A 115,343-nucleotide genomic window follows, 5' to 3' on the forward strand; every position below is an offset into this window, starting at 1 on the left:
ATTGATTTCGTCCGCCCGACCATCACGGTCCGCGATCTGATCCACCAACGCGTTCGGTTGGAGCTCGCGCGGATCGAAGCACAGCGCAAGATCGGCTCCTACACTGTCACGCGCACCGCCGAGGAGGAGCAACGCAATGCCGGCTGCCGCCGTTCATCGCTGGCGGAAGCGATGTTGGGCGATGAGTGCGCAGCTCCCGACGCCGCATATGGTCAGCGCCAGCGGCGTGTCGCCGAACAGGCCTTCGAACAAGGGCGCTTCTACGTGCTGCTCGACAATCGGCAGGCTGAAGATCTCGATCAGGTGATTGATCTCACCTCGGTCAGGCAGGCGACCTTCCTGCTGCTTACGCCGCTGCGGGGAGGCTGAGCAATGCTGTTCAATCGCATTATGCGCGCTTTCATCAGTGCGGCCGAACAGGCGCCGCAAGTGCAGGAAATCCTGTCGGAAGTCGCGGCAATGACAGAAGCACGCCGCGATCGGTTGCGCCGTGCCGGTGCAGCCGAGGCCGCAGCGCCCGTAGCGGAAGGCCATCCGCCCTCCTCCCGAGGGGGCAAGGCAACTGTCCCCGCCTTCAGCCCGGGCGCATGGGATGCCACGGAACCGATGGACGCCCGCGCCAAACGCCTGCTGCCGAGCGTGCTCGGCTTGGAGAACAAGGCGATGCGGCAATATCTGCTCAACCGCGCAAAGGATGGTTCCGCATGGGACGCCGCGCGTGGCGAGCGCGATCAGGCCGCGCTCGACCATGCGCTGGCGAGCGGCGATCCGATCGACATAGCGCTGGATCTCTACGCCCGTCTGCCAGCACGCCGCGGCCTGCCCAATCCCGAAGGCGAATTGCGGCGGCTGAATGCGGCCTTCGACGGGGCGCATCATGCGGCGTGGAAGAAGGTCGGCTACGAGCCCGCCTTCAGCGATGCGCAGATGCGCAAGGCGCTCACCGCGATGGGGGCGCTGATCGCGAGCGGCGTGAACGATTACATGTCGCCGTTCGATTACCACTACCGCACCATCGTCAAGGCAGCGGCCGCCGATGGCTGGCCCAAGTGGAAGCCTGCCTTGATCGCGGCCCTGTCCGCCGGGTTCGGAGGCGACACGGTGCGCTTCAGCGATGTGGTGAAGCTGACCGAAAAGCTGATCGAGGAAACCCCGCTCGACGCAGCGGACATCCCCGAACTGGTGGCGGCGGCCGAGGAAGGCGCGCGGCTCGATGCAATCCGGGCGGCCATCGCAGCGGAGCTCCACCCCGCCGCCGCCGATGCGCTGTTCGCGCTGCTCGATGGCGGAACGGCGATGCTCCACTCCAAGACCGCCGAGACCGAAGCCCTGCGCGCGCTTTCGCCGCAGGAGCGCGGCACGATCTTCGTCCAGCTACTTGACGTGCTGACCGACCCCGCAAGGTTCGGCTTTACCCATTGGGGGCAGCTCCAAAGGGAGAAAGGCGTTTATCGCTTCGGCGTTGTCTATCAGGAGATACCGTTCCAGCTGGGCGGGCTGTTCCTTGGGCTTACCCGCCGTGCCATCGACCTGCCCCATGCAGATGCCACGCTGGCGCGGATGTTCGACCTGCTGCCCAAGCTGGGAACGCTGCGCGACCGCAAGTTCCTCGGCCTGTTTCTCGATACTGCCAAACAGCACCCGACAGGCCAGACTGCCGCCGCCTTGCTCGCCTTTATCCGCGATCCGGGCGAGCATCATCCGTTCAGGGAATTCCGGGTCGAGATCGAGGATGCGATACGCTTCCTGCCCAACGGCAAACAGACGGCGGGGGCCGCTGCGGCGAGCCCGCTTGCAGGCCTGCCGCCGCTGCCGCTGCCTGAACTCGATTTCGACGCCTACAGTTGCTCCTACGGGCTGCGCGAGCATTTCGAGAACCTGTTCGACGCCCGGCTTTACGATGAGGCGCACCGCGATCTGATCGGACGTTTGGCCACACTGCAAGCCGCGCTTCAGCACCATCACGACAGCGGCGGCGACCGTTCCCCTGCGACACTGGCGAAAGTGGTTGGTGCCAACGGCTTTCCCGGCGTGCGGTTCAACGACTGGTTCCTGGCCGACACCGCCCGGCTGGGCGCGCAGCTGGAACAACGCCTGAAGGTTTATGCTCCCTTCGTTACCGCCTATCCCGAACAGGCGCGGCAACTCAGCACACTCACGTCGACCATCCGGGGGGAGAGCAAGCCGAGCAAGGCGTGGCTGAAGGAAGGCCATGCCGCGCTGGAGGGCGTGCCGCCCGAACTGATCGCGCAGATGCTCGACCGGTTGATGGAGCGCCCGATCGACACGATTGTCGACATGCGCGGGGATGCGGCCCTGCGCACGCTGGTGCTGTTGGCGAGCGGACTTGACCCTGCGATGTTCGGCCCGCGGCTGGCGACGTTCGCGCTCCGGCATTGCTACATCAAGGAACGCGGCCACCACGGGACCGCCGGCTTCCGTGACGAGCGGATGGGCAATGCCTGCATTATCGCCCTGAGCGAAATGCCCGCAGGCGCAGGCATCCGCTATATGGCGCGGGTCCAGAACCGCGTGAACTATCCGAAGATCAAGGGCTTTATCGACAAGCGCTTCGACGCTGCCGCCAAGGCCGCCAAGATAACCCGCGGCGAGCTGGACGAGCTGATCGTGCCGGTTCACGGGCTGGACGCCGAAGGAACGCTGACCCGACCGATCGGAGACGGGAAGGGCATCGTGCGGCTGAACGGCAGCAAGGTCGAGGTGACGTGGATTGCCGCAAGTGGCCAGGCCGTGAAGTCGGCCTCTGCCGGGATGAAGGCCGATGCCGCCGCGCTCAAGGCATTCCGCGCACAGGTGACCGAGATCAAGGCCGACATCACCGTGCAGACCGCGAGGTTGCAGCGGCTCTATCTCGAAAACCGCGAATGGCCGCTCGACCAGTGGCGGCGCCGCTATGCCGAACACCCGCTGCTGGGCGCGTTGGCGCAGCGGCTGGTGTGGTGGGTTGGCGTAGGCGAAGGCGAAGGCGACAAGGTCGCGGTGATACCCGAGGCGCGCGGCACGGTGCTTCGCGGACTCGACGACAAGCCCATCACCCCCAACCCCGCCGCTCGCGTTCGCCTGTGGCACCCGATCGAAGCCTCGCTCCCCGAGATCGAGGCATGGCGCGACCGGCTGGAGCAAGCGGGACTCCAGCAGCCCTTCCCGCAGGTCTGGCGCGAGGTCTATCTGCTCACCGATGCCGAGCGAACGACGCGGACCTACACCAACCGTTGGTCGGGCCATATCCTACGCCAGCACCAGGCGATGGAACTGGCGCGGGCGAACGGCTGGAGCGCGACCCACCAGACCGGGTTCGACAGTTCGCGCAGTACGCCCTGGCAGCTCCCCATCCCGGCTCACGGACTCGTCGCCTCCTACTGGCTCGAAGGCTTGCCCGGTGCCGACTTCTCACCGGGCGGGGCGTTTACCTACATCACCACCGACCGGATGCTGTTCCACCGCGCTCGCGGCGGCAACGGGCGCGACGCGAACCGTGCCTACGAAGGCGAATCCATCGCGCTCGAGACGCTGCCGCCGATTGTGTTCTCCGAGGTGATGCGCTGCGGCGACCTGTTTACCGCAATCGCCTCGATCGGGAACGATCCCGAATGGATCGACCGCGGCGCCGATGCCGAGGTGACGAACGATTGGCGTCGCCGGACCTATGTCTACTGGCACGACGCGAACAGCGCCCCGCTCGAACAATCAGGACAGAGCCGCAGGGCGATCCTTGCAAGGATCATCCCACGCCTAAGAATTGCCGACCGCCTGTCGCTCGACGACCGGTTCCTCCACGTGCGCGGCAAGCTCAATGCCTATTCGATCCACCTCGGCGCGGGCGGAGCGTTCTGCGGGTCGCGGCATCTGTGCATTGTGCCGTCGGGTGAGGGGCCGACAGGCAAGATCTGGCTACCTTTCGAAGGCGACCGCATCCTTTCGCTGATCCTGTCGAAGGCCGTGTTGTTGGCTGCCGACGACAAGATCACCGATCCGGTCATCCTGGCGCAAATTCGCTGATCTGCCCGTGCTCTGCTTTAGGCGGAAATGGGGTCGTTTGCCGAAGGGTAGGAATTTTTCAGGATCGGGGCAAAGCCGACATGCCGCTTCCCTGCTTTCGCATCGACCCTACTCGAGGTCGCGTCCCTTTCCGCGCGTCGCTTAGCTGCGATCTTCGATCAAAGAGACAACCTCATGGAGCGAAGCTGCGATGTGGCAGCAAAGTGCCCTAGTATCTGCGTCAGGTGCAAAGAGGTCCGGGATCATGATCGTCTCCATCCCGGCATCATGCGCCGATCGGATCCCGTTCAGCGAGTCTTCCAGCGCCCAGCAAGAAGCAGGTTCGACCTGAAGGTATGCCGCACTGGTCAGGAAGGGCTCTGGGTCCGGTTTCCCGTTTATGCAGTCCTCCTTGGTCACGATGGTATGAAACCGATGGTGCAAGGCGAAATCGGTGAGATGGCGCAGGGCGACATCACGGTGTGATCCGGTTGCGACCGCCCGTGGAATGTCGCGGGCTTCGAGCGCATCGAGCAGTTCGGTCACGCCCGGCTTCAGCGACAACTCACGCGCTGCCATTGCATTGTAATGCTCGGTCCATGCCCCGATGAATGCATCAATGTCGACATTGCCCGGCAGGACTCGCGCAAGCAGGACACGCGTGCTGCTCCACGAAAGGCCTATCGTCTGATCGACGATCGGCTGCGTTATCGCGGTCATGCCCCGTTCGTGGGCCAATCCCAGCAGGGCCTTCTGATAAAAGGCTTCGGTGTCGAAGATCAGGCCATCCATGTCGAAGATGACAGCCTGGGGAAGGCGGGGAGAAAGGGCTCGTCCCACGACTACTTGGAGCGCCCCGCATCTTTCAGGTGGAGGTCGAACCAGTCGATAAGCTCGCGCGTGATGTCGCGGATGTTGGCTGGCGAATTGGCGAGCGCGTGGTTCTCGCCCCAATAGCGCAGCAGCCTTGCCGGGCGGCCCTTTCGGCGCAGCAGCGAATACAGCGCCTCTGGCTGTGACAGCGGCGCGCGCGTGTCGAGCTCCCCATGGATCAGCAGCAGCGGTGTGTGGATCCGGTCGGCGAAAGTGAGGGGCGAGTTGCGGTGATAAAGCGCGGGATCGGTGGCAGGGTCGATCCTGAAACTGAGCCCGCTTTCATAGATCGGGCCGTTGGCGGCCATGTCCTGCTCTATGCCAGGCCAGCCCCGCGCCGCCGGGTCGAACGCGCCGTAATTGGTGGCGATGTCGGTTGCCCCCGCAATCGCAGCCCCTGCCCTGAAGCGGTCGGTCTGCGCCACCAGCGCGCTGACGGTGTAACCGCCGAAGCTCTGGCCGAACACGCCTACGCGGTCGTTATCGGTGATGCCGAGCTCCACCAGCTTGTCGATGGCCGGAAGGACGCCGCCGGGGAACGCGGCAAGCGGCTCGCCCGGTGCCTCGCCGCGCGGGATCGGCATGGCGGGAATGGCGACGACATAACCGCGGCTCGCATAGAGCTGAAGATTGTAGAGACCCGGCATGTGCGGATCGAGGAAGTAGTCGTCCATCCCGGATGGGCTGTAGCCGCCATAGACCCACATCAGCGTCGGATATCGTCGCGCGGGATCGTAATCGGCAGGAAACAGCACCGCCATCTTCAGCGCGGTGCCATCGGCGTGGCGATAATCGATCATGCGCCGCTCGCCCCATGCGATATCGGCAAGGTGCTGGTTGTGCCGCATCAGGGCACGGGGCAAGGCGGGATTGTCCCACGGGGTGAAATTCACGGCGCTGCCTTCAAACCCATTCTCGGCCCAGACGATCCCGCTGCAATCATGATCGAGCAGTCTGGCGGATGGCGGGAGCGTAATGCTGGCCGGGCGCGGGCCATCGCTGTTCCAGAGGCTGTAGGTTGCGTTCCCGTCTTTCCGCTCAGTGACGAGCCGTGCCGCGCTGCTGCAACTCGTTGCGCTGGAACCCTGCCATGGCACGAACCGGCGTGCGGCGGGGTCGAAGCGGACAGGACGGGCCTTGCTCCGCCCGATGATCTGGCCCTTGGCCGAGGTTCGCAGACCCGCAAGCCCTTCGACGCTACCTTTGACTTCCTCCATCCGGCCAGTGCGCACATCGATGAGCCGCCAACCGCTGACTGCCTTGGCATCCCGCGCCAGAATCCGTGTCCGGTCGGCCCAGAGCGCATAGGATGTCTCGCGCCAATGCGCTGGCACGGCGTCATCGAAGGTCAGACCGGGGGCTGGGGCGGTCAGCGCTAGGTCGCTCGCGGCAAGGGTCCAGAGGCTCGCCAATGTCGCCTCCGCCGCAGCCCGCGCGCGCAGGGAAACATATTCTGACCCCGGTGACCATCCAATGATGTCGAGCGGATATTGCGCGCCGCTCGGCGTCTCGACGCGCTGCAAACCAGGCCGTTCGCCAAGGCCGAGCATGAACAGGGCATTCTCCACTGCCCATGCCATGACATTGGGCATATCTGCTGACCGCCGGTGCGGAGCGATGGCCCGAACCGGCGCGAGGATCGCCGCGCGGCGCGCATCGGGCGACAGGGCGATGGTCAGCGCGCCGAACATCGGGAACGCCGGCACCTCGCCAAGCTTCGTCGTCGAGCCATCAGCCAGATTGAAGATCACCAGTTCGGCCGCGTAGCGCCCCTCGGCCAGCTCCGCCGCCGCCGTGCTGCTGTCAGAGCGCGATACCGTCGCCACCTCGCCTGCACGCATCTGCGCGCCTGCCTGTGATGTCTCGCGGTGGAATTTGGCGAAGCGGTCAACCATCGCCGAGCGCTGTCTGGGCGGCATCAGCACCGCCAGCAGGCGATCCGGGCCGAGCCACAGGAAGGGGGCGTTCTCGTCATTCTCGCGGCACGTATTCGGGAGGCTCGCGCCTGCAGCGCGCAAGTCGAGTTCGTTGAGCGGCGAGCCGTAGCGCACCTGTGTCATCAAGGCGCGATCACTGACGCGTCTCGGCACCTCGGTTCCGCGCTCCCACACGTAGAGGCGGACATTGTCACCGCCGCGCGGTTCGCCTTGTTCGGGTGCGGTCGACAGCATCGCCAGTCGCCGCCCGTCGGGGCTCCAGTAGGGGCACCAGAAACCTGCTGCGGTCCCTTTGCCATCGGTCAGCTGGCGCAGCTGCGATCCGTCGCGCTTCACCAGCCAGATATCGGTGCGCGAGGAATCGATCTCATAGGAATTGCGCCCATAGACCTCGCCCGGGGCAGCGGGGCGGGGCAGCGCGATTGCGATGTCTTCAGCGTCCGGGGCAATGTCGGCGCGGTCGACGGTGGCTGTTGCAAGGACATCGTCAATGGTCAGTGGGCGCGCCGAAACCGCGGGGGCGGCCAGCAATGCTGCAAGGGAAGCGAGCCCCAGGCAGGACTGGGTTATGGCTCGCTGACTATACCGCAATCGCCTTCTCCTCATTTCCTATGAGGGGTTTAACTGTGCCGGGAACCAAGGGCTACGGATTTGGCAAGAGTCGCTGATCAGGGCACATGAGGGTGACAGTTCCAGCTCCGAAATCGTAGGTGATCGAAGCGCAGTGCCCGATCGTGTCCATGCCGATATAGAGCCGCTGGCTGGGGACCTTGCCCTTGCTTTCGCCGGAGACAATGATCTCGCTCGGATCCTCCTCGGGCGCGGGACCCTCGGCAATCCCTCGTGAATTGCCCATGTCCGACACGCGCACGGCAAGGTTGCGGATTTCCAGCTCCGCCAGCATCAGTGGACGCTCGAGATTGAGCGAGCGGATCGGGCGAGCCACGCCGTAAAGGATCGGCGCCTCCCGCGCTTCGCTATCGAACCGTCCGCCATTCGCATCGGCGATCCACTTGCCGCCCGTCGCTGTAACCAGACTTTCCGCCCGGTCGAAACTGAAAGCCGCGTAGATCGGCCGACCGCCGACATCGATCCGCACACCTGTCTGGCTGCGCCCCATTTCAGTGTCGAGCGGCAGGGTGATCGGCCGGTCACCGGGCTGGGCTTCTCGCATGATGAATGTGGTGCTGGCGAAGGGGAATGTCTCAGGGCCAGCGATGCCATCCGCACCCTATGTCAATTGCCGGTCGCTGAAGGCGGTGCGTCGCTTGAATGATGCCGTGCCGGCGCGATACCGTACATTGTCGGTGCGGAACCCGATTGTCTCCGGGCCAATCACATAGATGAAGCCGATCATGCTGGGTTTTAGCCCGATCCGCTGCGAAGCATCGGCATTGAGGGTCGGGACGGAAACAGCATCAGGCGCGAGGCGCAAGCGCACGGGCTGCTCGTTGATAGTCATCTCGACGGTCTCACCCAGGCGGACCTCAAGATTGCTTTGGGCCGTATCCGCAGGCTTTGCCGCTGCTGGGGCCGCGGCCATGAGGGCCGCAACTACGAGTATCGACCAACGTCGCTGCATAAGGCTAACCCCCGATAAAGCGGGCGGAAATAGCAGGTATTGCTCTGAATGACGGGTGAATGGCTGATTCTGCCAGTCGGACATTCCATTATGATCCACATCGGGGTTGTGTGGAGTTGCAGCTTCCAGCGGCTCCGGAAAACGGTCCGCCCGCACAGGTGCCTATTGCGCGGCCGGACCGGCCAGTGCCAGCCATTCGTCTTGCGTGGGTGGTTGCTCTGTAAGGGTAGGAACCCCCTCAGGCAGCATGACCCATTCTTGCTTGCTGCTGAACCACAGGTGAGCCGCCGGTACGATGATCGTGTCCCACGGCGTGGTGTAGCTTATCTGGGCTACCGCCGATTTCGGCATCGGTTTGAGCCGGTCATGCGCCAGGCACAGCTGACAGCATGACGATGGGATTGTCGCTGACTGGCGCCATGGTTTCAAGTGTCATGTAGCGTGCCCGCTGGACAGCCCATTCGTCGGATTGTTCCATGAGGATCGCGCCGATCAGGCGGTTGATCGCGCCCTCGTTGGGGAAGATCCCGACGACTTCGGTGCGGCGTTTGATTTCGCCGTTTAAACGTTCGATGGGATTCGTGCTGTGTAACTTGGCCCGATGCTCCTTTGGGAACGTCATGTAGGCCAGCACGTCAGGCTCGGCATCGTCCATCAAAGCGGCGAGCTTTGGCAGTTTTGGGCGCATCTGGTCGGCAACGGAGCGCCATTGCTGACTGGCCGCCTCGGGCGTTTCCTGTGCGAAGGCGGTGCCGATGAACGCGGACACGACGCGCCGACCGCTCTTTCCGGCATGGGCCAGCGCATTGCGCATGAAGTGGACACGGCAGCGTTGCCATGTAGCACACAGCAGCTTGGAGACAGCCGCCTTGATGCCTTCGTGCGCATCGGAGATTACCAGCTTCACCCCGCGCAGCCCTCGGCGCGTCAGTTTGCGCAGGAACGCAGTCCAGAAGGGTTCGGCCTCCGACGGCCCGATATCCATGCCCAGCACCTCGCGGCGTCCATCGCTGTTGACGCCGACCGCGATGATAACCGCAACCGATACGATCCGGCCATTCTGACGGACTTTGACATAGGTGGCGTCGATCCAAAGGTAGGGCCAGTCGCCCTCGATCGGGCGATCAAGGAAGGCGTTCACCTTCTCGTCGAGCTCTTCGCACAGGCGGCTGACCTGGCTCTTCGAAATGCCATCCATGCCCAGCGCCTTGACCAGATCATCGACCGAGCGGGTCGAGATACCGTGCACATAGGCTTCCTGGATCACCGCCGTCAGCGCCCGTTCGGCCATCCGGCGTGGCTCGAGGAAGCCGGGGAAGTAACTGCCTTTGCGAAGCTTGGGGATGCGCAGCTCTACCGTGCCAGCGCGCGTCTGCCAGTCGCGTTCGCGATAGCCGTTGCGCTGGACAAGCCGATCAGCGGACTTCTCACCGTGGCCAGCGCCTGTCAGCCCGCCAACCTCCATCTCCATCAACCGCCCGGCGGCAAACGAGATCATGTCGCGCAAAATATCCGCGTCGGGGGCCTTCTCGACCAGCGCGCGCAAGTGCATCAAGGAATCGGTCATCGTGGTTCTCCAGGTTCGAGCTTCGCAACCCAAACCTATCCGAAAACTGCGGTGACCACCCGCGCTGCTGGCTGGCTGCTACAGCGCTATATCGAAAGCGCGCAGCCAGCCAGCAGCGCTAACCCTCAGAACCTACACCACGGCCGGGGACACGACCGGTACGATCTCGGCGCTTCGATCAAGTGTGCCGCAGCGCAGTGATGCGAAGCCTGGGCGCTTGTCATTCTCGGCGAAGATGCGCACCTTGCATTTGGCACAGCCCCAAATGGTTGAGACAGCCCCGCTGGGCTGTTCGTATGAGCCGCTGTCCAGTTCACCCTCGATCTCGAGGTCCTGCCTTGCGAACAACATGTGCTCGTTGAATGCGGCGCCGGTGCGCGTCTGGCAGTCTGTGCAATGGCAGGCATAGGGGCGAAACCGGAACCCCTCGCGCAGGCTGTAGCGGACCGCGACGCACAGACATCCACCTGTAAGGTCGCCCTTCATCGCCTTGTCCTTATGACCTTGTCTGACCCCTGATGGCGAACGCGCGCTCAATCTCCGTGTCCGCACCAGATCGATAACACGCTCCATGCGCAAGGATAATGCTTGAAGGCTGCCAGGCCAGCATCCGTCGCACCCCTTCGAATAGAGCCGCGCGGTGGCGCAGGGCGGCGATCCTGATCTCGATCGAAGGCTTGCCGTTCGGCCCAGTGGCTCCGCCCATTCGCATCACCGCCCGGACCAGCGGGTTGCGGATCCGTCCGGCCTCGAAGTTCTGTATGAGGTCGGTGACGATGAGCGTGCGCGAGGCGCGATGCAGAAACACGGCTTCGGTAAAGCTGCCGAGCGCGATCACGTGGCAGTCGATGGCCTCGCACCAGGACTGGGGCAGGTGCTCGTCCAGAACCGCGAATGCGATGCCGGGGACCTTCGTCCCCAGTCCCGCGACCCCGAAGACCGCAGCTTGCGGAAAGGCGTGCGTCCAGTCGGCCAGATGGGTGTAGTGGAACGCATTGGGGGCAATGATCGCGGCGACCGGCCCCAGCGCCTTGACCGCAGTGACCAGATCCGGCGTGCAGGCGACCGGGGAATGCACCCACAAGTCGCCGCTTGGCAGGCGGATAATCGTCATGCGGGTCGGGCAGGGGATGGTCAGGCCCCAGAGGGAATAGGCGACCTCCGGCCCGTCGACCGTCCAGATGTCCTCGGCCCATGTCTTCGGGATCAGTTGCGGTTCGTAAGGCAGATAGCCCGGTGCACCGGTCATGCGCCCGGTTCCTCAGCACCCCACAGGAAGCCGATTGATCCCAGCACAAAGCCGAGGAACGCTGCTTGCAAGAGCAGGGCGACCGCAAAGCCCTCGATACCGAGCACGAAGAAGGCGTAACCGTTGGCAGCGACGTCACATACCATGATGATTGCTGCAAGCACCAACCCCGCGCGGCGCTTGCCCGACAGCAGCAACCCGGCGGCGATGGGGTCCAGCACCACCAGCGACGACCAGAACGCCTCCAGCACAATCGGCGCGCCCTGGTAAGGCCTTAGGCCCAACACCCAGAAATCCAGCGCATGGCTGATGGTGCCAATAGCGAAGCAGACGACATAAACGCCAAGGGCGATCCGCTGCGCCATCGTTCACTCCGGCAGCGCCGCCGGGCGCGCCGGCATGCCGGATGCCCCCATCGTGCGCCACAGCAGCCCGATCGCCAGCACCAGCAGCGCTAGCGAGACGAGGTAGGGCGCGCCGGGGAAAAACAGTCCTGTGTCGTCGGCGAAGTGGCCGAAGATCTGGGTCATCATCACCGGGCCGATGATCGAAGTGAGGCTCACCGTGCTGGCAATTGCCCCCTGCAATTCGCCCTGCGCGTCTTCGCTCACCCGCACCGTCATTAGGCTTTGCATCGCGGGAAAGGTCATGCCGGTCAGCGCGCCGACGATAATCGCGGCGATCACCATCGGGGTGCCGGTGGCAAAGGCCAGCAGCAGGTAGGACGGGATGCCCAGCAGCAGGCTGTAACGCGCCGTATTGGCCGCGCTGAAGCGGGCGATGCTCTTGCCCGTCAGCACCGCCTGCGCCGTGCCGATCAGCACGCCGTAGAACGAGACGGTGAGGCCGCTGACCGTCGGGCTCCAGCCAAATTCCAGCTCGCCCCAAAAAGCCCAGATCGACATCTGCGCCTGCGCAGCCAACTGCATGAAGAAGGCAACGGCGAGGCATGACAGCACGAAGGGCGTGCGCGCCATCTGGATCAGCGAGCCCAAGGGATTGGCGCGCTTGGGGTCGAAAGCCCGGCGGCGCTCCGGCGGCAGCGTCTCGCGCAGGAACACCAGCCCTCCGATCACGCCAAGCACCGCAAGGCTCGCCGCGATGATGAAGGGTGCGCGGGTGCCTATCTCACCCGCCATCCCGCCCAGCGCCGGGCCAAGCACAAAGCCTGCTGCACCCGCTCCGCCGAGCATCCCGAAGGCCGCACCGCGTTTCTCCGCAGGGATGCAATCGGCGATGCAGGAATTGGCTGCCGCCCAGCTTGCGCCCATCACCCCTGACATCATCCGCCCCGCCACCAGCCATGCCAGCGTCGGTGCCCAGGCCATCACCGCATAGTCGAGCGCCAGCAGCAGCAGCGTGATCAGGAGCACGGGCCGCCGCCCGAACCGGTCGCTCAGACCCCCGATGAAGGGCGCACACAGGAACTGCATCCCGGCATAGGCAAAGGTCAGCAGTCCGCCGATCTCGGCAGAGCGATCAAGGCTGGTCTGCGCGATCTCCCCGATCAGACGCGGCATGACGGGCAGGATCAGCCCGATGCCCAGCATGTCAACAAACACGATGAACGCGACCGCCGCCAGAATATGCGAGCTTTTCCCCCTCATATTCAGAACATTGCACCGGCCCGGGCGAATGTCACGCGAGGACTGGTGCCCGCGACTTAGTCTGAGTCACCGCTTGCAGGTCAGGCCATCGATGATTGCACCAAAGCTAGCCTGATATTCCTGCGCTGCCGCCCCAAAATCCGCATGGGTGGCACAATCTAATGCGGCGGCCTGGATTGCGGCGAGGACGATGTTCGAGAGTGGCCCCACGGGCTGCCGCCTCATAAGACCGTCCTCCATAGCCAATGACAGGCCAGCGGAAACCAACCCACCGAAGTGTGCCGCGTCGATTTCCCGCCATCGCTCAAACCCCAAGATGCTTGGCGCATCCTGCAAGGTGATGCGGGTGATCGCAGGCTCGGCGCAAAGCTGGAAATAGGTGCGCGTGGCAACCTTCAGGGCCGAAATCCTGTCTGCCCCCTGCGGGATGCTCGAAGCGACTGTCAGAGCCAGTTGACCGGAAACCTGCTCGAAGACCTGCGTGAACAAGTCCTCCTTGCTCGCGAAGTGATGATAGACCGCGCCTTTGGCGACGTTCGCATCCTTGGCGACGGCGTCCATCGAAGTGCCGGCGAATCCCAGCTTGCCAAACCTCTCACGGGCCGCAGCAATGATCTTGGCCCTGGTGATCGCGCGACGCTCTTCCTGACGCACCCCATGCCTCCCGATTGACATACTGACTGTCGGTCGGTATTTACCGACCAACAGTCAGGATAGGTCTTCACCCGAGGCGCAGCAAGATGGACGACACACAGATTCTGCTGGGTAAGGCAGGCCTCATCCTCTTTACGCTGGGGCTTTGCATCGGCGCACTTGTTCCCCGGTTTCACAACCCGCGCATGGGCTTGTCGGCACACACTACCGCGGTTCAGAGCGGAACCGCGCTTATCGCATTTGGCTTGTTCTGGCCCTCGATCGCTATTCCGGATCGGGTGCAGGGACCTCTGGCAATGACGCTGACCGCTTCGCTCGCGGTGCTGGTGCTGAGCCTTGTTTTAGCCGCAAGCTTCGGCGCGAGCGAAGCGCTGCCCATTGCAGGGAAAGGGTTCTCCAGCAGCAAGGCAAAGGAATGGACCGTCTCCGTTTTATCAATCGGCAGTTCAGTCTGTATGCTCCTCGTATGCCTTGCGATCTGCTTCTATTCGTTGGTGTAACGCGGCGGTGTGAAGATGCTGTGAGGCAATGCTCCGGGCGCATTCCCGTAATCATTGGTCTCGTTGCTGCGGTTGCTGCTTGACCCTTCGTAGATCCCCCTAATGCCCGTTCAACCCGTCGGAACCGCGCCGAGGCTAAGGCAATGGGCATGGTTGATGCCCGATTTACCCTGTCTGCCTTGTGCCCCGTCCGCCTCGCTGTTGGTGGGATGGCCGCTGCATTGCTCGTCTCAATTCAACCCGCTGCGGCGAATCCGGCGCCTGCAGGCTCGGTTATCGAGAGCACAGCCGAGGCCTCCTACGACGAAGGCGGAACGACCCGCACGGTTACGTCCAATACGGTCGAAGTGCAGGTCGATGAACTCCTCGGGGTTGCAGCCGCTTCGCTTGATGCCGGACCTGTTACGGTGCGCAGCGGTTCCCAGGTGCTTAGTTTTCTTGTCAGCAACGAGGGCAATGGGCCCGAAGAGCTCGCTCTGGAGGTGGTGACTGCTGTTCCCGGGAACAGCTTTGATGCAACGCTCGATACCGTCGCGATCGATAGCAACAGTAACGGGGTCTATGATCCGGGCGTCGATACGGTGTTGTCCGCCCCAAGCATTACCTCCGCTATTCCGGCCGGGGGTTCCCAGCATGTGTTCGTGATCGTCCTCGTGCCGGGCGGCATCGGTGATGGCTCGCAAAGTTCGGTTAATCTGATTGCACGAACAGCCACCGGTACAGGCACCCCCGGCACCACCTTTGCCGGGTCAGGCGAGAACGGCGTAGATGCAGTAGTGGGCGCGGGCGGCGGACAAGCGACGGCCACCGGGCAGATGATCGGTAGTGCCAGCACAGTGACGCTGGTCAAATGGGCCACGGTGACCGATCCCTTCGGCGGATCAAACCCGCTTCCGGGTGCCACCATTACCTATGGGATCGAGCTCGTCGTGACAGGCTCTGCGGCCATCGACGGACTGACCATCACCGACTCAATTCCTACCGGCACACAATATGTTGCCAACTCCCTGACGCTCGAAAGCACGCCATTGACCGATGCGGCTGACGATGATGCGGGCCAGGCGTCGTCCGCGGGCATATCGGTCACCTTGGACCCTGTCTCAGGTGGGGCTTCAAGAACCGTCACCTTCGACGTTCTTATCGAGGAATAGGAGCAACGCGATGCGATTTCCCAGCACGTTCGGCATTGCCGCTGCGACGGCGGTGCTCGCCTTCACTGCGCCTGCGCGAGCCGAAACCCCGCTCGAACTGGTCGGCTATGTCAAGCTCGAAAAGGTAACGACCACGGCTGCTGGCGAGCGGCAGGTAGAATGGGTCGAGCCGGAGCTTGTAGTGCCCGGTGACCGGCTGATCTTCGGCACCCGGTTTGCCAACCGGGGCGAGGTCCCGATCGAGCGCTTCGTGGTGTCGAACCCTGTCCCCGCGAGCGTCAGCGTCACAGCCGAACTCGATCCAGCAGTGCTAGTGTCGGTTGATGGTGGCGCGAATTGGGGCAAGCTTGCCGAACTCGAAATCGGTGCGCCCGACGGCACCCGCCGCGCTGCCACACCGGGAGATGTCACCAATGTCCGCTGGATCCTTCCCGCCATTGCCCCGGGCGAGAGCGGTACGCTCGAGTTTCCCGTGACGGTCCGCTGACGAAGCGCGTCAGCCGCACTTGTGATGGAGCAAAATCAGATGATGTACCCTGCGAAAATTGCTGCACTGGCATCCGGCACCGCATTGATTGCGCTGCAAACCGCACCGGCCTTTGCCGAAGGCACGAGATCAGGCACGATTATCACCAACACGGCCACGGTCGATTTTCGCGTCGGCGACGTGCAGCAGACCCGGCAAACCGCAAGCGACAGCTTCACGGTCGACCGGAAGGTGAACTTGACCGTCACGCTGGTCGATGGGCCGACGACCACGGTCGTGCCCGGGCAGACCGGCGCGGTGATCACCTTCGACGTTTCCAACCTGTCGAATGAGACCATCGATGCTGTTCTTGCCGTCACGCAGGCGAGCAGCGGCGATGCCTTCGATGCGACCGATGTGCAGATCTTTGTTGATGACGGCGACGGGTCGTTCAATCCGGCTAATGACAGCCAGACCACGCTGATCGACGAAATCGGCGAAGACGCCACGGTGCGGGTGTTCGTGGTGAGCGATATTCCGCTTGGCCAAGCCAACAACGATCTCGCCAACCTCACCCTGTCCGCCACTGCCCACGCGGGCGGCGCGGAAGGCTCGCAGGGCGCGCTGCTGACGGCGACATCGGGCACCAACACCGCCGGTATCGACACTGTTCTCGCCGATGGAGCAGGACCCGACGATAGCGCAAATGATGGCATTTTTACCGCACGGGGCGGCTACCGCGTATCGGCCGCAACCCTGACCGTGACCAAGACAAACCGCTTGCTTGAGGATCCCGTCAACGGCACCACCGATCCAAAGGCGATTCCCGGCGCCGAGGTCGAGTATTGCGTCGCCGTGAGCAACGCGGCAGGCAGCGCTACAGCGACCAATGTCATCGTCACCGATGTCGTACCAGATGACCTTGCCATCATTACTGGCAGTGTCCGAATCAACGGCGGACTCGATGGGTCGAACAATTGCATCGGCGGCGATCCGGGGGGCAACGTGACCGGTCAAACCGTGACGGCCCAGCTCAGCGATCTTGCGGGTGGCGAAACCCGCACAGCTTCGTTCCGCGTCACTATCAACTGAGCAGCGGCTGTGTGGGCCGCGTGGCACAGGCTATCCCCGTTTCTCGGCAGCATAACGGCTGGCTGCGGCTGTGGTTTGGCCTGCTTGGTCTGAGCGCGGCGACGCTTGCCTGCGCGACATCTGTCGCGGCCAGGGCCCAGACCATCGAGAACATCGCCTTTGCCCGCTGGAATGAAGCGGGGACGGCACAGGAGGTAGCATCCAACCGCGTGGTCGTGACCCGCGCTCCGGCCCCGCCGCAGATCGCGACCTTTCGCAACGCGCCAGGCGGTTCCGCCGGCCTGACCGTCATTCCATCGCGCTGCAGGTCAGGCACGCCTGATGCCCCGCAGACGCTCACGATTGCGCCGACCAGCGAGTATCGTCCCGGCGAAACCATAATCTTCACTCTCGCCGCTCCGCTGGCCAACCGTGATCCGAGCGCGATCGACAGCCTTGCCGTAACAGTCAAGAACAGCACTGGTAGGAAACTTGACCTGACGGTCTTCGAAACCGGGCCGGATACCGGCCTGTTCGCCGGCAGCATCTCGACCCGCCGAGCCAGCGCGGAGCCGCATGCCGAGGATTGCGCCTTGACGGTCGCTTCGGGTGACAGAGTGATACTGGCGACTGCGGACGGGATGCCTGGCGGCGTGTCGGTCACGCGCGACACGCTGATCCTTGCTGACCCCTTCGGCTTGGTGTTCGACAGCGAGACCGCCGCCCCCGTATCGGGCGCGCGGGTGACCTTACGCGAGGCGGATACAGGCGCGCTGGCACAGGTGTTTGCCGAGGACGGCATAACGCGATGGCCATCATCCGTCATCAGCGGCGAAACAATCACAGATGCGGCGGGCAGGAGCTATCCCATGCTGCCTGGCCGCTACTGGTTCCCGCTCGCCCCACTGGGCCGGTATCGCCTGGAAATCGAACCACCTTCCGGCTTTACTTCTCCCTCTGCAGCGCCACTCGCCCAGCTTGCCCTGTTGTCTCACCCCGATGGTGGGGCTTTCGCCCTGTCAGAGGCGTCGTTCGGAGGCGCATTCGCACTTGCCAACACGATCCCGGTCGAAGTCGATATTCCGGTGGATCGCGATACCACAGCTCCCGATCTTGCGTTCACAGTCTCGCGGCCCAGTGCCCAGCCAGGCGACCCGCTGGTCTACACCTTGACCGTCGGCAATTCACAAGCACAGGAGCGTCGGAACCTTACGCTTACCATCGATCTGCCACGAGGCCTGCGTCTAAGGCCGGAGACAGTGCGGATCGACGGGGTTCCAGCGCCGCCTGACCATCTCGAGCTGTCGGCAGACGGACGCAGCCTTGCCGCCAAGCTGAACTTTCTGCCGGGATCTGGCACTGTGCGGCTTTCTTATGGCGCCGTCGTAAGAGCCAACGCTTCACAGGGCCAGCTTGTGACCCGCGCTGGCATCCGAGACACGCTGGACCGCACCGCCAGCGCCCAGGTCGCCGTGATGGTCGAACGCGATAATATTGCAGGCCGCATGACCATCATTGGCCGCGTGATGCTGGGCGATTGCGGCGATGCGCGTGACAGCGCCGCCGGGCTCGGCGGGATCAGGGTGATGATGGAGGACGGCAGCTTTGCCGTCACCGATGCCGAGGGCCGCTATCGCTTTGAGGGCGTGGTACCAGGCACCCATGTGGTACAGGTCGCCCGCGGCACGCTGCCCAAGGGCGCGCGGCTTGTCGATTGTGCGCGCTCCACCCGCAGCGCCGGCGATGCCGGATCGCGCTTCGTCACCGGGCAGGGCGGATCGCTGGCCCGGGTAGATTTTCATGTCGCCGTGCCATTCGACGAGGCTACACCCAAGATTGCACTGACAGAAAATGTGACCCCGAGTGATGCTCTGCCGCTCGGCTCCCTGCGGGCGCTCGCTGGCAATTCTCCCGCCCCCGAAGCAGCCGAGACCAATTGGCTGGCACTTGGAGATGGCCCGGATGGCTGGCTCAGCCCGGCTGAAGATGCCAACCCGCGCGTCCCCGCGGTCAAGGTCGCCTTCCGCCATCGCGCCGGGCAAACTATTCGGCTCTATGTCGATGGCAAACCCGTTGAAGCGGCTGCATTTGACGGCACCCTGAAGGCCGCAAGCGGTGGCTATGCTGTCAGCCAGTGGCGCGGTATCCCGCTGCTGAACGAGCGCACCGTGCTTGCCGCTGAGATCGTCAATTCACTGGGCGGCGTGAACGCGCGGCTGGAGCGGGAGGTGTTCTTCACCTCGCAGCCTGCGCGCGCCGAACTGGTCGCCGATCAATCGCTACTGGTGGCTGACGGCGTTACTCGCCCCGTCGTGGTTGTGCGCATCACCGACCGCAATGGCCGCCCGGTGCGTGAAGGCCTGTCCGGCAGCTTTACTCTCAATGCCCCCTTCGAAAGCGCCACCGCAATCGAGCAACAACAGTTGCGCCAGTTGAGCGGTATCGGCGATGCGACGGCGCGCTGGCAGATCGAGGGCGATCAAGGCCTTGCCCGGATCGAGCTCGCCCCGACCATGGTCAGCGGTCAGCTGCGCATGAGCTTCGATTTCGCCAACGAAAACATCCGCCGTCGGCAGGAGATCGAGGCACTGGTGATTCCTGGCGATGTCGAATGGACCATCGTGGGCCTGGGCGAGGTCGGTATCGGCGCGCGCGCCATCGCTGACAACATGGAGCGCAGCGACAATTTCGACAGCGATCTGGGCAGGAATGCGCGCATCGCGCTCTATGCCAAGGGGCGAGTGCTGGGCAAATATCTGCTCACACTCGCCTATGACAGCGCCAAGCAGCGCGAGGACCAGCCCCTGCTCGGTGCAATCGATCCAGCGGCCTATTACACCGTGTTCGGCGACAATTCGCAGCGCCGCTTCGACGCCGCCACACGCGAAAATCTCTATCTGCGGATTGAGACTTCGACCTTCTTTGCTCTTTACGGCGATTTCCAGACCGGGTTCGACCAGACGATCCTTGGCCGCTATCAGCGTACTGCTACCGGGGTGCGCGCTGCGGCTCAGATCGGCAATGTGCGGGGCGAAGCCTTCGGCGCACGGATCGGCAGCACCTTCCGGCGTGACGAGTTTCAGGGTAATGGCCTGGCCGGGCCCTACACGCTCGGCACCCGCGACCTCCTGATCAATTCCGAACGCGTCACCATCGAAGTGCGCGACCGGTTCCGGTCCGAGGTCGTGGTCTCATCGCGCAGTCTGACGCGGTTCATCGACTACACCATTGACACCCTTTCAGGCACGATCACCTTCAGCGAGCCAATCCTGTCGCGCGATGCCGATCTCAACCCGCAGATAATCATCATCGAATACGAAACAGGCGCAGTCGGTGGCGGCGCGATCAATGGCGGAGTGCGGGCCGAATGGACCGGCAACGATGGCGCGGTGCGGTTGGGCGCAACTGCGATTACCGACGAGACCGATGGTCTGCGTACCAATGTCGCAGTCGCCGATACCCGGCTGCGGCTCAGCACGGCAACCGAGCTGCGCGCTGAAATCGGCATCAGCGAGCGCGATGGGGATACCGCCAATGGCTTTCTGGTCGAAGTGCAGCACCAGAAAGGCAAGCTCGATGCGGTCGCCTATGCCCGCCAGATCGAGGCGGGCTATGGCACCGGCCAGCAGAGCATCGCCGAGGCTGGGCGGCGCAAGCTGGGGGTGGATAGCCGCTATCAGATCAGCGACCAGCTGTCGGTCACGGCCAGTCTGCTCAAGGATGAAAGCCTCGTTGATGAGGCCCAGCGGCGCGGGGGGCAGGTGGAGCTGGCGTGGCGCACGCCCGGCACTGATGCGCGAATGGGACTGGCGCACTTCGATGACCGGCTGGCAAACGGGGAGAGCCGCACATCGACATTGCTCCAGGCCGCCGCGAGTCAGCGTCTGTTCGACAACCAGCTGGAGATCAGCGGCGATTCGAGCATCGCATTGAGCCGCGGGGATGGCTCGGTTGACCTGCCGCCGCGTCACCGGCTTGGTCTGCGCTATAGTCTGGCGCGCGACGTGCGGCTGACCGGCACCTATGAAATCGCTGACAGCGCCACTTTCAAAGCGCGTACCTTGCGCGCCGGTGTAGAACTGACCCCGTGGGAAGGTGGGCGCGTCGCATCCTCACTCGGTCAAAACAGCGCAGGCGATACCAAGGGCGCTACCTTTGCCGGGTTTGGCCTTGCACAGACGCTGAACGTGACACCATCGCTGAGCATCAACGCGACGCTCGATGGCAACCGGATTCTTGGCGATACGCCCACAACCGAAGCCGTTATCAACCCCGGCCAGCCCCCCGCCAATGGGGGCCCCCTGGGTGTGGATCGCACCTTGTTTGAAGATTTTACCGCCGTCACCGTCAGCGGGAACTGGCGCAGCGGGCGCTGGGCAGCGAACGGCCGCGCGGAGTATCGCGATGGGCAGTTTGCAGACCGTTACGGCGCCACGCTTGGCGTGCTGCGCCAGATCGGCGAAGGACGTGCGGTCGGCAGCAACCTTGTTTGGACCCGCAGCACCGCACCGGGCGGCGCTTCGACTGAAATCATGGACGCCGCTCTCACCATCGCCCATCGGCCCGATGGATCGGATTTCGCCCTGCTGGGACGGGTCGAATATCGCAGCGATTCCGTGACTGGTGCGGTCGCCGGGCAGACCGGACCGGTGGGCCGCACCGCGCTTACCGTCACCGGCGATGCGCTTTCGCGGCGCCTTATGGGGAGCATCTCGGCCAACTGGTCACCGCGCACGCAAGGCGGCGCGGCCCAGCTCAGCGAAATTGGGCTGTTTCTGGGCACGCGCTATGGCTTCGACCACGTCGAGGACTTCGCGCTTGAGGGCCTGACGGCGCTCGCGGGGCTCGATCTGCGAGTGGGGCTGAGCCAGTCGCTTGATATCGGTGGCAGCGCAAGCATCCGCGCCAACGTGACCGACGGCAGCTATAGTTATTCGGTCGGCCCGCAAGCGAGCTTCGTGGTGGCTAAAGGCACGCTACTGAGCCTGGGTTACAACATCTCCGGCTTCCGCGACCCTGATTTCAGCCTGAATCGCCCGCTCGATCAGGGGCTGTTCGCCGTGCTCCGGTTCAAGTTTGATGCGGATATCCTTGGAGGACGCGAAACCGGACCGCATTTACCGAGGTCTAGCAGAAATCCCTTAGAGCCGAGTTTACCACGATGATGCAGGCACTGTCGCAAGACCGCCAGCAGCGTGCTTGGCCCGACAACAGCCGGTCAGCCGCCGAAGGGGAGCTAGGTTTGGTCCTGATGGTGGGATGGGTTCGCAAATTGATGCGCACCGCGCTGCTGGCGTTGGTGATTGGCGGAATCCTGTTGGTATCCCCTGCCAAGGCAGGTTCGGGGACAATCAGCGATCCCTTCACCGCCCTTTCCGAAGCCTACAGCGTACCTGCATCAGGCCGCTATTTCTTCAATCTGGGATCGGGCACTTTTGCGGCTGACGTTGACACCAGCGAAGGTGGTGGTTGGGTGCTGGTGCTGCAATACGTGCACGCGGGCGGGACCAATCCGCCGCTAAACATTATTGGTGCCGGGACAGATTTGCCGGTGACTTCGGCCGCTGCACTTGGTGCCAATGAAAGCGCCGATGTCTCGCGTTGGGGCCATGCCGGCAACGCCGCGATGAGCCAATTTCGGGGCAATATAGAAACGCGCTGGTTTGCCCGGACCAGCGCCCATTCCCGGACGATCCATTTCCGAACCAATACGGGCAACGTATACCTGCGCACCGGTATCGGGAGCATGAGCGGGCTGTCCAGCGCGTTCACTGCGTTGACCGGCCATAACGCAGCTATCCCTGGTACGGCCAATGGAGGCTATGTCGACAAGGGCAATTTCGCTCTGACCAATTTCCCGTTCTTCCAAGGCGCTGCTCGCCATTGGGGGATCCGAGGTGAGGGCAACGACGCGATCGGCGGTCCAGGCAATAACGGCAACCGGTGGGAAGTGGATGATTTCCCAAATGGCTTCGGCAATAGCACCATTCACCGCGTGTGGGTGCGCGCGGCCAATCCCTTGGTCGTAACCAACACGCTGAACAGCGGATCGGGATCGCTGCGCGACGCCATTCTTCTCGCCAATCACAATCCTGGCCCTGACACGATCGCCTTCGCCATCCCCGGCGCCGGGCCCCACACCATCACGTTGACCTCACCTCTGCCCGATATCACGGCTAATGGCGTCATTATCGACGGTACCACACAGCCCGGTACCCAGTGCCGCGATCTCTGGACTGGCAATGGTCATGATCTTCGCATCAACGTGCGCGGCGGAGGGTTCAACGGCTTTCAGCTAAGGGGGACTAATCAGACCGTCAGGGGGCTGTCCCTGACCGGCTTCGACAACGCCATCTTTGCGTTGGCAGGCAGCAGCGCTGCTACAATCCAGTGCAGTTACCTGGGCTTGCTCGCCGATGGTACCAGCGGCGGGAACGCACGAGGCGTCGCCGTTCGAGGCGCCAGCGCGATGATCGGCGGTCTTGCTGCGGGCGATGGTAACGTGATATCCGCCAACTCTATCGTTGGAGTTCTGACCGAACAAGGCAGCACCGACACCGCCATTCGCGGCAATTTCATCGGGACTGACCCAACGGGCATCAGCTCCCGCGCTAACTTCGGCGGCATCAATAACTTCTTCGGGACCGTGAGCTGGCGCGATATCACGCGCAATCTGATCTCAGGGAACGCCATCACCGGCATCATTCTGGAAGCCGACGATCAGATCACCCCATCCACCGACCGTGTCCGCATCCAACGCAACGTCATCGGTTTCAACCGAACTCTGACAGCACTGATCCGCAACGGGGGGGATGGCATCCGGTTTCCGAGCGGCAGCATCAGCAATGCGCTGATCGGCGGCGATGCCGCCACCCAAGGAAATGTGATCGCCGGCCTAGAGTCGGGGCTGCGGCTTTCGGGCGTGTCCAACATTGCGATCGAGGGGAACACGATCAGCGGCAATGGCGGAACCGGGATCCAGCTGGATGGGGGCACATCCGCAGTGACAATCCTGGGCAATGTCATCGGCACTCCCAACACGTCTAGCGACATATTTCGCAATGGCGGCCATGCCATTCGCCTTTTGGACGTAAGCAACATCTCTATCGGTAATGGCACCACAACAGGGCGCAACCTGATCGCGGGCAACGGTCTTCGCGCGATCGTCGGCAACGGCACCCTTTCCGGCATTACGATTTTCGGGAACTACATCGGTACCGATGCAAGCGGCAACGCGGCTGTCGTGAATGGTCAGAACGACAGCGGCAGCAATCTTGACGCCATTTCGTTCTTCTCGGTGACCCTCAACGATCTGACGGTGCGCAACAACGTCATTGGGGGCTATGGCGCGGCGATGGTGGAACTGTGGAACGGTTCAAGCGATGGCGTGGTCATACAGGGTAACCATCTGGGGGTCGGCGCTGATGGCGTGTCGCAGATTGTTTCCGGCAATGTCGACGATCTGATCCTCACTGGGGGCGGCGGCGTCCATTCCAACCTGCTGATTGGCGGTAGCGGACCTGGCCAAGGCAACCTGATTGCCTTCAGCGGGCGTCGTGGGATCCTGTTGAACAGCCCGGGCACCAACGTGCAGGTTGTCGGCAACACGATCTGGAACAACAGCATGAGCGGGATTTCGCTTTTCGCTCCAGCCACCGCCACGATCCTCGCCAACAGGATATTCGCTAATGGCGGACTGGGGGTCGATCTGGATGATGATGGCGTAACTGCCAACGATCCGGGTGACGCGGACACAGGTCCGAACAACCTGCTGAACTTCCCTGTGTTCACCGCGCTTAACGTCGCGGCGGGCGGGCAGCTTTCATTCGCTCTGACGCTGGATGCTCCGGCGGAGAGCAATGGCTACCGGATCGACTTCTATCGCAACACGGCCGTCGACCCTTCCGGATTTGGCGAAGGCGAGGAATGGTTGGGCTTTATCGAGACCCCGGCACATGGGGGAGGCGCCCTTGCCTTCAACGGCACATTTGTCCCGCTTGCCCCAGTCAGCAACGGCGCGCTCGTTTCGGCGACCGCCACGCGCAAGACTGGGCCATCAAGCTATGGGGAAACCTCGGAGTTCAACCAGAACGCCACCATCGTTTCTCCGCTTGTGGTAACCAATACCAATGATGCAGGAGCCGGATCGCTGCGCAACGCCCTTATCTTTGCCAATAGCGAACCCTCGCCGTCAACCGTGAGCTTCGCCATTCCCGGCGCGGGACCGCACACGATCACACTATCGTCGACTTTACCCGCTCTGACCGCCAATGGCCTGACCATCGACGGCACCTCACAAACAGGCACCGAATGTCGCGATCTGTGGGCGGGTGATGGGCATGATCTGCGCATCAACGTGCGCGGGATTAACACCGCGGTTACCGGCTTCAGGCTGGCGGGAAGCAACCAGACCATTCGCGGGCTGGCAATCACACGCTTCAACAGCGGGGTGACGACGGAGGAGGCCAGCAATACCGCCACCTTGCATTGCAACTATCTGGGCATCAGGCCCGACGGTAGCAGCGAGGGCAATGCGAACCGCGGAGTGACTGTCTTTGGCGCAAGTACGCGTATTGGCGGGCTGAACCCGGGCGAAGGCAATGTCATATCGGCCAATAGCGGACCGGGCATTGCCTCCTTTGGTCCAAGCAGCGACATGGCGGCGCGCGGCAACTTCATCGGCACTGACGTCAGCGGCATGACCGCCCGGGCCAACAGTGTGGGCGTTCAGCACTGGACGGGGTCAACCTCATGGCGTGACATCACTTATAATTTGATTGCCGGCAACAGCATCATGGGCGTCTGGACCTCGACTGGCACAACTGTCGCTCCGTCAGATGGCCAAATCCGGATACAGCGCAACATTATCGGCTTTACCCGCACGCTTTCGGATGTGTTGCGCAATGGCAATGACGGAATCCGGTTCTCCAGCGGCACCGCGTCCAACGTGCTTATTGGCGGGGATGCCACTACACAGGGCAATGTCATCACCGGCAATCTCAATGCCATCTATCTGATTGGCATAGATAATGTCATTCTAGCGGGCAACACCATAGCGCGGTCGGTCAATCAGGGAATCCGACTCCAGAATGTCAGCAATGCAACCATTGGAGGCGACGCGCAGGGGCAGGGCAACAGCATCGGCGGCAATGGCGCGGTCGGGGTCCTGTTGGAAAGTGGATCAACCAATGTTGCAGTCTTGGGTAACACCATCGGCACCATCACAATTGCCGGCACCACGTCGAACAATGGCAGCCATGGCATCAGGTTGATCAGTGCCAGCAATATCACCATCGGCAATGGTACAGCTGCGGGACGCAATGTCATCGGCGGCAACAACGGCCGGGGGATCATGCATAATGGCACGACCTCCGGCGTTACCATCAACGGCAATTACATCGGCACGGACGCCAGCGGGAATGTCGCGGTCTCCAACGGCACGGCGGTCACTGCGATCACCCGTGATGCGATTTCATTCGACGGGAATGGTACCTTCAGCAACATAGCTATCCTCAACAATGTTGTCGGCGGATATGATGCCTCGCTCATTGATGCCTCGAACAGCACCGTCACGGGGATGACCATCCAAGGTAATAATCTTGGCGTAGGGGCTGATGGAACGTCGCAGATTGTGGCCGGAAATACCGATGATCTGCTGCGGACCATCGGCCCGCATTCCAATATTCTCATCGGTGGCGGCGCTCCGGGGCAGGGCAACCTTGTCGCCTTTTCCAGCCAATCGGGCATCCGTTTGGATTTGACCGGCTCAAATAATCAGGTGATCGGGAACACCATCCGCAACCACAGCCGCAACGGTGTCCAAGTGGATGGTAGTACCCGCGCGGCGATCATCAGCAACAATATCTACAACAACGGCTTGCTGGGAATCGATCTGGGTAACAATGGCATCACCCCCAACGACCCCGGCGATGGAGATGTGGGGCCGAATGATCTGCTGAACTTCCCGCAAGATATTCGTGTTATTGCTTCCGGCGCCAACACCCTGAACTACAGCTTCACACTCGATGCGCCTGCCGCTGCAAATGGCTACCGAGTGGAATTCTTCGCCAATAGCGCCGCCGATCCCAGCGGGCATGGCGAGGGGGAACGCTATCTTGGCCATGTCGATATCACTCACGGCGGCGGGACGCAGAGCTACACCGGCACGCTCACCACGCTCGAACCGGTCGCCATCGGCGATATCATTTCTGCCACCACCTCCCGGCGCACGGCAGGGGGATCGTGGGACATCACATCGGAATTTTCCGCCGTTGCAACCGCAGATGGGGTGGCCCAGCTCACTGTTGAGATCACCTCGGCGCCGCTCGAAGTTTCAAACCCCAATGCCTTTGCCACGCCCGGCAACGACATACTACTGACTGCGACCGTCACAAATATTGGCAATGGCAAGACCGATCCGGACTCGTTGTTCGCAGTTATTGCGATCAGCGAGAATACGACCTTCTTCAACGGCACGACGCCCGGTCTTGGCGATACAATTGGATTTTCCAGCGGAACGCCGGCTTTGACCTTCAACAATGCGACGGATCTGGGTTTTTCCAATAATTCAACCGCTCCCGCCTCGATGGCTGAATGCAGTTATTCGCCATCTGACGGGTACGACCCCCAGGTGCGGTTTGTCTGCCTGAACCCCAAGGGATCCCTGCCCCCAAGCGCACCCGTCGGGCAGTTCAGCGCGGGCATGATCGTGCGTGTCAATTGACGAGAGACGCTGCTGTCGTGAAATGTGCTCGGCCGCGAGCGCCTCGGGGCAAGGCCTGTTATTTTCATGGTCATGCTTGCAAGCTCTCCGCGCGCCTGCTGCGGCTTGACCTGATCAAACTCCATGAGCCGGGCGATCTGCCGTTCAGCCCGTCAGGCGGGGCGTTGCTGTCCCACCTGCTCTCGAAGCTCTACGAGCGCACTAGCCTGGTCATCACCGCCAAAATGAGCATTAGCGATTGGGCTAGCGTGTTCGGTGATGTCAAGATGACCACCGCGCTGCTTGATCGCCTGCCCACAGCTGCCATATCCTCAAAACCGGCCGCGACAGCTTCCGGTTCGAGGCATCAGCGGCCAAGCGGAAAACGAAAGGCGAGAACGTCGAACCGTTGACCAAACCCTAGTCGGAGCCGTCATGGCTAACAACAATCCGGGGCACTTCTCGATGAAAATCCCGGGTCCAATCTCAATGGTACTCAAAAGTCTGGCGCCTTAACGGTCTCTAACATTGGGTCCTTCGTGGTGCTGCTGTCCAGTGCAATTAAGGGACCGAAGATCAACTGGTTGACCCAAAAGCTGGAGACGGCGGCTCAAGACGAGAGGGTTGCCGAACAGGCGTGGAGAGCGGCAATTACAATTGCCCCGGCACACCAGTAGCAGGTCGAGCCCTTGCCTCAGCCTGGGGGTTCGGTTTTGGGGCGGCTTTTCGAAGGGCAGGGTTTTGCAGAAGCGGGACAAAGCTCCGTGCTGCTTTCGGGATCGCGCGCCGACCCGGCCTATGGCAACTCGTGGGTGGAACCTGCCGTGACAGACAGCATGATTACGATTGATTTACCATAGCAATGCTAGCGCGGTTGGCATGCGAACTGAACAACGTCATTCGGGATCCCGAGCTGATAGGTTCCGCGGCCTTGCCCTAGCCGGGATCGCGTCAATTGCGGTGCTGGGCAGCCAGATGGCGGGCGCAAATGGCACGCCTGCGGCAACCACAGTCACCAACACCGCCACCGTCGAGTATGACGTCGGCGGCGTGCGGCAGAACCCCCAGAGCGCCAGTACGTCTTTCGTGGTCGCGCGCAAGGTCAACCTGGCCCTTGTTCAGGCGGCGAACACGGGAACGCAGGTCCTGCCCGGCCAAACCGGTGTCGCGGTCGCTTTCGAACTGAGCAACCTCAGCAACGCGGCGCTCGGCTTCGAGCTTGCCGCCAGCCAGGTTGCCGGAGGGGCCGCGGCGCGTGGCGGCACCGACAACTTCGATCTGGCCGGAACGTTGCAGGTGTTTGTCGATGCCAACGCCAATGGCATTTTCGAAGCCGGCATCGATACGGCAAGCTTTATCCCGCAGCTGGCAGCGGACGAAAACGTCACGGTGTTCGTGGTCGGCGACGTGCCGGCCTCCGTCTTTGGCGGAGACATCGCCGCCGTCGAACTGACCGCCATCGCACGTGAGGCAAGCACCAGTGGCCTTGGCGCACCGGTTGTTGAGACTGCGGATAACGGAAGCGGCATGGCGACTGTCTTCGCCGATGGTGCTGGCACATCCGACACTGCCCGTGACGCACGGTTCTCGGCGCGTGAAGACTTCGTGGTCACTGCACAGCCGATCGATCTCGAGGTTGATCTGCAAGTGAGCAACACCTCACCGCGAGCAGGGTTTGACGAATACACTGTCACCGTTACGGTCGCCAATCGCGGCCCCGGCAACGCATCGGGCGTGGTGCTGGGCGTGCCTCTGCCGGGCGGCAGCCGCCGCAATTCCGATACCAGCAACGGGGCATGGGATCCCGAGGTGGGTGACTGGACTGTCGGGGCTGTCCCGGCAGGAGAGCAGCGGACGTTCAGCTATACTGCACTGGCAGTGCAGCAGGGCACCTTCAACGCCGATGCTCTCGTCACTGCCGCCGAGCAGACAGACGCCGATTCCTCCCCCGTCACCGGCTTCGGGGTCGATGATCTGGGCGACGGGATCGCAGATGACGACGAGGCGCGCGTGGAACTTACCATTTTGCGCGATGCCGGAACCGTTGCAGCGCAGACCTGCCCCACGGGCACAAGTGCGCTGAACTGGAGCACCTCCACCTGGACCGCAGCAAGCCGCAGCGGCACCTTCAATGTCGCGGGCAAGCCGATCACCATAAATGTCGCTGACCCAGGCAACGCTCTGATATCAGGCTCGCCCTTGTTCACCCCCAATAATGCTCCGTTCTATCGCGGCGGGCTACCTGCGACGCAAAGCGCGCTCAACTTTGCGGCGCGAGATGTGCCTCTGGCAGGCAATGATATCAGCATCACCATCGAGCTTGGGCCCGAGGGAGTCGGGGTCGAGAACCTGCGGTTCATGCTGTTCGATCTCGATGGCAACCCGAACTTCACTCGGCTCGAGCAGGCCACGATTACAGGCAGCTTCGGCGGCGCCAACGTCCCGGTGATGCTGGCAGGCGGAAGCGCCATCAGCATTCTCGACAACAGTGCGCGCGGCATTGTTGACAGCCCCAACACAGGCGGGTCATCGGGGGGCGGGACGCTTTCAGTCGGCTTCGACGGCCGCGTTGATCGGGTCACGATCAGCTGGGGCAACGCGCCGGTGTCGACTTCTACCACAGGCGAACCCGGTTTTGCGCTGCACAATCTGGTGTTTTGCACCCCGCCTACGGGGATCCGAGCGACGAAGACATCGACTTCGTTCGGCCCGGGCGACGGTTTCCGCATACCAGGCAGCGAAGTGATTTACACCATCGAGATTGCGAATATCGGCGAAGTGCCGATCGATGCGGACAGCATTTTTCTGGTTGATGCGCTTCCGTCCGAGCTCGAATTCTTCAATGGGGATTACGATGGCAGCGGCCCTGGCTCCGATCCGGTCGGATTCGAACAATCCAATGCGGCTCTCAGCTTCGACTACAATCTGGATGTCGGATATTCGGCCGCCAGCACCCAGCCAACAAGCCTCTCTGCCTGCAACTATGTGCCCCTCGCCGGGCATGACCCGGCCGTCCGCTATATCTGCGTCCGACCGCGAGGGAGTCTGCCGGCCACCTCGCCTGAAGCCACCGCAACAATCCGGTTCCGAACGCGCATCAAATAGAGCCTGCTTGTGTGGCGCCTGAGGATAAGCAGATGCTGGCCAAGGCTCGTCCATGTCCGGGACGAGGTCGATTGCTCAATGACCACTTTCAGGGAAAATCTGGCTGAAGCTGCCGATCTGCGCGGGCGGACTTCCTCGACCTCGCAAAGACTTGGGGCAGGACAGGCGCGTGAAGCGCTGCCTCTCTAAGCGGAGTGGCATCATCGAAGCCGTGCGGCGTAATCAGGCATTGTGTGCATGGCACGCAGGCGGGGTTCGGATAGGGCTGCGGGGATAGACCGGAGTACCGCCCGCATCACGAACTGCGCTGCGGCTGGCCCTTGAGCACCTAACCGGCCAAGCGCCGATTCCCGGACGAACATCCGCGCCCGCTTGAGGCGGAGACGATCGTAATGATGCGCGACCTGCGCGGGCGTGGCAGCGGCGGCGATCGCCTGAAGCGCAGCGGCATCCTCCAGCCCCTGACAGGCGCCCTGACCGAGATTGGGCTCCATCGCATGGGCAGCGTCGCCGACGCGGATGATCCCTGGCGCGCAGAGCGTCTTTGGCGGCGGCTTGGCATGGACGGCAAAGGGGATAAGCGCATCGGGCGCGGTGGCGACAATCGCCTCGCAGACGGGGGATGGCCAGCCCTCGGCAGCAGCGGCGCAGGCGGCCAGATCGGGCATCGCGGTAGCCGCGGGCTGGGTGCGCATCAGGAACCAGTAGCGGCGATTGCCTGGTAATTCGAACAGGCCAAAGCGCTGGTGCCTGCCCCAATACTCAGCCGCCACACCGCCAAGCCCTGGCCCCGCGACCCGGCCCGACAGCGCCAGAACTCCGCCATAGCCGGCATAGACCGGCGGCACATCGGTATTGCTTGGCGCACGGATGCCGCCGGCATCAACTATCAGATCGCAGGCCAGTAGCTCGCCGTTCGCCAGCGTTACACGCCCCGGGGCAAGCGCGGCGACCTCGCAGCCGAGCCGCAGCCGATCCGGCCCCAGCGCCACCAGCAGCGCATTTTGAAGCGCGGTGCGGGTCGCTAGCAGCGCGGTGTCGGGGAGGGGACGGGAAAGGATCGTCGCTCCATCCTTCGTGGCCAGCAGCATCTGCCGGATCGGCGCGGCGGCGGCAGCGACCGCACCCAGGATACCGAGGCGCGCGATGGCCGCGCAGGCATTCGGCCAAAGGCTGAGCGCCGCGCCCATCGGTTCGATCCGCGGCGCGCGTTCCAGCACGGTCACGTCCCATCCGGCGTTGGCAAAAGCGATACCCGAGGCCAGCCCGGCTATCCCGCCGCCGACGATGATCGCTCTGGGCATACGCGCGCGCCTCGTCGGTGCCTGCTATCGCGCGCTGATGAAGGCCGCCAGAGCCGCGCGCCCCTCGGCCGCTTCGAGCGCGCCGCCATGACCCACGGGCACGGGGGCGAAGGTCACTTTGATCCCGCCTCCCTCAAGCGCCTGCTGGAATTCCCGCATCCGCGCAGGCTGGACGACCTTGTCCCTGGTGCCCGACAGCAGCAGTACCGGCGCGCGGGCCGCCACCACATAGCCCTGATAGTCGAAGGCATTGAGCGCCGGGTCGAGCCGCACCTTGACGAACGGCTTGGCAAGGCCGGGCACGAAATCGCGCCCGACCGCCTGATAATCCGCCGCGCTTCCTTCAATGATCAGCCCGGAAAGCCCGCCCGCTTGCGCGAGCGACGCCGTCATGGCGCCGCCGAACGACAGGCCATAGGCATAGGCCGGGCCGCGCCCGATCCAGCCCCGTGCCTTGAGGCTGTCCATCATCGCCGGGCCGAATGCGGCTGCCGCTGCGATTGTGGGGGGCAGGGTGGTCCCGCCGCGGCCGGGATAGTCATAGAGGATAATATCGGCCCCGGTCACCTCGGCAAGGCGCGCGGCCATTCGGCTTGTGCCCTCGGAATCGACGAAACCGCCATTGCCGGCGCTGTAGATGATCGCGGTTTCGCTCGCGGGATTATCCAGTCTGACCGTGCGAACCGCGCCCAGATCGCCGAGGGGCAGCAGCGTGTCCGTGGCGGCGTAGCCGTCCGGCACCTTCAGTACGGCATCGGGCGGGGCGAGGCTTGCGCTGGGGTAGAAGCTCGCTTGCGAGATCACCACCGTGCAGCCGCCAAGGCTGAACCCGAGCGCGGCAAAAATTATTGCAGACTTGCAGGAAATCACATCGGCCTCCGTCAGAATTTCAAGCGCAACCAATGCGATAGGAGATGGTTCCGCGATCCTGACGGCTTGATGAACGTGAGGCCGATCAAGGCGCGGCAGCGAGGCCTGAGCGTATGTCATTGACCTATGTGTCATTGGCGTAAATATGACGCACATGACGACCTTGCAGACCGTTGTTGAACTGCCTGAGTTCCAGCGGCGCGCCAAGGCCATCATGAGCGATGACGAACACATGAGCCTGATCGGCTACATCGCGGCAAACCCGGAAGCGGGCGTGTCGCTGGGCGGTGGATTGCGCAAGGTCCGGATCCCGCGTGAAGGTGGCGGCAAAAGCGGTGGTTACCGAACCATCTATGTCTTCGGCGGCCGGCATATGCCGATCTACCTGATCACCGTCGTCGCCAAGAACGATAAGGACAATCTGACGAGGGCCGAGCAGGCAGCAGCGGTTGAGCTGAGCAAGACCCTGATAGCAACCTATGGAGATCGATGATGAGCACGGCTTACGAGAGCATCATGCAGGGACTGAACGAGGCGCTGGACCATGCCCAGAGCAAGGAGGCTGGCGCGCGCGTGCACGCCATTGAAGTGCCAGTCGTGGATGTCGCGGCAATCCGGGCCCAGACAGGCCTGTCGCAAGGCGCGTTTGCGCGCAGCATTGGTGTCGCCAAGGGCACATTGCTCAACTGGGAGCACGGCCGCCGTCAACCGACCGGTCCGGCGCAGGTGCTCCTGGCGATGATCGCCCGCAGGCCGTCGCTGGTCAGTGAGCTTCTGCGCTAAGGCCAGCGCAGACCTTTTTTTGCAAGCGCTGATGGTGCCCTCGCATCTGCGGGTGGCTCTGTCCAGCGGCGTGCCTGAGGTATGGCGAAGCAATTTGATCCCTACGACTTCATCATTCGGCCCGAAGCCTAGAAGGACCGGGCTCGGGGTTTCGGCGGCACGGCTGCACCGACTAGGTCAGCGTAGGTCTGAGCGCGAGAACGATGGCGCGCAGCAGAGTGGCGTCGGGATAGAGGCAAGAGATCGAAGGAAGGTATCCGGAGAGGCAGCGCACGAGACTGCGGTCGTGGAGATACATGAAATGCACTTTTCGCTCACAACGGGATTCGCGGATCATGCCGACAAAAAGTGCGGAAAATTATCTTGCTGCAGCCTTGAAAAGGCTCACCAAAAAGGTCCCTGTTTGGGGGTACCGTTGGGGGTATATCTCGCAGATAACTAAAATGAGGCAAGTAAAATCAATAGTTTAATTACAGTATCTAGATCCCTCCTCCGCTACCAATGATGCAGCACCCCAAGATGGGTGCGCTGTCAGCGAGCTGCTGTGATCCCGATGAGACAGCTTGAGCCAGGCCATGAGGGTCAGGTTCGGGCGGTGAGGATCAGCGCGCAGGGCGAAGTTCGCTCCCGGCCATGATCCTGCAACCCTGGACAATCCGAGCGGGCCGATTGAGCGCGACGCTCTTAAGCGGCTAACCCGGTCGGGCAGGGCCGGGCGGTGAAGGGCGGCTCCTGTCCGTTCGCGCCCAATGACTGCCAGCCGTTTTGCCCGCACTCATGGCAGGGACGCGATCCGGGGCTGGAGGCTTCGAATGTCGGCTTCCGCCTGGTCTATGATGGAGGCGAGTGACGCATTGTCCTGTGCCGTGATGATCCGGTCTGGCTGCCCGGCACGCAGCAAGGCGGCGGCGGGCGGTGAAATGGTCTCGGGGCCGATTGCCAGCACATCGTAGCGAGAAACGGGCAGGCCGTTGGCCAGGGTCTCACCGCCAGGCAGGGTCAGTACCATCGCATCGCAGCCGCGATGGCCTGCCAGCATCTGTCCAGCTTCGAGTAACCCCCTCGGTCCATCGCAAAGCCATTCGCCTGCCAGCCGCACGCCGCGCTGGTCATGGCACCCGGCCCTCAGCCCTTGCGCACTGAGCCGGGCGGCGATGTCTTCGGCAAGCGGGCTGTCTTCGGCAAATCCGGCAAGGATGATGCAAGGGATCCGCCCTTCGCCCGGCACCAGTGCCTTCAGGATTTGCGGATAGACATGCGCGGACGTGGTGCCGCCGAGCTGTGGCTGGGCATTGACTTCGCAGATCGCAGCACCGCCCTCGCGCCATGACCGGGCGATGTCGGGGATGATGAGATCGACCCCGGCCAGATCGAGCCTCAGCGCTGCCGCTGCGCGGACCGCCAGTTGCGCATTGTCAGGGTGAACCTTGTCGAACACCGCAACCGGCATCCCGCCCGAGGCGACATTGGCGGCGCGGCGCAGCCGCACGAACCGGCCCGCCTCCGGCACATCGGTTGCTGACATTCCGGTCTGAGCGAGTAGCGTTTCGGCCTCGGCATCGAGCACCAGCCGCTTCAGCGCGGCATGATCTCCGCTGCCGCGGCGCGGATCGGCATTGGCGGCAGCGACCAGTTCGGCGATGCTGTGTGTGCCGTCGCCGGTGACCCCGGCAGGCACGCGTTCGACCGCCCACACCAGCCTGTCCTGAAACACCGTCAGGCGATAGTCGCGCCCGGCAATGTGCTTTTCGACCATGATTTCGGGTGAATGACGCCGCGCGGTGTCATAGGCGCGGACGACCTCATCTTCGTGCTGCAGGCCTGCGGCAACGCCTGTGCCGCCATCGAGATTGGCGGGCTTGACCACCACCGGATAGCCGAGCGCCGCTGCTGCGGCTTGTGCATCGCTGGCACTGGCAACCAGTCGGTGTTGCGGCACCGGCAGGCCCGCGTCCCTCAGATGCGCCGCGCTCAGCAACTTGCTGCGTGCGAGCTGAGTGGCGATGAAGGGCGTCGCATCGGTGAAGGTGCTGTCGAGCCAACGGCTATGCGCGCCTTCGCCCAGCAGCAGGAACTGCCCCGGCAACTCGCGCAGCGGCAGGCCCAGCGCGTGTGCGGCGCGCACAAAGCGAGGGACGTTGCTGGAGCGGAAGTTGGTCTTTGCCAGAACCCCGTGAAGCCGTGTGAACTCGGCTTCAAGCGCCGGATCACGCTGTCCCTCGATCAAGGCCGGGAGCAGCGCCAGCAGGCATTGCAGCAGCACCGACAGCGGCCCGAGACTGCGCCCGAGCGACGGGATCTGGCACCGTGCTGCTTCGGCCCCGTCTTCAAGCACCCGCGCAGGCTCGCACACCGGCAGGCCGGCTGCTGCCTGACAAAGGTCAATCTGGGCAAGCAGCCACGCCAGCGTTGCTCCATGTCCATCATCCATGCCGGTAGGCGGAAGCGGTGGATCATGCGGTGGCAGCAGCGCGGCGATCCGCTCACCTGCGGCAGCGCGGGAGGACGCAGGCAGGGCCGAGCCTGCGAGGGCGCACAAGAGGGAGGGGTAGGCGCTGCCATGGGCAAAGCCGGTCACCGCTTGCACGGGTGCGGTGAGATGCCAGCCATCGCTGATGCCGAAATCAGGCATCGGGCCGCTGCGCGATGATGGTCATCAGGCTCCAGCGCAGGCCAACCCCGCCGCCTTTCAGCCCATCCACGCCCGGCCCCGCGACCAGAGCATCGCTTATCGCGGCGTCATCGGCCTTGCAGATATCGAATAGTCCGCGGCAGAAAGCGACCATTGCAGGCATATCGGCAAATACCCAATGGAACCGCACAAGCCGGTGCGAGAGCACGTTCCAGCCTGCCTCGCTCAGTTCCTCCAGCGTATGATCGTCGAGGAAGATGCCTTCATGCCCGGTGCTGTTCGTGTCTCCCACAAAGCCATCGAGAAAGCGCGCAGTCGGCGTATCGGCGGCCACGTCGGACAGCACAAAACGCCCTCCCGGCCGTGTCACCCGCAACATCTCGCGAAACAGCGGGCGCTTGTCGGCGAGGTGGTGGACGCCTGCCAGACTGATCGCTGCATCAGCCGCCTGATCGGGGAAGGGCAGTGGCAGCAATGGTCGCCCCGCGATGCTCGCCCCTGTGCGGTGATTGGTGAAATCGGCGCAGGGTTCATGCCCTATCCAGTCGCAGCCTTCGGGGAGATATTGCCTGAGATAGCCGCCGCCCGCCGGCACATCGGCGACCACCATCCCGGCCTCGATCCACGCCGCGGCGATCGCCTGAGCGAATTCCTGTTCCCGCGCGTCGGGAAAGGCGAGCATTGCCCGGTCGTAGGACGAGCCGCGCTGGCCGAACAGCGCCTCGTAAGACAGGGTTTGATCTGCGTTCATCGCAATCCCCTCCGCAGCCAAGCGGCGGACAGATCCGAAGATCTGCCCGCCGACTTGTGTGGCCCGGCTGGCTTCAGAAGCCAATGCCAAAGCCGACCCCGACGACATAGCGGGCCTTCTCGCCAAAGGTGGGCGCGCCGACCCGGCCGAACACCGAGACCACGCCCGGCCCGACCTGCTGGTTGAAGGTCACTTCAGCCCGCGGACGCGTTTCCTTGCGTTCGATCATGGCCGGCAAGGTGAAGGCTTCCATCGCCGGGATCTGCGAGGTGCCTTCCAGCAGGATATCATCGGCATCGAGATCCTGCTCGACCAGACCACCGAGCGTGAAGCTGGCTTTGCTGCCGATCGGGATGATCGCCTCCACGCCGAAGGTGGCGATAGTGGCCTCGAAGGTTCCCCCGGCAAAGCTGGCGGGGAAATCGCCCGGTTCCTCGGTGAAGGGATCAAGCTCGCTGCTCTGCCAGGCAAGGCCGACCACGGGTGCAAGGATGACCCCGCCGACATCGAAGCCATAGGACAGTTCAGCCCCGATGGTGGTGGTGCCGATATCCGACTGGCCCGGTGTGACCTCGACATTCTCCAGCCCGATCCCGCGATCAAAGCGGTTGCCCTGACTGGCAAAGGCGACACCGACGCGCCCCGAAAGCCCGGTCAGCGCACGTGGATCGCTGTCATAGGCGATCCAGGCGCCAAAGGCATTGCCGTCCTCGGGCGTGATCGCGCCGATGGGTGTGCGATAATCGGTGATGACCGCCCCGAGGCCAAGCACGATCTGTTCGCTCGCCCGGATTGCGGCGCTGAACCGCACCGACTGGTCTTCGCGCTGGGCGATCCCGCGCGCGCCGTCGGCGCCAGTCATGGTCATCAGCCCGTCGATGCCGAGACAGAACTGCTGATCGGCGCGCGGGTTGCAGCCGCCGTCCACCAGCCAGGTCGTCATGTCGCGCTGGAATTCGGTGGTCAGCGCCAGATCATTGGCGAGCATCCCGAAAGACGCGATCATGTTGGTGAAGTCCTGCATCCGGGTGCGATGGATGAAGGCGCGGTAGGTACCGTCGGCGGTTTCGGAATGGCCGACAATCGTGCTGCCGTCCTCGCTGATCGCCGAGGCGTAGGACCAGCGCCCGCCAAGCGTGCCGAGATCGAGCATCCCGTCATCCTCGGTCCAGCGGAAGGCGTGATAATAGCCGTCCTCTCCGCCGGTCTGGGAATAGCCGGTGATCACCGAACCATCGGCGCTGACATCCTCGCCGTATGACCACTCGCCGCCGAGTGTGCCGAGGTCCTGCATCCCGGTCGCCTCGGTCCAGCGAAAGGCGCGCTGCGCCGAATTGTCGGTAATGTTGGAATGGCCGACAATGGTGCTGCCATCGCGGCTGACATGGCGGGCGTAGGAATAGTTGCCGCCCAGCGTGCCAAGATCCTGCATCCCGTTTGTCGGAGTCCAGCGGAAGGCGTGATAGTAACCGCTGCCATCGCCAATCCGGGAATAGCCGACAACGACATCGCCAGAGGCATCGATATCGCGGGCATAGGACCAATTCCCGCCCAGCGTGCCGAGATCCTGCATTCCGCCCGTCGTGGTCCAGCGGAAGGCATGGTAGACGCCGCTGTCGTCGGACGTGACCTCGGAGTGACCGATCACGACATTGCCGTTGGCGTTCACGCCCTCGGCATAGGACCAGCGCCCGCCCAGCGTGCCGAGGTCCTGCATCCCCCCCGTCGTGGTCCAGCGGAAGGCATGATGACGATTATTGGTGCTGTCGACATAGGAATAACCGACCACCACCGAGCCGTCATCGTTGAGATCATAGGCATAGGAATAGGTACCGCCGAGCGTGCCGAGATCCTGCATCCCGCCGGCCGCAGTCCAGCGGAAAGCACGGTCGGAACTGTTGTTCGTTGTGCTCGACTGGCCGATCACCACATTGCCATCGGAACTGACCGCGCGGGCGTAGGAATAGTTGCCGCCAAGCGTGCCGAGGCTGACCATGCCATTCTGCGGCGTCCAGATGAAAGCCTGATAGTTCCAGTTGTTCTCGGAGATGTTGACGCGCGATTCCCCGACCACGACCCTGCCATCGGCGCTTACGTCGGTCGCATAGGAATAGGCTTGATCGCCTTCTTCCAGCACGCCGAGATCGAACATCACGTCGAGCGGCACGTCGATCGGATTGGCCTGTTGCGCCAGCGCCGCCGGGCTCCAGGCTGCAACCAGTGCAGTGGTGGCCATCAGCCCTGCCAATCTGACCATACGGAAATCAGGCGCCGCCTTGGCCGACGCCTTCGGCTGCTTGAAACAAGTCTGTGTCATCTGAAGTCTCCCACAGACAGTGCGGAACCCCTTTCCGACTGCCATGTGGAAAATTTCGATCCGTTTCGGATGTGACTCCTTGATCCGGGTCAAAATGCAAAAGTGTGACAGAAGGCCCCACAGATACGATGAACGGAGTTTTGGAGTAGAAAATTGTGCAAAATTCTGCAAATTTCAGCGGCTTGAGGGCTGTCGATGGCAGGCTGAAGTGGCATGTCGGGTTTACTAACAATTTTGTCAGTAAGCCCCTCTTTCAAGCCAGCCGGTTGCCTCGTCAGGCGAGAAAGTAGGGTCGGTTACCGGGGGTGATTCGTGCTCTTGACCCGTCAATGGCGGTTTCAGTCAAAACGGAGGGAAGCTCCCCGCGAGCACGCCATTCTTTACGGCACGGGTGCGCTTGGGAAGCCTGAGCCGAACGGTGGAATCGTCCGATTCTGGCACCCTTGGGCCTTGGTGTCGTGTTTCAGTTCGCGCGTTGGCCATGTGCGCGCGGCTGCAATGGCACGCCGAGATAGCCGAGCTGCGCTGCCCGGAACACCGATTGCGCGCGGTTGACCGCACCCAGCTTCGCGCAGGCACGTGTCACGTGGTAGCGAACCCCGGCATGGCTGCAGCCGAGGATGATGCTGATCTCGTAATCGGTCTTGCCATGCGCGACCCAGCTCAGGCACTCGATCTCGCGGGTCGTGAGCAGGCCTTCGGTGGGCAGATAGCGATCATCCCGGCAAACGCTCACGTAACCTGTCACGAACTGCCAGACGGTGGTGGCAAGCGCGCGGACATTCGCCGCAAAGTTGGCGGACAAGTCGTGTTGCGACGGATCGACCGGAGTCAGGATCGCGGCGCCGATTTGCCCGAGCGGCATATGTACCGGGATCACGATGGCCGAGGCCGGGTTCGGGAAGGCTTCAAGATCGAGCAGGTCGATCTGGTCGAGCAGCCGGTTGGCGCTGCGGCTATGGATCCCGTCCGGGCCGATCCACAGCGGTTCGCTGGCGACGCGCGCGACCCGTAGCAGCGGAGAGCGCATCGCCCGGTCGACATTCTGCCACGGAACCAGTTCCGCTTCGCTCCAGCCGAAAACCTCGGTGCCGAGGAGGTTGCCCTCGGCATCGACAGGCTGTTCCAGACTGGCCAGATCGTGCCACACCATGATCCGCAGGCCATGCTGGGCGACCTTGCTGGCGAGGTGCTGGGCTGCGGGTCTGATGTCCGCAAGCGAGCGAACAGCACCGCCATTGTCCGCCTGGTTGACGGTGGTGGGGCGTTCAAATCGGGGGAAGTCCAGAACATTGGTGGCCACGTGCAGTCTCCCTGCGCTAGATTCCATGCCGCCTGTTCGCCCAAGCCTTGCCCTGCGTCCAATGTTAATTTGCAAAGTTGCAAAGTATCAATTTGCAAACTAGGTCACCGGGCATGGGTGCCAGACAAAGGATTTTTGCCGGAGCGCAGCTGCGCGCCTTGCGCGAACGGCGCGGTCTGATGCAGGCTGAACTCGCGCAGCAGCTCGCGATCAGCCCGTCCTATCTTAGCCAGCTTGAACATGATGATCGCCCATTGACCCCGCGGCTGGTCGAACGGGTGGCGCGGCTGTTTCCCCTCGAATGGCAGGATTTCCCCGGTGACGATGCCGAGCAACTCTCGCTGCTGCTGCGCGAGGCGGTGGCGGATCCGATCTTCGATGCACCACTGGCTCCGGAAATGATCGACCGTCTGGCCCAGCAGCAACCCCTGTTCGTCCGCCGCTTTGTCGAGCTTCACGGCGCATTCCGGCGCGCCAACCAGCGGCTCGAAATGATCGACGAAGCGATCTCGGTCGAAACCGACGAGAGCGCACGCTTGCCGTGGGAAGAGGTGCGCGACTGGTTTCACCTGTCGAACAACTACGTCGATCCGATCGACCGCGCGGCCGAGCAACTGGGGGCTGCAATGGCCGGTTCCGACGGGGTTCCCGGCACCGAGGCTCTGCTGCGGCATCTGACGCATACGCACGGCATTGCGGTGGAACTGCGTCCCGCCGAAAGCTTGCGCAGCTTCGATGAAGGGCAGCAGGTGCTGCAGATCGATTCCAGTCAGCCTGCCGCAAGCGTTCGCTTTCAATTGGCCTATCATGTTGCGGCCAGTTCACTTGGCGACGTGATCCGCGAAATCGTCGCCGGAGCCCGGCTGCGCAGCGCGGTCGCGCGCGAGCTGCTGACGGTTGGGCTGGGCAATTACGCGGCTGGCGCGGTGTTGATGCCCTATGGCCATTTCCGCCGATCCGCGCGGGAATTCCGCCACGATGTGGACCGGCTGGCGCTGCTGTATCAGACCAGTTTCGAGCAGACCTGTCACCGCCTCTCGACCATGCAGCGCGAGGGTGAACGTGGCTTGCCGATCTTCTTCTGCAGGGTCGACATGGCGGGCAACATCACCAAGCGCCACAGCGCCACCCGCTTCCAGTTCGCGCGCTTCGGCGGGGCCTGCCCGCTGTGGATCGTCCATGAGGCGGCCGCCATTCCTGACCGCATCCTTGTCCAGCTTGCCGAAACGCCGGACGGCTTGCGCTATGTCTCGATTGCCAAGGGGTTGGTGAAGGCCTCAGGCCGGTTCGACCGCAATCCGCGCCGCTATGCCGTGGCGCTCGGGTGCGAGGTGCAGCACGCGGGCGACTTCATCTATGCCGACGGGCTCGACCTTGGCTCGGGCCGTGCTGTCACTCCCATTGGCGTATCGTGCCGCATTTGCCCGCGCCCCGATTGCGAGCAGCGCGCCTATCCCCCAGTGGACAGACAATCGCGGTAGACCCCCTCAGCCGCCGGATCGTTCCCTATCACCTCGTCGATTGAGGCGCGGTGAGAACGTGCAACTGGTAATAGCCGAGCGGCCCGCGCCGACTGGCCAGCGACAAGCCCCGCGCCGCCGCAATCCGGGCTGCAACGGCAGGCAAGGTGTCCCTTGGTTTCACGTGAAACCTCGCCAACCAGCCTCTAAGCAGGGTCTGGAAGGGGCCTGGCAGCCCCTGGAGGTCGCCGAAATCGACCGCGTGGAGGCTGCCGCCCGGTGCCAGCTGCCCTGCCGCGTGATCCAGTGCCGCTTCCCAATCGGGGATCATCGAAAGCGAATAGGACAGCACGATCCGTTCGAACTGCGCTTCATCCAGCAGCGCCGCAGGATCGAAGGCACAGGCATCGCCTTGTCCCAGACGCGCCGCATCGCCCAGCGCCGAGCGCGCGCTCTTGAGCATCTCCTCCGAGATATCGAGCCCGAACAGGCGCACCCCGGGCCACGCCTTGCCGATCTTGACAAGGTTGCGCCCCGTGCCGCAGGCGACTTCCAGCACCCGCGCTCCGGGCCGCGCATCCAGGCCCGCAATCAGCGTATCGCGCCCGAACAGGTAATATTTGCGCGTGAAATCGTAGATATGGCGCTGCCCGCGATAGACCTCGTCCATCAGCGCCGCATGACCGGAAGCCGCCATCAGGCCAGCTCGTAGACATGCACGCCGCCATAGATCGACGAGCGATCCCGGCGGGTGCAATCGGCCGACAGTTCTTCAAGGTAACGCCACTGCGACAGGATGCTGTCATCGAGCCTTCCGGGCAGCAGGCTCGGCTCGGCGGCGGTGCGGAACAGCACGCGCGCGCCGGGGCGGCTGGCGCGGGTGATCTTCGCCCACAAGGCGTCGAGCTGGGCATTGTTCATCCAGTCCTGCGCATCGAGCAGCACGAAGCGGTCCATGCTGGCAGGCTCGCGCGCGCCGATCCAGTCGACCATGTTGGCGCGGGTCACGTCCAACCGGTCGATCCGCTCCTTCATCGCCTTCCAGTTGGCGCGCTGGAGATAGGGGGGCAGCGCGGCGTTTTCCGAGCGGTTGTAGCCGCGCCCGAAGGCCTGCCAGGCGAAGTAGTTGTCCTTCACTGCGAAATCGCAGGCGAGTTTCTCCAGCCGCCGCCGCAGCACCTCGGCCATGCGTTCATCGCCCGCGAGATGGGTGAACTGGGCAGGGGGGATGCCGAGCCCGAACAGCGAGGCGGGCTGATCGGTCAGCCAGCGGATGAACTTCTTCTCGAACACCGGGGCCAGCTCGCGCTCGAACACCTCGCGCTGTTCCTCCAGCGTCTGCGCGGCCAGAACCTTCGACAGGTCGATCTTGTAGAGTTTGGCAAAGACATGCGCCAAGCCGATGAAATTGCCGAGCAATCCCTGACGATAAATGCCGCGCGTGAAGTAGCTGATGCGCCGCCGTCCGCGAATGTCGCGCTTTTCCCAATAGGCGCGGCTTGTCCGATCGAGATGGGGTGCGATCATCGTGCGGTAGACCTCGGCGTTCTCCTTGTGATCGGCGTGGGCGAAGAAGCGGTGGAAGCGTTCGTAATTGGGCAGGTGGCGGATCGCGGCGATCTTGAGCCGCCCGAGCGCGACATGGGCGCGGTTGAGATCGACCGCGGTGACGCTCTCCGGGTTGGCGGTGAGATAGGACAGCGCATTGCAGCTCCCGCTGGCGATGCACATGACGCGGCTGTCGGGCCGGATCGCAAGGCCTTCCATGTCGACCACCGGGTCTTCCCAGATCTGGGCATAGACCAGCCCCTTGAAGGCGAGCGCGAAGGCCTTGTCGAGCAGCTTGTCGCCAAGCCCTGCATCCTTGCGCACCACCGCATCCTCGATGATCCGCTTCGCCTGAGTTGCCATGACAGCCTGCCCTTTCGTAAGGTCGGCTGCGCAATATGGCCTTAGCGTGTCGGGCGTGTGACGGTTTCCACAGGTCAGTCGCTGCCCGAAATCGTTGCCGCATAGGCCGCCGGATCGGCATTGCCGCCGGTCAGCATAATGACCGTGCCTTCGTCCACCGGCACCTTGCCCGCCAGCGCCGCCGCCAGCGCCGCCGCGCCGCCGGGTTCGACCACGAGCCGCAGGGTGTTGAAGGCGAACCGCTGGGCCGCGCGCACCTCGGCGTCGGTCACGGTCACACCCGGTTCGGCGCGGCCCCTGAGCAGCGCGAGGTTGATCGGCTTGGTCGCGGTCGGTTGAAGCGCGTCGCAAATGGTCTTGGGCGCTTGCGGAGAGGCGTGGACGATGGCGCCCGCCGCCATGGCCTGCCCGACCATGTCCCAGCCTTCAGGCTCGACCGGGTGGATGGCGCTATCCGGCGCGCCGAGCGCGAGGCCCGCCGCCAGCCCCCCGCCGCCGCAGCAGGCGATGATGCGGCTTGGCGCGCGGCCCAGCTGGGCGGCGATTTCGATGGCGGCGCTGCCTTGGCCCTCGATGACCCACGGATCGCCGAAAGCATGCACCAGCGTGGGTCTGGAGTCTTTGGCGCGTTCCGCAATCAGCCGCGCGGCCACTTCGTCGCGGTCTTCGCCGGGCCGGTCATACAGCACCACCTCGGCCCCCAGCGCCCGCGTGTTCGCCAGCTTCACCGCCGGTGCATCGCGCGGCATCACGATGGTTGCCGCGATGCCAAGCCGCCTTGCCGCCCAGGCCACGCCCTGCGCGTGATTGCCCGATGACACCGCGACCACGCCGCCTTCGCGCTCTTCGGGCGAAAGGCTGGAGAGCCGCCACCACGCGCCTCTGATCTTGAAGGCACCGACCGGTTGCAGATTGTCGGCCTTGACCCATGCCGCCACGCCATTGATTGCCACCGGCAGCAGCGGCGTGGGCGGCAGGATCGCAGCGACCGCTTCGGCAGCAGCGCGCACCCCTTCGCTGGTCGGCATTCTGACATTGTCGCGGATCATTTGTCCCTCGCCCTGCGTTGGATTAGAGGCGTGCGCAAGATTCGCACCCATTCACGAAAGGTTCCTATCATGTCCGCAGCAAAGTCCACCACGGTCCTCGTCATCGGTGCGGGCGGGGTCAGCTCGGTCTGCGTCCACAAGATGGCGTTCAACCCGGAGATCTTCCCCGAAATCCATCTGGCCAGCCGCACCAAGTCGAAGTGTGACGCGATTGCCGCCAGCGTTAAGCAGCGCTGCGGGCGCGATATCGCGACCTATGAAATCGACGCCGAGGAAGTCCCGGCGATGGTCAACCTGATCCGCAAGACCGGCGCAGGGCTCGTCGTCAATCTCGCGCTGCCCTATCAGGACCTGCCGATCATGGACGCCTGCCTTGAAGCGGGGGTCGATTACCTCGACACCGCGAACTACGAGCCCAAGGACGAGGCCAAGTTCGAATACAAGTGGCAGTGGGCCTATCACGACCGTTACAAGGATGCAGGGCTGATGGCGCTGCTGGGTTCGGGCTTCGATCCCGGCGTCACATCCGTCTTCACCATGTGGCTCAAGAAGCACAAGCTGAAGACCATCCGCCAGCTCGACATTCTCGATTGCAACGGCGGCGATCACGGCCAGCATTTTGCCACCAACTTCAATCCGGAAATCAACATCCGCGAAGTGACCGCGCCCGCACGTCACTGGGAGAACGGGGAATGGGTGGAAACGCCCGCAATGAGCACCAAGGTCGGCTTCGACTTCGAGGCCGTTGGCCCCAAGAACATGTATCTGATGTATCACGAGGAGCTGGAAAGCCTCGCCAGGTTCGTCCCCGAACTGGAACGTGCGCGGTTCTGGATGACCTTTGGCGATCAATACATCACTCACCTCACCGTGCTCCAGAATGTCGGCATGACTTCGATCGAGCCGGTGAAGTATCAGGGCAAGGACATCATCCCGCTGCAATTCCTCGCCGCCGTGCTGCCCAAGCCCGAAACGCTGGGCGAGACCACCAAGGGCAACACCAATATCGGCGTGATCGCGACCGGCGAGGCGCTGGATGGCAGCGGTGAGAAGACGTTCTACATCAAGAACATCTGCTCGCATGAAGCGGCCTACGAGGAAACCGGCAACCAGGCGGTCAGCTACACCACCGGCGTGCCTGCGATGATCGGCGCGGCGATGATGGTGCAGGGCAAGTGGCGCGGGGAGGGCGTGTTCAACATCGAACAGATGGACCCCGATCCCTTCATGGCGATGCTGAACGAGCACGGGTTGCCGTGGACGGTCGAGGAAATGGATGGGCCGGTCGCGTTCTGATGCAGACCAAGGCCGGCGATCCGGGCGCCTTTGCCCATTTCGATCTGTCGCGCGTCGACAGCCCCGCTTTTGTGGTCGATGCCGCCAAGCTGCGCGCCAATTGCCGCGTGCTGGCAGCGGTGCGCGATGCGGCGGCGGCGGATGGGGCCGACATCAAGGTGTTCGCGGCGCTCAAGGCGTTTTCGATGTGGTCGGCAGCGCCCATCATCGGCGAGTATCTCGATGGCGTGTCGACCTCCGGTCTGTGGGAAGCGCGGCTTGCAAGCGAGTTCTATGACGGTGAGATCGCCACATACTCCGCCGCCTTCAAACCCGAGGAGCTGGAGGAGATCTGTCGACTTTCGGACCACGTGATCTTCAATTCGCCGTTCCAGCATGAACGGGCGCGGCTGATCCTCGAACACGCGGCGGCCAATGGCTTGCCCGTCAGCGTCGGGCTCAGGATCAACCCGCAGGTGCCGACGGGGGAAGTCGCCAAGTATGATCCCAGCGCCCCCGGATCGCGCCTCGGCTTCCCGCTCGACCAGCTGACCGAGGAGCACATGGAAGGGATCGAAGGCATCCACTTCCACAATCTTTGCGAACAGGATTTCGAGCCGCTGAAGGCCACGTGGGACCGCGTGTTCGACGTGATCGAGCCTTATTTCGACCAGCTCAAATGGATCAACATGGGCGGCGGCCATCACATCACCCGCGCCGATTACCAGCGCGAGGAACTGGTCGAATTCCTCAAGGATGCCGCCAGCGACACCGGCTGCCAGATCATCCTCGAACCGGGCGAGGCGGTCGCGCTCGATGCTGGCATTCTGGTCGGCACGCTGCTCGACACCCATTTCAACGAGATGCCGGTGGGGATCACCGATATTTCGGCCACATGCCATATGCCCGACGTGCTGGAGGCGCCCTATCGCCCGGCGATGCTGGGGGAACTGACCGACGAAAGCATGATCCCGATCCGGCTGGGCGGGCCGTCGTGCCTTGCGGGCGATGTGATCGGCGATTACCGGCTGCCCGTCGTCGCCGAACCGGGCGCGCGCTTCGCCTTTCTCGATCAGGCGCATTACTCGATGGTCAAGACCAACACCTTCAACGGCGTCGCCCTGCCGTCGATCTGGATGTGGGACAGCGAGACCGACGCGCTCGACTGCATCAAGCGCTTCGATTACGAGGACTTCAGGGATCGCCTCAGCTGAGGTGAGCCGCGAAGGGGGGAAAGATGAAATTCACGCAAACCGCCATCGCCGCCGCGCTGGCTCTTGCCGCTGCAACGCCGCTTTCGGCGCAGGACTATGTTGCCGACAAGCTCGTCAAATCGGTCAATCAGGGCGATCTGCTCGCGATTGTCGGGGCGCTCGGCCATCAGGTGAAGGGGCAGGGCGAGGCTGCCGACGATATCTATGTCGCCGCCGAAGACGAAGAAGGCACCACCTATCTGCTGTTCGGCACCGCCTGTGAGGTCAATGACATCCCCGGCTGTCAGGGCGTGATGATGCAGGTGCGCTATGACCTGCCCGCCACGACCACCTTCGAGACGCTGGCCGCGGCAAATTTCAGTCAGGCTGCGATCAACATCTGGGCTGATTTCGACGAAAAGACGCTCGGCTTCACCCGTTACCACGTGCTCGATCACGGGGTGACGATGGCGAACATCCGCGAGAACATCAACGTGCTGCTTGCGCTTGTGGCCGAGTCCTATCCGGTCGCTGCGGGCGAGTGATCATGCCTCGCCCATAGGGGGCGGGACGCCGTTCAGCACGCGCCCGCGATCGTTCTGATTGATTGACAGGGCAAGCCCGGCCAGCGCTTCGAACTGGCGCGCGGTCTGTTCCGTGCGGGCGCGGTCGGTGGCGGGATCCATTGCCCCGCTTTCGAACAGATTGTCCCCTTCGACCGCAATGATCACCTCGCCGTGCCGGAACAGCGCCCGCATTTCCTTGGCCGAAAAGGCGCTTTCCAGCTTCAGCAGGTGTTCGACATAGGCGGGATGCACCAGCACGCGGGCTTCGACCCGATCATCCGAGTAAAGCGCAAAGGTATCGCCAAAGGCGGGATGCACCTGATCGACCCGGTCGAGCCGGTGGCCATCAAAGCTGACATGATCGCTCGCCCCGCCAAGGCCCAGCCACTTGCGGTGCTTGCCCGCGCGTTCGAGCAGGGTGGTCGAGCGGAAATCGCGGCCGAACGCCATGCGGATGATGACGCCGCGGAACACCGTCACCCAGCGGCGGTTCTTGCCGGAACCGCGGCGTTCCTCGAGATGGGCTTCATAAAGGCCGAAAGCGTGTCCTTCGAGCGCGCCGTGCCAGTAATCCTCGAAGGCTGAACGGTCGTAATCGGGCAGCAGGCCATATGTTCTGGCAGCTTCGAACTCTGCGCCCGGTTCAACTTCATGAGCATAGGACAGGCCGAAACTTGCCGCGAGCGCGGAATTGATCCCGATCTTGATGGTCTTCTTGGCGTCCGCGATCGGCTGGTACCCCAATAGCCCACCGCCATGATGCCACCCGCCGTGACGATGAACTTGAAATCGGAGGCCAGCGCGGGGACGAACCACAGGAAGGCCAGCACCGGCAACAGTCCGGCTGCACCCCAGGTCCAGCGGTTGCTGGCTGCGGCTTTGGCTGCGCTGCGCGTGGCTTCCTGGCTGGCAAGCCATGCGCCCAGTTCGCCACCCATCAAACCATCGACCCGGTTGTGCATTGCCTCTCCCACGCGAATCTTTAACCTGTTTGCACCATAATATCCGCGTTTTGGTAAAGGGGATTGAAATGGCTTGGGTCGTCGGAACCGTGATCGTGGTTGCGGTTGTGCTCGTCGTGCTTGTGATCGGCATCTACAATAACCTCGTCGGATTGCGGCAAGGTGTGCGGCAGGGGGTGGCGGATATCGACGCCCAGCTGCGCCAGCGTCACGATTTGATCCCCAATCTCGTCGAGACAGTGAAGGGCTATGCCGCCCATGAATCCGAAACGCTTGAAGCGGTGATCGCGGCGCGCAATGCTGCGGCACAAGGCGCGCCATCGTCCGGCACTGAAATCCAGCTGCGCGGCGCGCTGGACAAGCTGCTGGCGCTGGGCGAGGCCTATCCTGATCTCAAGGCCAGTGCGAACTTCCAGTCGCTCCAGCACGAACTCGCCGATGTCGAGGACAAGCTGGCGGCGGCCCGGCGCGCTCTCAATGCGGCGGTTGCCCGTTTCAACGCTGCGCGCGAATCCTTCCCGGCAGTGCTGTTTGCCGCCGCGCTCGGATTCGCCGAGGCCGATTTCCACCGGCTCGACGACAGCGAGCAGGGCAGAGTTGATCAGGTGCCGCGGATTGGCTTCTGACGGCCTAGGTTTTGGCCACGAAAATCGGCGGAATTCCGTCATATTTCTGTCGTGATACGGGGGCTGTCTCCGAAAAGTAACATTTCATCCCGGCAAGGGCATTTTTGGCCCATTTTTCGTTTGCATTTCCCCCCCCAGGCCCTATTTGCGCGCTTCCGCTGCCCCAAGGGGACTTCCAAACCGCAAGGCAGCTTGTCGTTTTATGGTTCAACGAACCGTTTTGGGGGTCCCTTGAGTTGCACATCTATCCCGACGCTAAGGCTGTAGTCCGCGACCTCCGTCCGGACGAACCCGTTATCCTCAACCGCCCGCATGCCGCGCGGCGCGCCGCTCGTTTCTTCGTCGAGAAGTTTCCGGGCAAGGTGCTCTATGCGGTCAAGGCCAACCCGGCGCCCGATCTGATCAAGGTGCTGTGGGAAGGCGGCGTGACGCATTACGATGTCGCCTCGATTGCCGAAGTACGGCTGGTGCGCGGCATTCTGCCGGACGCCGTGCTGTGCTTCATGCATCCGGTGAAGACCCCGGCGGCGATCAGCGAAGCCTATTTCGAACACGGCGTGCGCACCTTCAGCCTCGATTCGGTCGAGGAGCTGGAAAAGATCATCGACGCCTGCCGCAACCCCGAAACCGGCGAAGCGCCGCGCGACCTGCGTCTGTGCGTGCGACTGCGCGTGTCGAGCGAATATTCCGAGCTGTCGCTGGCCAGCAAATTTGGCTGCGACCTGATCGAAGCGCCCGCGCTGCTGCAGGAAGCCCGCCAGCATTGCGACTGGCTGGGCGTGTGCTTCCATGTCGGCAGTCAGGCGATGACCCCGTTCGCTTTCGTCCAGGCATTGGACCGCACCCGTGCGGCCATCGCCGAGGCATCAGTCGTTATCGACATGATCGACGTCGGCGGGGGCTTTCCAAGCGCCTATCCGGGCCTCGAACCGCCGCCGATGGAAGATTACTTCGCGATCATCGCGCGTCACTTCGAAGCCCTGCCGATCGCCTATAACGCGGAACTGTGGTGCGAACCCGGCCGCGCGCTGTCGGCCGAGTATTCATCGATGATCGTGCAGGTGAACAAGCGCCGCGGCGAGGAACTCTATATCAACGATGGTGCCTATGGCGCTCTCTACGATGCGGCCCACGTCGCCTGGCGTTTCCCGGTGCGTGCGCTGGAAGACGACCTGATCGAAGAAGACGCGGACTTCGCCTTCTACGGCCCGACCTGCGATGATGCCGACTACATGAAGGGGCCGTTCCGGCTTCCGGCGGACATTCAGGCGGGCGACTACATCGAGATCGGGATGCTCGGCGCTTACGGCGCGGCGATGAAGACCGGCTTCAACGGCTATGGCAATGCGATGGTCGTGACCGTCGCCGACGAGCCGATGATGAGCCTGTTCAACGGCACCCGCGTGCGCGAGGCGACTGATAACGTGGTGTCGCTGCGCTGACTTGTGCCGGAGGCCTGGCTCAGTTGAACGCCGCGTCGACCTGAGTGAAACAGAAAGGGCGCGGGAGTTACCCCCCGCGCCCCTCGTTGTCGCCTGGTCAGGGTTCCTCAGAACACTTCAAACAGGCCTGCCGCGCCCATGCCGCCGCCGACGCACATCGTCACCACGACATACTTCGCCCCGCGGCGCTTGCCTTCGATCAGGGCGTGGCCGGTGCAGCGTGCGCCGGTCATGCCGTAGGGGTGGCCGATCGAGATCGAGCCGCCGTTGACGTTGAGGATGTCGTTGTCGATCCCTAGCTTGTCACGGCAGTAGAGCACCTGCACGGCGAAGGCCTCGTTCAGTTCCCACAGGCCGATGTCGTCCATCTTGAGGCCGGTCTGCTTGAGCAGCTTCGGAATGGCGAAGACCGGGCCAATGCCCATCTCGTCAGGCTCGGTGCCCGCGACCGCCATGCCGACATAGCGGCCGAGCGGCTGGAGGCCCTTTTGCTCCGCCAGCTTGGCTTCCATCAGCACGGATGCCGAAGAACCGTCCGACAGCTGCGAGGCATTGCCCGCAGTGATGTTCATGCCGGGACCCATCACCGGGTTCAGGCTCTGGAGGCCTTCGAGCGTGGTTTCGGGACGGTTGCCTTCGTCCTTGGTGAGAGTGACTTCCTTCTGCGAGACTTCCTTCGTCTCCTTGTCGACCACGTTCATGGTGGTGGTGACGGGGACGATTTCGTCATCGAACTTGCCCGCAGCCTGCGCGGCGGCAGTACGCATCTGCGACTGGAAGGCATATTCATCCTGCGCCTCGCGGCTGACATTATAACGCTTGGCCACGGTCTCGGCGGTGCCGAGCATCGGCATGTAGACGTCCTTGTGCATCGCGATCAGCGAGCGGTCGGGCGACACCCGCATTTCCGGGGTCTGCACCATCGAGATCGAATCCTGCCCCCCGCCGACGACGATATCCATGTTGTCGACGATGATCTGCTTGGCCGCGGTGGCGATTGCCATCAGGCCGGAGGAGCACTGCCGGTCGATGGTCTGGGCCGAGACGCCCACCGGGCAGCCGGCGCGCAGGGCGACCTGACGGCCGATATTGCCCGACTGGGTGCCTTGCGTGAGGACAGCGCCCCACACCACATCGTCGATGGCACCGGCTTCGATGCCAGCGCGCTCGATAGCTGGGGCCAGCGAGAGCGCGCCGAGGGTGGCGCCGGGGGTGGCGTTGAAGGCGCCCTTGTAAGCGCGCCCGATGGGCGTGCGGGCGGTGGAGACGATAACGGCGTCACGTGCCATGGTGTGGGTATCCTTGTTGTGAGGGGGTAAGGCCCCCGCGCATCAGCGGGGGGCTCGTCATGTCAAAGCGGGGCGGGGCCGGTTGCAGCCCGCAGCCTCACACGAAGTATTGCGTGATCCACTCGCAGATCAGGGCGGGCTTTTCCTCGCCTTCGATCTCGATGGTGATTTCGCAGGTCTGCTGCCACTGGCCGGGCCGCTTTTCGACCATTTCGAGGAGCTTCCAGTGCCCGCGAATGCGCTTGCCGGCGCGCACGGGGGCGATGAAGCGGGTCTTGTTGCCGCCGTAGTTGACGCCCATCTTCACGCCATCGACGCGCGGCGCGCCGCCCTGGGCGCCGAGATAGGGGATCATCGACAAGGTCAGGAAGCCATGAGCAATGGTCCCGCCGAACGGGGTCATCTTGGCCATTTCCTCGTTGACGTGGATGAACTGGTGGTCACCGGTGGCTTCGGCGAACTGGTTGATGCGTTCCTGGCTCATCTCGGCCCATTCGCTGGTGCCGATCACTTCGCCGACCTTTGCGGCCAAATCTGCTGCGTTCATCGGGGCTCCTCCTTCGCTTGTCTGCGCGCGGGATCCCGTACCCGCCGCGCTGCGTTTGCGGGGGGCTTAATGACGCATCGCAAGGGGGAGCGCAACGCTGTCGGCTATGCCGCTACGGCACCGCGCATCCCGGTTGCGGCGGAGGCTTTGCGCGGGGCGCCCCGCTCGGCCAGAACGCGCGCCGAATCGAGGCGACGGCAATAGGAATGGAGACCGATCTGCAGCCCCACCAGCATCAGCATCACCGGCTGATAGGCGATCCCCTGAAACAGCGCGCCGACGATATAGATCATTGCGCCCATCTGCAGCGCGGCGGCAAAGGGCGCGATCCAGCGCTCCGCCTCATCATCCCGGCCACGCCAACGGCGCTGTATGCGCTCCATCTGCCACAGCCCCAGCGCATGGAGCGCCAGCCAGATCGCCAGCCCCGGCCATCCCTGTTCGCCCAGCACTTCGAACACGGATGAATGGAACGCGCGCGCCTTGTCGGTCACTTCGCGGTATTCGACGCTGGTCGTGTTCCCGTCCACCGTCTTGACCGGCATGACATAGGTGAAGCTATTGGAACGATAGGAATCGAACCCGCCCCCCAATGGCTTTTCCTTGACGTAGTCGAGCGTCCATTCCCACACCGCCACGCGGGTTGAAGCGCTTTCATCGCCTGATGGCTCGAAGATCGTCGCCATGCGGTCGTAATAGGTCTGAGGCAGGAAAGGCAGGGCGGTTAGGCCGAGTACGCCCGCCCCGGCAATGAACATCACCCGCCGCTTGGTATAGCGCAGCATCAGCACACCCAGTGCGGCAATGCAGAGCAGGCCGGTGCGCGCCTCTGTGCCGATCGGAACCAGCAGGCAGGCAAAGGTCAGCGCCGTCGCAAACCCGGTCACCATCCAGTGCTGGCGAAAGATCGTGCCGTGGCGCACGATCCACCAGATCATCGGGATCAGCCCGATCGCGACCGTGGCCAGTGTCGAGCTTTCATAAATGCCGCTATTGTCCTTCACAAAGAACTGGAGGTTGGAATAGCCCCCGCCGCCCAGCACGGTCTTCATCCCTGTCCCGATCACGATGGTCGCCACTGACAAGGTCAGGATCAGCGCCAGCCCCTCGATCCGGGCGCGAGTGGTGAGGGTGAGGGGGAGGAAGATCGCAAACAGCAGCGCCTTCCACACCCACTCCCACTTTGTCTGCGCATCATCGGGGAAATCGGCGTTGCCGGTTGTCCACCAGCAATAGAGCAGCAGCGCCGCCATCAGCCCCTGCCGCAGCGTAAAGCGCGATCCGTCCTTGCGGTCGAGCGCGAGCCATCCGCCGAAGGCCGCAGCAAAGGCGATCAATGAGACCGGGATGCTGGTGATCAGGCTGTAGCCGATCCGCTGGGGTGCAAGGATGTCGATATAGACATAGAGCAGCACCCACAGGAACGGGCGCTTCAGCCCCAGCACCAGCACATAGCCGATGAAGGCGAGCAGGACGATGTCGAGCATCAGTCACCAGGCCCTTCAGGTTCGGCAGAGCGCGACCGGCGCGCGGCGCTACGGCCCGCAGCGCTGGCAGCCTTGCGCCGGGCATTGGCCTTCTCGCCGAGTTCCCCGATCAGCGGATCTGCGTCCAGCCCCTGCTTGAGCACCAGCCGCAGCAGGGCAATGGCCATGAGGCCATGTCCAAGAGCAAGGGCGAAGTAATCGATCATCGGGTCAGGGCTTTCCGGGCCGGTGCGGCAGGCCATCCATACCCAACGCGAGTTGACGCGGCGTTAAGCACGTCGGGGCTATGGGCTTGCGCATGACCCGCGTTCTGCACGTTCTCGACCACTCGCTGCCGCTTCACAGCGGCTATACCTTCCGCACGCGCGCCATCCTGAAGGCACAGCAGAGCCTCGGTCTCGAGGTGCGCGGGGTGACCGGGCAGCGGCACAATCTGGAGGCGGTGCTGGCCGGCTCGCCCGAGGAGGCGGATGGCCTCATCTTCCATCGCACGCCCGGCACGCCTTCCGGCCCGCCGCCCTTGCGCGAAATGGGCGAGATTGAGGCGCTGGCTGCGGCGATCATGCAGCTGGCCGATGAATGGCGGCCCGACATCATCCACGCCCATTCGCCCGCCCTGTGCGGCGCGGCTGCCGAACGCGCGGCGCGGGCGCTGGGTGTGCCGTTCGTCTATGAGATCCGCGCCTTCTGGGAGGATGCGGCGGTCGGCAATCTGACCGGCACTGAAGGCAGCCTCAAATACCGCCTCACCCGCGCGCTCGAAACCCGCGTGGCGCGCGCCGCCGATGCGCTGTTCACGATCTGCCACGGCCTTAGGCAAGATCTGGCGGCGCGCGGCATTCCCGCAGAGCGCATCCATGTCATGCCCAATGGCGTCGACCTTACCCTGTTCGGTGACCCGCCGCTGCGCGATGATGCGCTGGCGGGTGAGCTTGGCATTGCGCCCGGTGCTCCGGTGATCGGCTATATCGGCAGCTTCTATGCCTATGAGGGGGTCGATGATCTGATCGCCGCCATGCCGATCCTGCGCCAGGCGCATCCCGAAGCGCGGCTGCTGCTGGTAGGGGCGGGGCCGATGGCCGAAAGCTGGCGCGCTGCCGCTGCCGCCTTGCCCGAGCCTGAGGCAGTGATCTTCACCGGTCGCGTCCCCCATGCCGAGGTCGAGCGCTACTATTCGCTTGTCGATGTTCTCGCCTATCCTCGCAAGTCCCAGCGCCTGACCGATCTGGTCACGCCCCTCAAGCCTCTGGAAGCCATGGCCCAGCGGCGGCTGGTGGCGGCATCCAGCGTTGGCGGACACCGCGAACTGATCACGGATGGCGACACCGGCACGCTCTTCCCGCCGGATGATCCCGCCGCCTGTGCCGCTGCGCTCGCCCGCTTGCTCGAAGCGCGTGAGGGCTGGGAGGCGATGAAGGACCGCGCCGTTGCCCACGTCCGCACCCGCCACGATTGGGCCGAGAACGCCCGCAATTATCTCTCTGTTTACCATCTCTTGCTAGCCGGTGGACATGACGGCGGCGCGCAAGCCAGCGCCCTTCCGGTGGTTGCAACAGGATGATGGGTCAATGACAGCGGGCAAGCAGGATCGGCCGAAGCGCAGCAAGCGGGAAAAGCGCGCGAAATCAGAGCTGCGCGGGCCCGGCGGGCTGGTATCCCACCGCGTTTTTGCGCCGGCGCTGGGCCTTTGGGGAGTAATGCTGGGTGGACTGGTAGTGCTGGTGCTGCCCCCGGTGATGATTGAAACCGCGACGCGCGGGACACTCATCGCAACAATCGGGCTCCCTGTGCATTTGACCATCGCGTTGCTGGCGGCTGTGGTGCTGGGCGGCGGACTGTTTGCGTTGGCCTCTGTCGTCAGCAGTGCGGCACGTCGCCGCGCCAAGTCCATTTCGATTGCCGAACTGGCCGGCCGACGGCTGCGTCCGATCGATCCTGTGCGCGATCTGGGCACGAGCAGCATCGATGACCCGATCGACACGATCCCATTTGCTACTCCCGCCTGGCGCGAGGCGCCGGAGGCCGAAGCGGCAGTTGCAGCCGAACCAGAGCCCAAGGCAGAAGTTTGCGAGGCAGAGGTGCCAGCGGCGGCTCCCCGATCACTCGATCTGTCCGAATTCGCGGAATTGCCCGGCCGCAACGCAGTCTGGGTCGAGGAGCCTGCACCGGTCGCACAGGATATGCCGGAGCTGGAAGCCGAACTGCCGCGCGACACGGACATGGCACCGCCGCGGCCTGTTGCCAGAATCAAGCCAGCGGCACCTCCGCTCCATCCCAGCGCTGCCGCGCTCGCTCGCCTGAGAGCCGTGCCGCCGAGCGAACTCAGCATCGTTCAGATGGTCGAACGGTTTGCTGGCGCACTCCACGAACATCGCACCGCCGCCCCCGGCAAGGCCTTGTCTGCGCAGGACATTGCCGCACGCGAGGCTGCTCTTGCCGAAGCGCTGCGGGCGCTTGCCGCACTCAGCAGCCGCTCCGCTCCGGAGACGGAGGCCGAACCGTTGCAAGCGGCGATTGCCCGTCTTCAGGGGATGCGCGGAGCGGCCTGACCGGCCCGGTCGCACGCAAAAGGTGCAACCGACGCGGCGAAAGAGTGCGCCATGCGCAATCTATTGATAGTCTGAATACCTCTGCGAGAAATAAAACTTCGCGCATACCCATTGCCAAATCTGCTTCCTGTCGGCATGAGGGGCCCGAAAACGGGCTAGGGCGACCCAGCAGGGGTCAAACCGCCCGCTAGACCTGCCAAGGGCGTGTTCCCGGCATGAGCGATCATGCCATACGGGTTCGCGCCTGTCGGTATCTGACAGATCGGATTTTTGCCATGGGATATCCCTCCTCCCAGGGTCTTTACGACCCCGCCAACGAACACGACGCCTGCGGCGTCGGCATGGTTGCGCACATCAAGGGAGAGAAAAGCCACGCGATCGTGACCAGCGCGCTCGAGATTCTCGAGAAGCTTGATCATCGCGGCGCAGTGGGGGCCGACCCGCTGCTGGGTGACGGCGCGGGCATTCTCATCCAGATTCCCGATCCGCTGATCCGCCGCTGGGCCGAAGCACAGGGCCATGATCTGCCCGCGCCCGGCGATTACGGGGTGGCGATGTGTTTCCTGCCGCAGGACGATGCTGCACGCGCCTTCGTCAAGAGCCGGATGGAGACTTTCACCGCCAAGGAAGGCCAGAGCTTCATCGGCTGGCGCGCCGTGCCGACAACGATGGATGGCCTCGGAGCGGCGGTGATCGCCTCGATGCCCGTGATCGAGATGGCGGTGATCGGCCGTGGCCCGAATTGCGCCGATCAGGACGCTTTTGAAAGGAAGCTGCTCACCATCCGCAAGCAGGTCCAGAACCCGCTCGCGAGCCTCGCCGAAAAGCACGGTCTGCCGGGGGTGACCGAGACCTATCTCCCCAGCTTCTCGACCCGCACCATCGTCTACAAGGGGCTGCTGCTGGCGACCCAGGTGGGCAGCTTCTACGACGATCTGCGCGACCCTGCCTGCGTTTCGGCGCTGGGCCTTGTTCACCAGCGCTTTTCCACCAACACCTTCCCCAGCTGGCGGCTGGCGCACCCGTTCCGGTTCATCGCCCACAACGGCGAGATCAACACCGTGCGCGGCAACGTCAACTGGATGAACGCGCGCCGCCGCACCATGGAAAGCGAGCTGCTCGGCCCCGATCTCGACAAGATGTGGCCGATCATCCCGCACGGGCAATCGGACACGGCGTGTCTCGACAATGCGCTCGAACTGCTGATCGCCGGGGGCTATTCGCTGGCCCATGCGATGATGATGCTGATCCCCGAAGCGTGGAGCGGCAATGCGTTGATGGACCCCGCGCGGCGGGCGTTCTACGAATATCACGCCGCGCTGATGGAGCCGTGGGACGGCCCGGCGGCGGTGTGCTTCACCGATGGCCGCCAGATTGGCGCGACGCTGGATCGCAACGGGCTGCGGCCTGCGCGCTTCTGCGTGACTAGCGATGATATCGTCTGCCTTGCTTCGGAAAGCGGCGTGCTGCCGTTTGCCGAGGAGGACATTGTCCGCAAGTGGCGGCTCCAGCCCGGCAAGATGCTGCTGATCGATCTGGAGCAGGGCCGGATCATCGAGGATGATGAGCTGAAGGCCGATCTGGCGGGGGCAGAGCCCTATGCCAAGTGGCTGGCGCAGGCCCAGTACAAGCTGGAAGACATCACTGACATCATCCCCGAACTGGCTGCGATTCCCCCGGAGGAAACCACGCTGCTCCAGCGCCAGCAAGCCTTCGGCTACACGCAGGAGGACATTGCCCGCTTCCTCGAACCGCTGGCGGTGGACGGCGATGATCCGGTCGGCTCGATGGGTACCGACACGCCGATTGCCGTGCTCTCGAACCGGGCGCGGCTGCTCTACGATTACTTCAAGCAGAACTTCGCGCAGGTCACCAATCCGCCGATCGACCCGATCCGCGAAGAACTGGTGATGAGCCTCACCAGCATGATCGGCCCGCGCCCCAATCTGCTGGGCCGCGATGCCGGGACGCACAAGCGTCTGGAGGTCGATCAGCCTATCCTGACGAACGAGGATCTGGCCAAGATCCGTTCGGTCGAAGAAGCGCTCGACGGCGCGTTCCGCTGCGCCACGATCGACATCACATGGGATGCGAGCAGCGGGGCCGAAGGCCTTGAAATGGCGCTGAAGGAGATGTGCTGGGCCGCGACCGAAGCGGTGCTGCAGGATCACAACATCCTGATTCTCAGTGATCGCAGCCAAAGCGAGCACCGGGTGCCGATGCCCGCGCTGCTGGCGACGGCGGCGGTGCATCATCACCTCGTGCGGCAGGGTCTCAGGATGCAGACCGGCCTTGTGGTTGAAACCGGCGAGGCGCGCGAAGTGCATCACTTCTGCGTGCTGGCAGGTTACGGCGCGGAAGCGATCAACCCCTATCTCGCCTTCGAGACGATCGAGGCGTTGCGGGTCAAGCGTCACCCCGATCTGAGCCCGGCGAAGGTGCAGCAGAACTTCATCAAGGGCGTCGGCAAGGGCATTCGCAAGGTCATGTCCAAGATGGGCATTTCGACCTATCAGTCGTACTGCGGCGCGCAGATCTTCGACGCGGTCGGCCTGTCCACAGCCTTCGTCGAGAAGTACTTCACCGGCACGGCCACGACCATCGAAGGCATCGGCCTTGCCGAGGTCGCTGAGGAAGCCCTGCGCCGCCACGGTCAGGCTTACGGCGACAACCCGCTTTATGACGGGATGCTCGATGTCGGCGGCATCTACCAGTATCGCCTGCGCGGCGAAGAGCACGCCTGGACGCCGCAGAACGTCGCCCAGCTCCAGCACGCGGTGCGCGGCAATGATCCGAAGAACTACGAGGAGTTCGCGAAGTCGATCAACGAGCAGTCGGAACGCCTGCTGACGATCCGCGGATTGCTGGAGTTCAAGAAGGCCGACCAGCCGATCCCGCTCGAGGAAGTGGAACCGGCAAGCGAAATCGTGAAGCGGTTCTCGACCGGCGCGATGAGCCTCGGCTCGATCAGCCACGAAGCGCACTCGACCATGGCGATCGCGATGAACCGCATCGGCGGGCGCTCGAACACCGGTGAGGGCGGGGAGGAGCCGTTCCGTTTCAAGCCGCTCGACAACGGCGATTCGATGCGCAGCCGGATCAAGCAGGTTGCTTCCGGCCGGTTTGGTGTGACCACCGAATATCTCGTCAACTCGGACGACATCCAGATCAAGATGGCGCAGGGCGCGAAGCCCGGCGAAGGCGGCCAGCTGCCCGGCCACAAGGTCGACAAGCGCATCGGCGCGGTGCGGCACTCGACTCCGGGCGTGGGCCTGATTTCGCCGCCGCCGCACCACGACATCTATTCGATCGAGGATCTCGCGCAGCTGATCCACGACTTGAAGAACGTGAACCGGCAAGCGCGCATTTCGGTCAAGCTGGTGTCCGAAGTGGGCGTCGGCACGGTTGCTGCCGGCGTGTCCAAGGCGCGCGCAGACCATGTCACCATTGCGGGCTATGATGGCGGGACGGGCGCTTCGCCGCTGACCTCGCTGACCCATGCGGGTTCGCCCTGGGAAATCGGCCTTGCCGAAACCCAGCAGACGCTGCTGCTCAACGATCTGCGCGAACGCATCGCGGTGCAGGTCGATGGCGGCCTGCGCACCGGACGCGACGTCGCCATCGGCGCGCTGCTGGGCGCGGACGAGTTCGGATTTGCCACCGCGCCGCTAATCGCGGCCGGGTGCATCATGATGCGCAAGTGCCATCTCAACACCTGCCCCGTCGGCGTTGCCACGCAAGACCCGGTGCTGCGCGCGCGCTTTACCGGGCAGCCCGAGCACGTGGTCAACTACATGTTCTTCGTGGCCGAGGAACTGCGCCAGATCATGGCCGAAATGGGCTTCCGCACCGTTGATGAGATGGTGGGCCGGGTCGACCGGCTCGACACCCGCCGGATGGAGCGCCACTGGAAGGCGCGGGGCATCGACCTGTCGCGTATCCTTCATCAGGTGCCGCTCAAGGAAGGTGCCTCGCTGCGCCAGACCGGCACGCAGGATCACGGGCTCGACGGTGCACTCGATAATCGCCTCATTGCCGATTGCCGCACGGCCATCGACACCAAGGCGCCGGTGCAGCTTGAATATGAGGTCAGGAACGTCAACCGCACGGTCGGCGCGATGCTGTCCGGTGAAGTCGCCAAGGCTCACGGACATCAGGGCCTGCCAACCGACACGATCCGCATCAACCTGACGGGCGTCGCCGGGCAGAGCTTCGGCGCCTGGCTTGCCCACGGCGTGACGCTCGATCTGGTCGGCGATGCCAATGACTATGTCGGCAAGGGGCTGTCAGGCGGCCGCATCATCGTTCGTCAACCTGAGGCCGCGCCGCGTGCCTCGCAGGACAACATCATCGTCGGCAATACCGTGCTTTACGGCGCGATTGCGGGTGAGGCCTATTTCAACGGCGTGGCGGGCGAACGCTTCGCGGTCAGGAACTCGGGCGCCATCGCGGTGGTCGAAGGCACAGGCGATCACGGCTGCGAATACATGACCGGCGGCGTGGTGGTGGTGCTCGGCAAGACCGGGCGCAACTTCGCCGCGGGCATGAGCGGCGGGGTCGCCTATGTTTATGACCCGGACGGCGAATTCAGCAATCTGGTCAATCACGCGCAAGTTGATCTGCTGCCGATCAGCGCCGCGCCGGATGCCGAGGAAGGGACGGGCCGTCCGGCTCAGCGCCCGCGCTCGGTGAGCGATTTCGGCATGGGCGACATGCTGCGCCACGACGCAGAGCGGCTGCGCATCCTCGTCGAACGCCACCAGCTCCACACCGGATCGAAGCTGGCAGGCGCGCTGCTGGCCGATTGGGACGCTGCGCTCTCGCGCTTCGTCAAGGTGATGCCGCGCGATTATGCCAAGGCGCTTCAGAAGCTCGAAGCCGAGCGCAATGAAGCCGCCAGCGTCGCTGCCGAATAGATTTCACAGAACGAGACAGTACAATGGGCAAGGAAACCGGATTTCTCGAGTTGGACCGCCGCGAGCGGGATTATCTCGATCCCAAGGAGCGGTTGAAGAACTACCGCGAATTCGTCATCCAGCCGGATGATGCGACGCTGACCGGGCAGGCTTCGCGCTGCATGAATTGCGGGATTCCCTACTGCCATAACGGCTGTCCGGTGAACAACATGATCCCGGACTGGAACCACCTCGTCTACGAGGCGGACTGGAAGCGGGCGCTGGATAATCTACACTCCACCAACAACTTCCCCGAATTTACGGGGCGCATCTGCCCCGCACCCTGCGAGGCGGCGTGCACGCTCAACATCATCGACCAGCCGGTGACCATCAAGTCGATCGAATGCGCCATCGTCGATCGCGGGTGGAAGGAAGGCTGGGTCAAGCCGCAGATCGCCGAGAAGAAGACCGGCAAATCGGTAGCGGTGGTCGGTTCCGGCCCGGCGGGTCTCGCCTGCGCGCAGCAGCTGGCGCGCGCTGGCCATTCGGTGACGGTGTTCGAGAAGTCGGACCGGGTGGGCGGCCTGCTGCGTTACGGCATTCCCGACTTCAAGATGGAAAAGCACCTCATCAACCGTCGCTGCCAGCAGATGGAAGCCGAAGGGGTAACGTTCAAGACCTCCAAGGAAGTGGGCGTCGATGTGTCGTTCAAGTCCTTGCAGGAGAATTTCGACGCGGTGGTGCTGGCAGGCGGTGCGGAAGATGCGCGCCAGCTCGCCATTCCCGGCGCCGAAATGCCTGGCGTGCGATTGGCGATGGAATTCCTCACCCAGCAGAACAAGCGCGTGGCGGGCGATGATGAACTGCGTGCCGCCCCGCGCGGGAGCCTGTTGGCGACCGGCAAGCATGTCGTGGTGCTTGGCGGAGGCGATACCGGCAGCGACTGCGTCGGCACCTCGAACCGACAGGGCGCCTTGAGCGTGACGCAGCTCGAAATCATGCCCAAGCCGCCGGAGAAAGAGGACAAGGCGCTGACCTGGCCCGATTGGCCGATGAAGCTGCGCACCTCGTCCAGCCATCAGGAAGGTGTCGAGCGCGACTGGGCGGTGCTCGCCAAGCGCGTCCTTGGTGATGGCGAGAAAGTCACCGGCCTCGAATGCGTGCGCGTCGAATGGCAAGGCGGGCAGATGCAGGAAATGGCGGGGACTGAATTCACCATCCCGGCTGATCTCATCTTGCTGGCGATGGGTTTTGTCGGGCCGAAGAAGGCAGGGCTGCTCGAACAGGCGGGCGTCGATCTGACCGCGCGCGGCAATGTCGATGCCGACACCAACAATTACGCCACCAGCGTTCCGGGCGTGTTCGCCTGCGGCGACATGCGGCGCGGTCAGAGCCTTGTGGTCTGGGCGATCCGCGAAGGCCGTCAGGCCGCCCGCGCGGTGGACGAGGCGCTGATGGGGGTTTCCGAACTGCCGCGCTGAGCCATGCCCGCTCCGGTTCTTCCCAAGGCGCTGGCCTTCGACGTGTTCGGTACGGTTGTCGACTGGCGCACCAGTGTTGCGCGGGAGTCCGCAGCGTTCCTAGCGGCGATCGGACACAGCGACATTGATGCAGCCGCTTTTGCCGATGCGTGGCGGGCGCAGTATATCGCGGCGATGATCGGGATGCGCAAATCGGGCCGCGCCTTCGTGCCGCTCGATGTGCTGCACCGCGAGATGCTGGAAGCGGCCTTTCGCGAGCGCGATGTCGATCCGGCGCGCCTTGATCCTGATCTACTGGCCGACTGGAACCGCGCCTGGCACCGGCTTGATCCCTGGCCGGACACGGTCGAGGGGCTGACCCGGTTGAAGACGCGGTTTCCGATAGTCACGCTGTCGAACGGGAATGTCGCGCTGTTGCTGACGATGGCGCGGCGCGCTGGCCTGCCGTGGGATGCTATTCTGGGAGCTGAGATCACGAAGGCCTACAAGCCCGATCCGCAGGCCTATCTCGGCACTGCCGAAGTGCTGGGTATTGCCCCCGGCGAACTGTGCCTTGTCGCCGCGCATCATGGCGATCTGGCAGCGGCGCGGGCCTGCGACTTGCAGACGGCCTACGTCGATCGCCCGGACGAATATGGCGGCGCGCCCGCGCCTGACGCGCATCACGAGCAGGTGTGGGAGTGGTCCGCGCCGAGCCTGACGGCGCTGGCTGATCAGCTGGGCTGCTGAACGCGCGCCTCAGTCGAAGCCGACAAACCGCGCCGCTTCGTCCACGCTGCGGCGGGTGATCTTTACCGGGTTGGCCGGAAAGTCGGGATCGGGCCAGCCCAGTGCGACAGCCTTCATGATCACCTGATCGTCTGGGATGCCGGCATGTTCGCGCACCACCGGCGATTGCATGATGCCTTGCGAGTTGATCACACAGCCGAGCCCCTTGCTCCACGCGGCATTGACCAGCGCCGTTGTCACCGCGCCGCAATCGAACACGGTGTCATCGGCGTCGGAGAGTTCCTTGTCATAGGTGACGATCACGCACACCGGCGCGTCGAACTGGCGGAAGCCGCGCAGCACCCAGTCCTGGCGGGCCTCCTTGTCGTCGCGGGCGATGCCCATCGCCTCGAACAGCTGGATCGCGCAGCCCACCTGCCGGTCGCGGTGGACGCCCTGGAACGGGTGGCCCTTGCGGAATTCGCGGCTGTCGGGCTCGCCTGCAAGAATGCGCTCGGTGTTGCCCTTGCGGATGCGGTCGAGTGGCTCTCCGGTGATGACGTGGAAGTGATAGGGCTGGGTGTTCATCGAGGAGGGCGAGCGCATCGCCATCGCCAGCACCTCCTCGATCAGGGCGCGCGGCACCGGCTTGTCGAGATAGCCGCGGATGCTGCGCCGCCCGAGCACCACCTCGGCGTAAGTCTGGTCAGGCGTCCCGCCCATTTGGTCTCTCCCTTGCGTGTCGCCGCAGCGGCTAGCGCAAGGGAGAGAACTTGCAAAGGGTCAGCGGCGTGCGGTTACCGCTCCTGTGAAGGTCAACGGAGCGCCCGTTTCCGTCTGACCTTGTATACCGAAACCGTAACCGGCCTCGCGTCCTTGCGGGCCGAAAAACCAACCGCCAAAGGCCGAATCGCCAACCCGAACAAAATTTCCTTCGAGCGGCCCGACAAAGCTTTGCACGTTGTCTTCAAGGGTTGAGGTGCCTGATGCGCTGCCAAGCTGGGTGCGGGTGTCGGATAGGATGCCCGGCCCGAGGACTTGACGGCCCACGAAGGTAATCTGTGTCAAGATCTGGAGTGTTGCCGGATTGGCGCTGAGGGTGACCACGCTTTCGCTCAGATCATAGGACGTGGGCTGGCCTTGGATGATCGTGAACGCATTCCCGATCACGGTAAAGGATGAATAGGTGATGGTGCTGGTCGGCAGCGGATCGGTGAGCAGTGTCGGCACGCCGTAAGTGCAGTAATATGTGGTGCTCGGATCCGATGGGCGGGCGCGGATGACATGCACGAAGTTACGGACATATTCTCGGGTGATGCCTTCGACCGGCTTGTTAGCGAGCAGAAAACGGTTGTTGAAACCGAAACCATCGGGGCGCACGTAATCCGTCAGATTGGTGAAGGGGCTATTGGCATCAATGTCGGCAGGGGTGAACTGGGTGTCGAAGTTTTCGGCGTTGAGTGACAGTCCACGCACTCGGTAGCTTTCGGCACCGTCGGTCGATAGTGACAGCCGGAATGAAGTGCCGCCTCCTGCGGGCGGGGGGTGCTGTCGCCCAGCCCCTGAACCGGGACGATCTGGTCGCTGAAATTCCCGGCGCAGGCGGTGAGGAAACTCCGAGCGCCGGTGAGCTGTGCCAGCGTCTGGTAGGTCGGCGTAGGCGAGGGCGTAGGCGTAGGGGTTGGCGCAGGAGTGGGTGTGGGCGTCCCACCACCACCAGTCGGAGGCGGAGAACCGCCGCTGTCTCCGCCTCCGCATGAGGCGAGAAGCGCACAACCGATGACAAACGCGAAACGACGCGAAACAAGCATTAGGCGACCCCCTTGCTGAAGAATCATGCGGCGGACGAGCCACCCCTGGGGGCAATATCTATGCAATCAGCTTTTGCCGGAAAAGGAATTTTTACTGCAAGAATAATATTATACGGAAATTGTACAAAACCGACATTGGCCGATTGGCCGACCACGGATTTCCGCCAATTCGACGGCAGGTCAGGTGCCGATTCAACGCCCGGCGACAAGAATTTTGGCCGCTGTCAATCGGTCTGACTAACGCTCGGTGTAGCCGCCGCGCCACAGTGATCGGGTGGCCGGTCAGGCAGCCTTGGCGAGCTCCAGTTCGAGCCGGTCCCATATCTCGACCAGCGCGGCCGTCAGCTCGTCCATCATCTCATCGGTGTGGTGCGGCCCCGGCGTGAAGCGCAGGCGTTCGGTGCCGCGCGGGACGGTGGGGAAGTTGATCGGCTGCACATAGACGCCATATTCGGCGAGCAGGATGTCGCTGATCTTCTTGGCGCGGATCGGATCGCCCACCATCAGCGGGACGATGTGGGTGACCGAGTCCATCACCGGCAGGCCGGCTTCCGCAAACTTCAGCTTGAGCACAGCGGCGGCGCGCTGCTGGGCGTTGCGTTCGACCGAAGACTCCTTGAGGTGCCGCACCGAGGCGAGCACGCCTGCCACCAGCACCGGCGAGAGTGAGGTCGTGAAGATGAAGCCCGGCGCATAGCTGCGGATGCAGTCCACCACTTTGGCGCTCGCGGCGATATAACCGCCCATGACGCCAAAGGCCTTGCCCAGCGTGCCTTCGATGATGTCGATGCGGTGTGCGGCGTTGTCGCGCTCCGAAATCCCGCCGCCGCGTGCGCCGTACATGCCGACCGCGTGAACCTCGTCGATGTAGGTCAGCGCGTTGTATTTCTCGGCAAGGTCGCAGATCGCGTGGATCGGGGCGACGTCGCCGTCCATTGAATAGACGCTTTCGAAAGCGATCAGCTTGGGCGTGTCGACAGGGACGCTCGTCAGCAGTTCTTCGAGATGGGCCACATCATTGTGGCGGAACACCTTCTTCTCGCAGCCCGAATTGCGGATGCCTGCGATCATGCTGGCGTGGTTCAATTCGTCGGAGAAGATCACGCAGCCCGGCAGCAGCTTGGCGAGGGTCGAGAGCGTCGCGTCGTTTGACACATAGCCGGATGTAAACAGCAGGGCCGCGTCCTTGCCGTGAAGGTCCGCGAGTTCCGCCTCGAGCTCGACGTGAAGGTGCGTGTTTCCGCCGATATTGCGGGTGCCGCCCGAGCCTGCGCCGACATCGTGGAGCGCGGCTTCCATCGCCCCGATCACCTTGTCGTGCTGGCCCATGCACAGATAGTCGTTGGAACACCAAACCGTGATCGGCTTGGGACCATTGTGGCCATGGAAGCAGCGCGCGTTGGGGTAAGCGCCCTTGTTGCGCAGAATGTCGATGAAGACCCGGTAACGGCCTTCCTCGTGCAGCCGGTCGATCGCGGAATCGAAAATCTGGTCGTAGTTCACTCAGCGCTCTTTGTGCTTGCAGCGGGAGGGCCAGGCCCAGCCCCGCGAAGTTCGTGACATGTGCGCCCATAACCCATGAGCGGGCCATTCGTTTCGCGATTATCTAGGTCAGGGTTATCGCTTTTGCCACAGTGATCTTTGCGAGTGCCTCGCAAGCCTCAGAAGGCTTCAGCTGGCCCGAAACCGCGCGCGGCCAGCGCCGCTTCGAGCCCGGCCGCCCCGTTCAGCGGCCCGGTCACAATGAAGCGGTTGGGGCCGCTGGCCGCAAAGCGCTGGCCTTCAAGCAGGTGGGCAATGCGCCGCGCGATGCCCGCTGCGCCGTCGACCTGCGCTATCCCCGGCCCGAAGGCGGCGGCCAGTTCTTCCGACAACAGCGGGAAATGGGTGCAGGCCAGTACCAGCGTGTCGAGATCGTCGGCACCCGGCATGGCCACCAGACGGTCACGCACATCGGCAATCACCGCTGGATTAACCCGCTCACCGCGTAGCTTGGCCTCAGCAGCGCCCACCAATGCGGGTGCGGCGATGCGCAGCAGGTGCTTGCCGCCTGCAAACTGTGCCTCAAGGTCATCGACGTAGGCCTGACGGATCGTCGCCTCGGTGCCGACGAGGCCGATGGTGCCGGTTTTCGTCAGGGCCGCAGCAGGCTTGATTGCCGGCACGGTGCCGACAACCGGCACCTCCAGCACATCGCGCACCATGCCCAGCGCAATCGTGGAGGCGGTGTTGCAGGCAATGCAGACGAGACGCGGGCTGAACCGCTCGGTCATCCGCCCGAGCAGGCCTGCGACCCGCGCGGCGATCTGCGCCTCGGTCTTGGTGCCATAGGGCAGGCCCGCAAGGTCAGCGGCGTAGATCACCGGGGCATCGGGCAGCACCTTGCGCAGCGCGTCATAGACGGTGAGCCCGCCGACGCCGGAATCGAACAGCAGGATGGGGGAATCCGGGTTCACTCAGCAACTTCCGTTCGCCCTGAGCTTGTCGAAGGGCCATTTTTCCGTACAGGAGTTGCGCTAGAGAAAGTGCGGGGGTTGGGCAATGCCCAGCTACGCTTCCGACAAGCTCAGCCCGAACGGAGATATCGCTTGGAATCGCTTTTCGCTGCTCTTTTGGGTTTTGCGCTTGGCTCGATCCCCTTCGGCCTGATCCTCACCCGCGCCGCCGGGTTGGGCGATGTGCGCCAGATCGGCAGCGGCAGCATCGGCGCGACCAATGTGCTGCGCACCGGGAACAAGGGGTTGGCAGCGGCCACCGTGCTGCTGGATGCGGCCAAGGCAGCTGTTCCGGTTTTGATAGCCCCTCTGCTTTTCGGCCCGGTTGTCAAGGTCATGGACGCGCCGACGCTTGCCCAACTTCAAGGATTGGCTTCCATCGCTGCGGTCGCAGCTGTGGCGGGACATTGCTTCACGCCGTGGCTCGCCTTCAAGGGCGGGAAGGGCTTTGCGAGTGCGGCCGGAGCGCTCGCAGCGCTGGCGTGGCCCGCGATGCTCGCCTGCGCCGTGATTTGGGCGGCGACGTTGTTCCTCAGCCGCATTTCCAGCGTCTCCTCGCTCGTCAGCGTCATCGCCGCCCCCGTGGTGGCATGGGCGCTGGGCTATCCGGAGGTCATCGCGCCGCTGATCGCCATTGCCGCCATCGTCATCGTCCAGCACCGCGCCAATATTGGGCGGCTGATGCGGGGGGAGGAGCCGCGCGTCGGATCCTCGGCCAAGCCGTGATGCGGGGCATCATCTGATGGAGCAAAAGGGGTCGCAGCCAATGCTCTCACAGCCAGAGGCCTTTGCGCGTATTCGCCTGTTGCGCTCGCCCAATGTCGGGCCGGTCAGCTATCGACAGCTGATCGCCCGCTTCGGCTCGGCGGCGGCGGCGCTCGATGCCTTGCCCGATCTTGCGAGCCGTGGTGGGCGCGCCTACCGTCCGGCGAGCGTGGACAGCGTCGAGCGCGAGGTCGTGGCGGTCCGCGCGGCGGGTGCGCGCTATCTGTTCCACGATCAACCCGATTACCCGGCGCTGCTGGCCGAACTCGACTCTGCACCACCGATCCTCACCTGCCGCGGCAGGCTGGCGCTCGCCTCTGAGCCCTGTGTTGCGCTGGTCGGCGCGAGGAACGCCAGCGCCGCCGCCGTCAAGCTCGCCCGTGACTTCGCCGCTGCGCTCGCCGAGGCGGGGTTCACTGTCGTCTCGGGGCTGGCGAGGGGCATCGATGGCGCAGCGCATGAAGGCGCCTTCCCGCGCACCATCGGCGTCATCGCCAGCGGTATCGACATCGCTTATCCGCCGCAGCACACCGAATTGCAGGAGCGCATCGCCCACGAGGGCCTGCTGATCGCCGAACAGCCCCCCGGCACAGAGCCGCGCGGACGGCATTTTCCCTCAAGGAACCGCATCATCGCCGGTCTTGCCAGCGGCACGGTTGTGATCGAGGCCGCGCCGCAATCGGGTAGTCTCATCACCGCAAGGCTGGCGGCCGAGGCGGGGCGCGAAGTCATGGCGATACCCGGCTCCCCGCTCGATGCCCGCGCTGCGGGGTGCAATCAGCTCATCCGCGAAGGCGCGGTGCTGGTGCAGGCGCCCGAGGATGTGATCGAACTGCTCCAGAGCTTCACCGGCGCGCCGCGATCGCGCTTTAGGGTCAGCGACGGGGCGACGGATTTCGATTATGCTGAACTGGCGCGGCTCGACTGGGGTGAAGCACGCGCCGATCTGTCGCGCGATGTCGAAAGCCTGCTGACCAATGCCCCCGTCAGTGTCGATGAACTGATCCGCCAGTCCGGCGCGAGTGCGGCTGAAGTCCACATGGCGCTGCTGGAACTGGAACTGGCGGGCGATCTGCTGCGCGAGGCCGACGGCACCGTGCGGCGGGCGGGATAGGCGCGTCCCCTCTTGCACATCCCCCTTGACGCTGTAAGCCGCGCCGCTTCACCCTCGCGCGTGTACACGTAAGGGACACATCTCAGCGCCATGCAGCTTGTCATCGTCGAATCCCCGGCCAAGGCCAAGACCATCGAGAAATATCTCGGCAAGGACTTCAAGGTTCTCGCCTCTTACGGCCATGTCCGCGATCTGCCGCCCAAGGATGGGAGCGTGAAGCCTGACGAGGACTTCGCGATGGATTGGGAACTGTACCGGGACAAGCAGAGCCGCTTCAAGGAAATCGCCGACGCTGCCAAGGGCGCCAGTCGGCTTGTGCTCGCGACCGACCCTGACCGCGAGGGCGAAGCGATCAGCTGGCACGTTCTGGAGCTGCTGAAGAAGCGCAAGAGCCTGCCTGCGAGCGTTGACCGGGTCACCTTCAATGCGATCACCAAGCAGGCCGTTACCCAGGCCATGGAAAAGCCGCGGGAGCTCGATCAGCCGCTGATCGACGCCTATCTCGCGCGCCGCGCGCTCGATTATCTGTTCGGCTTCACGCTGTCGCCGGTGCTGTGGAGGAAGCTCCCCGGGGCCAAGAGCGCAGGCCGCGTGCAGTCGGTCGCACTGCGCCTGATCGTCGAGCGCGAGCGCGAGATCGAGGCGTTTCGCGCCGATGAATACTGGAACGTCGTTGCGCGAATGCAGCATGACGGGACGGAATTCGACGCGCGGCTGGTGCGGTTCCGGGGCGAAAAGCTGGAGAAGCTCAGTCTGGGCCACGAGGGCATCGCGCTGGAGGCCAAGGCTGCCGTGGAGGCGGGGCGTTTCACTGTCGAAGGCGTCGAGACCAAGCCGGTCAAGCGCAACCCCGCGCCGCCGTTCACCACCTCGACCCTTCAGCAGGAAGCCGCGCGCAAACTCGGCTATTCGGCGCAGCACACCATGCGCCTCGCCCAGAGCCTCTACGAGGCAGGCGCGATCACCTATATGCGCACCGACGGCGTGCAGATGGACATGAGCGCGATTCACGCCGCGCGCGATGCCATCACCGCCCGCTTTTCCGAGGATTACCGTCCCGAAAAGCCGCGCTTCTACAGCACCAAGGCCAAGAACGCGCAGGAAGCGCACGAGGCGATCCGTCCGACGGACTTCACCCGTGAACGGGCAGGGACGGGGGACGAGGCGAAACTTTACGACCTCATTTTCAAGCGCGCCATGGCGAGCCAGATGGCGACCGCGCTGCTCGAACGCACTACCGTCACCTTGCGCGATGCGACCGGGAGCCACGAGCTGCGCGCGACCGGGCAGGTGATCCGCTTCCCCGGCTTCCTCGCCGTTTATCAGGAAGGACTGGATGATGCGGATGATGAGGAAGGCGGCCTGCTGCCGGTGATGAAATCGGGCGATTGTCCGGCCAAGCGCGGCGTGGAGGCGACTCAGCACTTCACCCAGCCGCCGCCGCGTTTCTCCGAGGCGAGCCTCGTCAAGCGGCTGGAGGAGCTCGGGATCGGGCGGCCCTCAACCTATGCCGCGACTATTCAGACCCTGCGTGACCGCGCCTATGTGCGGATGGAGAAGAACCGCTTTTTCGCCGAGGAATCGGGCCGCCTGCTGACGGCGTTTCTCGAACGCTTCTTCCCCACCTATGTCGCCTACGACTTCACCGCCGGCATGGAGGACGAGCTCGACGTCGTCTCCGACGGGCGCGAGGACTACAAGGCGCTGCTCGCCCGCTTCTGGCGCGACTTCAAGCCCAAGGCCGACGAGGTGATGGAGAAGCTGCCTTCGGAAGTGACCGAGGCGCTGGACGATTACCTTTCCGACTTCCTCTTCCCACCCCGCGAGGACGGCAGCGATCCGCGCGCCTGTCCGCTGTGTGCGGCGGAAGGGCGGGCCAATGGCCGACTCAGCTTGCGCGGCGGGCGCTTCGGGGCCTTCGTCGCCTGCGCCAATTACCCCGAATGCAAATACACCCGCCGCTTCGCTCAGCCGGGTGGCGAGGGCGAGGGCGGGGCCGAGGACGGCGTCATCGGCCAGCACCCCGAAACCGGGGAGGATATTCACCGCAAGTCCGGCCGCTTCGGCCCTTACGTGCAGATGGGCGATGGCAAGGAGGCCAAGCGCGCGAGCATCCCCAAGGATCTCGACGACTTCGACCTCGATTGGGCGGTAAAGCTGCTCGATCTGCCCCGCATCATCGGCGCGCACCCTGACACGGGGCTGGAAATCGAAGCCAATATAGGACGTTACGGGCCTTACCTCAGGCACGACGGCAAATACGGCAAGCTCTCCAACACCCGTGAGGTGTTCGAGGTGGGGATGAACCGTGCGGTCGATATTCTTGCTCAGGCCGCCAATCGCGGCGCGGGCGGCGCGGCGCGCGGCAAGGCGGAGCCCATCGCAACCCTCGGCATGCATCCGACCAGCGGGGGCGAGATCAAGGTCATGCCGGGTCGCTATGGGCCTTATGTCACCGACGGTACGACCAATGCCACGATCCCGCGCGACGCCAAGCCTGAGGAGGTGACGCTCGAAGTTGCGATCGAATTGATCGATGACCGCGCGGCAAAAGGCCCGGCCAAGGGGAAGGGCAAGGCGAAGAAGAAAGCTGCACCCAAAAAGACCGCGACGAAAAAAGCGCCTGCGAAAAAGAAGGCACCGGCCAAGAAGGCCTGAGCCTTGCGATGAAATGCGCGCCGGGGCGGGTCAAAAGCCCGTTCCGGCGCCCGCGCGTTGGTAAATCATAAAGCATTTGCCCCGTAGAAACGGCGAGAGACAAAGGGCTCCCGCCGTGATTGAAATCGAAGTCCAGAACGAGACCCATCAGACCCAGAGCCGTATTCGCTTTGCCGCGGTGCCGCGCATCGGTGAAGGCCTGCGCCTGCGCGAGCCGGACGGGATGTGGGCCAGCTACGACGTGCTCGACGTGTGGTACCAGAAGGCCGAATTCGGCGATGTGTGGATGCCCTATCTCCATGTCCGCGTGACACCGGGCGAGGTGGTCGGCGCGATCGAGGCCGATCCATTTTCGGATGATTACGCCGCGCAGGGCTATGAGGCGGGCTATGCCGCCGCCAGTGGGGGGCGCTGAGCGTGCAGAATCTGATCAAGCGCAATTCCGGCCCCAACCGCCGTGCCGGGATGGAGGGCAAGACCCTCGCGGAAAAGCTCGCCCAGAACGAAAGGGCGCAGGAGGCGGTGCTGGCTGCTGCTGCGGAGGCGGGCGAAGCCGAAACGGCAGGGCAGACCGCCCGCACCGCGCCTGTGCCCGCTGCGCGTCCGGTTCAACCCGCGCCTGCGCCTGCGCCGTCACCAGCGAGCGCTGCCGGGTCTGACGACACCGCCGCCATCGTTGCCGCGGCCAAGGCGATGCGTGACCGCTATCCGGGACGCGAAGCCCCTGCTGCGCCGCAGCGCACCTGCCTGATTGTCGATGACAGCCGCGTGATCCGCAAGGTTTCCAGCAAGATCGCCTTGAGCCTCGGCTATGTGCCGATCGAGGCTGAAAACGGCGAGGAGGCGCTGGCGCGCTGCAAGAAGTCCATGCCCGATCTGGTGCTCACCGACTGGAACATGCCGGAAATGGACGGGATCGAGTTCGTGCGCCGCCTGCGCGCCATCCCCACGCCCAAGGAGCCGACCGTGGTGTTCTGCACCTCCAACGGCGAGGCCAAGGACATCCACGACGGCATCGCTGCGGGTGCGGATGATTATATCGTCAAGCCGTTCGACGAGGCAGCACTGAAGGCCAAGCTGGAGAAGCTGGGGCGGGGGTGAGGCGACAGCCTACGCGTCATCTCAGCGACAGCGAGGACCCGGGACAATCAAGCGCTTTCATCGCGAGCGTGCCACTTAGCCGATCCTAGGCCCCAGCTTCCGCTAAGATGACGATGATATTGGCAGCGTTCCCCTTTTCCCGGCCATTTTCTTGCTTTACCTCGGCCGCGACGTCTAACGCGATTGGGGTGCAAGACATGAACTCCGCTTTTCCTCGTAGCCTTGCGGTTCTGCTCAGTGTGGCTTGCGCAGGTTGCGTGACGTCAGCTTCGGTTCCCAAGGGCGCAGCGTTCGGGCCGGACTTTGCCGAGGCGACGTTTGAAATGGGCGTCAAGGACTCTGTCGGCTTCGGCCATGCCACGAATCAGGAATACCGGGTTGGTGACGTTGCGCGGATCGAGGACGCGGGCATCGTCAAGATATTCACCTGGGCTGCGAAAAAGCCGATGCCGTTCCTGCTGCAAGCCGGCAAGGAGGTCACTGTCTTTGCCAAGATGGACCGCACGACTGGCGCTCCAGGGATCACCAGCACGACCGACAACTGGTGCATCAACGCCTCGCGCTTTACCCCGGCACCCGCGACCCGCTACCGGGTGGTGCAGAAGGGCAGCGCCTTCGGTTCCTGCGCTCTGACTGTGGTTGAAACCGAAACGGGGCGCGTACCGGAAGGGCTGGAGGTGATCCTCTTCCCGCCGAGCGAAGCGAGGGACTAGGGCCGCGATCAACGCAAGTTGATTTGACAGTGTTCAGCTCACACGCGGGTGAACCTACCGCACCCAGTCCAGCCCGATCTCCTCGAACACTTCCTTGTCCTCGGCCCAGTTTTCCAGCACCTTCACGTGCAGGAACAGGTGGACCTTTACCCCCAGCACCTCGGCCAGTTCCGCCCGCGCCGCTGCGCCGATCGCCTTGATCTTCGATCCGCCCTTGCCGAGCACGATCGCGCGCTGGTTGTCGCGGGTGACGACGATCTGCTGGTGGATCTCCACGCTGCCATCGGGTCGCACTTCGTATTTCTCGGGCCGCACTGCGCTGTCATAGGGCAGTTCCTCATGGAGCTGCTTGTAGAGCTGCTCGCGGGTGATCTCCGCGGCGAGCAGTCTTTCGGACGCGTCTGAGACCTGATCTTCGGGGTACATCCATTCACCCTCCGGCATCAGCCGGGCGAGGGCGTCCTTCAGTTCCGGCACCCCGTCACCGGTGAGCGCCGAAACGAAGAACACCTCGGCAAAGTCCACCTTGCCGGTCAGTTCCTGCGCCAATGCCAAGAGCGGTTCCTTCTTGGCGCGGTCGACCTTGTTGAGGACGAGGATTTTCCGCTCCGGGCGGGTCGCCAGCGTCTCCAGCAGGGGTTCCAGCTCGTGGCGGCGCTGCTTTATCGGATCGACCATCAGCAGCACCGCGTCAGCCGCCTCCGCGCCTTCCCACGCGGCGCTCACCATCGCGCGGTCCAATCGGCGGCGGGGAGCGAAGATGCCGGGCGTGTCGACGAGGATCATTTGCGTCGGCGCACCCTCTACCTCATGCAGCGCAATGCCGAGCATCCGCGCGCGGGTGGTCTGCGCCTTGGCGCTGGTGATCGCGACCTTCTGGCCGACAAGGGCGTTCACAAGAGTCGATTTGCCGGCGTTGGGCGCGCCGAGCACGGCAACAACGCCGCATTTCTGTTTGGTCATTTGATGACTTCCTCGCCGCTGTTCTTCCGCTTTGCTCCAAAGCGGCTGCGGGCGGCCGCTTGGCCTTGCGAAAACTTTCGGTTTCGATCTTGCACTACAAATCCGGTGTTCATCACCCAAACCGCTCCAGAAAGGCCTTGGCCGCGAGCCTCTCGGCTTCGCTTTTGCTGGTCGCAGTCGCTGTCGCATCGCCGACATTGCGGACGGTCACCCGCACAGTAAAGCGGGCCGCGTGATCGGGGCCGGAACGGTCGGTGACTTCATACAGCGGCGCGGCGCGGCGGTTGCCTGCGGCCCATTCCTGCAACGCGCTCTTGGGATGCTTGGCCTTGCCGACGTCGCCTTCAAGTTCCTTGGCCCAAAGGCGATAGATCAGCGCCTGCGCGGCATCGAAGCCGTTTTCGATGAAGCAGGCACCGATCAGCGCCTCCATCACATCGCCGAGGATCTTGTCGCTATCCGCCCCGCCATCGTCGCGCGCCTGCTTGCCCAGCCGGATATGCTGCGGGAGCCCGATCGTGCGGGCAATGCGCGCGCAGGTCGCGCCGCTGACGAGAGCGTTGAGTCGCTGGGAAAGCCTGCCTTCCGGCGCGTCTCCGGCGCGGAACAGCCAGGCCGCCACCGACAGGCCCAGCACCCTGTCGCCGAGGAATTCAAGCCGCTGGTAATCGGCTGCATCCGCCGGGCCTGATCCATTGAAACTGCCGTGGGTCAGCGCCTCCAGCCACGGGGCCTCATTGGCGACATGAAAGCCCTGCGCCTCCAGCCATGCGCGCGCGGAAGGTTCGAGCGCGGTCACAGCAGACTTCCGATCCGTTCCCAGCGGGCGGCGGTAAACCACGTCCACGGGTTGCCCCAATCGGCGCTGCCATCGCTTGACCAGACAATCACGCTCGCCCGGCCCACGAGCAAGTCCTGCGGCACCAGCCCAACGCCGTCGCCTGCTGCTGCTGCAAATCGGCTGTCCCGCGAGCTGTCGCGGTTGTCGCCCATCACGAACATCGTACCAGCCGGCACTTTGACCGGGGCGAAGCCGTCATACGGCGTGGACCCGAAATCGAGGACATCGTAGGCTCTGCCGCCGGGCAGGGTTTCGCGCAGCCGGGTGTAGCGACAGGTCGGGTTACCCTCGGCATCGGCGCTCTCCCGTCCGCCCCAGGCGCAGGCGGTGTTCGGCGAAAGCGGGATGATGGCATCGCCGAGCACTTGGCGCGGAAGGCGCTCGCCGTTCAGCACCACTTCGCCGTTGATCACCGCCACGCTGTCGCCCGGCAGGCCGATCACCCGCTTGATATAGTCGCGCCCGTCAACCGGGTGCTTGAAGATCACGATATCGCCGCGTTCCGGCGGGCGGGCGAACAGCCGCCCTTCCGGCAAGGGCAGATCAATGGGGAGCGAATGGCGCGAAATGCCATAGGGCCACTTTGCGGCCAGCAGATAATCGCCGTTCATCAGCCGCGGTAACATGCTCTCGGACGGGATCGAGAATGGCGAGAATACGAATACCCGGAACGCCAGAACGACCAGCAAAAGCTTGATGATAAACCAGAAAAAACCGCCCCAGGTGTCTCCCGGTCGCACGGTTCGGGCGGCATGCGGCTGGGGCCGGAGCGATTGGGTCTTAACATCCATCTGTGCTGCCCTTACTCGCACCGGCAAACTTGCGCAAAGGGGAACGGCGATGAGCGGATTTTCGGACAAGGAAGCGATGGGCGCCGCTTGGGCGCGGCTGCGCGATGTCTCGCACCTGACCCTTGCTGAACTTTTCGCCGGCGATCCGGCCCGCACCGAAGCGATGACCCGGCGCATCGCCTGGCCGGTCGAGCCAGGGAGCGCGGCCGAAACGGGTATGCGGATCGACTTTGCCAAGACCCATCTGAGCGCGGATGCGCTCGCAGCATTCGAGGCGCTGGCTCAGGCGGCGGGCTTTGGCGCGGCGCGCGAGGCGCTGTTCGGCGGCGGGATCGTCAACCCGACCGAAGGCCGCGCCGCCACCCACGGCGCCCTGCGCGGCAGCGGCACGCCTGCACAGGTCGAGGAAGCCGAGGCCCTGCTTGCAAGGATGGGCATGCTGGTCGAGGCCATCCATGAAGGGGCGCTGGGCGAAGTACGACATTGCATCGCCATCGGCATCGGCGGCTCGGCGCTCGGCCCTGCGCTCGCCATCGACGCGCTGACCCGCGATCTGGCGCTGGTCGATGTCCATGTGGTTTCGAACATCGACGGGCTGGCGCTGGAACAGGCCTTCCGCGCCTGCGATCCGGCCGCGACCCTGATCGCGGTCGCCTCCAAGACCTTCACCACGATTGAAACCATGACCAATGCTGCCAGCGCGCTGAAGTGGCTCGCCGACAACGGCGTGGAAGACCCCGGCGGGCGGGTGATTGCGCTGACCGCCGCGCCCGACAAGGCAGTGGAGTGGGGCGTGGACGAAACCCGCGTGCTGCCCTTCGTCGAGAGCGTGGGCGGACGCTATTCGCTGTTCTCGAGCATCGGCTTTCCGGTGGCGCTGGCGGTGGGCATGGACGAATTCCGGGCGATGCTGGCCGGGGCAAAGGCGGTGGACGATCACTTCCGCCAGACCGAAGGCCGCGCCAACGCCCCGCTGCTCGCGGCTTTCTGTGACCAGTATTACACCCGGTTGCGCGGCTGCCAGACCCGCGCGGTGTTCGCCTATGATGAACGCCTCGCGCTGCTGCCCGACTATCTCCAACAGCTTGAAATGGAGTCCAACGGCAAGAGCGTGACGATTGACGGCGCGCCCGTTGATGGCGCGACGGCGGCGGTGACGTGGGGTGGGGTGGGGACTGACGCGCAGCATGCGGTGTTCCAGTTGTTGCATCAAGGCACCCATCTGATCCCGGTCGACTTTATCGCCAGCATCGCGCCGGGCGATGATCTTGATCCGGCGCATCACCGCATCCTGCTGATGAACTGTCTGGCGCAAGGCGCGGCGCTGATGGCGGGCAAGCCGTCCGATGATCCGGCGCGCGTCTATCCGGGCGACCGACCCTCGACCACCTTCCTGCTGGACGATTGCGACGCGGCGGCGCTGGGCGCGCTGATTGCCTTCCACGAACACCGCACTTTTGCCAACGCTGTCCTTATGGGAATCAACCCCTTCGACCAGTTCGGCGTGGAGCTGGGCAAGGCGATCGCCAAGCAGATCGAGAGCGGTGAGGGCGAGTTCGACCCCTCCACCAAGGCGCTGATGGCGGCGGCGGGGCTGGGGTAAGCGCGTATTCGATTGACTTTCGCGCCCTTTGCCCCCACATGGCCGCCATCGAAGCGCGCTAGCCATGCGTGAAGCGGCGGAATTTACGAAAGCTTCTGCCCCGGCCGCGCCTCGGTTCTACCCCCAAGACTTCCCTTTTCACGCGGGCGGTTTCAACCCCCGCGCCGCGCGTGGCTGCCACAGAGCAAGCCTGCGCGCGTCGCAGACTATTTGCGAGTGCAATCTACATGACGACTTTTGCTGACCTCGGGCTGTCGCAGCCCGTGCTCCAGGCCCTTGATATCAAGGGCTATTCCACGCCGACCCCGATCCAGGAACAGGCCATTCCCCCGTGCTGAAGGGCCGCGATCTGCTCGGCATCGCGCAGACCGGCACCGGCAAGACCGCCGCCTTCATGCTTCCCAGCATCGACCGGCTGCGCGAGGCCGACAAGCAGATCCCGTTCAAGTCCTGCCGCATGCTGGTGCTCGCGCCGACCCGCGAGCTGGCGGTGCAGATCGCTGACAGCGCCAAGGATTACGGCGCGCTTGCCGGGCTGAAGGTGCAGTGCATCGTTGGCGGCACGTCTGTCGGCAAGGATCGCAACAAGCTCCACCGCGGCACTGACATTCTGGTGGCGACGCCGGGCCGCCTGCTCGACCTGATCGACCAGAAGGCTTTCAACCTCAATGGCATCGAAATCCTGGTGCTCGACGAGGCCGACCAGATGCTCGACTTGGGCTTCATCCATGCCCTGCGCAAGATCCGCGAACTGGCCCCCAAGGATCGCCAGACGCTGTTCTTCAGCGCGACCATGCCCAAGGCGATCAAGGAGCTGGTGAGCGGCTATTGCAACAACCCCGTGCACGTCTCTGTGACGCCTGAAAGCACCACCGCCGAACGCATCGACCAATATCTGTTCATGGTGCAGCAGGACGAGAAGCTCAGCTTGCTCCAGATGATCCTCAAGGGCCGTCATCCGGTGCCCGGCGAGTTCGAGCGCATCCTGATCTTCACCCGCACCAAGCACGGCGCGGACCGGGTGGTGAAGAAGCTAGCGCACGCCGGGATCGAGGCCAACGCCATCCACGGCAACAAGTCGCAGCCGCAGCGCCAGCGCGCGCTCGACGAGTTCAGGAAGGCCCGCGTGCCGATCCTGATCGCGACCGACGTCGCCGCGCGCGGGATCGACATTCCGGGCGTCAGCCACGTCATCAATTACGAGCTGCCCAACGTGCCCGAACAATATGTCCACCGCATCGGCCGCACCGCGCGTGCGGGTAGAGATGGCGTGGCGATCGCCTTCTGCGCCGAGGACGAACGCGCTTACCTCAAGGATATCCGCAAGACGACCGGCGCGGAACTGGAGCGCCTGCCACTGCCCGACAATTTCCGCGCGGTGGTGGAAGGCGAGGGGCCGGAAAAACCCGCGCCGCGCCAGCCGATGAAGCGGGTGCAGGCCCGTCCGCTCGGGCAGCGCAAGCCGCGTCCCGAGCAACGGGGCGAACAGCGCGGCGAGCGTCGTCCGCAGCAGGGCGAACAGCGCCGTGCCGAAGGCGAAAATCGGGGCGAACGACGTCCACAGGGTGATCGCAAGCCGCAGCACGCACAGGGCAAGCCCGGCGGCGGCCAGAACCGTTCGCGCGGTGGTCGCGGGCGCGGGCGTCCCGGCGGCGGTGGAGGTCGTCCCCGCGCCGCGCAGGGCTGACCCTGCGGGCCTGCGCCTCATCAACTGAAACACGGCTTTGCGCGCGTCGGTGGTTGCTCCCACCGGCGCGCGTCGCCATATGCGCCCCAGCCAGAACGGGAGCAGCATCATGGCGGCAGAATACGACTACGACCTCTTCACCATTGGCGCAGGCTCGGGCGGTGTGCGCGCCAGCCGCGTTGCTGCCGCGCATGGCGCACGCGTCGCCGTGGCCGAGGAATACCGCGTCGGCGGCACCTGTGTGATCCGTGGTTGCGTGCCCAAGAAGATGCTCGTCTACGGCGCGCACTTCGCCGAGGATCTCGAAGACGCCAGGCAGTTCGGCTGGACCATTGAAGGCAAGAGCTTCGATTGGGGGCGCTTACGCGATCTCGTCCAGAACGACGTTACCCGGCTGGAGGGGCTCTATGGTCAGACCTTGTCCAACCATGATGTCACCGTGTTCAATGAACGCGCGACCATCACCGGCCCGCATCAGATCACGCTGGCGAGCGGCAAGGTATTGACCGCGAAATACATCCTGATCGCCACTGGCGCGCGCCCGCATATCCCTGACTTTCCAGGCAATGAGCACGTCATCACCTCCAACGAGGCGTTTCACCTCGATGCCATTCCGCGCCGTATCCTGATCGCGGGCGGGGGCTACATCGCCAACGAATTCGCCGGCATCTTCAACGAATTCGGCAGCAAGGTCACGATCGCCAACCGCTCCGACACGATCCTGCGCGGCTATGACGAGGCAGTGCGTGACAGGTTGCTCCAGATCAGCCTGACCAAGGGCATCGAGTTCTGCTTCAACGCGCAGTTCGAATCTGTCGAAAAGCAGGACGATGGCACGCTGCTGGTCAAGCTGACCGGGCAGGATGCACGTGTGTTCGATTGCGTCATGGTGGCCACCGGGCGCGTGCCGAACATCGAAGGGCTCGGGCTGGAGACGATCGGGGTCGAAGTGGGCAAGCGCGGCGAGATCATCGTCGACGCCTTCAGCCGCACCAATGTCGATCACGTCTATGCCGTGGGCGACGTGACCGACCGGGTGCAGCTTACGCCGGTGGCGATCCGCGAAGGGCAGGCCTTTGCCGATAGCGTGTTCGGCGGGGTGGAGCCCTATGCGGTCGATCATTCCTGCGTGCCGAGCGCGGTCTTCAGCCACCCGCCCATCGCAGCCGTGGGCCTGACCGAGGGCGAGTCGCGCAATGTGCTTGGCAGCATAAGGGTTTATCAGGCCGATTTCCGCCCGATGAAAAACGTCGTAGCAGGGCGCAACGAGCGCAGCCTCTACAAGATGATCGTCGATGCCGCCTCGGACAGGATCGTCGGCATCCACATGATCGGCCCCGAAGCGCCGGAGATCATGCAGGCCGCCGCGATTGCGGTGAAAGCCGGACTGACCAAGGCCGATTTCGACGCGACCGTGGCCATCCACCCGACCATGGCCGAGGAATTGGTGCTGTTCAAATAGTGAGCCGCTTCATCTTTGCTGCGTCTCTCGCCCCGTTTCGGCACAGCCCTTGGCGCGGTGCAAGACGGCTGCGGGGGCATGGTTTAACAGTTCTTTCATGAACATCATGACCCTCACCGCGCGCCAGCTGCGCGAACTCGAATATCACCGTGAACACGCGGCTACCTATGGCGAGGAAGCACTGCAGCCGGTCGCTGACGACGTGATTGTCAGTGCCGCGCGGCGGCCGTGGAACGCCTATTGGTCGATGTATGACCGGCTGCTTGCGGCAGATCTGGCGGGCAAGGCGGTGCTGGTGCTGGGCTGCGGCTTTGGCGATGATGCGATCCGCATCGCGCAGCTGGGCGCGCGGGTTTCGGCCTGCGACCTTTCGCCCGAATCGCTCGCCATCGCCGAGATGCGCGCGCGCCGCGCCGGGGTAGGGATCGACTTTGCCGCCATGCCAGCCGAAGCCATGACCTATGGCGCGGACAGCTTCGATGCGGTGGTGTTCGTCGACATCCTCCACCATGTCGATATTGCCGCGACCATGGCCGAAGTCGCGCGGGTACTGAAGCCCGGTGCGCTTGTGATCGGCGATGAACTCTACACCCACTCGCGCCTCCAGCGCATCCGTGAGAGCGCCGCCGTGCAGCGCCTGCTCTATCCGCTGATGCGCGGCTGGATCTATGACGGCGAGACGCCCTACATCACCGAGGACGAACACAAGATCGACGAGCATGAATTCGCGCTTGTCACCGCGCGGCTGGCGGGGTGGGAAACCGCCTGGTTCAACGTGCTCGAAGGCCGCCTCTATCCCTCGCGCATGATCTGGGCCTCGCGGATCGAGCGGGCTGTCATGCGTCCCCTGCGCGCGCTCGCGCCGCTGCTGGCGGGCCGCGTAGTGTTCAGCGGGCGGTTGGCAAAATAGGGCTTCAGGCGCCGAAGCGGGCTGGCGAAAACATCTCTGGCGTCAGGCCTGCAGCGGTGCAGTCTTCGGGGAAGGGCAGACCCAGCACGGCCGCCGCTGCGATGCGCGACAGGGCAGGGGCGGTCTGGAACCCAGCGCCGCCTTGCCCGGCGCACCAGATGAACCCCGGCGCGCCCGCCGCATGGCCCACCAACGGCAATTCGTCAGGCGCGAAACTTCTGAGGCCTGCCCAGCTGTGGGCGATGCGGCGGATGGCGAGGGTGGTCGCCCGTTCCACCCGGTCAGCGGCAATCGCGATGTCGAGTTCCTCGGGCGCGGCGTCGCAAGGCTCGGATGGGGTCTGGTCCATGCTTGAGGCGAGGATCTGGCTGCGGCCTTCGGGCAGCAGGTAGAAGCCTTCGCCCACGGTCTTGGTGAAGGGCCAATTGCGCACGTCTTCGTCCGCGGGCGCAGCAAAGCTGATCACGGTTCGGCGGCGCGGCTGAAGGCCGATGGGGGTGACCCCGGCCATGCGGGCTACTTCATCCGCCCAAGCGCCCGCCGCATTGACGAGCAGCGGCGCAGCAAAGCCGCCCGCCGACGTCTCCACCCGCCAGCCAGCCCCCTCGTGCGCAATCGCCGCTACCTGCGCGCCTGTCACCAGAGTGCCGCCATGGGTGCGCAGCGCCGCCACATCGGCCTGCAGCATCGCGTTGGTATCGAGCTTCAGTGACCCGCGATCGACCAGCGCCGCGGCGCAGGCGTCGGGCCTCAAGGCGGGCATCAGCGCCAGCGCATCGTCCGGCCCGATCCGGCTGTAATCGCAGCCATAGAGCCGGTGGACATCCTCCAGCGCATCGAGCGCCGCAATCTGGCCTGCCGCAGCGATATGCAGCGCGGGATGGATGCTGCCATGTGCGGCGAGGTCGGCCATGCTCAGCGCCGTCAGGGTGCGCACCGGTTCGTTGCCGAGGCCGTAATGCGCGAAGGCGACCGAGCGGCCCGAGGCGTGGTAGCCGGGCGCGCTCTCGCCCTCCAGCACCGTCACCGTGGCGTGCCCCGCCAGCCGCGCCGCCAGAGAAAGCCCCGCGATCCCGCCGCCGATCACCAACACGTCAGAGACAAACATCGCGGCCACCTTTCCCATCGTCCCGCCACTTTTGCCACGTTGACGCTTGCACGCGCCTAAGGCAACGCACCACGGCAAGAGAGCCACAGGAGAGGAACCCCCGTGTCCGCCAACATTGCCGAAATGGAACGCCGCCGTGAAGCTGCCCGGATGGGCGGCGGGGCCAAGCGCATCGAAGCTCAGCACGCCAAGGGCAAGCTGACCGCGCGCGAACGCCTCGACGTGCTGCTCGACGAAGGCAGCTTCGAGGAAATCGACACTTACGTCGAGCACGACTGCATGGATTTCGGCATGGAAACCCAGCGCATTCCGGGTGACGGGGTGGTGACGGGCAGCGGCACCATCAATGGCCGGCTGGTCTACGTGTTCTCGCAGGATTTCACCGTCTTCGGCGGCTCGCTGTCCAAGCGCCATGCCGAGAAGATCTGCAAGGTGATGGATACCGCGATGAAGGTCGGCGCGCCGGTGATCGGGTTGAACGATTCGGGCGGGGCGCGCATTCAGGAGGGCGTGGCGAGCCTTGGCGGTTATGCCGAGGTGTTCCAGCGCAATGTGCTGGCGAGCGGCGTCGTCCCGCAGATCAGCCTCATCATGGGGCCGTGCGCGGGCGGGGCGGTCTATTCGCCCGCCATGACCGACTTCATCTTCATGGTGAAGGATTCGAGCTACATGTTCGTCACCGGGCCGGACGTGGTGAAGACCGTCACCAACGAGGTCGTGACACAGGAAGAACTGGGCGGGGCGATCACGCACACCACCAAGACCTCGGTTGCCGATCTGGCTTACGAGAACGATGTCGAGGCCCTGCTGGCGACCCGGCGCTTCATGGATTTCCTGCCGCTCTCGAACCGCGAGGAAGTGCCGGTGCTCCCCACCAGCGATCCGTGGGACCGGCTGGAGGACAGCCTCGACACGCTGATCCCCGACAACGCCAACCAGCCCTACGACATGCACGAGGTGATCACCAAGGTGCTGGACGAGGGCGATTTCTTCGAGATCCAGCCGGCGCACGCGGGCAACATCATCTGCGGTTTCGGCCGCGTGGAAGGCCGCACCGTTGGCGTGGTGGCGAACCAGCCGATGGTGCTGGCGGGTGTGCTCGACATCAATTCCTCGAAGAAGGCCGCGCGCTTCGTGCGCTTCTGCGATGCCTTCGAGATCCCGATCATCACCTTCGTCGACGTCCCCGGCTTCCTCCCCGGCACGGCGCAAGAGCTGGGCGGCATCATCAAGCACGGCGCGAAACTGCTCTTCGCCTATGCCGAGGCGACCGTGCCCAAGATCACCGTCATCACCCGCAAGGCTTACGGCGGGGCCTATGACGTGATGGCATCGAAGCACCTGCGCGGCGATTTGAACTACGCCTGGCCCACGGCGGAAATCGCGGTGATGGGCGCGAAGGGCGCGGTGGAGATCATCTTCCGGCAGGAAAAGGACGATCCCGCCAAGATCGCCGAGCGCACCAAGGAATACGAAGACCGCTTCGCCAACCCGTTTGTGGCGGCCCAGCGCGGGTACATCGACGAGGTGATCCACCCGCATTCGACCCGCCGGCGGATTGCCTTGGGGCTACGGAAGCTGCGGACGAAGAGTTTGGAGAACCCGTGGAAGAAGCATGACAATATTCCGCTCTAGCTTCGTCGACGCTTCGAAACTGACCTACCAATTCGTCTCGACCAGCGATCCTGACACGATCGGCGTCGAAGTCGAATTGGATGGCAATGTGTTGCTCGAAGTTGAGATGACTGAAGACGGCAAGATCACAGTGTACATCGACGAAGACAGTCACCAGGCTGAGTTTGAGTTGAACGAGCTACGCGCGGTTTTGACGAAGTGCGAAACCGATTTGAACGACTGGCGGAACCGCTTGATCGAACCCGGTGGAATTTGGAGCAAAGAATGAAACTCGGCCGTCTCAATCACATCGGAGTCGCCACGCCCTCCATCGCGGACTCGATTGCGTTCTATCGCGACGTCATGGGTGCGACCAAGATCCACACGCCCTTCGACCTTGAAGAGCAGGGCGTGAAGGTCTGCTTCGTCGACACCCCCGGTGCGGACGGGGCGATGAACGGCACCCAGATCGAGCTGATCGAGCCGCTGGGGGAAAACTCCACGCTTGCAGGCTTCCTCGCCAAGAACCCGCTCGGCGGACAGCATCACCTGTGCTTCGAGGTGCCCGATATCGCCGAGGCGCGCTCGGAATTCGAGGCGCTGGGCAAGCGCATCCTCGGCCCCACGCGGATCGGCGCGCATGGCACGCCTATCTTTTTCGTCCATCCCAAGGACATGGGCGGGATGCTTACCGAGATCATGGAGACGCCGAAGGACGGCACCCACTGGTCGAATTGAGAACACACCCCGCCCCGGCCACCGAGCCGGGGCCCCGCTTTCCTCCTCGGTGAAGAAGAAGCGGGGCCCCGGATCAAGTCCGGGGCGGGGAAACAGAGAGGTTGAACGAATGTCCTACGAAACCATCCGCGTTGACCGCGAAGGCCCGCTGCTCACCATTACCTTGAACCGGCCCGAGCGGCTCAATGCCATGCCCCCGGCAATGGCGGACGAGCTGGGGCAGGCCTTCTATGATCTGGGCGATGCCCGCGCGGTGCTGATCACCGGCGAGGGCAAGGGCTTCTGTTCGGGCGCAGACCTTTCTGCGCGCGGCTCCGGCTCGGCGCTGGGCGGGAAGGGCGGCAGCCACGAGGCGCTGATCAATCACTACAACCCCGCGATCAGCCAGCTGATCCGGGCGAGTGTGCCAGTGATCTGCGCGGTCAACGGCCCGGCGGCGGGCGTGGGCTGCTCGCTGGCTCTGGCGGCGGATTTCACCATTGCCGCCAAGAGCGCCTATTTCCTGCAAGCCTTCGTCAATATCGGCCTTGTGCCCGATGGCGGCTCGACCTGGCTGCTCACCCGCGCCATCGGTCGCGCCCGCGCCACGCGGATGATGATGCTTGGCGAGAAAATCTCCGGGCAGCAGGCCGAGGAATGGGGCCTGATCTACAAGTGCGTCGAAGATGCCGACCTGATGACCGAAGCCCGCGCGCTGGCCGAGAAGCTCGCCAACGGCCCGACCATTGCCTACGCCCAGATGAAGCGCAATATCGCCACCGCGCTCGACCAGAACCTGCAGATGGTGCTGCTGGCCGAGGCCGAGGCCCAGCGGGTTGCCGGCGCCACGGCGGATGCGATGGAGGGCGGCATGTCGTTTCTCCAGAAGCGTAAGCCTGAATTCAAGGGGGCGTAATTCCCCCCCACCTCCGTTCGTATCGAGCGGAGCGCGAAGCGCGCAGTCGAGATACCGGAAAGCGTGGTGTCTCGACTTCGCTCGACACGAACGGAAAAATGGTAACGCGATGACCCAAAAACCGACGCTCGAAGACTGGAACGCCCTCGCCGCCAAGGAAGTGAAGGGCCGCGATCTTAACTGGCAAACGCCCGAGGGCTTCGCGATCAAGCCGCTCTACACGGCGGAAGATCACGCGGGCTTCGATCCGGGCCTGCCGGGCTTTGCGCCCTTCACGCGCGGGGTGAAGGCCTCGATGTATGCCGGCCGTCCGTGGACCATCCGCCAATATGCGGGCTTTTCGACCGCCGAGGAATCGAACGCCTTCTACCGCCGCAACCTCGCGATGGGGCAGAAGGGGCTTTCCGTGGCCTTCGACCTTGCCACCCACCGCGGCTATGACAGCGACCACCCGCGCGTCGTCGGCGATGTCGGCAAGGCGGGGGTGGCGATCGATACGGTCGCGGACATGGAGATCCTGTTCGACCAGATTCCGCTCGACAGCATGAGCGTTTCCATGACGATGAACGGCGCGGTGATCCCTGTGCTGGCCTTCTTCATCGTCGCCGCCGAACGTCAGGGGGTGTCGCAGGACAAGCTCGAAGGGACCATCCAGAACGACATCCTCAAGGAGTTCATGGTCCGCAACACCTATATCTACCCGCCCGAGCCGAGCATGCGGATCATCTCGGACATCATCGCCTATACCTCGGCCAACATGCCGAAATTCAACTCGATTTCGATTTCCGGCTATCACATGCACGAGGCCGGGGCGACGGCGGTGCAGGAGCTTGCCTTCACCATCGCCGACGGCAAGGAATATGCCACCCGCGCCATGGCCGCAGGGCTGGATATCGACAAGTTCGCCGGCCGCCTCAGCTTCTTTTTCGGCATCGGCATGAACTTCTTCATGGAGATCGCCAAGCTGCGCGCGCGCGCGGACGCTGTGGTGGCGGGTGATGGACGGGCTGGGCGCGAAGGACGAACGCTCCAAGATGCTGCGCACCCACTGCCAGACTTCGGGCGTCAGCTTGCAGGAGCAGGATCCTTACAACAATGTCATCCGCACCACGGTGGAAGCGATGGCGGCGGTGCTGGGCGGCACCCAGTCGCTGCACACCAACGCGCTGGATGAAGCCATCGCGCTGCCGACCGATTTCAGCGCCCGCATCGCCCGCAACACCCAGCTCGTTCTTCAGGAAGAGAGCGGGATCACGAGCGTCGTCGATCCCCTCGGCGGGTCGCACTATATCGAGGCTTTGACCTCCACCCTGGTCGACGAGGCGTGGAAGCTGATCGAGGAAGTCGATGCGGCGGGCGGCATGACCGCCTTCGTCGCCACCGGCGCGCCCAAGGCCGCGATCGAGCGCGCGGCGGCGGAAAAGCAGACCAAGGTCGATAAAGCCGAGACGGTGATCGTCGGCGTCAACAAGTATCGCAAGGAACAGGAAGACGCGCTCGAGACGCTGGAAGTCGACAACCAGAAGGTCCGCGCCGGCCAGATCGCCCGTCTCGCCAAGGTGCGCGAGGGCCGTGACGAGGCGGCGTGCCGTGCGGCGCTGGCGGCGCTGACCGAGGGCTGCTCGAACGGTGCGAACCTGCTGGCGCTGGCAGTAGAGGCTGCGCGTCACGACGCGACCCTCGGCGAAATCTCTGCTGCCATGGAAGAGGTGTTCGGCCGCCACGATGCCACCCCCGCGCCGGTCAAGGGCGTCTACAAGAGCGCCTACGAATTCGACCGCCGCTGGGCGCAGGTGACCGACGGGGTGGAAGCCGTGGGCCGCCGGTTGGGCCGCAAGCCCCGCATCATGGTCGCCAAGATGGGCCAGGACGGCCACGACCGCGGTGCGAATGTGATCGCCAGCGCCTTTTCCGACATGGGCTTTGAGGTCATCTCCGGCCCGCTGTTCCAGACCCCGCAGGAGAGCGCCGCGATGGCGCTGGAGCACGATGTCGACGTGGTCGGCGCGTCGAGCCTCGCAGCGGGCCACAAGACCCTGATCCCCGAACTGATCCGGCTTTTGAAGGAAGCGGGTCGCGGCGACATCAAGGTGACGGCGGGCGGCGTCATCCCCCCGCAGGACTACGACTTCCTGCGCGAGGCGGGGGTGCAGGGGATCTATGGCCCGGGCTCGAACGTGGTGGAGTGCGCAGCGGATATTCTGGTGCTGCTCGGCCACAACATGCCGCCGCCCGGAGACTTGGGGAGCGAAGGGCTGGACGAGGCGGCGGAGTAGTGCTGCTCCACAGCCTTTCCCAAGTGCTCAAGGGAGCGCTGATCGCACTTGTGAACCTGCCGCTCATTCTTCTTTGGATGAGCGATTACAGTTTGACCACCAAGGCTTTAGGCTCAGTTGGCCTGCTGCTACTTGCTGGCTTGGTCGGCTGGGGCGGTGCGGCATTTGGCGCAAGGCTCAAGAAGCGGAGAATGTTTTGACCAACCCCCGCACCGACTGGACCCGCGAGGAAATCGCCGACCTCTTCGACCTCCCCTTCACCGAGCTGCTGTTCCAGGCCGCCAGCGTCCATCGCGAATACCACCCCGCGACCGAAGTGCAGCTTTGCACCCTGCTCAGCATCAAGACCGGCGGGTGTCCCGAGGATTGCGGCTATTGCTCGCAGTCGGTCCATGCGGACTCGGGCGTCGAGGCGACCAAGCTGATGGACGTGCAGGCCGTGCTCCAGCGCGCGGCGCAGGCGAAGGATGCGGGCTCCCAGCGGTTCTGCATGGGGGCTGCGTGGCGCAATCCCAAGGACCGCGACATGCCCGCGATCGTCGAGATCGTGAAGGGCGTCTCCGCGATGGGCCTCGAGACCTGCATGACGCTGGGAATGCTAGAGCCGCATCAGGCCGAGATGCTCGCGGACGCAGGCCTCGATTACTACAACCATAATATCGACAGCAGCCCCGAATATTACGAGCGTGTCATCTCCACCCGCGATTTCCAGTGCCGCCTCGATACGCTGGGTCACGTCCGCAAGGCGGGGATCAATGTCTGCTCCGGTGGGATCGTCGGCATGGGGGAGACGCGCGAGGACCGGGTGGGCTTTGTCCACACGCTCGCGACCCTGCCGCAGCACCCGGAGAGCGTGCCGGTCAACGCGCTGGTGCCGGTCAAGGGCACGGTGCTGGGCAATATGCTGGCCGATACGCCGCTTGCGAAGATCGACGATATCGAGTTCGTCCGCACCGTGGCGGCGGCGCGCATTACCATGCCGCGCTCGATGGTACGGCTCTCGGCGGGGCGCGAATCCATGTCCGAGGCGACGCAGGCCCTGTGCTTCCTCGCAGGCGCGAACTCGATCTTCACCGGCGACAAGCTCCTGACCGCGCCCAATGCGGGTGATGACAAGGACGGCGCGCTGTTCGCCAAGCTGGGGCTGACGGCGCTGAAGGGCGAGGAACCCGCAAGAGCCTGCAAGGCGGCGGCAGTGGCCTAGTTGCATGACCCTCGGCTTCTCGGTCGACAGCCTGCTCCCTAAGGCGCGCGGGGCGGGCAGTTGCGCATGGGGCTGGTCAAGCTTGAGGAGCACCAGTGGCTCCAGCCCAAGCCCGATTTCGCGGCGCGGGCGGCGGGGTTTGCGGACTGGCCGGAAGGTGTGCAACTGACCCCCGAGGTGGACGCGCCGGGGCGCGAGTTGGCAGCGATGGTGGGCACCCAAGGCGCTCTCCCCGAAGCAGCGCTGGCCGTTCACGAAGACCTCTGCCTCCTTAGCAAACGCGACGATGAAGACGTCTACCGCCTGATCGGTGCAGCGGTGGCCTGGCCCTCTGACTGGCACCCTGCCGAGAAAATCGGCCTGCCCCTGCGCGCGCTCCATGCGCCGATTGCGGGCTACGAGGAACAACTCGCCACCGGGGTCGACCGCTTCATGGCAACCCTGCGCCCCGGCCCGATCTACGCGCGTGCCAACTGGTTCATCGCGGCCACCGGAGCGCGCCGCTGGCTGCCCGACCGCCCCGCTACGCAAGCCTTCGCCCATGTCACGCCCGAGAACGCAGGGAGCACCCTGTTCGTGCGCTCCGAACGCCAGACCCTGCGGCGCCTGCCGCAGACCGGCGCGATCCTGTTCACCATCGGGATCTATGTGGAACCGCTCGGCAAGCTCTCGCCTGCCAACATCGCCATGCTGAGCCGCGCTGTGCAAACTCTCGTCAGCGGGGAGGGTGACCGGCGCGGCGCGCCTGCCTATGCCGACAGCCTCACCGCCTTCGCCGCCGCCCATGCCTGACGCCGCCCAAATCCGCTAGCTTGCAGCTTGCGCAATCACTCGGCATAGCCGCTGGCAAGATATGTCCTTTGGAGAGAGGCCCTAACCCTTGTTCTCGAAAATCCTGATTGCCAACCGCGGCGAGATCGCCTGCCGGGTCATTACCACCGCGCGCAAAATGGGGATCAAGACCGTCGCGGTCTATTCCGATGCCGATGCTCGCGCGCCGTTTGTGGGACTCGCGGACGAGGCGGTGCATATCGGGCCGTCGCCTGCGGCGGAATCCTATCTTGTCGCCGACAAGATCATCGCCGCGTGCAAGCAGACCGGGGCTGAGGCCGTCCACCCGGGCTATGGCTTCCTGTCGGAACGCACCTCCTTCGCCGAGGCGCTGGCGAAGGAAGGCATCGCGTTCATCGGGCCTCCCGTGGGTGCTATTGCCGCGATGGGGGACAAGATCGAATCCAAAAAACTCGCCAAGGAAGCGGGCGTCAACGTCGTCCCCGGCTTCGTCGGCGAGATCGAGGATACCGAGCACGCGGTGCGCATCTCCAACGAGATCGGGTATCCGGTGATGATGAAGGCCAGCGCGGGGGGCGGGGGCAAGGGGATGCGCCTTGCCTATTCCGAAGCTGACGTGCGCGAGGGCTTTGAAAGCGTGAAGCGCGAGGGGCTGAACTCCTTCGGCGACGACCGCGTCTTCATCGAGAAGTTCATCCTCAACCCGCGCCACATCGAGATCCAGATTCTCGGCGACCAGCACGGCAACATCCTCTATCTGAACGAGCGCGAATGCTCGATTCAGCGCCGCCACCAGAAGGTGGTGGAGGAAGCGCCGTCGCCCTTCGTCACGCCGAAAATGCGCAAGGCCATGGGCGAGCAATGCGTCGCTCTGGCGCGCGCGGTGGGCTATTACAGCGCCGGCACGGTCGAGCTGATCGTCTCCGGCGCAGACCCGACGGGGGAGAGCTTCTACTTCCTTGAAATGAACACCCGGCTTCAGGTGGAGCACCCCGTCACCGAGGCAATCACCGGCATCGACCTCGTCGAGCAGATGATCCGCGTCGCCGCCGGCGAAAAGCTCGGCATGACGCAGGACGACATCGGCATCGACGGCTGGGCGATCGAGAACCGCGTCTATGCCGAAGACCCCTATCGCGGCTTCCTGCCCTCCACCGGGCGGCTGGTGCATTATCAGCCGCCCAAGGCGAAATTCCGCCAAGGACCGTTCGCCTCGAGCGAAGTCGAGAGGCAGGAGAGCGGTGTCTCGACTTCGCTCGACACGAACGGAACTGGGTATATTCGCCTCGATGACGGCGTGTACGAAGGCGGCGAAGTGTCGCGCTTCTACGATCCGATGATCGCCAAGCTGATCACCTGGGCCCCGACCCGCGATGAAGCCGCCGATTTGCAGATCGAGGCATTGGACAATTTCCGCATCAAGGGCCTCGGCCACAATGTCGATTTCCTCAGCGCGATCATGCAGCACCCGCGCTTCCGATCGGGCGAGCTGACGACGGGCTTTATCGCCGAGGAATATCCCGAAGGCTTCCACGGCGCGGCGACCAGCGATGACATGAAGCGCATCCTCGCCGCCGTGTGCGCGGGCAATGAATTCACCCTGCAATCGCGCGCGCGGCGCATCTCGGGCCAGCTTGATGGCGATGACGGGCGCGAGGGCGTGCTGCGGGTGACGACCGATTGGCTGGTGAAGCTGGGCGATCAGCGCTTCGAAGTGATCCTTGCAGATGGCCACGCGATGGTGGACGGCGTGCGGATCGCAGGCACATGCAACTGGCGCCCCGGCATGGTGCAGGCCGAGGCCGTCGGCCGCGTGGGCGAAGGGCCGGAGCACAAGCTCGGCCTGATTGTCGAGCGGCAGGGCAACCAGTGGAAGGTGACGACGCGCGGCGCTGCGCACACCGCGCTGGTCATCCCGCAGCGGCTGGCGCGGCATGAATCGCTGATGCTCGAGAAGGTGCCGCCCGATCTCTCCAAGCTGCTCATCTGTCCGATGCCGGGGATGCTGGTGAAGCTCCACGTCGCCGAGGGCGAGACCGTGCAGCCCGGCCAGCCCTTGGCGACGGTCGAGGCGATGAAGATGGAAAACATCCTGCGCGCCGAAAAGGAAGGCGTGATCGCCAAGATCAACGCCGCCGAAGGCGAGAGCCTCGCAGTCGATGCGGTGATTCTGGAACTGGAATAGGGCGCTTTCCTACCTGCCAGCGGAAGGGCAGGATGCAGGGAATGACAGAAGTCGCCGCAAAAGCACGCGGAGAATTCTGTATATCACTGTAATAAAAGGAAAATGTGATAATTCCAGGCGGGTTTAGGTGCGGTTTAGCCCCGTGCAGGCCCGGTTTTGAGGGGGCTTAGACCCCCTCTAGACCGCTCCAGACCCCGCCTTGCCCGCCGCCAGCTCTGCGTCAAGAAACGCTGCAATGTCAGAAAGATCAACGTCGCGCGCGACATAGGCCTCGCCAAGCGCCTTGAGCAGCAGGAAGGGCAGGGTGGTGCCTTCGGCCTTCTTGTCGTGGCGCATGTGATCCACCAGCGCCGCGCCGTTGCAGGCAAGGCCGAGTGCGGCGATTTCCGACGGCAGGCCCGCTGCCGCAATCGCACGGGCAGCCCGGGCGGCATCGTCTGCCGAAAGCTCCCCCCGCCGCGCGGAATAGCGCGCCGCCAGCACCATGCCGAGCGCCACCGCCTCTCCGTGCAGCAACCGGTCGGAAAAGCCCGTCTCTGCCTCCAGCGCATGGCCGAAGGTGTGGCCGAGGTTGAGGAGCGCACGGCGGTCGAGAGTCTCGCGCTCATCCTCGGCGACGATCCGCGCCTTCATCGCGATGCTGCTGGCGATGGCGTGTTCAAGCGCGGCGGGTTCGCGTGCTAGCACCTTCTCGCCGTTCGCTTCCAGCCACGCGAAAAACGCCGCATCACCGAGCAGGCCATATTTCAGCACCTCGGCATAACCGGCGCGCATTTCCCTGTCTGGCAGGGTGGCGAGCACCAGCGGGTCGATCAGCACCAGCGAAGGCTGATGGAAGGCGCCGATCAGGTTTTTGCCCGCCGCGGTGTTGATCGCGGTTTTGCCGCCGACCGAACTGTCGACCTGCGCCAGCAATGTCGTCGGGATCTGCACAAAGCCTACCCCGCGCTTCAGAATCGCGCAGGCAAAGCCGACGAGATCGCCGACCACACCGCCGCCCAGGGCAAAGACGTGATCCTTGCGGGTGACGCCCAGCGCCAGCAGCCAGTCGCACAGGCGTTCCAACACGCGCCATGTCTTGGCGTCCTCGCCCGGTTCGACCACGAACCATTCGGCCTTGATGCCTGCCGAAGCGAGCCGGTCATTCAGATCGCCGGCAAAGATGGCGTGGGTGTTGGTATCCGCGACAAAGGGGACAGCCCGACCGGTGCGGTTATAGGGCGCAAGATAGGGCTCGGCACGGCTGGCGATATGGTCGAGCAATCCCTGCTCGATCACCACCTCGTAAGCACGCCCGGCCAGAGCAACGGGAATTACAGCCATTTGTCTATCGCCTCGATAATGGCGCGGGCAGTGTCGGCATGGGGGCCGTTCTCGCTGACCACGCGAATATGCGCCTCGCCGTAGAAGGGTTCACGCTCGGCCGCCAGTCGGGTGAGGATCTGCTTGGGATCGCCCTGCTTCAAAAGCGGGCGATTGCCGCGCCGCGCGGTGCGCTCCACCAGCGTGTCGATGTCGCAATCGATCCACACCGCGATGCCTTTCTCCAGTACCGCCGCGCGCGTCTGCGGGTCGACGAAAGCCCCGCCCCCGGTGGCGATGACCCCGTGGCCTTCATCGATCAGGCGGGCGATGACGCGGCGTTCTCCGTCGCGGAAATGGGCCTCGCCGAAGGTTTCGAAGATTTCCGGGATGGAACGCTGGGCGGCCTCGGCGATGGCATCGTCGGCATCCACGAAATCGCGCCCGAGCATCGCGGCAAGCTTGCGCCCGACGGTGGACTTTCCCACGCCCATAAGGCCCACCAGCACAATCGGCCGGTCAATGCGCGCCGCGATGGCGGACAGCGCCTGGGGATGGGTGGACGGTTTTTCAGCGGACATTGCCGCTTGGCCTATAGATGGGCTAGGACGCGCGCAATATGCCAAACCTGCGGTCCAAGTCGCTCTCCTCGTCCGGTTTCGAACCTGCCCGCTCTGCCGGGCAGCGCGGGTTGCCGCAATGGGCGGCAGCGACGGCTGTGGTCGTCGGCGGATTGCTGGCGCTGGCGTGGATTGATGGCGGAGAGGAGCCGCTTCGCCCGATTGCCGAAGATGTGGCCCTGCCGGAGCAGCCGCAATGATCCGTCGGGCAGGATGGGGCATCAGCGTTCTCGCGCTCGGGATCGCCGGAGCGCTGGGCGGTGCGGGGCTGGCGAGCCTGGCAGGGGCGCAGAGCCAGCCCGAATCACTGCTGCCGCCGGGTTTTGACGATCCCGCGCCTGCGCCGACACCGCGGCAAAGCCCGACGCCCTCGACCACGCCTGCGCCGCGCCCTGTTCCCGGAGCGTCCGCGCCGCTGCCAGCGGGGCAGCCGGGCGCTGCACCATACGTGCCGCCGGCAGCCGTCGATCCGGCGAGCCTCCCTCCGCTGCCGGGAATTTCCCGCGATGAGTTGGCCCGCCTGCCGAGCCTCGAAAAGCTGGAGGCGATGTCGACCGACGAGCTCGACAAGCTTCTTGGCCTCAAGCCCAAGACCGATATGCCGCCCGGTGCCCGCAGGGCGCTGACGCGGGTTGGTGTTTTGGCGGCGGATGAAGGCGGCCTGCCGCCGGTTTCGCTGGCGAACCAGCCCGAGGCGCTAGTGCGCGCGGTGCTGGCCGGGACGCGCGGGCCGATGGTTTCGCGCTGGGGTCACATCCTGATGCGCCGCGCGCTGGCGAGCCGCCTTGCTGCGCCGCTCGGGATGGATCCGATGGAGTTTGCCGCCCTGCGCGTGGCGGTGCTCAACGGGATGGGCGAATATGCCATCGCGCGCGCCGTGGTGCAGGATGTCGATACGGCCAACTGGTCGCCCGGTCTGACCGATGCGGCGCTGACCGCCTATCTTGCCAGCGGCGACATCACCGGGGCTTGTCCCGCCGTGCGCCTGCAGGGCTCGGCGCGCGAGGATGCCGAGTGGCAGATGTGGCAGGCGATCTGCAATGCCTATGCAGGGGAAACCGCGCTTGCTGCGGCGCAGCTTGACCGTGCGCTTGGCCGGGGGATTGCGCCGCGGATCGACGTGCTGCTCGCCCGCCGCTTTGCAGGTGCCGCCGGACGCGGACAACGCGCGGTCGAGATCGAGTGGAAGGATGTCGAGGAACTGAACCCCTGGCGGTTCGGGCTTGCCACGGCGCTGGGCGAGCCGGTTCCCGAAGGGCTGATGGACGGCGCACTGAAAGCGCGAGGCGGGGCCTATTATGCCCGCGTGGGCGCGCTTCTGCCGATGCTGCCTGCGCTTCAGCGCGCACCCTATGCCGGGCGGGCGGGGCGCGAAGGGATACTGTCGGCGAGCGCGATGGTTGATCTCTATTCGGAAGTCTACGCCGACCCGGCGGCGGCTGGTGATCCGCAGACCCATGCCGCGACATTGCGCGATGCCTATATTGCCGCTGATCCGGCCGCGCGCATTGCGGCAATGGAGCGGTTGTGGGCAGCCGGCGCTCAGCTTGGCGGAGGGGATGGCTATGGCGCGCGGGTGCTGACCGCCTACGCTGCCGCACGCATTCCGGCGCGCGAGGCCCATGCCGGGGTCGCTGGTGATCTGATCGCGGCGATGCTGGCCGCAGGGCTCGATGCCAATGCCGCACGCTGGTCTGGCGTCGTCAAGGAAGGCTCGCTTGGCTGGGCGCTGATTGCGGTGGCCGCGCCGGGGGCAGGCACGGCGGGGCAGGACGCGGTGCAGAGCTTCATCAGCGATGATGACAGCGATGATGCCCGCAAGTCCGCCTTCCTCGTCGCAGGTCTTGCCGGGCTCGGTCGCCTGAGTGCCAGCAATGCCGCTGCGCTTTCAGGGGATCTCGGCGTCGATCTGTCGCGCCAGACTCGCTGGAGCCGCACCATCGACCGCGCGGCAGAGGTCGGCAATCCGGCGTTGGTGGTATTGCTCGCAGGGCTCGGGATGCAGGGGACGAGCTGGGAGCAGATGACCCCGCTGCACCTCTATCACATCACCGCCGCACTGACCCGTGTCGGCCTTGAGGCCGAGGCCCGGATGATCGCCGCCGAGGCGGTCGCGCGCGGGTAAGGCGCGCTGTGTCGGCCGCGACCGACGCCTTCCTCGCCATGCTCGCTGCCGAGCGCGGGGCGGCGCGCAATACGCTGGCCGCCTATGCCCGCGATCTTGCGCAGGCCGAGGAAGCGATCGGTGATCTGGCAGTGGCAGAGCGTGACGCGGTGGCCGGACTGGCGGGCAAGTGGGCCGCGCTCGCCCCGGCAAGTGTTGCCCGCAAGGCTTCGGCGCTCAGGCAGTTTTTCGGCTTTGCGATCGACGAGGGCTGGCGTCAGGACGATCCCTCGGCGGCGCTGCCTGCGCCCCGTGCGCGCCGCCCGCTGCCCAAGGTGCTTGGCCACGATCAGATCGCCGCTCTTTTCACTCGCGCCGAGGCGGAAGCGGCGGGGGGTGAACCCAAGGCGGTGCGGCTGCTGGCGCTGATCGAACTGCTCTATGGATCGGGCCTGCGCGCCACCGAACTGGTCAGCCTGCCGCTCTCAGCGGTGCCGCGCGATGCTCCGTTCCTGACGGTGACGGGCAAGGGCGGGGCAAGTCGCATGGTACCGGTTGGCGCACGGGCGCTGGAGGCGCTGGGACGCTGGCTGGCGCTGCGCCCGCAAGTGCCGCCGTCGCGTTATCTGTTCCCATCGGCCAAGGGTGGGCATTTCAGCCGGGTGCGCCTGTTCCAGCTCATCAAGGCACTGGCAGCGCGGGCCGGAATCGATCCGGCGATCATCAGCCCGCATGTCCTGCGCCATGCCTTTGCGACACACCTTCTGGAAGGCGGGGCTGACTTGCGCGTGCTTCAGACGCTGCTCGGTCATGCCGATATCGCGACCACCCAGATCTATACCCATGTTGATAGCGCGCGCCTTGTTGCCCTCGTCAATTCCCGTCACCCGCTTGCAACCCGGACAACATCAGACTAGCGCCGACCGATGATTTCCTACCTCGATTTCGAGAAGCCGATCGCACAGCTGGAAGAACGCATCGCCCAGTTGCGTAGCGTCAACGCCCTGCATGATGTCGATGTCGCGCAAGAGATTGTCCGGCTCGAAGCCAAGAGCACCGAGCTTTTGGCCAGCACCTACGCCTCGCTCACGCCGTGGCAGAAGACGCAGGTCGCGCGCCATCCGCAAAGGCCGCATTTCCGCGATTATGTCGCCCATGCCTTCAGCGAATTTGTGCCGTTGGGCGGTGACAGGCTCTATGCCGACGATCTGGCCATCATGGGTGGTTTTGCGCGGCTGAACGGTCGGCGCGTGATGCTGATCGGCCATGAGAAAGGCCACGACACGCAAAGCCGCATCCGCCACAATTTCGGCATGGGCAAGCCCGAAGGGTATCGCAAGGCAATCCGCCTGATGGAACTGGCAAGCCGATTCGGCCTGCCGGTGGTGACGCTGGTAGATACATCCGGTGCTTTTCCGGGGATCGAGGCTGAGGAACGCGGCCAGGCCGAAGCTATCGCCCGCGCAACCGAGGCCTGTCTCGCGCTGCAAGTGCCGATGGTTGCCGCAATCGTGGGCGAAGGCGGATCGGGCGGCGCCGTGGCGCTTGCCTCGGCCAACCGTGTGCTGATGATGGAGCACGCGGTCTATTCGGTTATCAGCCCGGAAGGTTGCGCCTCGATCCTGTGGCGCACCTCGGAAAAGGCACCGGATGCAGCGCAAGCGATGAAGGTGACGGCGCAGGATCTCAAGCGCATCCATGTGATTGACCGCATCGTGAAAGAGCCGGTGGGCGGAGCGCACCGCGATTCCGTTGCAGCGGCGCGGATGCTGGGAGCTGCCTTGACCGAGGAAGTGGACCTGCTTGCGGGCCAGACAGCGGCGGAACTGGTGGCCGGGCGCGAAGAACGCTTTCTCGCCATTGGCGGTTAGGGTGCGACGGGCCATCGCGAGTTAAGCTTTCGTTTGCCAAGACTTTCCGGCGCGCCGCTTTCCCGATAGGCTGGGAATTCGAATGGCGGCGGAAAGGGACGGATCATGGCACGAATTTCACGCGCAATCCTTGCGCTGGGCGCAGCACCTCTGGCGTTGACCGGATGCATGGGCGCAGGTGGAGCAATCCCCTCGGCATCGACTCCGATCACAGCCCAGGAAGCCCAGATGGGTGCAAAGTATCACCCCCAATTCATTGCCGAATTCGGCGGTGCGATGACCGGCGCTCACGCGCAATATGTCGAACAGGTGGGCAAGAATATCGCGGTGCAATCGGGGCTCGGCAACGCGCGCGAGAGCTTTACCGTCAGCTTGCTCAATTCGCCGGTGCATAATGCCTTCGCGGTGCCGGGGGGCTATATCTACACAACCCGCCAGCTGGTCACTCTGATGAACAACGAGGCGGAGCTTGCAGCGGTGCTGGGCCACGAGGTTGGTCATGTCGCCGCGCGCCATTCGCAGCGGCGTCAGCAGGCAGCGCAGAACAATTCGATCCTGGGCGTGCTGGGGGCGATCGGCTCGGCGATCCTGCTGGGCGATTCGGGACTTGGCCAGACGCTTTCGCGCACGTTCATGGAAGGCTCGCAGCTTCTGACGCTCAGGTTCTCGCGCAAGCAGGAACTGGAGGCGGATGATCTCGGCATCGAATATCTCGGGCGTGCAGGTTACGATCGGCGCGCGATGGGGACCGTGCTGGCGAGCCTTGCAGCGCAGAACGGTCTCGATGCGCGTCTTCAGGGCCGCAATGCCAGCGTGCCGGAATGGGCCTCGACTCACCCCGACCCGGCAAGCCGCGTGCAGAGCGCCTTGGCCAAGGCCGGAGCGGCAGGCACCGGCGGGGTGACGAACCGCGATACCTTCCTGACGCGAATCGATGGTCTGCTGTATGGCGATGATCCCGCACAGGGCCTGATCGAGGGGAGCACCTTCATTCACCCTGAATTGCGTTTCGCCTTCACCGCGCCGCAGGGCTTTTACATGGTCAACGGCACGCGCGCGGTCAGCATTCAGGGGCAGGGCGGCCAGGCGCAGATGACGCTGGCAGCCTATAACGGCAATCTTGAAACCTATGTCCGCCAGCAGTTCACAGCGCTTGGCGGGCAGAACAATGCCAATCTCGCCCCGCAGCAGATTGAACGCAGGACGATCAACGGGTTACCGGCTGTTTACGGCGTGGCGCGGGTCAACAACGGTCGCAGTCAGGTTGATCTGGTCGTCTATGCCTATGAATTTGCGCGTGACAGAGCCTATCACTTTGTCGCGATTGCGCCGGCAGGCCGCGCGGCGACCTTTGATCCGATGTTCCAGTCGATGCGGCGAATCACCGACCGCGAGGCGACCAGCGTTGTGCCAAAGAAGGTGCAGGTGGTGACCGTGGCCCGCGGCGATACCGTGGCGAGCCTTGCGCGGCGGATGGCCTATCCCGCGGCGCAGGAAGATCGCTTCCGCGTGCTGAATGCCTTGGGTAGCAATGATACCGTAACGCCGGGCCAGAAGGTCAAGATCGTGGTGCGCGGGCGCTGATTCACCCGGATTGTGCCGGTCAGGCTCGCCGCAGGTAAGCAATATGCGGCGCGCACAAACAAAAACGGCGGGGATTGCTCCCCGCCGTTCCTGTGAATTCGCGTGCTCGAATTACGAGGTCAGCGCGGTGTTCACTTCACCGAAGGTGGTGTTGAGGTTGGTGCCCAGCTGGGTCATGGCGGTGATCGCGGCGACGGCGATCAGAGCGGCGATCAGGCCGTATTCGATGGCGGTGGCGCCCTGTTCGTCACGGACGAGGTTCTTGAAGAAGGTCATGTGTCGTCTCCTGGTTTGGTCTTCGGTACCCGTGCCCCCCTGTTCGCGGCGGGCAATTCTTGAGCTAATCGATACCAGTTGAGAAATTACTAACTCGGCGAAGAGTAAAATCTTAATTCCCCATGGCAGCGCTTGTCTGAGCCTCAACGTCGTTCCACATCTCGATCGTTGCATTGGCAACGTTGTTCATCGAACCGACGATGACGAGGACGATAAGGCTCACAATCAGACCGTATTCGATCGCGGTGGCACCGGTGGTGTCGTCGACAATGCTCTTGATGAAAGTCGGCAACATCGGGAGGCCCCCTGTCTTCTGCGTCCTGATGAGATGTAAAATCCGCTCTACGGGTTAAGAAAAAGTTGATGGAAGCACCGATGATGGAAAAAATTCCGACATGAGCGCCAGATGGATCCCGGTAGTGGCGGCTGCATTGGCGCGGTCGGACGGACTGTGGCTGATGCATCGCCGTCCGGAAGGAAAGCATCATGCAGGGCTCTGGGAATTCCCCGGAGGCAAGGTTGAAGCATCTGAAATGCCAGTGGATTGTCTGCTGCGCGAGTTGCACGAGGAACTCGGCATCACGGTGCAGCGGCACGCTTGCCGCCCTCGGGCATTTGCCGAAACCGCCCCCGATGATGCCGACAGAGCGATTGTCCTCATGCTTTACACTGTGAGCGAATGGGAGGGTGATCCCATCCCTCTGGAGGGAGGCGAAATCGGTTGGTTCACGCCCGCCGAGGCTTTGGCGCTTCCCAAGCCGCCGCTTGACGTGGAACTGGCTGCAAAGCTGTTTCAAAATTTCTGAAGGGTGCCAAAAGACGCTTGCCAAGCCCTGCCGACGCCCCTAGATGGCCCCCCTCAGCGCGCACCCGTAGCTCAGCTGGATAGAGCACCAGACTACGAATCTGGGGGTCAGAGGTTCGAATCCTTTCGGGTGCGCCAACAACGCCCGCTCCTCGCAAGAGGGGCGGGCGTTGTTGGTTTCCGACCCGGTCAGCCGTCGATTCAATCTTCGACACTTGCCTCAAGCGCGTGCATGTCCTTGTCCGACAGGCCGAAGTGGTGGCCCGCCTCGTGGATCACGACATGGCGAATCAGGGCTGCAAAGCTGACGCCGGTTTCCTCCATCTCGGCCAGCAGCGGCTGACGGAACAGAGTGATGACCGGCGGCATCACCTCGGTATCCCATTGCGATCTTTCGGTCAGGGCTACGCCTTCATACAGGCCGGTAAGCTCCCAGCGATCCTCGATCCCTACTGCCTTCAGCTGATCAGGAGCGGCAAAATCCTCCACCCTGAGCACCACATCGGTCATTTCGCGGCGAAACACGGCTGGCAGGCGCGCCAGCACAGCGCGCGCGGCAGCTTCGAAATCGGCACTGGTCGGGTGTGACACGCTGCTTTTGCATCCTTTCGTGCGGCGGGGGGGTGAATTGCTGCAGATACCTATTACATCTGCCAGGGTGAGGACAGCATCCATCCCGCGCAATCGACGTATCTGCCCGGAACGCCTGACGAGATGGATGGTTGACGTCACGCGGGATCGACAGGTGAGGGGGCTCCGATTGAGCCGATGCGTAAAGAAAGACGACAAGCGATGAACTACATCTCTGCCCACGATCATGACGATGAATTCGATCCTGAAAACCCTTTGGGCAAACCCGAAGTGCCCGAAAACGTGCAGGAGGCCATCCGCACGCTGATCGAATGGGCGGGCGATGATCCTGCGCGCGAAGGCCTGCTCGACACACCCAAGCGGGTCGGCCGGGCGTGGCTGGAATATTGCGAGGGCTACAAGGAAGATCCGGCGGTTCATCTGACGCGGCAGTTTTCGGAAGTGGGCGGTTATGACGAAATCGTCCTGCTTAAGGACATTCCCTTCCAGTCGCACTGCGAACACCATATGGCGCCGATTATCGGCAAGGCAGCAATCGCCTATCTGCCGCGCAACAAGGTGGTCGGAATCTCCAAGCTCGCCCGTGTGCTGCACGGCTATGCTCGCCGCTTGCAGATTCAGGAACGGCTCACCGCCGAAGTGGCGCAATGCATCTGGGACAATCTCGAACCGCATGGCGTGGCCGTGGTGATCGAAGCACAGCATGGCTGCATGACCGGGCGCGGGGTCAAGACCCCCGGCGTCGGGATGATCACGAGCCGGGTGCTTGGCTGCTTCATGGAAGATGATCGTAGCCGCAAGGAAGTGATGAGCCTGATGGGCTATTGATCGACGCCCTGGCGCAATCGGCGATAGTTTCAGGGGCGCTTCCATGGCGGGGCGCCCCTTTTTCATGTTTGCGATAAAGGACAAAGCGGCTTAGCCTTGGCGCGGGACAGACCTGACAACCGATAGAAGGAGTTTCCCGATCATGCGCACGACCGCTTCCCGCTTTTTTGTTGCCGCTGCTTTGGCTGCTGTCTTGGCCGCCTGTTCGGGCGATGCCGGCGACGATGCTGCTCCTGCCGCCAAGGATGCGCCGCCGGTACTGAAGGAACGGCACGACAACTTCGAGGCCATCGGTGATGCCTTCAAGGCGGTGCGCGGCGAGCTGGAGAAGGACGCACCCGATTTTGCGTTGATCGCCGCCAGTGCAACTGACATCAACACGCGGGCGATGAAGATCGAAGGGCATTTCCCCGCCGGCACCAGCCGTGAGGATGGCTACGATACGGAAGCCCTGGCAACGATCTGGGAAAAGCCCGAGGAGTTCAAGGCCGCCGCGACCAAGCTGGTCGATGAAAGCGCCAAGCTTGCCGAACTCGCGGGCGGGGGCGACAAGGCTGCCGTTGGCGCGCAGGCCATGGCGATGGGCGGCGCGTGCAAGGGCTGTCACGACCAGTTCCGGCTCGACGACGAGAAGTAACGCCCGTGGCCGACCCGGCTGAGACGGCCTCCGCGCGGCTGCGGGATGTGACGGTGTGGGACCCGCTGCTGCGGCTTACCCATTGGAGCTTCCCGCTGCTTGTCCCGGCGATGTGGTGGACGGCTGAAAACAGCAAATGGGCGCTGCACAAGCGGCTGGGGCTGGTCCTGCTGGGGCTGCTGCTGTTCCGGGTGGTGTGGGGCTTTGTCGGGCCGGAGACGGCGCGGTTCAGCCACTTCGTCAAGGGGCCGGGGGTGGTGTTGGCCTATCTTCGCAGCGGCGCGGGCGGGCCTGCTATCGGCCATTCGCCGCTGGGTGGATGGAGCACTGTGGCGCTGCTTGGCGCGATGCTGGTGCAGGTCAGCTTGGGGCTGTTTGCGGGCGATCCCTTTGACGGGATGACGGGTCCGCTCAATCCGCTGGTTGGCGTGATGGTGGCCGACACGATCACCGAAATCCACGAGACCTTCTTCTGGGTCATCGCCGGGCTGGTCGGCCTGCATCTGGCGGCGATCACCTTGTACGCGGTGAAGGGCGATGATCTGCTCAGCCCGATGGTGGGCGGCGACCGTCCGCCGATGCCGGGCGTCGCCGGGATCGGCCCGATGCCGTGGGTGAGGGGGCTGCTTGCCTGCGGCGTCGCAGGGGGACTGGCGCTGTGGGTGGCCTTCGGGGTGCCGCCGCTGACGTGAACGAAAAAGGGGCGGCTTCCTGCCGGAAGCCGCCCCTTTTCCTGTGGCGTGAGCCTTTTGTCAGAGCTGCCCGAGCATGTAATCCGCGCTCGAAACCTTGAAGTCGCCTGGTTCTTCGACATTGAGCTGTTCCACGACGCCGTCGTTGATCACCATCGAGAAGCGCTGACCGCGCTTGCCCAGGCCGAAGGCCGAGCCGTCCATGGTGAGGCCGATCGCTTCGACGAAATCTGCATTGCCGTCTGCCAGCATGGTGATCGCCTCGCTGCCGGCTGCGGCGTTCCAGGCACCCATCACGAAGGCGTCGTTGACGGCGGTGCCGATGATCTCGTCAACGCCCTTGGCCTTGAGATCGGCGGCCTTTTCGACGAAGCCCGGAAGGTGCTTGGCCGAGCAGGTCGGGGTGAAGGCCCCTGGGACGCTGAACAGCGCGACCTTCTTGCCCGCGAAATAGTCCGAGGACTTGACCGGCTGCGGGCCTTCGGGAGTGGCCTTGATCAGGGTGACTTCGGGAAGCTTGTCGCCAACGGAAATGGTCATGGTGTGTGCATCCTCTTGCATGCGGGGTGTGACCTGCTCTCTAGCCTGCGCTCGTAGGGCGGGCAACAAATAGACATATAAAGATAAGTTTATATTTGCCTCATATGGCGTCTGCCGCTAGGGGCCACAGGCATGAACAGATCACTCGCCTGTGCGGGTGTGCATCTGTGCTTAGGAGATAGAAACATGGCCACCCTCGCTGCCGCCCCGACTCACGAATATGTCATCAAGGACATCGCGCTCGCTCAGTTCGGACGCGACGAGATCATGATCGCCGAAACCGAAATGCCGGGCCTGATGGCGCTGCGCGAGGAATATGGCGCGGCCCAGCCCTTGAAGGGCGCGCGGATCACCGGCTCGCTCCACATGACGATCCAGACCGCGGTGCTGATCGAGACCCTCGTGGCGCTGGGCGCCGAAGTGCGCTGGGCGACCTGCAACATCTTCTCGACCCAGGACCACGCCGCCGCTGCCATCGCTGCGCGCGGGATTCCCGTCTTCGCCGTCAAGGGCGAGACGCTGGCCGATTACTGGGATTATGTCGGCCGCATCTTCGACTGGGCCTCGGAAGCCGATCCGGACCTCACCTGCAACATGATCCTCGACGATGGCGGCGATGCCACGATGTTCGCGCTGTGGGGCGCGCGCCTTGAAGCAGGGGAAGAAATGGGCGAGCCGACCAACGCCGAGGAAATCGAATTCCAGCGCGCGCTCAAGGCCTTCGTCGCTGCCAAGCCCGGCTACCTCACCAAGACGGTGAAGGCGATCAAGGGCGTCTCGGAAGAGACCACCACGGGCGTCATGCGCCTCTACCAGATCGCCAAGCAGGGCAAGCTGCCCTTCCCGGCGATCAACGTGAACGATTCGGTCACCAAGTCGAAGTTCGACAACCTCTACGGCTGCAAGGAATCGCTGGTCGACGCGATCCGCCGCGCGACTGACGTGATGCTGGCCGGCAAGGTCGCCTGCGTTGCGGGCTACGGCGATGTCGGCAAGGGCTCGGCCGCCAGCTTGCGTGACGGCGGCGCGCGCGTGATGGTCACCGAGATCGACCCGATCTGCGCCCTTCAGGCCGCGATGGACGGTTTCGAAGTCGTCACCATGGAAGAGGCCGTCAAGCGCGCCGACATCTTCGTCACCGCCACCGGCAACGAAGACGTGATCACTGCCGAGCACATGATGAACATGAAGCCGATGGCGATCGTCTGCAACATCGGTCACTTCGACAGCGAGATCCAGATTTCGGCCCTGTCGAACTACGAGTGGAAGGAAATCAAGGAAGGCACCGACATCGTCACCTTCCCCGATGGCAAGTCGATCATCATTCTCGCCAAGGGCCGCCTGGTAAACCTCGGCTGCGCCACCGGCCACCCGAGCTTCGTGATGAGCGCAAGCTTCACCAACCAGACGCTTGCCCAGATCGAGCTGTTCACCAAGGCGGAGGAATACGACAACGACGTCTACGTCCTGCCCAAGCATCTCGACGAAAAGGTCGCTGCGCTGCATCTCGCCAAGCTTGGTGTGCAACTGACGCAGCTCAGCCAGAAGCAGGCGAGCTACATCGGCGTGCCGCAGGCTGGCCCGTTCAAGCCGGATCACTACCGCTACTGATGTGATCAAACCGCCCGCTCCGCTCCGTTTTATCACGGGGTTGGGGGCGGGCGGCGCATCCCCCGTTGCACTCCCGCGCGTGCGCGCATAGCGGTTGAGCGATGGATGTAACGCCGCTTTCGCTGTTGCTGATTGCGCTGGTGCTCGCCGCCTGGGCGGTGGGCGCGGGTGTGGTCGTGCTGCGTGCGAATAGGAGTGTGAAGCGCACCAAGGCGATGCGCACGAGCCTGAAGCGGATGCAGACCCTGCTGGATGTCGCCCCTGCACTTCCCATGCTTGTGCGTATCGATGGCCGGATCGAAGCTCCCGAAAAGCTTGCTCGGTTGCTGGGGCTCACCAGCATCCCCCAATATCTATCGGAACTGGTTGTGCCTTCCGGGCAGCCTAAGGCAGGGGGGCTCGCACCGCAGCAAATCGAGGAGTTATGGGCCAAAATCCAGACCACCCAGAAAAGCGCGGCACCCTTTCGAATGGCGCTCAACCTGCCGGGCTCGCGGCGTAGTCTGGCGCTGTACGGCACGCTCGCCGATCCGCAGGTTTCTCCCGGCGGCGCCGCCTTGGTGTGGGTGTTCGACTTTTCCGAGAGCCATGCCGAGATGGCGCGGTTGAGGGCCGCTGCTGCGCGTGCAACAGGGGATTTTGCGGCACTGGTGGGCCTGATCGAGGCGGCCCCGATGCCGATGTGGTTCCGCGGCAGTGACCTGACCTTGCAACTGGTCAACCAAGCCTATGTTGATGCAGTCGGCGCCACTAGTGCTGCCGAGGTGGTGCAGTCTCAGATCGAGCTGCTCGAGCCTGAGAATGAGCGCTCACCCGCTGAAATCGCGGCATCCAGTCTGCAAACTCAGGATAAGTCGGAGCGGATCGTCGCGGCCACCATTCACGGTGCGCGTCGAACCTTGCGGGTTTCGGATCTGCCGCTCGGGCAGGAAGGCGTGGCGGGCTATGCCATCGACATTGAGGAACAGCAGCAGGTCGCGCGCGAATTCCGGGCTTTCCGCGATGCCCAGCGCGCGCTGCTCGATCAGCTTTCGGTCGGTGTGGCGCTGTTCGATGCCGAGGAACGCCTGACATTTGCCAATCGCCCGTTCCGGCGCCTGTTCAGCGTCAACGATGAGGTGGTTGAAGCGCGTACATCGTTCGAACGCTTCCTCGCCGAAGCCCGTGAACGCGGTCTTACGCCTGAAGTGCGCGATTTTCCCGAATGGCGGCGCGAGCGCACTGGCTGGTTCGGGATGCGTGATGCAGTGGAGGAGGCGTGGCCGCTGCCCGGCGGTACGCACCTGCGGGTTGTTGCGCAGCCGATGCCTGATGGCGGCCTTGTGCTGATTACAGAGGACCGCACGGAAAGCCTCGCTCTTTCTGCAGTGCGCGACACCCTGCTGCGCACCCGTACGGCAACGCTGGATAGCCTGTTCGAGGCGCTGGCAATCTTTGCGCCCGATGGTTCGGTGCAACTGTGGAACCGGAGTTTTGCGGGAACTTGGGGCCTTTCCACCGAATTGCTTGATCAGCACCCCAGCGCCGATGAACTTCTGACCGCGATCGGGCGCAACCTTGTGCGTCCCGAAGAAGCCGGTCTGATCGGCGGGGCGGTGCGCGCTGCGACGCTCGACCGGCGGGAAAAAGGCGGGCAGGTGGAACTTGCCGATGGCCGCACCCTGCGCTTTGCGGGAATACCGCTTCCCGACGGAAACGGCCTGCTCACCGTGCTCGACATCACTGCCTCGCAGAAGGCTGAACAGGCCCTGCGCGAGCGTGCCGAGGCGCTCGACGAAGCGAATGCCGTCAAGGCCCGTTTCCTTGCCAATATGAGTTATGAATTCCGTACGCCGCTGACGACTATCGGCGGCTATGCGGAACTGCTGAAAAGCGGCGTGGCGAGCGACCCGGAACAGTCGGGCGAATATGTCGATGCGATCCTTGCTGCGGTCGAACGTCTTACCGAACAGGTCGAAAACGTGCTCGATCTGTCGCAGAGCGAGGCGGGGCTGCTGCCGATTCGCAAGGAGCGGCTCGATCTGCTCGATTTCCTCACAAAACTGGTGCGCGAACGCGAGGAGGCGATCATCGCGGCAGGCCTGAGCCTTGATCTCAAAGGGCGGCGCGGGCGCATCATCGAGGCGGATCCGCGCCAGATGGGAAGGGCGATGGGCAACCTGATCGACAATGCCATTGGTGGAACCCCGGAGGGCGGGCGCATTGTTATCGAGATTCGCCGGCTTGCCGATGGCGGCCCGGGCGCGGGCATGGAAGTGACGATCGCCGATAATGGCAAGGGGATGAGTTCGGCTGAACTTGCCCGTGCGATGGGTGGAGTTCGGGCCGAGAAAGACGCTGCGCCCGAGCGACGCACCGGACTTGGCATTCCGCTCGCCCGTCAACTGATCGAGGCGCATGACGGCACGCTGGAGATCATCAGCCGCAAAGGTGCCGGCACCACTGCAACGATCCGTCTGCCGTGATGGCGTTGCGCGAGGTTCTGCCTGATCTGGCGGCGATGGAGTCCTTCGGCGCGCGCATTGCCCAAAGGTTGCAGCCGGGCGACGTGGTCGCGCTCGAAGGCGGTCTTGGGGCGGGCAAGACGACACTTGCCCGGGCCATTCTTGCGGCGCTTGGCCATGCAGGCGAAGTGCCATCGCCGACCTTTACCATCATCGAGACCTACGCCGCGCCGCCGCTGAGGATGCCCGTGGTTCATGCCGATTTCTACCGGCTCGACGATCCGTCGGAACTGATGGAAATCGGGCTTGAGGATTACCGCCAGGGTGCGGCGCTGATCGCCGAATGGCCTGAGCATGCAGGCGGCTTCACGCAGGAAGCGGGGTGTCTTGCCATCATGCTGGAAACCGTTGGAGAAAGCGGGGAGGGCGGGCGGATTGCGATTGCCCGTGGCGGTGCGGATTGGGTAGGGCGGATGCCATGAACGCTTTGCCTGAGGGTCTCGCCGAATTCATTGCAGCTGCTGGTTGGGGCGGTGCGCAAGTGCAACCGTTGCCCGGCGATGCATCGTTCCGGCGATACTTCCGGCTTGTTAACGGCGACGACCAATCGGCAATGCTGATGCACGCGCCGCCACCGCACGAGGACCCTGCGCCGTTTCTCCATGTCGCCCATTGGCTGAACAGCCATGGGATGCGTGCGCCTGCAATCCTTGCTGAGGATGCAGGCGCGGGCTGGGTGCTGACCGAGGACTTCGGCAACGACCGGATGCGCGACTGGCTTGACCTCAACCCGGATGACGAACGCGAGGCTTATGAAGCCGCTGTCGAGGCGCTTGCTGCGCTTCATCGTCTGCCGCCGGGCCCGTTCCCGGCCTATGACATGGCCGTGTATCAGCGCGAGGCGGCACTGCTGACCGAGTGGTACTGCCCGGCGCAGGGGATCACTGTGGATGCTCAAGCCTATGCCGCGGCGTGGGAGGAAGTGCTGACACCAATGCTCGCTCGGCAAGCGCCCGGCGTTACGGTGCTGCGAGACTATCATGCGGAAAACATCATGCTGCTGGATGGTCGGCCTAGTGCGCCGCAGGGTCTGATCGACTTTCAGGACGCGCTGGTCGGTCACCCGGCCTATGATCTGGTGTCGCTGTTGCAGGACGCGCGGCGCGATGTGGCAGAGCCGCTCGAGGCAGCGATGCTTGCTCACTACGAAGCAGCGGCAGGTGTGACGGGCGAGGACTTCCGCGCCGATTACGCCCGGCTTGGAGCGCAGCGGAACGCCAAGATCGTGGGTATCTTCACCCGGCTTGACCGGCGCGATGGCAAGCCCAGGTATCTTGACCTGATCCCGCGCGTCTGGGCGGCACTGGAACGCGATCTTGCGCATCCAGCCCTAGCTCCGGTGGCGCGCTGGTTCGATGCCAACATCCCGGCGCAGCTGCGGGCCGTCTACGGAGCGTTCCCCGCGTGACCAAGCTCGCTTCTGACACCGCCATGATCCTGGCAGCCGGTCTGGGCAAGCGGATGCGTCCGCTCACCGCCAGCCAGCCGAAACCTTTGGTTCGAGTGGCGGGCAAGGCTCTGATCGACCATGCTCTCGATCGCCTCGCAGACGCAGGGGTTGGCCGGGCGGTGGTGAATGTTCACTATCTCGCCGATGCCTTGGAGGCGCATGTGCTGGCCCGAAAGAGCCCGCAAGTGCTCGTATCGGACGAGCGGGCGCAATTGCTTGAAACCGGCGGCGGGATGGCCAGGGCATTGCCGCTGCTGCCCGACCCTTTTTTCGCGCTCAACGCCGACAATATCTGGCTCGATGGCCCCAAGAGCGCATTCCATGATCTTTCAGTGCGCTGGAATCCCGATGCGATGGACGCGCTGCTGCTGGTGGTGCCACATGCGCGGGCCGTGAATTTTCAGGGGCCGGGGGATTTCCACATGGATCCGCTGGGTCGCCTCTCTCGCCGCCGTGATGGGCGGATAGCGCCCTTCATTTACACCGGCATCCAGCTCGTATCGCACCGCCTCATGCGCGATGCGCCCGAGGGACCGTTCTCCACCAATATCCTCTGGAACAGGGCGATGGAGGAGGGGCGTCTGTTCGGAATCAGTTTTACAGGTCTGTGGTTCGAAGTCGGCACGCCGCAGGCGATCCGTCCGACCGAGGAAGCGCTGCTGGGTGGCTGAGACCCGCAAGCCCGGTCCACTTGTCTATTCCATCCCTGCTCACCGGGGGTTCGCCGATGCGCTGGTGGCAGGTCTGGTCCCGCGTTACAACGAACCCGGTTTCGGCCTTGCCCGCCTGACTTTGCTGGTTCCTTCGAGCCGGGCGGCGCGCACCCTGTCCGAAGCCTTTATCCGTCACGCCGGTGAGAATGGCGAAGGCGGCTTGCTGATGCCGCGCATGATTGCAGTCGGCGATCTTGATCTTGACGAAAAGCTGGGCGCCGGGCTCGATCCGCTTGGCGCGGCGGACATTCCCCCCGCCTGCGGATCGGCTATCGGCGTGGCGCGCGCGCGCTCGATCCGCTTGGCGCGGCGGACATTCCCCCCGCCTGCGATCCGGTGGCGCGCTGGCTGACGCTTGATCGATTGATAGCCGAGGAGCGCGCCGGAGAGGGGATGGAACCATTGCCAGGGCGCGCGCGGCTCAATCTCGCCCGGGAAATGGCGCGGACGATGGATCGGCTGCTGGTTGAGGAAAAGGCAGGCGATGACCTCCTTGGCGACGGGGTGATCGACAGGCTGGGCGATCTGGCCGGGCATTGGCAGCACTCGGTGCGCCTGTTCGCGCGGGTCAATGCCCGCTGGCAGGCGGAACTGGTCACCCGCGGGCAGGTCGATGCGGCGACCCGGCGCAATCTGCTGTTTGCCCATGCTGCGCGTCGCTGGAGGGAGGCTCCGCCGCCGCGACCGATTATCGCTGCCGGAGTGACTAGCGCCGCGCCCGCGCTGGTACGGTTGCTCAGGGTCATTGCCGATCTACCGCAAGGTGCGGTGGTTCTGCCCGATCTCGATCTGGCGATGGATGATGCCGCGTGGGCTGAACTTGGCCGAGCCGGCGCTGCCGATGTCCCCGAAGGTGACGTGTTCGGGGCCGAGGATGCACTCAGCCACCCGCAATATCATCTCAAGCTGTTACTGAACCGTATGGGGGTGAACCGGGCCGAAGTGCAGGCATGGCACAGGCGCGGCGCGGCGGCGGCCGAACCTGCGCGCGCGCGGGCGATTTCCTCGCTGTTCCTGCCTCCACTGGCCAGCCGTGCGTGGGTAGGGCTGGCGGCGGATAGACGACGGCTGGCCGGTGTGCGGTTGTTGACCAGCGCCACCATCGAGGAAGAGGCGCAGGCCATTGCGCTGCTGGTGCGCGAGGCACTGGAGCAGCCAGAAAAGCGCATCGCCTTCGTCACCGCCGATCGCGGTCTTGCCCGCCGCGTGGTGCAGCATTGCGAACGCTGGAACATCGCCGCCGACGATTCCGCTGGTCGCCCGCTGTCGCTGACCCCGGCCGGGCGCCTGTTCGGGCTGCTGGCAGAAATTGCCGCCAAAGGCCCCGATCCTGCCAATCTTGTCGCGGCTTTCGCGCATCCACTGGTGCGAGCATGGGACGCAGAGGCGCGGCGCGTTTGGCTGAGGGGACTGCGCGCTTTCGACCATAAATTGCGCGGGCCATCGCCTGCGCCTGGCTTTGAACCTCTGCGCAAGAAGGCGAAGGAGGCGATGGTCGAAGATTGGTGGGACGAGGCCGAGACTATTGTCGCGCCGCTCACCGATTGGCCCGCACAGATTCCGCTCGCCGAAGCCTTGACCCGTCTATCCGCTGTTGCCGAGGCCTTCGCTCGTTCCGCGATATGGGAGCGCGAGGATGGGCGCGCGCTCGGCACCATGATCGAGGAATTGCGCGGGCATGCCGAAGCTGCTTGCACCATGATCGAGACTGCTGATCTCGCTGGGGCTCTGCGCGATTGCATGAACGAGGTGGCAGTGCGCCCCGGCTATGGCGGCCATCCGCGTGTGGCGATTTACGGATTGCTCGAAGCGCGAATGGCGCGTGCCGATCTGCTCATTTGTGGCGGTCTCAATGAGGGTAGCTGGCCGCAGCCCCCCGGCGCCGATGCGCTGCTGGCCCCGGCGATCCTGCGCGCGTTGGGCGTGCCAGGGGCGGAGTTCCGCATCGGCCTTGCTGCGCATGACCTCGCCGGCTGTCTGGGTGCGCCAGAAGTGGTGCTGAGCCGCGCTCTGCGCGATGCGGAAGGGCCGACACTGCCCTCGCGCTTTCTGCTGCGGGTTGAAGCGTTGCTCGGCGATGACCTCGAAAAGGAGCATCGTGAGCGAGCGATCCCGGCACTGCTGCCGCACCTTGACCGGTTGCGTCCGCCTGAACCGCCCTATCCGCGCCCTGCGCCTGACCCCTCGCCGGAATTGCGCAATGTTCCGATCAAGGTGACAGCACTCGACCGTCTGCTGGGTGATCCCTACCAGTTTTACGCGCAGGCCATCCTTGATCTCAGGCAGCTCGATCCGCTCAATGCCGATCCATTCAGCGATCCGGCGCTGCGCGGGACGCTTGTGCATGCCATTCTCGACAAGTGGCACAAGGCGAGGCTCATCGATCGCGATCTTGCCATCGCCCCCTTTGCCGAAAGCCATTTCGCCGCCGAGCGAGTCCACCCGCTATTCCGGGCGCTATGGCAACCGCGCCTGATTGCCGCGCTCGAACGGTTTGCTGGCTGGGTGCAGGAGAGCGAGGCGGAAGGGCGCACGGTGCTGGCGAGCGAGATTTCGGGCGAGATGACCGTTGAAGGGGTCAAGGTGCAAGGCCGCGCAGACCGGATCGACCAGCTCGCTGACGGCAGTCTCGCGATTGTCGATTACAAGACTGGTGCTCCGCCTCCCAAGAAGCAGGTGCTGGCGGGGTATGCGCTGCAACTCGGGCTGCTTGGTCTGATTGCCCGCGACGGGCAGTTTGCCAATGGCAAGACCGGGCAGGTCGTAGCCGGCATGCCGACCAGGTTCGAATACTGGTCACTCAGCAAGCCGAAGAAGAAGGACGCGGAAGGCTTCGGCTATCGTGAAACGCCCATGTTGGAAGGCAAGGCCAAGACCGGCCTGGAGCCCGACCATTACCTGCCTTTCCACGAGGATAAGCTCGCCGAAGCGATTACCAGCTATATCAAGGGGAACAAGCCCTTCACCGCGCGCGAGAATCCCGATTACAAAGGTTATAACGAATATGACCAGCTGATGCGGCTGGAGGAGTGGCTTGTGCGCCTGACCGATAAGGAGGGCGGGGCATGAGCGGCGGGAACGGTCTGGTCTTCCCGTTGCAGGATAATCAGCTGACCGCTGCTGAGCCGGAGGAAAACGTCTGGCTTTCTGCCTCGGCTGGAACGGGCAAGACGCAGGTGCTCTCCGCCCGCGTGTTGCGCTTGTTGCTGCGCGAGGATGTCAGTCCGTCTCAAATCCTGTGTCTCACCTTTACCAAGGCGGGCGCGGCGGAAATGGCGAACCGCATCAACGCCGTGCTGGCACGTTGGGTGCGGCTGCCCGGGGCCGTGCTGGCAAGAGAGCTTGGCTACCTCGGCGCGGACATAGGCCCGGCGACCCAAGAACGCGCGCGCAGTCTTTTCGCCAACGTCCTCGATTGCCCCGGCGGCGGGCTAAGGATCGATACGATCCATGCCTTCGCCCAGTTCCTGATCGGCAATTTCCCCGAGGAGGCGGGGTTAGCCCCCGGCACGCGTGTGCTGGATGATCGCAGCCGCGAATTGCTCGCGCGCGAAGTGTTGACCGACATGGTCGAGGAAGCGGAGGCGGCGCAGGACGAACGCGTGCTGGGTGGCATCCACATGTTC

Annotated in this window: 94 protein-coding genes, 1 tRNA gene and 3 pseudogenes (2 of these 98 only partly in view); 60 read left to right on the top strand and 38 right to left on the bottom strand. The window is 64.1% G+C overall.

Annotated features, from left to right (window positions below):
* Together CHX26_RS09585 and CHX26_RS09590 are read left to right on the top strand one after the other, a co-directional pair.
* On the top strand, window positions 1–369 hold the 3' portion of the coding sequence (locus CHX26_RS09585; protein ID WP_146107710.1) for a hypothetical protein. The gene continues 42 nt to the left of window position 1, outside the view; 369 of the gene's 411 nt are visible here — the last part of the coding sequence; its start codon lies off the left edge, out of view; it ends in the stop codon at window positions 367–369.
* 3 nt (window positions 370–372) lie between these two features.
* The gene (locus tag CHX26_RS09590) at window positions 373–4,020 is read left to right on the top strand and encodes a DUF4132 domain-containing protein (protein WP_104942175.1); all 3,648 of its coding nucleotides are present in this window, start codon (window positions 373–375) and stop codon (window positions 4,018–4,020) included.
* A 141-nt stretch (window positions 4,021–4,161) separates the two neighbouring features.
* Here the strand turns inward: CHX26_RS09590 and CHX26_RS09595 are convergent, their stop codons facing one another.
* From CHX26_RS09595 to CHX26_RS09640, 10 genes are all read right to left on the bottom strand, one after another.
* Window positions 4,162–4,839 (bottom strand): HAD family hydrolase, encoded by a 678-nt coding sequence (locus CHX26_RS09595; RefSeq protein ID WP_335682292.1) that lies wholly within the window; start codon window positions 4,837–4,839, stop codon window positions 4,162–4,164.
* Between the two features lie 2 nt (window positions 4,840–4,841).
* Window positions 4,842–7,340, bottom strand: a complete 2,499-nt coding sequence (locus CHX26_RS09600) for a S9 family peptidase (RefSeq protein ID WP_172449774.1) — start codon at window positions 7,338–7,340, stop codon at window positions 4,842–4,844.
* Window positions 7,341–7,452: 112 nt separating this feature from the next.
* A complete protein-coding gene (locus tag CHX26_RS09605; protein ID WP_104942178.1) occupies window positions 7,453–7,983 on the bottom strand; it encodes a hypothetical protein in 531 nt (176 codons plus the stop codon).
* Between the two features lie 57 nt (window positions 7,984–8,040).
* A complete protein-coding gene (locus CHX26_RS09610; RefSeq protein WP_146107711.1) occupies window positions 8,041–8,475 on the bottom strand; it encodes a hypothetical protein in 435 nt (144 codons plus the stop codon).
* Window positions 8,476–8,755: 280 nt separating this feature from the next.
* Complete coding sequence (locus CHX26_RS09615) at window positions 8,756–9,958, bottom strand: IS256 family transposase (protein ID WP_104941947.1); 1,203 nt, start codon at window positions 9,956–9,958, stop codon at window positions 8,756–8,758.
* Between the two features lie 132 nt (window positions 9,959–10,090).
* A complete protein-coding gene (locus tag CHX26_RS09620; RefSeq protein ID WP_172449775.1) occupies window positions 10,091–10,444 on the bottom strand; it encodes a GFA family protein in 354 nt (117 codons plus the stop codon).
* 10 nt (window positions 10,445–10,454) lie between these two features.
* The gene (locus CHX26_RS09625) at window positions 10,455–11,207 is read right to left on the bottom strand and encodes a DUF4336 domain-containing protein (RefSeq protein WP_104942181.1); all 753 of its coding nucleotides are present in this window, start codon (window positions 11,205–11,207) and stop codon (window positions 10,455–10,457) included.
* Window positions 11,204–11,572: a hypothetical protein gene (locus CHX26_RS09630; protein ID WP_104942182.1), complete on the bottom strand. Its 369-nt coding sequence runs from the start codon at window positions 11,570–11,572 to the stop codon at window positions 11,204–11,206. Before CHX26_RS09630 ends, CHX26_RS09625 begins: the two co-directional genes overlap by 4 nt.
* Window positions 11,573–11,575: 3 nt before the next feature.
* Window positions 11,576–12,814: an MFS transporter gene (locus tag CHX26_RS09635; protein ID WP_104942183.1), complete on the bottom strand. Its 1,239-nt coding sequence runs from the start codon at window positions 12,812–12,814 to the stop codon at window positions 11,576–11,578.
* A 66-nt stretch (window positions 12,815–12,880) separates the two neighbouring features.
* Entirely contained in the window at window positions 12,881–13,468 is a 588-nt protein-coding gene (locus CHX26_RS09640) for a TetR/AcrR family transcriptional regulator (protein ID WP_172449776.1), read from the bottom strand.
* A gap of 86 nt (window positions 13,469–13,554) precedes the next feature.
* On the opposite strand from CHX26_RS09640, the gene CHX26_RS09645 reads away from it, so the two are divergent.
* The 8 genes and pseudogenes from CHX26_RS09645 (at window position 13,555) to CHX26_RS09680 (ending at window position 30,463) form a co-directional block, all read left to right on the top strand.
* Window positions 13,555–13,968 carry a hydroxylaminobenzene mutase gene (locus CHX26_RS09645; RefSeq protein WP_104942185.1) on the top strand — a complete coding sequence of 138 codons (414 nt, stop codon included), beginning with the start codon at window positions 13,555–13,557 and terminating at the stop codon, window positions 13,966–13,968.
* A gap of 149 nt (window positions 13,969–14,117) precedes the next feature.
* A complete protein-coding gene (locus CHX26_RS09650; protein WP_104943360.1) occupies window positions 14,118–15,119 on the top strand; it encodes a hypothetical protein in 1,002 nt (333 codons plus the stop codon).
* A 10-nt stretch (window positions 15,120–15,129) separates the two neighbouring features.
* Entirely contained in the window at window positions 15,130–15,606 is a 477-nt protein-coding gene (locus tag CHX26_RS09655; RefSeq protein ID WP_104942186.1) for a hypothetical protein, read from the top strand.
* Window positions 15,607–15,645: 39 nt separating this feature from the next.
* Window positions 15,646–16,677 (top strand): DUF11 domain-containing protein, encoded by a 1,032-nt coding sequence (locus CHX26_RS09660; protein ID WP_172449777.1) that lies wholly within the window; start codon window positions 15,646–15,648, stop codon window positions 16,675–16,677.
* Window positions 16,678–16,697: 20 nt separating this feature from the next.
* A complete protein-coding gene (locus CHX26_RS09665; RefSeq protein ID WP_233997103.1) occupies window positions 16,698–21,821 on the top strand; it encodes a hypothetical protein in 5,124 nt (1,707 codons plus the stop codon).
* On the top strand, window positions 21,818–27,379 hold the full coding sequence (locus tag CHX26_RS09670) for a beta strand repeat-containing protein (protein ID WP_104942188.1): 5,562 nt from the start codon (window positions 21,818–21,820) through the stop codon (window positions 27,377–27,379). Before CHX26_RS09665 ends, CHX26_RS09670 begins: the two co-directional genes overlap by 4 nt.
* A gap of 83 nt (window positions 27,380–27,462) precedes the next feature.
* Window positions 27,463–27,782 (top strand): annotated as a pseudogene (locus tag CHX26_RS09675) (ATP-binding protein); the annotation flags it as partial.
* 551 nt (window positions 27,783–28,333) lie between these two features.
* Window positions 28,334–30,463, top strand: coding sequence for a DUF11 domain-containing protein (locus CHX26_RS09680; protein ID WP_172449778.1), 2,130 nt, complete (start codon window positions 28,334–28,336; stop codon window positions 30,461–30,463).
* A gap of 200 nt (window positions 30,464–30,663) precedes the next feature.
* Here CHX26_RS09680 and CHX26_RS09685 read toward each other — a convergent pair whose 3' ends face one another.
* Both CHX26_RS09685 and CHX26_RS09690 read right to left on the bottom strand, forming a co-directional pair.
* A complete protein-coding gene (locus CHX26_RS09685) occupies window positions 30,664–31,767 on the bottom strand; it encodes an FAD-dependent monooxygenase (protein WP_104942190.1) in 1,104 nt (367 codons plus the stop codon).
* Window positions 31,768–31,791: 24 nt separating this feature from the next.
* Entirely contained in the window at window positions 31,792–32,670 is an 879-nt protein-coding gene (locus CHX26_RS09690) for an alpha/beta fold hydrolase (RefSeq protein WP_104942191.1), read from the bottom strand.
* A gap of 121 nt (window positions 32,671–32,791) precedes the next feature.
* Between CHX26_RS09690 and CHX26_RS09695 the strand changes: the two genes are divergently transcribed.
* Both CHX26_RS09695 and CHX26_RS09700 read left to right on the top strand, forming a co-directional pair.
* Window positions 32,792–33,130 (top strand): type II toxin-antitoxin system RelE/ParE family toxin, encoded by a 339-nt coding sequence (locus tag CHX26_RS09695; protein WP_104942192.1) that lies wholly within the window; start codon window positions 32,792–32,794, stop codon window positions 33,128–33,130.
* A complete protein-coding gene (locus tag CHX26_RS09700; RefSeq protein ID WP_104942193.1) occupies window positions 33,130–33,420 on the top strand; it encodes a helix-turn-helix domain-containing protein in 291 nt (96 codons plus the stop codon). Before CHX26_RS09695 ends, CHX26_RS09700 begins: the two co-directional genes overlap by 1 nt.
* A gap of 775 nt (window positions 33,421–34,195) precedes the next feature.
* On the opposite strand, the gene CHX26_RS09705 is transcribed toward CHX26_RS09700, so the two are convergent.
* The 4 genes from CHX26_RS09705 to CHX26_RS09720 all read right to left on the bottom strand — a co-directional run bounded on the left by CHX26_RS09705 (window position 34,196) and on the right by CHX26_RS09720 (window position 40,423).
* Complete coding sequence (locus CHX26_RS09705) at window positions 34,196–36,052, bottom strand: ATP-binding protein (protein ID WP_104942194.1); 1,857 nt, start codon at window positions 36,050–36,052, stop codon at window positions 34,196–34,198.
* Entirely contained in the window at window positions 36,045–36,803 is a 759-nt protein-coding gene (locus CHX26_RS09710) for a class I SAM-dependent methyltransferase (RefSeq protein WP_104942195.1), read from the bottom strand. The genes CHX26_RS09705 and CHX26_RS09710 overlap by 8 nt, the downstream gene beginning before the upstream one ends.
* 73 nt (window positions 36,804–36,876) lie before the next feature.
* Complete coding sequence (locus CHX26_RS09715; RefSeq protein ID WP_172449779.1) at window positions 36,877–39,120, bottom strand: hypothetical protein; 2,244 nt, start codon at window positions 39,118–39,120, stop codon at window positions 36,877–36,879.
* A 463-nt stretch (window positions 39,121–39,583) separates the two neighbouring features.
* A complete protein-coding gene (locus CHX26_RS09720; RefSeq protein ID WP_172449780.1) occupies window positions 39,584–40,423 on the bottom strand; it encodes a helix-turn-helix transcriptional regulator in 840 nt (279 codons plus the stop codon).
* A 113-nt stretch (window positions 40,424–40,536) separates the two neighbouring features.
* Here CHX26_RS09720 and CHX26_RS09725 point away from each other — a divergent pair, with 113 nt between their 5' ends.
* The gene (locus CHX26_RS09725; RefSeq protein ID WP_104942198.1) at window positions 40,537–41,904 is read left to right on the top strand and encodes a helix-turn-helix domain-containing protein; all 1,368 of its coding nucleotides are present in this window, start codon (window positions 40,537–40,539) and stop codon (window positions 41,902–41,904) included.
* A gap of 28 nt (window positions 41,905–41,932) precedes the next feature.
* Here the strand turns inward: CHX26_RS09725 and CHX26_RS09730 are convergent, their stop codons facing one another.
* From CHX26_RS09730 to CHX26_RS09740, 3 genes are all read right to left on the bottom strand, one after another.
* Window positions 41,933–42,580: a class I SAM-dependent methyltransferase gene (locus CHX26_RS09730; protein WP_172449781.1), complete on the bottom strand. Its 648-nt coding sequence runs from the start codon at window positions 42,578–42,580 to the stop codon at window positions 41,933–41,935.
* Window positions 42,580–43,794 carry a DUF3419 family protein gene (locus CHX26_RS09735; protein ID WP_104942199.1) on the bottom strand — a complete coding sequence of 405 codons (1,215 nt, stop codon included), beginning with the start codon at window positions 43,792–43,794 and terminating at the stop codon, window positions 42,580–42,582. Before CHX26_RS09735 ends, CHX26_RS09730 begins: the two co-directional genes overlap by 1 nt.
* Before the next feature lie 74 nt (window positions 43,795–43,868).
* Entirely contained in the window at window positions 43,869–44,843 is a 975-nt protein-coding gene (locus CHX26_RS09740) for a threonine ammonia-lyase (protein ID WP_104942200.1), read from the bottom strand.
* A gap of 69 nt (window positions 44,844–44,912) precedes the next feature.
* Between CHX26_RS09740 and CHX26_RS09745 the strand changes: the two genes are divergently transcribed.
* From CHX26_RS09745 to CHX26_RS09755, 3 genes are read left to right on the top strand one after another with little or no spacing between them, the layout of a single operon-like run.
* Complete coding sequence (locus CHX26_RS09745; RefSeq protein WP_104942201.1) at window positions 44,913–46,139, top strand: saccharopine dehydrogenase family protein; 1,227 nt, start codon at window positions 44,913–44,915, stop codon at window positions 46,137–46,139.
* Complete coding sequence (locus CHX26_RS09750) at window positions 46,139–47,332, top strand: carboxynorspermidine decarboxylase (protein WP_104942202.1); 1,194 nt, start codon at window positions 46,139–46,141, stop codon at window positions 47,330–47,332. The genes CHX26_RS09745 and CHX26_RS09750 overlap by 1 nt, the downstream gene beginning before the upstream one ends.
* 23 nt (window positions 47,333–47,355) lie before the next feature.
* On the top strand, window positions 47,356–47,856 hold the full coding sequence (locus tag CHX26_RS09755; RefSeq protein ID WP_104942203.1) for a hypothetical protein: 501 nt from the start codon (window positions 47,356–47,358) through the stop codon (window positions 47,854–47,856).
* Here CHX26_RS09755 and CHX26_RS09760 read toward each other — a convergent pair whose 3' ends face one another.
* Window positions 47,857–48,621, bottom strand: a complete 765-nt coding sequence (locus CHX26_RS09760) for a DUF3137 domain-containing protein (protein ID WP_233997104.1) — start codon at window positions 48,619–48,621, stop codon at window positions 47,857–47,859.
* A 286-nt stretch (window positions 48,622–48,907) separates the two neighbouring features.
* On the opposite strand from CHX26_RS09760, the gene CHX26_RS09765 reads away from it, so the two are divergent.
* A complete protein-coding gene (locus CHX26_RS09765; RefSeq protein ID WP_104942204.1) occupies window positions 48,908–49,465 on the top strand; it encodes a LemA family protein in 558 nt (185 codons plus the stop codon).
* Window positions 49,466–49,701: 236 nt separating this feature from the next.
* Window positions 49,702–50,907 (top strand): type III PLP-dependent enzyme, encoded by a 1,206-nt coding sequence (locus CHX26_RS09770; RefSeq protein ID WP_104942205.1) that lies wholly within the window; start codon window positions 49,702–49,704, stop codon window positions 50,905–50,907.
* 107 nt (window positions 50,908–51,014) lie between these two features.
* Here the strand turns inward: CHX26_RS09770 and CHX26_RS09775 are convergent, their stop codons facing one another.
* The 4 genes from CHX26_RS09775 to CHX26_RS09790 all read right to left on the bottom strand — a co-directional run bounded on the left by CHX26_RS09775 (window position 51,015) and on the right by CHX26_RS09790 (window position 54,472).
* Entirely contained in the window at window positions 51,015–52,196 is a 1,182-nt protein-coding gene (locus CHX26_RS09775; RefSeq protein ID WP_104942206.1) for an acetyl-CoA C-acyltransferase, read from the bottom strand.
* Between the two features lie 97 nt (window positions 52,197–52,293).
* Window positions 52,294–52,743 carry a MaoC family dehydratase gene (locus tag CHX26_RS09780; protein WP_104942207.1) on the bottom strand — a complete coding sequence of 150 codons (450 nt, stop codon included), beginning with the start codon at window positions 52,741–52,743 and terminating at the stop codon, window positions 52,294–52,296.
* A 104-nt stretch (window positions 52,744–52,847) separates the two neighbouring features.
* Window positions 52,848–54,230, bottom strand: a complete 1,383-nt coding sequence (locus CHX26_RS09785) for a putative O-glycosylation ligase, exosortase A system-associated (protein ID WP_104942208.1) — start codon at window positions 54,228–54,230, stop codon at window positions 52,848–52,850.
* Window positions 54,230–54,472, bottom strand: coding sequence for a hypothetical protein (locus CHX26_RS09790; RefSeq protein WP_233997105.1), 243 nt, complete (start codon window positions 54,470–54,472; stop codon window positions 54,230–54,232). The genes CHX26_RS09785 and CHX26_RS09790 overlap by 1 nt, the downstream gene beginning before the upstream one ends.
* Before the next feature lie 56 nt (window positions 54,473–54,528).
* Between CHX26_RS09790 and CHX26_RS09795 the strand changes: the two genes are divergently transcribed.
* The 5 genes from CHX26_RS09795 (at window position 54,529) to CHX26_RS09815 (ending at window position 63,884) form a co-directional block, all read left to right on the top strand.
* On the top strand, window positions 54,529–55,791 hold the full coding sequence (locus tag CHX26_RS09795; RefSeq protein WP_104942209.1) for a TIGR04063 family PEP-CTERM/XrtA system glycosyltransferase: 1,263 nt from the start codon (window positions 54,529–54,531) through the stop codon (window positions 55,789–55,791).
* Window positions 55,792–55,927: 136 nt separating this feature from the next.
* Window positions 55,928–56,779 (top strand): hypothetical protein, encoded by an 852-nt coding sequence (locus CHX26_RS09800; RefSeq protein ID WP_146107715.1) that lies wholly within the window; start codon window positions 55,928–55,930, stop codon window positions 56,777–56,779.
* A 275-nt stretch (window positions 56,780–57,054) separates the two neighbouring features.
* The gene (gene gltB / locus CHX26_RS09805) at window positions 57,055–61,695 is read left to right on the top strand and encodes a glutamate synthase large subunit (protein ID WP_104942211.1); all 4,641 of its coding nucleotides are present in this window, start codon (window positions 57,055–57,057) and stop codon (window positions 61,693–61,695) included.
* Window positions 61,696–61,718: 23 nt separating this feature from the next.
* A complete protein-coding gene (locus tag CHX26_RS09810) occupies window positions 61,719–63,155 on the top strand; it encodes a glutamate synthase subunit beta (protein WP_104942212.1) in 1,437 nt (478 codons plus the stop codon).
* Between the two features lie 3 nt (window positions 63,156–63,158).
* Window positions 63,159–63,884, top strand: a complete 726-nt coding sequence (locus CHX26_RS09815; RefSeq protein ID WP_104942213.1) for a haloacid dehalogenase type II — start codon at window positions 63,159–63,161, stop codon at window positions 63,882–63,884.
* A 9-nt stretch (window positions 63,885–63,893) separates the two neighbouring features.
* Here CHX26_RS09815 and CHX26_RS09820 read toward each other — a convergent pair whose 3' ends face one another.
* The 4 genes from CHX26_RS09820 to murI all read right to left on the bottom strand — a co-directional run bounded on the left by CHX26_RS09820 (window position 63,894) and on the right by murI (window position 68,130).
* Complete coding sequence (locus tag CHX26_RS09820) at window positions 63,894–64,586, bottom strand: nitroreductase (RefSeq protein WP_104942214.1); 693 nt, start codon at window positions 64,584–64,586, stop codon at window positions 63,894–63,896.
* Window positions 64,587–64,646: 60 nt separating this feature from the next.
* A complete protein-coding gene (locus CHX26_RS09825) occupies window positions 64,647–65,339 on the bottom strand; it encodes a hypothetical protein (protein WP_172449782.1) in 693 nt (230 codons plus the stop codon).
* A gap of 617 nt (window positions 65,340–65,956) precedes the next feature.
* Complete coding sequence (gene hemA, locus CHX26_RS09835) at window positions 65,957–67,177, bottom strand: 5-aminolevulinate synthase (protein ID WP_104942216.1); 1,221 nt, start codon at window positions 67,175–67,177, stop codon at window positions 65,957–65,959.
* Window positions 67,178–67,335: 158 nt separating this feature from the next.
* Window positions 67,336–68,130, bottom strand: coding sequence for a glutamate racemase (gene murI, locus CHX26_RS09840; RefSeq protein WP_104942217.1), 795 nt, complete (start codon window positions 68,128–68,130; stop codon window positions 67,336–67,338).
* 132 nt (window positions 68,131–68,262) lie between these two features.
* Between murI and plsY the strand changes: the two genes are divergently transcribed.
* The 6 genes from plsY to CHX26_RS09870 all read left to right on the top strand — a co-directional run bounded on the left by plsY (window position 68,263) and on the right by CHX26_RS09870 (window position 74,520).
* Entirely contained in the window at window positions 68,263–68,895 is a 633-nt protein-coding gene (gene plsY, locus CHX26_RS09845) for a glycerol-3-phosphate 1-O-acyltransferase PlsY (RefSeq protein WP_104942218.1), read from the top strand.
* Window positions 68,896–68,911: 16 nt separating this feature from the next.
* Window positions 68,912–70,048, top strand: a complete 1,137-nt coding sequence (dprA, locus tag CHX26_RS09850; protein WP_104942219.1) for a DNA-processing protein DprA — start codon at window positions 68,912–68,914, stop codon at window positions 70,046–70,048.
* A gap of 90 nt (window positions 70,049–70,138) precedes the next feature.
* Window positions 70,139–72,706 (top strand): type I DNA topoisomerase, encoded by a 2,568-nt coding sequence (topA, locus tag CHX26_RS09855; protein ID WP_104942220.1) that lies wholly within the window; start codon window positions 70,139–70,141, stop codon window positions 72,704–72,706.
* Window positions 72,707–72,821: 115 nt separating this feature from the next.
* On the top strand, window positions 72,822–73,121 hold the full coding sequence (locus CHX26_RS16095) for a hypothetical protein (RefSeq protein ID WP_233997107.1): 300 nt from the start codon (window positions 72,822–72,824) through the stop codon (window positions 73,119–73,121).
* Window positions 73,122–73,123: 2 nt separating this feature from the next.
* Complete coding sequence (locus CHX26_RS16225; protein ID WP_335682293.1) at window positions 73,124–73,807, top strand: response regulator; 684 nt, start codon at window positions 73,124–73,126, stop codon at window positions 73,805–73,807.
* Between the two features lie 257 nt (window positions 73,808–74,064).
* Window positions 74,065–74,520: a hypothetical protein gene (locus CHX26_RS09870; protein ID WP_104942221.1), complete on the top strand. Its 456-nt coding sequence runs from the start codon at window positions 74,065–74,067 to the stop codon at window positions 74,518–74,520.
* 54 nt (window positions 74,521–74,574) lie between these two features.
* Here CHX26_RS09870 and era read toward each other — a convergent pair whose 3' ends face one another.
* The 3 genes from era to lepB form a co-directional block, all read right to left on the bottom strand.
* Complete coding sequence (era, locus tag CHX26_RS09875) at window positions 74,575–75,483, bottom strand: GTPase Era (RefSeq protein ID WP_104942222.1); 909 nt, start codon at window positions 75,481–75,483, stop codon at window positions 74,575–74,577.
* 112 nt (window positions 75,484–75,595) lie between these two features.
* Window positions 75,596–76,282, bottom strand: a complete 687-nt coding sequence (gene rnc / locus CHX26_RS09880; RefSeq protein ID WP_104942223.1) for a ribonuclease III — start codon at window positions 76,280–76,282, stop codon at window positions 75,596–75,598.
* Window positions 76,279–77,115, bottom strand: a complete 837-nt coding sequence (lepB, locus tag CHX26_RS09885) for a signal peptidase I (RefSeq protein ID WP_104942224.1) — start codon at window positions 77,113–77,115, stop codon at window positions 76,279–76,281. Before lepB ends, rnc begins: the two co-directional genes overlap by 4 nt.
* Before the next feature lie 49 nt (window positions 77,116–77,164).
* Here lepB and pgi point away from each other — a divergent pair, with 49 nt between their 5' ends.
* The 4 genes and pseudogenes from pgi (at window position 77,165) to CHX26_RS09905 (ending at window position 82,777) form a co-directional block, all read left to right on the top strand.
* A complete protein-coding gene (pgi, locus tag CHX26_RS09890) occupies window positions 77,165–78,718 on the top strand; it encodes a glucose-6-phosphate isomerase (RefSeq protein ID WP_233997109.1) in 1,554 nt (517 codons plus the stop codon).
* A gap of 227 nt (window positions 78,719–78,945) precedes the next feature.
* Window positions 78,946–80,405: pseudogene (locus tag CHX26_RS09895) on the top strand (DEAD/DEAH box helicase).
* A gap of 109 nt (window positions 80,406–80,514) precedes the next feature.
* On the top strand, window positions 80,515–81,867 hold the full coding sequence (gorA, locus tag CHX26_RS09900; protein ID WP_104943365.1) for a glutathione-disulfide reductase: 1,353 nt from the start codon (window positions 80,515–80,517) through the stop codon (window positions 81,865–81,867).
* A 97-nt stretch (window positions 81,868–81,964) separates the two neighbouring features.
* Window positions 81,965–82,777 carry a class I SAM-dependent methyltransferase gene (locus tag CHX26_RS09905; protein ID WP_104942225.1) on the top strand — a complete coding sequence of 271 codons (813 nt, stop codon included), beginning with the start codon at window positions 81,965–81,967 and terminating at the stop codon, window positions 82,775–82,777.
* A gap of 4 nt (window positions 82,778–82,781) precedes the next feature.
* Here the strand turns inward: CHX26_RS09905 and CHX26_RS09910 are convergent, their stop codons facing one another.
* Window positions 82,782–83,903 (bottom strand): NAD(P)/FAD-dependent oxidoreductase, encoded by a 1,122-nt coding sequence (locus tag CHX26_RS09910; protein WP_233997110.1) that lies wholly within the window; start codon window positions 83,901–83,903, stop codon window positions 82,782–82,784.
* A gap of 84 nt (window positions 83,904–83,987) precedes the next feature.
* Here CHX26_RS09910 and CHX26_RS09915 point away from each other — a divergent pair, with 84 nt between their 5' ends.
* The 9 genes and pseudogenes from CHX26_RS09915 (at window position 83,988) to CHX26_RS09955 (ending at window position 93,589) form a co-directional block, all read left to right on the top strand.
* Complete coding sequence (locus CHX26_RS09915) at window positions 83,988–85,520, top strand: acyl-CoA carboxylase subunit beta (RefSeq protein WP_104942226.1); 1,533 nt, start codon at window positions 83,988–83,990, stop codon at window positions 85,518–85,520.
* On the top strand, window positions 85,501–85,788 hold the full coding sequence (locus tag CHX26_RS09920; RefSeq protein WP_104942227.1) for a hypothetical protein: 288 nt from the start codon (window positions 85,501–85,503) through the stop codon (window positions 85,786–85,788). Before CHX26_RS09915 ends, CHX26_RS09920 begins: the two co-directional genes overlap by 20 nt.
* Entirely contained in the window at window positions 85,785–86,237 is a 453-nt protein-coding gene (gene mce, locus CHX26_RS09925; protein ID WP_104942228.1) for a methylmalonyl-CoA epimerase, read from the top strand. The genes CHX26_RS09920 and mce overlap by 4 nt, the downstream gene beginning before the upstream one ends.
* 109 nt (window positions 86,238–86,346) lie before the next feature.
* Window positions 86,347–87,132, top strand: coding sequence for an enoyl-CoA hydratase-related protein (locus CHX26_RS09930; protein WP_104942229.1), 786 nt, complete (start codon window positions 86,347–86,349; stop codon window positions 87,130–87,132).
* Window positions 87,133–87,241: 109 nt separating this feature from the next.
* Window positions 87,242–89,408: pseudogene (gene scpA, locus CHX26_RS09935) on the top strand (methylmalonyl-CoA mutase).
* Window positions 89,408–89,608: a hypothetical protein gene (locus CHX26_RS09940; RefSeq protein ID WP_104942230.1), complete on the top strand. Its 201-nt coding sequence runs from the start codon at window positions 89,408–89,410 to the stop codon at window positions 89,606–89,608. Before scpA ends, CHX26_RS09940 begins: the two are co-directional and overlap by 1 nt.
* Window positions 89,605–90,612, top strand: coding sequence for a biotin synthase BioB (gene bioB / locus CHX26_RS09945; protein ID WP_104942231.1), 1,008 nt, complete (start codon window positions 89,605–89,607; stop codon window positions 90,610–90,612). Before CHX26_RS09940 ends, bioB begins: the two co-directional genes overlap by 4 nt.
* A gap of 66 nt (window positions 90,613–90,678) precedes the next feature.
* Window positions 90,679–91,404, top strand: a complete 726-nt coding sequence (locus CHX26_RS09950) for a heme-dependent oxidative N-demethylase family protein (RefSeq protein ID WP_335682294.1) — start codon at window positions 90,679–90,681, stop codon at window positions 91,402–91,404.
* An 88-nt stretch (window positions 91,405–91,492) separates the two neighbouring features.
* Complete coding sequence (locus CHX26_RS09955) at window positions 91,493–93,589, top strand: acetyl-CoA carboxylase biotin carboxylase subunit (RefSeq protein WP_104942232.1); 2,097 nt, start codon at window positions 91,493–91,495, stop codon at window positions 93,587–93,589.
* Between the two features lie 177 nt (window positions 93,590–93,766).
* Here the strand turns inward: CHX26_RS09955 and aroB are convergent, their stop codons facing one another.
* Window positions 93,767–94,912, bottom strand: a complete 1,146-nt coding sequence (aroB, locus tag CHX26_RS09960; protein ID WP_104942233.1) for a 3-dehydroquinate synthase — start codon at window positions 94,910–94,912, stop codon at window positions 93,767–93,769.
* On the bottom strand, window positions 94,903–95,472 hold the full coding sequence (locus tag CHX26_RS09965; protein ID WP_104942234.1) for a shikimate kinase: 570 nt from the start codon (window positions 95,470–95,472) through the stop codon (window positions 94,903–94,905). Before CHX26_RS09965 ends, aroB begins: the two co-directional genes overlap by 10 nt.
* A gap of 38 nt (window positions 95,473–95,510) precedes the next feature.
* On the opposite strand from CHX26_RS09965, the gene CHX26_RS09970 reads away from it, so the two are divergent.
* From CHX26_RS09970 to CHX26_RS09990, 5 genes are all read left to right on the top strand, one after another.
* The gene (locus CHX26_RS09970; protein ID WP_104942235.1) at window positions 95,511–95,711 is read left to right on the top strand and encodes a hypothetical protein; all 201 of its coding nucleotides are present in this window, start codon (window positions 95,511–95,513) and stop codon (window positions 95,709–95,711) included.
* Window positions 95,708–97,636 (top strand): hypothetical protein, encoded by a 1,929-nt coding sequence (locus tag CHX26_RS09975; RefSeq protein WP_233997111.1) that lies wholly within the window; start codon window positions 95,708–95,710, stop codon window positions 97,634–97,636. The genes CHX26_RS09970 and CHX26_RS09975 overlap by 4 nt, the downstream gene beginning before the upstream one ends.
* 8 nt (window positions 97,637–97,644) lie before the next feature.
* Window positions 97,645–98,532 (top strand): tyrosine recombinase, encoded by an 888-nt coding sequence (locus CHX26_RS09980; protein ID WP_104942236.1) that lies wholly within the window; start codon window positions 97,645–97,647, stop codon window positions 98,530–98,532.
* Between the two features lie 9 nt (window positions 98,533–98,541).
* Complete coding sequence (locus tag CHX26_RS09985) at window positions 98,542–99,486, top strand: acetyl-CoA carboxylase carboxyltransferase subunit alpha (RefSeq protein WP_104942237.1); 945 nt, start codon at window positions 98,542–98,544, stop codon at window positions 99,484–99,486.
* A gap of 105 nt (window positions 99,487–99,591) precedes the next feature.
* On the top strand, window positions 99,592–101,070 hold the full coding sequence (locus tag CHX26_RS09990; protein ID WP_104942238.1) for a M48 family metalloprotease: 1,479 nt from the start codon (window positions 99,592–99,594) through the stop codon (window positions 101,068–101,070).
* A gap of 111 nt (window positions 101,071–101,181) precedes the next feature.
* Here CHX26_RS09990 and CHX26_RS09995 read toward each other — a convergent pair whose 3' ends face one another.
* Window positions 101,182–101,346 carry a Flp family type IVb pilin gene (locus CHX26_RS09995; RefSeq protein WP_104942239.1) on the bottom strand — a complete coding sequence of 55 codons (165 nt, stop codon included), beginning with the start codon at window positions 101,344–101,346 and terminating at the stop codon, window positions 101,182–101,184.
* Between the two features lie 112 nt (window positions 101,347–101,458).
* The gene (locus tag CHX26_RS10000) at window positions 101,459–101,641 is read right to left on the bottom strand and encodes a Flp family type IVb pilin (protein ID WP_104942240.1); all 183 of its coding nucleotides are present in this window, start codon (window positions 101,639–101,641) and stop codon (window positions 101,459–101,461) included.
* Between the two features lie 100 nt (window positions 101,642–101,741).
* On the opposite strand from CHX26_RS10000, the gene CHX26_RS10005 reads away from it, so the two are divergent.
* Window positions 101,742–102,152, top strand: a complete 411-nt coding sequence (locus CHX26_RS10005) for a (deoxy)nucleoside triphosphate pyrophosphohydrolase (RefSeq protein ID WP_104942241.1) — start codon at window positions 101,742–101,744, stop codon at window positions 102,150–102,152.
* A gap of 60 nt (window positions 102,153–102,212) precedes the next feature.
* Window positions 102,213–102,289: transfer RNA gene (locus CHX26_RS10010), tRNA-Arg, on the top strand.
* A 63-nt stretch (window positions 102,290–102,352) separates the two neighbouring features.
* Here the strand turns inward: CHX26_RS10010 and CHX26_RS10015 are convergent.
* On the bottom strand, window positions 102,353–102,742 hold the full coding sequence (locus CHX26_RS10015; RefSeq protein ID WP_233997112.1) for a metallopeptidase family protein: 390 nt from the start codon (window positions 102,740–102,742) through the stop codon (window positions 102,353–102,355).
* A gap of 201 nt (window positions 102,743–102,943) precedes the next feature.
* On the opposite strand from CHX26_RS10015, the gene folE reads away from it, so the two are divergent.
* The 3 genes from folE (at window position 102,944) to CHX26_RS10030 (ending at window position 104,899) form a co-directional block, all read left to right on the top strand.
* A complete protein-coding gene (folE, locus tag CHX26_RS10020; RefSeq protein ID WP_104942243.1) occupies window positions 102,944–103,570 on the top strand; it encodes a GTP cyclohydrolase I FolE in 627 nt (208 codons plus the stop codon).
* Between the two features lie 142 nt (window positions 103,571–103,712).
* Window positions 103,713–104,207 (top strand): c-type cytochrome, encoded by a 495-nt coding sequence (locus CHX26_RS10025; RefSeq protein WP_104942244.1) that lies wholly within the window; start codon window positions 103,713–103,715, stop codon window positions 104,205–104,207.
* Window positions 104,208–104,212: 5 nt separating this feature from the next.
* Complete coding sequence (locus CHX26_RS10030; RefSeq protein WP_104942245.1) at window positions 104,213–104,899, top strand: cytochrome b/b6 domain-containing protein; 687 nt, start codon at window positions 104,213–104,215, stop codon at window positions 104,897–104,899.
* A gap of 60 nt (window positions 104,900–104,959) precedes the next feature.
* Here CHX26_RS10030 and CHX26_RS10035 read toward each other — a convergent pair whose 3' ends face one another.
* A complete protein-coding gene (locus tag CHX26_RS10035) occupies window positions 104,960–105,439 on the bottom strand; it encodes a peroxiredoxin (RefSeq protein WP_104942246.1) in 480 nt (159 codons plus the stop codon).
* Between the two features lie 186 nt (window positions 105,440–105,625).
* On the opposite strand from CHX26_RS10035, the gene ahcY reads away from it, so the two are divergent.
* From ahcY to addA, 8 genes are all read left to right on the top strand, one after another.
* Window positions 105,626–107,050: an adenosylhomocysteinase gene (gene ahcY, locus CHX26_RS10040; RefSeq protein WP_104942247.1), complete on the top strand. Its 1,425-nt coding sequence runs from the start codon at window positions 105,626–105,628 to the stop codon at window positions 107,048–107,050.
* Window positions 107,051–107,151: 101 nt separating this feature from the next.
* Window positions 107,152–109,515, top strand: coding sequence for a PAS domain-containing sensor histidine kinase (locus CHX26_RS10045; RefSeq protein ID WP_104942248.1), 2,364 nt, complete (start codon window positions 107,152–107,154; stop codon window positions 109,513–109,515).
* Window positions 109,515–109,976: a tRNA (adenosine(37)-N6)-threonylcarbamoyltransferase complex ATPase subunit type 1 TsaE gene (gene tsaE, locus CHX26_RS10050; RefSeq protein WP_172449908.1), complete on the top strand. Its 462-nt coding sequence runs from the start codon at window positions 109,515–109,517 to the stop codon at window positions 109,974–109,976. Before CHX26_RS10045 ends, tsaE begins: the two co-directional genes overlap by 1 nt.
* Complete coding sequence (locus CHX26_RS10055; RefSeq protein ID WP_104942249.1) at window positions 109,973–110,962, top strand: aminoglycoside phosphotransferase family protein; 990 nt, start codon at window positions 109,973–109,975, stop codon at window positions 110,960–110,962. The genes tsaE and CHX26_RS10055 overlap by 4 nt, the downstream gene beginning before the upstream one ends.
* Window positions 110,959–111,675 carry a nucleotidyltransferase family protein gene (locus tag CHX26_RS10060; RefSeq protein WP_233997114.1) on the top strand — a complete coding sequence of 239 codons (717 nt, stop codon included), beginning with the start codon at window positions 110,959–110,961 and terminating at the stop codon, window positions 111,673–111,675. Before CHX26_RS10055 ends, CHX26_RS10060 begins: the two co-directional genes overlap by 4 nt.
* Window positions 111,668–112,069, top strand: a complete 402-nt coding sequence (locus CHX26_RS16230) for a hypothetical protein (RefSeq protein ID WP_335682295.1) — start codon at window positions 111,668–111,670, stop codon at window positions 112,067–112,069. Before CHX26_RS10060 ends, CHX26_RS16230 begins: the two co-directional genes overlap by 8 nt.
* The gene (gene addB, locus CHX26_RS10065; RefSeq protein ID WP_335682296.1) at window positions 112,054–114,786 is read left to right on the top strand and encodes a double-strand break repair protein AddB; all 2,733 of its coding nucleotides are present in this window, start codon (window positions 112,054–112,056) and stop codon (window positions 114,784–114,786) included. Before CHX26_RS16230 ends, addB begins: the two co-directional genes overlap by 16 nt.
* On the top strand, window positions 114,783–115,343 hold the beginning of the coding sequence (gene addA, locus CHX26_RS10070) for a double-strand break repair helicase AddA (protein ID WP_104942250.1). It continues 2,970 nt past the right edge of the window; 561 of the gene's 3,531 nt are visible here — the first part of the coding sequence; the start codon lies at window positions 114,783–114,785; its stop codon lies off the right edge, out of view. Before addB ends, addA begins: the two co-directional genes overlap by 4 nt.

It is taken from the genome of Porphyrobacter sp. HT-58-2 (assembly GCF_002952215.1).
Classification (GTDB): Bacteria; Pseudomonadota; Alphaproteobacteria; order Sphingomonadales; family Sphingomonadaceae; genus Erythrobacter.

Bases quoted from the DNA above. Each gene is read 5' to 3' on its own strand.
- CHX26_RS09605 (WP_104942178.1), bottom strand. From the start codon at position 7,983: ATGCGAGAAGCCCAGCCCGGTGACCGGCCGATCACCCTGCCGCTCGAC.
- CHX26_RS09920 (WP_104942227.1), top strand. From the start codon at position 85,501: ATGACAATATTCCGCTCTAGCTTCGTCGACGCTTCGAAACTGACCTAC.
- lepB (WP_104942224.1), bottom strand. From the start codon at position 77,115: ATGGATGTTAAGACCCAATCGCTCCGGCCCCAGCCGCATGCCGCCCGA.
- CHX26_RS09990 (WP_104942238.1), top strand. From the start codon at position 99,592: ATGGCACGAATTTCACGCGCAATCCTTGCGCTGGGCGCAGCACCTCTG.
- era (WP_104942222.1), bottom strand. From the start codon at position 75,483: ATGACCAAACAGAAATGCGGCGTTGTTGCCGTGCTCGGCGCGCCCAAC.
- CHX26_RS09765 (WP_104942204.1), top strand. From the start codon at position 48,908: ATGGCTTGGGTCGTCGGAACCGTGATCGTGGTTGCGGTTGTGCTCGTC.
- CHX26_RS09910 (WP_233997110.1), bottom strand. From the start codon at position 83,903: ATGGGAAAGGTGGCCGCGATGTTTGTCTCTGACGTGTTGGTGATCGGC.
- mce (WP_104942228.1), top strand. From the start codon at position 85,785: ATGAAACTCGGCCGTCTCAATCACATCGGAGTCGCCACGCCCTCCATC.
- CHX26_RS09740 (WP_104942200.1), bottom strand. From the start codon at position 44,843: ATGATCCGCGACAATGTCAGAATGCCGACCAGCGAAGGGGTGCGCGCT.
- CHX26_RS09635 (WP_104942183.1), bottom strand. From the start codon at position 12,814: ATGAGGGGGAAAAGCTCGCATATTCTGGCGGCGGTCGCGTTCATCGTG.
- CHX26_RS09715 (WP_172449779.1), bottom strand. From the start codon at position 39,120: ATGACACAGACTTGTTTCAAGCAGCCGAAGGCGTCGGCCAAGGCGGCG.
- CHX26_RS09695 (WP_104942192.1), top strand. From the start codon at position 32,792: ATGACGACCTTGCAGACCGTTGTTGAACTGCCTGAGTTCCAGCGGCGC.
- aroB (WP_104942233.1), bottom strand. From the start codon at position 94,912: ATGGCTGTAATTCCCGTTGCTCTGGCCGGGCGTGCTTACGAGGTGGTG.
- CHX26_RS09810 (WP_104942212.1), top strand. From the start codon at position 61,719: ATGGGCAAGGAAACCGGATTTCTCGAGTTGGACCGCCGCGAGCGGGAT.
- CHX26_RS09620 (WP_172449775.1), bottom strand. From the start codon at position 10,444: ATGAAGGGCGACCTTACAGGTGGATGTCTGTGCGTCGCGGTCCGCTAC.
- CHX26_RS10025 (WP_104942244.1), top strand. From the start codon at position 103,713: ATGCGCACGACCGCTTCCCGCTTTTTTGTTGCCGCTGCTTTGGCTGCT.
- CHX26_RS10045 (WP_104942248.1), top strand. From the start codon at position 107,152: ATGGATGTAACGCCGCTTTCGCTGTTGCTGATTGCGCTGGTGCTCGCC.
- CHX26_RS09730 (WP_172449781.1), bottom strand. From the start codon at position 42,580: ATGGCGGCTTCCGGTCATGCGGCGCTGATGGACGAGGTCTATCGCGGG.
- CHX26_RS09795 (WP_104942209.1), top strand. From the start codon at position 54,529: ATGACCCGCGTTCTGCACGTTCTCGACCACTCGCTGCCGCTTCACAGC.
- CHX26_RS09750 (WP_104942202.1), top strand. From the start codon at position 46,139: ATGCAGACCAAGGCCGGCGATCCGGGCGCCTTTGCCCATTTCGATCTG.
- CHX26_RS09680 (WP_172449778.1), top strand. From the start codon at position 28,334: ATGGCGGGCGCAAATGGCACGCCTGCGGCAACCACAGTCACCAACACC.
- CHX26_RS09745 (WP_104942201.1), top strand. From the start codon at position 44,913: ATGTCCGCAGCAAAGTCCACCACGGTCCTCGTCATCGGTGCGGGCGGG.
- CHX26_RS09725 (WP_104942198.1), top strand. From the start codon at position 40,537: ATGGGTGCCAGACAAAGGATTTTTGCCGGAGCGCAGCTGCGCGCCTTG.
- CHX26_RS09700 (WP_104942193.1), top strand. From the start codon at position 33,130: ATGAGCACGGCTTACGAGAGCATCATGCAGGGACTGAACGAGGCGCTG.
- CHX26_RS09815 (WP_104942213.1), top strand. From the start codon at position 63,159: ATGCCCGCTCCGGTTCTTCCCAAGGCGCTGGCCTTCGACGTGTTCGGT.
- CHX26_RS09670 (WP_104942188.1), top strand. From the start codon at position 21,818: ATGATGCAGGCACTGTCGCAAGACCGCCAGCAGCGTGCTTGGCCCGAC.
- CHX26_RS09950 (WP_335682294.1), top strand. From the start codon at position 90,679: ATGGGGCTGGTCAAGCTTGAGGAGCACCAGTGGCTCCAGCCCAAGCCC.
- CHX26_RS09630 (WP_104942182.1), bottom strand. From the start codon at position 11,572: ATGGCGCAGCGGATCGCCCTTGGCGTTTATGTCGTCTGCTTCGCTATT.
- CHX26_RS09710 (WP_104942195.1), bottom strand. From the start codon at position 36,803: ATGAACGCAGATCAAACCCTGTCTTACGAGGCGCTGTTCGGCCAGCGC.
- CHX26_RS09985 (WP_104942237.1), top strand. From the start codon at position 98,542: ATGATTTCCTACCTCGATTTCGAGAAGCCGATCGCACAGCTGGAAGAA.
- CHX26_RS09650 (WP_104943360.1), top strand. From the start codon at position 14,118: ATGGTTGATGCCCGATTTACCCTGTCTGCCTTGTGCCCCGTCCGCCTC.
- CHX26_RS09820 (WP_104942214.1), bottom strand. From the start codon at position 64,586: ATGGGCGGGACGCCTGACCAGACTTACGCCGAGGTGGTGCTCGGGCGG.
- CHX26_RS09685 (WP_104942190.1), bottom strand. From the start codon at position 31,767: ATGCCCAGAGCGATCATCGTCGGCGGCGGGATAGCCGGGCTGGCCTCG.
- CHX26_RS10000 (WP_104942240.1), bottom strand. From the start codon at position 101,641: ATGTTGCCGACTTTCATCAAGAGCATTGTCGACGACACCACCGGTGCC.
- CHX26_RS09735 (WP_104942199.1), bottom strand. From the start codon at position 43,794: ATGGCAACTCAGGCGAAGCGGATCATCGAGGATGCGGTGGTGCGCAAG.
- CHX26_RS09970 (WP_104942235.1), top strand. From the start codon at position 95,511: ATGCCAAACCTGCGGTCCAAGTCGCTCTCCTCGTCCGGTTTCGAACCT.
- CHX26_RS09610 (WP_146107711.1), bottom strand. From the start codon at position 8,475: ATGTCCGACTGGCAGAATCAGCCATTCACCCGTCATTCAGAGCAATAC.
- topA (WP_104942220.1), top strand. From the start codon at position 70,139: ATGCAGCTTGTCATCGTCGAATCCCCGGCCAAGGCCAAGACCATCGAG.
- CHX26_RS09755 (WP_104942203.1), top strand. From the start codon at position 47,356: ATGAAATTCACGCAAACCGCCATCGCCGCCGCGCTGGCTCTTGCCGCT.
- CHX26_RS09905 (WP_104942225.1), top strand. From the start codon at position 81,965: ATGAACATCATGACCCTCACCGCGCGCCAGCTGCGCGAACTCGAATAT.
- CHX26_RS09965 (WP_104942234.1), bottom strand. From the start codon at position 95,472: ATGTCCGCTGAAAAACCGTCCACCCATCCCCAGGCGCTGTCCGCCATC.
- CHX26_RS09785 (WP_104942208.1), bottom strand. From the start codon at position 54,230: ATGCTCGACATCGTCCTGCTCGCCTTCATCGGCTATGTGCTGGTGCTG.
- CHX26_RS10005 (WP_104942241.1), top strand. From the start codon at position 101,742: ATGAGCGCCAGATGGATCCCGGTAGTGGCGGCTGCATTGGCGCGGTCG.
- CHX26_RS09660 (WP_172449777.1), top strand. From the start codon at position 15,646: ATGATGTACCCTGCGAAAATTGCTGCACTGGCATCCGGCACCGCATTG.
- CHX26_RS09615 (WP_104941947.1), bottom strand. From the start codon at position 9,958: ATGACCGATTCCTTGATGCACTTGCGCGCGCTGGTCGAGAAGGCCCCC.
- CHX26_RS09645 (WP_104942185.1), top strand. From the start codon at position 13,555: ATGGACGACACACAGATTCTGCTGGGTAAGGCAGGCCTCATCCTCTTT.
- CHX26_RS09625 (WP_104942181.1), bottom strand. From the start codon at position 11,207: ATGACCGGTGCACCGGGCTATCTGCCTTACGAACCGCAACTGATCCCG.
- gorA (WP_104943365.1), top strand. From the start codon at position 80,515: ATGGCGGCAGAATACGACTACGACCTCTTCACCATTGGCGCAGGCTCG.
- CHX26_RS09775 (WP_104942206.1), bottom strand. From the start codon at position 52,196: ATGGCACGTGACGCCGTTATCGTCTCCACCGCCCGCACGCCCATCGGG.
- CHX26_RS09800 (WP_146107715.1), top strand. From the start codon at position 55,928: ATGCTGGGTGGACTGGTAGTGCTGGTGCTGCCCCCGGTGATGATTGAA.
- tsaE (WP_172449908.1), top strand. From the start codon at position 109,515: ATGGCGTTGCGCGAGGTTCTGCCTGATCTGGCGGCGATGGAGTCCTTC.
- CHX26_RS09790 (WP_233997105.1), bottom strand. From the start codon at position 54,472: ATGGCCTGCCGCACCGGCCCGGAAAGCCCTGACCCGATGATCGATTAC.
- CHX26_RS09655 (WP_104942186.1), top strand. From the start codon at position 15,130: ATGCGATTTCCCAGCACGTTCGGCATTGCCGCTGCGACGGCGGTGCTC.
- pgi (WP_233997109.1), top strand. From the start codon at position 77,165: ATGAGCGGATTTTCGGACAAGGAAGCGATGGGCGCCGCTTGGGCGCGG.
- CHX26_RS09930 (WP_104942229.1), top strand. From the start codon at position 86,347: ATGTCCTACGAAACCATCCGCGTTGACCGCGAAGGCCCGCTGCTCACC.
- gltB (WP_104942211.1), top strand. From the start codon at position 57,055: ATGGGATATCCCTCCTCCCAGGGTCTTTACGACCCCGCCAACGAACAC.
- ahcY (WP_104942247.1), top strand. From the start codon at position 105,626: ATGGCCACCCTCGCTGCCGCCCCGACTCACGAATATGTCATCAAGGAC.
- CHX26_RS09780 (WP_104942207.1), bottom strand. From the start codon at position 52,743: ATGAACGCAGCAGATTTGGCCGCAAAGGTCGGCGAAGTGATCGGCACC.
- CHX26_RS09975 (WP_233997111.1), top strand. From the start codon at position 95,708: ATGATCCGTCGGGCAGGATGGGGCATCAGCGTTCTCGCGCTCGGGATC.
- CHX26_RS09705 (WP_104942194.1), bottom strand. From the start codon at position 36,052: ATGCCTGATTTCGGCATCAGCGATGGCTGGCATCTCACCGCACCCGTG.
- CHX26_RS09590 (WP_104942175.1), top strand. From the start codon at position 373: ATGCTGTTCAATCGCATTATGCGCGCTTTCATCAGTGCGGCCGAACAG.
- CHX26_RS10035 (WP_104942246.1), bottom strand. From the start codon at position 105,439: ATGACCATTTCCGTTGGCGACAAGCTTCCCGAAGTCACCCTGATCAAG.
- CHX26_RS10055 (WP_104942249.1), top strand. From the start codon at position 109,973: ATGAACGCTTTGCCTGAGGGTCTCGCCGAATTCATTGCAGCTGCTGGT.
- CHX26_RS09995 (WP_104942239.1), bottom strand. From the start codon at position 101,346: ATGACCTTCTTCAAGAACCTCGTCCGTGACGAACAGGGCGCCACCGCC.
- dprA (WP_104942219.1), top strand. From the start codon at position 68,912: ATGGAGCAAAAGGGGTCGCAGCCAATGCTCTCACAGCCAGAGGCCTTT.
- folE (WP_104942243.1), top strand. From the start codon at position 102,944: ATGAACTACATCTCTGCCCACGATCATGACGATGAATTCGATCCTGAA.